Below are 115,343 nucleotides of genomic sequence, written 5' to 3' on the forward strand. Positions count from 1 at the left end.
TGCCGCCGAGAATTGCAATGACGAACGCGCAGATCGTGACGAGGTTGATCGTGTTCATGGCTGCATCGCCTCGAGCAATGCATCTTCGAGACCGTAGTACTGAGCGCGCTGCGAGAACGCCGGGCGCACCGCCGCCGATTCGTACGCGCCCTTCACTTCCTCGCTGTAGGCGGTTGCGTCGTAGCGGAACGTGAACAAGTCCTGCGTGATGATCACGTCGCCTTCCATGCCCACCAGTTCGGTGATGCGCGTGACGCGGCGCATGCCGTCACGCATCCGCTCGATCTGCACGATCAGGTGCACCGCGCTCGCGATCTGGCGGCGAATGGACAGGAGCGGCAGATTGCCGTTTGCCATCATCACCATGCTCTCCAGACGCGTGATGCCGTCGCGCGGCGTGTTCGCGTGGATGGTGGTCATAGAGCCGTCGTGGCCGGTGTTCATGGCCTGCAATACGTCGAACGCTTCGGAGCCGCGCGTTTCGCCGAGAATGATGCGGTCCGGGCGCATCCGCAGCGCATTGCGCACGAGGTCGCGCTGCGTCACGGCGCCGAGACCTTCGGCATTCTCGGGGCGCGTTTCCAGGCTCACGACGTGCGGCTGCACCAGTTGCAGTTCCGCCGCGTCCTCGATCGTCACCGTGCGTTCGCCGTGACCGATGAAGTGCGACAACGCGTTGAGCAGCGTCGTCTTGCCCGAACCCGTACCACCCGACACGATGACGTTGAGCCGGCACGTGCTCGCGAGTTTGAGCACGGTTGCCATCGCGAGGGACATGTTGCCCTGCTGCGCCATGCGGTGCAGCGTGATGTTGCGCTTCGAAAACTTCCGAATGGAAATCGACGCGCCATGAATCGCGAGCGGCGGGAGCACGACGTTGACCCGGCTGCCGTCCGCGAGACGCGCATCGACCATCGGGCTGCTTTCGTCGACGCGCCGCCCCACGCCCGCCGCAATCCGCTGCGCGACGTTGGTCACGTGCGCGTTGTCGCGGAACTTGCAGTTCGTGAGTTCGAGACGGCCGTGGCGTTCCACATAGACCTGATCGGGACCGTTCACCAGCACGTCGGTGATGCTTTCGTCGGCGAGCAGCGGCTCGATCGGCCCGAGGCCGTACATGTCGTTGAGCAGTTCGCCCACGATCTGCTGCTGCTCGGACATCGTGACGTTCAAACCTTCGCGCTCGGCGATCTCCATCACGAGCTGCTCGATGCCCGGCTTCATCTGCTCGCGCGTCTTGCCGACCACCACCGATGCGTTCATCGAACCGAACACGCCTGCGCGAATCACCTTGAACAGATCCGAGCGCACCAGCGATTCGCTGCTCTCCGCCACGTGCAAGCGCGCGGGCGCGTCCGCCACCGGAATGGCCGGCTCGGCAATACTCGCCTGGTCGGATGCTCCTTCTTGAGCCAGTGCAAATGCAGAATGCGTCGCCCGGGATGCCTGCTTCTGCCCGAACATCAGCCTCTCCTCAGACTGAACTTGCGCAGCAAAGAGCGCCCGGCGGCAGCTTGCTGGCCGGTGAGATCGCTCGCAATACGCGTAATAGCCTGATTGAACCCGTTCGGCGTCTTATCTTTGGGCGCTTCGCCAAGGTTTTCGGCGGTGGCGAGCGCCTTGGCTTCGAATTGGATCTCATGCAGAACGGAGCGGCCCACCGCCGACATGAAGTCGTTCGGCTGCACCTTGCCCGCGCTCACCGCACTCGGGTTATTGAGCAGGATCGAGGTCGGCGGATTGTTGTCGCGATTCTCGATGTAACGCAAAAGGCGGATCGACTCGCGCGTCGAATGCACGGAACGGTCGGTCACGAGATACGCGCGGGACGCATGGTTTAACGCTTCCTGCGACAACGGCGCGCTCGGATTGCCGATATCGATGATCACATAGTGAAAGCTGTCGCACAGCAGTTCGATCACGCGGGCGAGCGCACCGGGCTTGTACGGCGGCTCGGCGCCGTAGTCGATATCCGCGGTGAGCATGAACAGACGGCTGCCGTTCGCCATCAGCGTGCGCTCGACGTATTGCGGATCGAGACGATGCGCATTTTCCAGCACGTCCGAAAGACCATTGTTGCTCTGCGTGCCGAGCATGCAGTTGGCGGCGCCGCCGGTGAGGTTCAGATCGACATACGCGACCCGCCGATGCGTGGTGTCTGCCAGATGTCGCGCAAGATTGAGCGCGAGCGTCGTCACGCCGACGCCGCCGCGCGTGCCCGCGAACGCAATGGTCTTGCCCGTGCGCGTGAGCGTCACCGGCGTCACCTTGCCGTCGGCGGTGTTGACGGTGCGCTTGAGCAACTCCACCGTCAGCGGCTTGACGAGATAGTCATGCACGCCGATCTTGAGCAGGCTGCGGAACAGGCCGACGTCGTTGCGCTCGCCAATGCCGATCACCTGCACCGAAGGCTCGCACACTTCGGCAAGCCGGCCGAGGTCGGACAGAGGCATCGCCGAGTCGTGCAAATCAACCAGCAGAAACTGCGGCGAACGCTCGAGCTTGGTGACATGCGAGATGGCATCGTCGATACTGCCCACCGCGATATGCGCGTGCGGCATCGCCTGCTCCAGCACGAAGGCTTTCAGAACCTGCTCGGTCTGGCGGTCGGCGACGAAGGCGATGAAGTCTGCGGCCCGCACGGCGGACTTGCCTTTGATCAACGAGAATTCAGTGGTGCTCATGGCGTCGGTGTCTCGAAGGCGCGCTTACTTGCCATTGCGCGTAGTCGTCGTGGTGTCGAGCGGAATCACTTGACCCGTCTCATAGCGATGCACGGCGCTCGCGGCGACCGCGGCATCGGCGGGGCCGAGCGTCTGCGGATTCACGAGGTCTTGCGGGTTCGCGACCTGCGCCGCGAGGTTGGTGTAGGTGGCACAGCCCCATTGCATCGACGGGCGTCGCACGCCGGAATCGAACAACAGCGAGGCGCGCGTGAGTTTCTCGCAGTCGGGCGGCACGGCGGCGTTGCCGTCGTAACCAATGACGCGTGAATCGGGCATGCTCACGGGCGGCTTGATGAAGCAGCCAGCAAGCGGCAAAGCGAGCGAGCAGGCGGTGAAGAGCGAAATGAAACGTGCGTGGTTCATGGCATCAGGCTCAATAGACGTAGCCGGCCGCGCCGACGAGACGAGGGTTTCCCGGTGCCGATTCGGTGCCCCCAAACATTCGGGCGAAACCATATTCGATGTCGCCGCTCGGCGACACCAGCGACTCGATCGGTGTGCGCAGCTTGGCCGGATCGGTCGGCTCGACGATATACGGCGTCACCATGATCACGAGCTCGGTCTTGTTGTTCTGGTAGTTCGACGAGGAAAACAGCTTGCCGAGCACAGGGATCGAGCCGATGCCGGGTACTTGCGATACGAGGTCGGTCGTATTGCTCTGGAGCAGCCCGCCAATGGCGAAGCTCTGACCGCTCGCCAGTTCGACGGTGGTATCCGCGCGGCGCACCGAAAGGCCCGGCACGGTCACGCCGTTGGTCGTCACGCTTGCCGTCGTGTCGATCTGGCTGACTTCCGGCCGCACTTTCAGGCTGATGCGGCGGTCGTTGAGCACGGTCGGCGTGAAGTCGAGCTTGACGCCGAACTGCTTGAATTCGACCGTGATCGCGCCGTTGATCTGCGACACCGGAATCGGAAACTCGCCGCCCGCGAGGAAGCTCGCCGTCTGGCCCGAAAGCGCGACGAGATTGGGCTCGGCGAGCACCGTGAGCAGGCCTTCCTGATTCAGCGCATCGACTAGCGCGCGGATATCGGTGTTGGCCGTCCGGAACCCGCCGAACAGCGAGTAAGCGTTGTTGGTCGCGAGATTGAGCGGATAGGTCACCGAGCCCGACGAAGTCGTGATGGGCTGGTTGTAGTTGTAGATCTGACGGCCGCTGAAGATGCCGCTATACCAGTTGCCGGCCGCGCTGCCGATAGCCTGCCAGTTGATGCCCCACTGCTGCGTCACGTTGCGGTCCACTTCCGTGATCCGCACCCGCAGTTGAATCTGCAAGGGCTTGTCGATGGTCATGCGATTGACGAGCACTTCCTTGTCCGCGAGCATCGGTGTGATGGCCTGCACGACGGTATCCGCCTCGGCGGGATTCTGCGCCTGGCCCGTCAGAATGAGCGAGCCCTGTATGCCGTTCACATCGATATTCGTGTTGGGAAAGCGCGCCTTCAGCATGGCGCGCAACGCGACCATGTCGCGCGTCACGACAACGGTCTTCTGAAAGATCGGCTTGTTGTTCGCGCCGAGCGCGTAGACCGTGGTGGAACCGGCCTTCTTGCCGAGCACGAAGACCGCGCGCGGCGACGGCACCTGCACATCCGCGACGCTCGGGTCGGCCACGAACACCGAAACGGCGTCCTCGGGCAGATGAAGCATCGAGCCTTTGCCTGCATCGAGTGCGAGTACGCCCTGGCTTGCCTCGGCGGTAGCGGCACCTTTAGACGGCACGGCGCCCGCGCCCGGACGAGCCGCGACGTTGATCACCTGAGCGCCGGCGGCATGCGCGAGCGGCGTCAGGCCGAATGCCGCGCACACGAGCGCGAGCAGGCTCGCCGCGGTGGGCAGCATCGGCGTCGATCTCGAACTGAACTGCGTTTTCATGACTATCTTTTCCTTGGTCGCCGGATCACCGCCGGCTTGGGGCATTAGCGCTGGACGGGAAGCGACGGAACGCCGGGCAACGGTGGCGCGTTCTCGGGCGCCCCGCCTGCCGCCTGGGCGACGTTCTGACCATCCGACTTTTCCGAGCCCCGATAAACCATCACGGTGCGCGGCATGGGCGGCGCGGCGGCCACGCCAGGCGCGCTCTGCGGCGCGCGGCTTGCGTGCGGCAACGAGCGAACGGCGCGCGAGATGTCGCCGGCCCAGATTGGCGGACGTTCGGTCGACGTCGCGCTGGCTGCCGCGGCGGCGGCGGCCGGATCGCGACTTGCAGTAGCAAACGAGCGCAAGGCGAGCGAGAGACTGCCGAGGCGCGCGGCAACCGCCACGACTTCGCCCATGCGCGGCGTCACTTCGAGCGTGACGGTGCGCGCTCGCGCGCTCATATCGGGTACGTCGCTGCTGGCCTTCGGGCGCTTGATTTCCGAACCGACGGCCAGTACGCGCACATGTTCGACCACCGTTTCGCTCGACACCGCGAGGTCCGGCGAATCGGTGCGGCGGTCCATCTGCTGCGTGAGGATCAGGTCGATGTAGTCGCCCGGCTGGATCAGGCCGGCATTGCCGGAGACATCGTCGACGGCTACGGAGACGGCGCGCATCTCGGGCTTGAGCGTCGCGGCGAGAAAGCCCGGCGCGTTCGGCAGAATCACGTCGTCGGCGACGAGTACCGCGCCGCTTTCGACCGGATGGCGCAACAGCGCACCCTTGAGTTCCGGCGCGTTCTGCGCGCCCGACACGACGGCATTGACCGGCACTTCGTTGGCCGGCATCGGTTTCCAGGTGATGTCCTCGTCACGCAGAAGCAAGCCCTGCGGCAAGGCGGCTGCACTGACCAGCACCTTCTCCGTGTTGACGGTGGGCGCGGACGGCTTGCTCGCGCTTGCCACCACCACACGCACGACCAGAGCGATGAGCAGGGCGCCGACGAGAAGAACGGCGAACTTGATGAAGTTGGACATGTGAGTGCCGGCCTAATGCGTCATTAACAAGGGAAGCGCGGCCGGCAGCACGATCACAAGACCGCCGCCGAGCGCCAGCGCCACGCCGTAAGGCACGCCGCGCGCGCCGGAGAACATCGCCAGCGCGCGCATGGGAGACGATGTCTGATCGGCCTTCATGTTGCGGGTGGCGAGACTGACGAGGGACACCACGGTCCCGATCAGCGAGATGAGCGTGAGAGCCGGCAGCGACAGACTGACGCCAGCCCAGAGAAAGATGACGGCCGCGAGTTTCGCGTCGCCTCCGCCGAGCATCTTTGCGGCGAAAAGCGCGGCGCAGATCGCGAACACGACACATGCGAGTTTCAGATGCGCGATGATCTCGTCGAGCGACAGCTTTCGCAGCAACGCATCGACAAAGAAGAGCGAACCGATCGCAAGCACGATCCCGGTCGGCAGGCGACGCGCACGGACATCGATGACGGCGAGCACCAAGAGCGCGCACAGCACGATGAGACGGATGGCAAGGGATGCGAGCAGCACGATGGACCGGATACCGAGTGAAAGAAAGGGGGAGATCCGCGAGACGCGGATCTCGAATACGTCGTTACTTCTGGGCGGCGGTGACTTTGGTGTTGAGGTACGTGAACCAGCCCGAAACGCTGGTGCTGAACGTGCCTGCCACGGCGACGAGCGCCACGCCGACGATCCCAGCCAGAATCGCGTATTCCATCGCGCTGACGCCACGTTCGTCGCGGATGAATTTCTTGAAAAACTTGGTCATTTTGGTCATTCCTTGTTTTTGCATTGAGTAGGTAGGTGCGGCCCGGCATTAGGGGTACCGGGTACAGCAATCCTAGCTAGAGCCACAAGGAATTACTTCGTCATTTAGAGGCCGGAAATGGCCTTAATTCGACGTTTTAAAATGAATGAACTAGACCGCTGTCGGCAAACAACGCTAAAACTTTATAGAGAGAAATTTTTCTTTTAGCGTGTTTAAAGCGTGTCTTGACAGCGAGCGAGCGACTCTCCGTGCCTTTGCATTTTTTTCAGAAAACGTTTGCGAGGCGTTCGGGCTGCGCCTTTACATGCAGGGCTTCGACGACGTTCGAGGCCGCCGCCGCGACCGATGCCGCTTAATATTCAAGCATCGCTAAAACCGGATATCGCGCTGTAAGGTTAATGCTACAACCATTAATACCTGCTTGTCACGCGCTTTAGCACGTTCTGCAAACTTTTTGTTTAACCTTGAGCGCGACTGTCATCGGGCGCAATATCCCACTATTTCTTTTCCTTGCGTCTGGCATCGTTCGGGAAAATCGGCATGTCGATATCCTTGCTCGCCGAGCGCAAGTCGTCACGCGCTTCCTCCGCCAGTTTTGCATAGCGCTTACGAAAAATGGCCAGGTCTTTCTCGTCGAGTTCTTCGAGGTCGAGTAAAGCGTTATGCGCGTTGTCCACTGCACGGATCAATTCATCGAGCTTGATCTGCATGGCGGCCGTATCGCGGTTCTGGGTGTTCTGGATGAGGAACACCATGAGAAACGTGACGATGGTCGTCGACGTGTTGATGACAAGCTGCCATGTGTCGCTGAAGTGAAAGATCGGCCCGGAGACGGCCCACACGATCACCAGCACGACCGCAATGATGAACGTCGACGCATGTCCCGCCACGCGCGAGAGACCATTCGAGAATTTGAGGAACCAGGAAGACTTCATGTGAGCATCTCTCGGTCGTTATCTTGTGCGCGGTTAGAATACCTTCTGTGAAAGCCAAGCCCACACTCCATTCTGCTATCGACTTCAATGCCGCGTCGGACATCGTGGCGCGGCGGCTGATCGGCGCCATCGTCACTTTCGATGGCGTCGGTGGACGTATCGTCGAAACCGAAGCATACGACCGCGAAGATCCCGCTTCGCATACTTTCTCGGGTCTCACGCCGCGCAACGCGGTCATGTTCGGACCGTCCGCTCATGCTTATGTCTATCGATCCTATGGCATCCACTGGTGTCTGAACTTCGTTTGCCGCGAAGAAGGTCATGGCGCCGGCGTGCTGATTCGCGCCATCGAGCCGCTCGTCGGACTCGATCTCATGCGCGAACGACGCGGGCTCGAACCCATCAAGCTGCTTTGTTCCGGTCCGGGCCGCCTAGCGCAAGCCCTGGGCATCACGCATAAGCAGAACGGCATGTCGCTGCTCGAAGCGCCGTTCTGCGTCGAAGCACCGGACGATGCAGTCGATATCGTGAGCGGGCCGCGCATCGGCATTTCCAAGGCAATGGACGTGCCCTGGCGCTTCGGCCTCGCCGGGTCGAGGTTCGTGAGCAAACCCTTTCCATCCTCTTCTTGAAACATCATCCACTCGATTGAGACGCGCGAGCATCTTTCCGAGCCTGGAGAGCATTCACGCGATTCCGGCAAAGACATACAGTGCATCCATGCCACGACACATGGCAATCAACCAAAAGGAGCACACCATGTCCCGCATTTCCAAAGTCGATGTGAACGAAGCCACGGGTGACACCGCCGAACTCTTCGCCAAGATCAAGAAGGCCGCAGGCCGCGTACCCAATGCGTATGCAACCGTCGGCACGCATAGTCCCGGCGCGCTCGCGGCATCGCTCGCCAATGACGCGACGCTCGCTAAAAGCAGTTTGAGCAAAGCCGATATCGAAGCCGTGAAGCTCGCCGTTAGCGGACAGGCAGGTTGTGATTATTGTGAAGCCGCGCACACGGTCGTCGGCAAGCTGGCCGGTCTCACGCAGGAAGAAACGAAGCAGATTCGCGCGGGTATCGCCACTGGCAACGATAAACGCGATGCGCTCGTGCGCTTCGTGCGCGAAGCCACCGGTTCACGCGGCACGGTGAAAGCCGAAGTGCTCGATGCCGTGCGCGCGGCAGGTTACAGCGACGCGCAAGTGATCGACGCGCTCTTCGCCGCGAGCGTCATCAACTTCACGAATCTCTTCAATCGCGTGAACGACACCACGCTGGACTTCCTAGCGCTGGTTTAACTCTCGCGGCCACCCTTGCCGATCTTGTCGAGCACCGCGCTCACGATATCGATCGGTATGGGGAAGACGATCGTCGTGCTCTTGTCACTGGCGATCGTCGTCAACGTCTGCAAGTAGCGCAGTTGCATGGCTTGCGGCGCCTGCGCCAGCATCTGAGCCGCTTGCAGAAGTTTCTCGGATGCCTGCAACTCCCCTTCCGCATGAATGATCTTCGCGCGGCGCTCGCGCTCGGCTTCGGCCTGGCGCGCGATGGCGCGGATCATCGTCTCGGCGATATCCACGTCCTTGATCTCGACATTCGATACCTTGATGCCCCAGGCATCGGTCTGGGCATCGAGCACGCGCTGAATGTCGCTGTTCAGGCGCTCGCGTTCCGAGAGCAGATCGTCGAGTTCATGCTTGCCGAGTATCGCGCGCAAGGTGGTCTGCGCGAGCTGACTCGTGGCTTCCAGAAAACGCGCGACCTGAATCACCGCTTTCTCCGGATCGACGACGCGAAAGTACACCACCGCATTCACCTTCACCGAGATGTTGTCGCGCGTGATGACATCCTGCGGCGGCACGTCGAAGACGACGGTCCGCAGGTCCATCCGCACTACTTGCTGCACCGCCGGAATGATCAGCACGAGCCCCGGCCCCTTCACTTTCCAGAAGCGGCCGAGCGTGAACACGACGCCGCGTTCGTACTCGCGAAAAATGCGCACCGACGAAAGCACGAGAATGATGACGAGCGCAATGACAATGCCGCCAAACCCAAAAGTAAGCCCCATTTTTAATGCCTCGTTAGTGTTGATGCGATTGCCGGTCGCGCTCCAGCGCTTCGACCATGAGCGTCAGTCCGTGCCGCGACAGCACACGCACGAGCGCGCCCTCGCCTGGAAGTTCTCGCGATGAAGCCGTCTGCACGCGCCAGCGTTCACCGTGCACACGCGCCCAGCCACTTGCGGGCGCGGCGCCGGTTGCATCGAGCATCACGCCGATACTGCCTGGCATCGCTTCGCTGCCGCTCACCACGGGCCGCTTGCGCGCCTTCAAGGCGACGCTCGACACGCCGAACACGAAGAGCGCGGCCACGATAGCGAACCCCGTCAAGAGGCTCAAGGGCATGCCGAAGGCAGGCACTCCGCTATTGACGAGCATGAGCGCGCCGGTCGAAAACACAATGATTCCGCCGATGCCGAGCGCGCCGAAGGTCGGCAGGAACATTTCCGCGACGAGTAAGCCGAGCCCCAGCACGACGAGACCCAGACCGGCGGAGTCGAGTGGCAAGAACGTGGCCATCAGCGACATATGACTGAGCCACTCGGAAAGATGGGTTTTCATGGGCGACGACCGCTGGGGACGATGCTGCTTTCAGCTTACGCGCGAAATGCGCGCTCAGGGCTGCGTTGTCGTCCGGTCGATGATCTTTTCGACATCGGCGGTCTCGCCTAATTCCGATACGAAGCGCGCTTTGTCGAAATCGCGCGTGACGCAGCCGTCGAGATAGATGAAGCGGCGCTGGATCGTAAGCCACAGGCTGGTGTGCTCGCGCCACTGCAGCGACGCGTTGAGCGCGTTGAGGCGGCGCGTCGTGCTCTCGGCGATTTCCCGGTCGTACGCGTAGCTGTTCGAGAGGCGGCAGCGTCCCGCGATCCAGCAGCTATTGCCGCGCTCGATGCGGTAATGCGCTTCGTCGCGCCATTCCTGTTCGGTTTCGACGGGACCGCGCGGGGTCGGGCAATTCGCGATTGCTTTCGATACTTGCATGAACGGGTCGTCACCGCGATTGACGCGTGCTTCATCGGCGAGTGCCGCAAGCGTGATGGGCAGCAGGCACGCCAACGCGGTCAGATAGCGCCATCCGGGCGGGACTTTCGATGTCATCGCTCTTTGCTCCCTTGCCAAAGCATAGCCGGTAGACTGACAGAAGCATCTTCCCGCATCTTTCGCATCTTTTCGAACGGGACCGACATGAAACAGGCACTTCAACATCTGACGGTTGCAACCGGCTCGCGCGGTTTGCACGAAGTCACGCGCGCCATCGACCGCTGGGTCGATCATCAGGATATCCGCACCGGCTTGCTGACCATCTTCTGCAGACACACGTCCGCGTCGCTCTTGATTCAGGAGAACGCTGATCCCGACGTGCGCACGGACCTCGAACGCTATTTCGAAACCGTCGCCCCCGAAGCGCCGGGCCGCTATGTCCACGACGCCGAAGGTCCCGACGACATGCCCGCGCATCTGCGCACCGCGCTCACCACCGTCCAGCTCTCGATTCCGGTCGAAGCGGGCCGCATGGTGCTCGGCACGTGGCAAGGCATATACGTATTCGAGCACCGCACGGCATCGCATGATCGCGAACTGGTGTTGCATCTGATCGGCGAGTGACCTAATATACGCTCCGCGTACATTCAAGGAGCGACGACCGTGAGCCAGCAACAGACCGTGCTTCGCGACGCCATGCGGCGTCTGAACATGACCCGCGATGCCTTCGCGGCCCGCATCGGCGTGTCGCGGCGTGCGCTGGACACATGGCTTCTGCCGGACGAGTCGCCGGAATCGCGCGCCATGCCGGAGATCGCCGCGCGCTATGTCGGCGAGATTCTGGACGGCATGCCCGAGGGTGGAACATCTACGCAAAGCGTATATCCGTCGATTGCATACGAAGGCCGCCCGCAGCTCGTCTCCATCGATCAGTTCTCGCGTGAATCGGCCGAAGCGCTCTTTCGCACAGCGGACATGATGCAGCCCATCGCGCGGCGCCGCAAAATCACGCGCGTGCTGGAGGGCGCGGTGCTGGCGAACCTGTTCTTCGAGGCGAGCACACGTACCCGTGTGAGTTTCGGCTCGGCGTTCTGTCGGCTTGGTGGCTCGGTGGTCGACACGACCGGCTTCACATTCTCGTCGATGGCGAAGGGCGAATCCATCTACGACACGAGCCGCGTGATCAGCGGCTATGCGGACGCTATCGTCGTGCGGCATCCCGAGCAAGGCTCCGTCGCGGAGTTCGCGCGTGCGACCAACATTCCCGTGATCAACGCTGGCGACGGCCCCGGCGAGCATCCGAGCCAGGCGCTGCTCGACCTCTACACGATCCAGCGCGAGTTTTCGCGGCTCGGGAAGATAGTCGATGGCGCGCATATCGCGATGGTCGGCGACCTCAAATATGGCCGCACCGTCCATTCGCTTGCCAAGCTGCTCTCACTTTACAAGGGCCTCAAGTTCACGCTGATTTCGCCGGGTTCGCTGGAAATGCCGGCGCATATCATCGAGCGAATCGCGCGAGGCGATCATGTCATCGAACAGACGAGCGATCTGCGCGCGGGTCTTGCGGGCGCGGATGTCGTCTATGCCACGCGCATTCAGAAAGAGCGTTTCGCGGACGAGTCCATCGAAGGCTATACGCCGGACTTCCAGATCAACCAGGCGCTCGTGAACGAAGCCTGCGGACGCGACACGCTCATCATGCATCCGCTGCCGCGCGACAGCCGTCCCGGCGCGAACGATCTCGCCACCGACCTGAATCACGATCCGCGTCTTGCCATCTTCCGGCAAACCGACAACGGCATTGCAGTCCGCATGGCGATCTTTGCCGTTCTGCTGGGCGTTGAGCATCAGGTGCGGCATTCCATGCGCGACGCGACGTGGAAATCGCCGGCCTCCATCGGCCCGGACGACGCGGTTTTTCAGGGCTTCGATTAATGAGATTTTTACGCGCCGCATCTGTTTCCTGATACGGCGTTGACAAGGCCCCGCGTATGCTTATATCAAGAAAAGACGCGATGGAGCCCGATCATGGATATGACACTTGCGCAGTTTGCCGGCCATCACGGCGGCGCTTGTCAGCGGTTGCGGATCATGGCGCGCGCCCGCATGGCGAACGACGATGCATCTTGCGAGCGCATCCGCCAGTTGTTTCACTCGCCTCTCGGCGTATATGTCAGTCAGGCGCAGCGTGAAGGATGCGCCCTAAGGCTCGAATTCGATGTAGCGAGCGAAGACCTTGCGTTTACATTACGCACTTTGCGACGGGTCATGCCGGAAGCGCGGGTCGAAGGCGTCGGTCCGCGAGTGTTCGCGCATCGAGTGATAAGCCGTGAAGCGCATTGACCCGTTGCCGCGCGACTGACTGGGGAAGTCAGTCGCACATGCAGGACGTCAACGCGGCGGCGTAACTTGGTTTGCGGTTAATTCACCGGACTGGCTGTCTGCCCAGCGCATGGCGGCTTCGAACTCGGCGTCGGACATGACGTAGGTGTCAGGGTCCATCTGAATGCCCCGTTCGATCTCCGCCTCCTCTTCCGGCGTATTGCGGTAAAACCTGTACGATGCTTCGCTCATATCTCTCATTCTCCCGGTTATTGGCGCGACGCAAGCTGATGATTCGCAATGCGCCGCCTCGCTGCGTGAACACCACGCAATGTACTTTCCCTTCTATCGGCACGAAGCCGACCTCGCGTACCTCGCCGTAGTCGCGACGAGCGTCTGCGTGACACATCACCTCTCGCCACGCGATTTCCCGCGTACGTTCCAGCGACATGCCATGACGATTGACGTTCGCCGCGTCCTTCTGCGGATCGAACAAGATGTCGATGTGCATTATCGTGACTACATGAAAGAAGTTTGACAAGAGGCGTTCAAGCGGCGTCACAAAATTTTTCTTCGTGATCCGAATGAAACAGCCTGCCGTCATTCTTGCTCTTTCGTCACGGTTTCTCTATAGACCGATCGGCTAACGCGCACGTGTGATCCTGCAGTTCTTCCGACGAAGCCCAGTCACCCGGTTGCACATGATCGTTGAGAAGAAAGAATCCGGGCTTGCCACCGGGCAGCCATGCGCCGGCCAGCAACAGCGTCTGGTCGCCCATCGTTTGTCCGCGACGCGCCGCGTAAGGCGCGAGCAGCGCAAAAGGATCGGTATGCGTAAGATCCGCGTCGTCGATCCGCATGGCGTCGTACCGATGCCCGCGCAAGCGCACCGGCAACGGCGCCCATTCGCGGCCGATGCCCGGCCCGACTTCGCGCAACGTCTGCGCGACGTCGGACGCGAGGCAGTCGATATGAATATGCAACTGGTTCTGCGTGCGCCCGCTTGCCGAGTTGATTGCAAGCGACACTTGATCGCGTGGCAAGGAGCGGCGAAGCTTGTCATCGACATAACGGCGCGCTTGCCATGCGTCGCGCCAATAATTCGGCGTCTGCGGCTCCAGTATCAAGGGACTTTCGATGCCGCTCACACGCGCCGTCGGAATCAACAGATATTGCGCGACGCCCACGATATCCTTCAACACCGCGTAGCCGCCCGCGAGGTTTACGTCGGCGCATTTCTGCTTGACCGGCGCGCCCTCGGCGGCGGGTTCGCAATAGTCGTGGACGATTTCCCACAGCGCGTTCGGATTCGCCGCGCGCGCAGTGGAAAGCGTCGTGCAGAAGGCCGTGACAGCGAGAAGGCAAAGCTTGTGGAGGTTTCGCATGGGCATGATTCGGGCAGCGCTGGATAAGAGGACAGCGTGCCGGATTATGCTTGCAAGCGTGTGAACATGCTTCGGATGTGACCAAGCCCGGTGCAGCGTCGAGCCACACGAGGCCGGTTCGAACCACTCAGGCGGCCTTCATCGCCTTATCCCCCGCGCGCTCCACCGGATGCTGCTCCTTCAGCTTGTTCTGCACGCGCGCCGCCTCGAAGTACGACGAATTTGGCGGACGCTTCAGGTATTGACCCGCGCCGCGTACCGCGCGCAAATCGCCATCGGTCCAGGCGAGTTCGCCGCGCGTGAGCGTATGCGTGGCCACGCCTTGCACCGTCATGCCCTCGAACACATTGAAGTCCACCTTCTGATGATGCGTCTTCACGGAGATGGTCCGCGTCGCCGCCGGGTCCCACACGACGAGGTCCGCATCCGAACCCACCTGCACCGCGCCCTTCCTCGGATACAGATTGAAGATCTGCGCCGCGTTGGTCGATGTCACGCGCACGAACTCGTTCGGCGTGAGACGCCCCATGTTCACGCCGTGATGCCACAACACCGACATCCGGTCTTCCACGCCGCCGCAGCCGTTTGGAATCTTCGTGAAGTCCTCTCGCCCCATGGCCTTTTGCGATGCACAGAACACGCAATGATCCGTCGCCGTCGTGTGAAGCTGCCCGGACTGCAGCCCGCGCCACAGCGCCTCGCGATGCTCGCTCGTGCGAAACGGCGGGCTCATCACGTGCGCGGCGGCACGCGTCCAGTCGGGATCGCGATACACCGATTCGTCGATCACGAGATGCCCCGGCAGCACTTCGCCGAACACACGCAGGCCGTCGTTGCGAGCACGCGCAATGACATCGACGGCATCTTTCGCCGATACATGCACGATGTAGATAGGCACGCCGAGCACCTGCGCGATGCGAATCGCGCGATTGGCCGCCTCGCCCTCCACTTCAGGCGGCCGCGAAAGCGGATGCGCCTCCGGTCCCGTGAAGCCCTTCGCAAGCAGTTGCTTCTGCAACTGGAACACGAGCTCGCCGTTTTCCGCATGCACGGTCGGCAGCGCGCCGAGTTCGAGCGAGCGCGTGAAGCTGTTCACGAGCACTTCGTCATCGGCCATGATCGCGTTCTTGTAGGCCATGAAATGCTTGAAGCTGGAGACGCCGTGCTCATGCACGAGCAGGCCCATGTCGCGATGCACCGATTCGTCCCACCACGTCACCGCGACGTGAAAGCCATAATCCGCCGATGCCTTCGCGGCCCAGCCGCGCCACTCCTTGAACGCTGCCATGAGCGGTTGCTTCGGGCTCGGAATCACGAAATCGATGATGCTCGTCGTGCCGCCCGACAAGCCCGCCGCCGTGCCGGTATAGAAGTCGTCGCTGGCGGTCGTGCCCATGAAAGGCAGTTCCATGTGCGTGTGCGGATCGATCCCGCCGGGCATCACGTACTGTCCGCCCGCGTCGACGATCTTCGTGCCCGCCGGTACTTCGAGATCCGGCCCGATCGCCAGGATCGTGCCGCCGGACGCGGCGTCGGCGCACAACACATCTGCGCGATAGCTGCGTTCTGGATCGATGATGGTGCCGCCGCGAATCAGGGTTGGCATTGTCTTCTCCTTGCGAATCTTGGGCTTCGAAAATTCCTTCGGACGCTCATGCGCTCAGAACCCCGGCCTGCGGGCTGCCACGCAGCTTCATCCACGAACCATACACGAGCGCGGCCAGCACGAGCCCGACGAACCAGGCATACGTATAAAGCATGTTGAAGAACGCCGGCACGTTCGGGAACGACGCGGGGAACGCCGTATGCAGGAAGCCCGGCAGATTGGGCAGCACGCCGACGAGCAGCGCCACGACCGCCGCGATATTCCAGCCGCCGCTATACGAATATTCGCCGTGTTCATCGAAAAGTTCGCGGTGATCGAGCCGGGTGCCGCGAATCAGGAAGTAATCGACCATCAGAATGCCCGCGACGGGCCCGAGCAACGCCGAGTAACCGACGAGCCAGGTAAAGATATAACCCTGCGTGGTGGCGAGAATCTTCCACGGCATCATGACGATGGCGATCGTCGCCGTGATCATGCCGCCCGCGCGATACGAAATGCCCTTTGGCCAGAGACTCGAAAAATCGTAAGCCGGACCGACGAGATTGGCCGCAAGATTGCAGCACATGGTATCGAGCGTGAGGATGACGAGCGCAACGCCCACGCCGATGCCCGTCATGCGGCTCGTCAGGTCGATCGGGTCCCAGATCGCCTTGCCGTAGATCACGACCGTCGCCGATGTCACCACCACCGAAATCACGGACAACAAGGCCATCGGCGCAGGCAGACCGATGGACTGCCCGATCACCTGATCGCGCTGCGAGCGGGCGAAGCGCGTGAAGTCGGGAATGTTCAGCGCGAGCGTCGCCCAGAAGCCGACCATCGCGGTGAGACCCGGCCAGAACGTCGCCCAGAAGAGTCCTTCCTTCTTGCCACCCGCGACGAACTGCGACGGCGCCGACAACATGTTGCCGATGCCGCCCGCCTTGCTCGTCGCCCACCAGACGAGCGCGATGCACATCAGCACCTTGATCGGCGCGGACCAGCTTTCGAGCCAGCGGATTGAATCGGTACCATGCACGATGAAGTAAATCTGCAGCGCCCAGAACACGAGGAAGCACGCAAGCTGTCCGTCGGAGATGTCGAGAAGCGGCAGCGCCGCGCCGTGCAGCGCGTTGCCCGTGAGAATGTTGAGCAGCGTGTAGATCGCGCTGCCGCCGAGCCACGTCTGAATGCCATACCAGCCGCATGCGACGACGGCCCGCAACAGCGCCGGTAACTTCGCGCCCTGCGTGCCGAACGACGAGCGCACCAGCACCGCGTAAGGAATGCCGTGCTTCGCCCCCGCGTGACCTATCAGGAGCATCGGCACGAGCACGATCAGGTTGCCGAGCAACACCGTCACCACCGCCTGCCACGGCGACATGCCCTGCTCGGTGAGCCCCGCCGCGAGCATGTAGGACGCGATGTTCATCACCATGCCGACCCACAGCGCCGCGAAGTGATACCACTTCCACGTGCGCTGCGCGGGACCCGTTGGCGCGAGGTCGTCGTTATACAGGCTGCTCGCCTGCAAGTTGGCCGCGAAATTCGGATCGACAGATTGCGCTGTCTGCTTCATCGGACGAACTCCTGTTGATCGTTGCAATGACTTCAGGCGGCTTTGGCGGCTTCTTCCGCATCGACACGCGCCGGATTGTTCGGATGCGTGGTCCAGTTCGCGTACTCGCCGGCATCGACGCGTTCCATCGTGATGCATTGCTCGACCGGGCATACGTGCATGCACAGATTGCATCCGACGCACTCGGCATCGACGACTTCGAAGTGACGCTTGCCGTCTTTCTCCTTGAGAATGGCCTGATGAGACGTGTCCTCGCACGCAATATGGCACAGCCCGCACTTGATGCACTTGTCCTGATCGATGCGCGCCTTGATGTCGTACTTGAGATTGAGGTACTTCCAGTCCGTCACGTTCTGCACCGCGCGCCCGCGAATGTCGTCGAGCGTGGCGTAGCCTTTTTCGTCCATCCAGTTCGAGAGGCCGTCAGCAAGATCGGAGACGATGCGAAACCCGTAGTGCATCGCCGCCGTGCACACCTGCACGCTGCCCGCGCCGAGCACCATGAATTCGGCGGCGTCGCGCCAGGTGGAGATTCCGCCGATGCCCGAGATCGGCAAATCGGGCGTTTCGGGGTCGCGCGCGATCTCGGCGACCATGTTGAGCGCAATCGGCTTCACGGCCGGGCCGCAGTAGCCGCCGTGCGTGCCTTTGCCATCGACGGTGGGCATCGGCGCCATCTGGTCGAGGTCGACGGAGACGATCGAATTGATGGTGTTGATGAGCGACACGCCATCCGCGCCGCCCTTGAACGCCGCGCGCGACCCCATGCGAATGTCGCTGATATTCGGCGTGAGCTTCACGAGACACGGCAACTGCGTGCCTTCCTTCACCCAGCGCGTGACCATCTCGACATACTCCGGCACTTGCCCGACCGCCGCGCCCATGCCACGCTCGCTCATGCCATGCGGACAGCCGAAGTTGAGTTCGACCGCATCCGCGCCGGTGTCTTCCACCTGCGTGAGAATCCACTTCCAGTCTTTCTCGTTGCACGGCACCATCAACGAGACGATCAGCGCGCGGTCCGGCCAGTCGCGCTTCACTTGCGCGATCTCTTTCAGGTTGATGTCGAGCGGGCGGTCGGTGATCAGCTCGATGTTGTTCAGCCCCGCCATGCGTTGCCCGTTCCATTGCACGGCGCCATAACGCGAACTGACGTTGACCACATGCGGGTCGAGTCCGAGCGTCTTCCATACGACGCCGCCCCAGCCCGCTTCGAACGCGCGGTTGACGTTATACGCTTTGTCGGTCGGCGGCGCCGATGCAAGCCAGAACGGATTCGGCGATGTAATGCCAGCGATAGTGCAGCGAAGATCGGCCATGTTTTTATCGGCTCCGTATCGAATGCGTTGCGGGGTTTTTACGCGGCCTTGATCGCCGTGAGTTCGAAAGACGCGCCAATGGACGCCGCCGCGAGCTTGCCGTCCTGCACGGCCTGCACGGTGAGATCGAGTCCTTCGTGGGTCGCGCAGTCGCCGCCGGCCCAGACTTTGGCGAGCGTTGTCTGACGGTTCTCGTCGGTGACGATGCGCCCGCCATCGAGACTCAACAATTCCCGGTCGATACCCACCGGCACGAGCGTCTGCCCGATGGCCTTCAGCACCATGTCCGCTTCGATGATCAAGCGCTCGCCCGCGCGGTCGAACTCCACGCCCGTGACGTGTCCGTCCGCGCCGATCAGACGCACGGGGTTCGCATGCGTCACGATGGTCACGTTGTTGTTCTGCGCGAACTCCTGTTCCGCCCAGGTCGCGCCCATGTTCTCGACGCCGCGCCGGTACGCCATGGTCACCGAGGTCGCGCCGAGCTTGCGGCTTTGCACGGCGGCATCGACAGCCGTATTGCCGCCGCCGATCACCACCACACGCCGCCCGACCGGCACGCTCGCGAGGTCATCGGCCTGACGCACTTGCTCGATGAAATCCACCGCGTTCATCACGCCTTCGAGCGACTCGCCTTCCAGCGCCAGCTCACGCACACCCGCCAGACCGAAGCCGATGAACACCGCGTCGTATTGCTTGCGCAGTTCGTCGAGCGTCACATCGCGGCTGAGCGCCACGCCCGTTTTGATTTCGATACCGCCGATCGAATGCAGCCATTCGATCTCGCGTTGCGCGAAGTCTTCCACCGTCTTGTACGCCGCGATGCCGTATTCGTTGAGACCGCCGGGTTTGGCGCGCGCATCGAAAATGATCGCCTGATGGCCGGCCAGCGCGAGCCGATACGCACACGCAAGTCCTGCCGGTCCCGCACCGACGATCGCGATTCGTCGTCCCGTTTCCGGCGCGCGCTTGAATAAGGGTTCGCCGCGCGCCATCGCCGAATCGGTTGCATGGCGCTGCAGCGCGCCGATTCGCACCGGCTCGTCACCCGGATGGTTTCGAACGCAACTACCTTCGCACAGTATCTCGGTCGGACACACCCGCGAGCACATGCCGCCAAGCGGATTGGCCGAGAGAATATCGACGGCCGCGCCTTTGAGATTGCCGTGACTGATCTTGCGGATGAAGCTCGGAATATCGATCTGCGTCGGACAAGCCTGCACGCATGGCGCGTCATAACAGTAATGACAGCGGCTTGCCGCGGCGGCGGCGGCAGTCGCATCGAGCAAGGGCGCGACATCCGAAAACTCGCATGCGAGTTGTTCCTGCGTGAGCCTGTGGCCCGCAATCTTCATGGTCATACGCGTTCCTTCTTCGATATGAGGACGTAGCGATTCCCGCCGTTCGCGCGGGACGACGCGAACGGTGCTTTGGAAAAAATCGACGAATAGCCGTTAAGAGACGGGTTCCGACGCGCGCTCGAGCATGGCGTGCAAAAGCACGTTCGCGCCCGCTTCGATCCATTCCTGCGAGGCGTCTTCTACTTCGTTATGGCTGATGCCGTCGACGCAAGGCACGAATACCATCGACGTCGGCGCGACTTGCGAGAGGTAGCACGCGTCGTGGCCCGCGCCCGACACCATGTCGCGATGCGAATAGCCGAAGCGTTTGGCTGCCGCGCGCACGGAGTCGACGCACGCGGCATCGAACTTGATGGGTTCGTAGTAAAAGATCTGCTCGAGTTCGGTCGAAAGGCCGATGCCGCCCGCAATGCGCTCGACGCCTTCGCGCAGCGCGGCGTCCATTTTCGCGAGCACGGCGTCGTCGGGATGACGGAAGTCCACGGTGAAGAACACGCGGCCCGGAATCACGTTGCGCGAGTTCGGATAGACCTGCATCATGCCGACCGTGGCGCAGGCGAACGGCGCGTGATCCAGTCCGATGCGGTTGACGAGATCCACCACGCGCGATGCGCCGAGCAACGCGTCTTTGCGGCGCGGCATGGGCGTCGGGCCCGCATGCGCTTCCTGACCCGTCAGCGTAATCTCGTACCAGCGCTGGCCCTGCGCATCGGTGACGACGCCGATGGTTTTGTCCTCGGCTTCGAGAATCGGGCCCTGCTCGATATGCAATTCGAACGCCGCGTGCAGCTTGCGGCCGCCGCACGGAACATCGCCTGCATAACCGATACGTTCGAGTTCTTCGCCGATGGTCTTGCCATCGACGTCCTTGCGCGACAACCCGTAATCGAGCGAGAACACGCCTGCGAATACGCCCGATGCGACCATCGCCGGCGCGAAGCGGGAGCCTTCTTCGTTGGTCCAGATGACGACCTCGACGGGATGCTCCGTCTCGATCCCGTGATCGTTGAGCGTGCGGATGACTTCGAGGCCGCCGAGCACGCCGTAGATGCCGTCGAAGCGGCCGCCCGTCGGCTGCGAATCGGCGTGAGAGCCCGTCATGACGGGCAGCGCGTCGGGATGACGGCCCGCGCGGCGCATGAACACGTTGCCCATCTGGTCGACGCTCACCGTGCAGCCCGCTTCTTTCGCCCAACTCACGATGAGATCGCGCCCTTGCTTGTCCAGATCGGTCAGCGCGAGCCGGCAGACACCGCCTTTGGGCGTTGCGCCGATCTTCGCCATCGACATCAGGCTGTCCCACAGACGTTGACCGTTGACCTTGATGGACGTGTCGAGACCAGCCTCTCTCATTGCATCCGTAACCGCGTTCATGCGCCTCGCTCCTTACGATGAACTTCGTATGTCGGGGACTGCTTTTCGTGCATCCGGCGCGCGGCGGGTGCAGACTTGCACGCGTGCGGTGCATGCTTTTACTTGTACGATCGATGCTGCATTCGAGCCATTCGGCTTCGCTTCAAATCCTGTCCGACTGGACAGGTTGTAGCCGATTAAAATAAGCAAATCAACGTCTTTCGTGTTGAAGCGAACAGAGCGAGAAGCGTGCCATTGCGCTGCAGCATCACTTGGTCGAACTTGCTGAGGCATGCAGAATTGAGAACAGCGCGGCATGCACGAACGCCGCAAATCAGGCACGATGCGGCACACGAGGCCTACGGAAGGAACAATGAGACACGACGAAGCGTCGCCCGGCATCGAAGAAAGCAATAACGTCGTTCCGCCTTTGCGGCGGCGCAAGGCACAAATTCGCGAGACCAACGAGGCTCACCTTTTAGCTTGCGCCGAAGCCGTTTTCGCCGAGAAAGGCCTCGAAGGCGCGAGCACCGCGATGATCGCCGAGCGCGCCGGCCTGCCGAAAGCCAATCTGCATTACTACTTCCCGACCAAGCTCGCGCTCTATCGACGCGTGCTCGAAGACCTCTTCGAAGACTGGCATCGCGCGGCGGATACGTTCGAATGCAGCGACGATCCTGCCGAAGCGATCGGCGGTTATGTGCGCGCAAAGATGGAGTTGTCGCGGCGCCGGCCGCTCGGATCGAAAGTCTGGGCAAGCGAGATCATTCACGGCGCGCATCACATGCAAGACGTGTTGAACGAACGCGTAAAACCGTGGCTCGATACGCGCGTCACGGTAATCGAAGGATGGATCGCGCGTGGACTGCTTGCGCCTGTCGAACCGCAGACCTTCATGTTTCTGATATGGGCGATCACTCAGCATTACGCCGATTTCGACGCGCAAATTCGCGCGCTGAAGGGCAAGCGCGCGCTGACTCGAAAGGCGTTCGACGAGGAGACCGAGGAAGTCGTGCGGCTGGTGCTTCGCGCGTGTGGCGCGCGTTCGCCGGGCAACGAAATCCGATAGCCGCCTAGGTGGCGGCCAGCGTTATTTCAAAAACAGTGCAGGCACGCCGTTTTTCACTTCGCGCGAGTTGAATTCGACGACCTTGCTCGTGTTGTTTTTAATGCAGATAGCAATTTCAGGCGCCTTCGCGGCAATTTGCTGCTTGACGTACGCGTCGATGGAATTTATCCGGAGTTTATTAACGTTGTCGAGGTAAATCGCGCCAACGGACTGCGGCGTGCGGGCACTTCCGGTAGGTGACTTGTTTTGATCGTCCCAATTGGTTGCGGCGGCGAATAGGTACAAGTAGACCGCCGTGGAGTCGGTGACGTCGCCACCCTGAGTCTGTATGAACGCGGTTTGATAGGTATAGTCCGTGATTACGGGCGTCGGAAACTTCATGAAAATAATGTCGCCCGGACCTACGCGCAGTTTCTCGTCTGCATTGTGCGGAGTGCCGCCGGAGTCAAGCCACGTATCCGAACTGGACTTTACGTAGTAGGTCGGAATATCGCTGCTGCACGCGGTGTTTCCATTATTGGAACAATTGTCGGTCGCGTATTGAAGGCTATCCGGCTTCCATGCATTGATAAAGTCGGCGTGAGCGGTATATAAACTGCCCCATTGCGGCGTCAGCACGCCGTTCACCATGATCGGGTCCATCGACAACTGCGCACCGTTCAGATCGCCGTTATTGCCAAGCGTGTATTGCAAGTTTAATTGCAGTTGCTGAATCTTGATCGGATACGCTTCGGGACATGAACCATCTTTGTTATTGTGGTAAGCCATGTTCTGAACGCCCGAGGAGAAATCCGGTTTAATGTGCTCGCCGTCCCAACAGTCTGGAAAATAGATCACGATGTCAAACTGCGCGTTGCCGTTCACAACGGGACAACTCGTCGGCGGATTCGCCATGTAGCCTACATTCTGGCAAAAATATGCAATAGCCGGATTTGCCGCGGTTCCGTGGTGGTCGCCGGCGAGCATCTCCAGACCTTGTGGGATAGCGGTGACGACCGGGAGCTCGGTGTTCTTTTGGTAGTAGGTCTTCTGGAAGTCGGGGACCACTATTCCGGCGGCGCGCTTCAATTGCGGCACCCAATAAGCGGACGCATCGGCCGTAATGTTGCACGTCGTGGCTTTATTCACATTCAGCTTTGCGAGGTCGCTAAAGGCATCGGTCGATCGGTTGCCGAAAAAATCGTGCTGCATGGCGAGTCCGGGTAATCCGTAACGAACAATGGAATCGTCGGGCTTCGTGTGAGAATACGCGCACTGTACGCTGAACTGACCGGCATAAACGCCGGTTGTCGTAGCTGCTAGGACGATTAGCAATAGAAGTCGCAGCAAGGAGGTGGCTTTTTTCATGACTATTCTCAGCTCTCTCGATAAAGTGAAATGCTCGCCGCAAGCATTGATTCACGTTGAATATCGACCTTTGAATTTATTGGCCGTCGTTCTGCCACATGAATTCTAGGATACCGGGACATCGAGAGAGCCTCGTTTTATTATTTTATTGACGCTCCTTTGCAAGTACGCGCGATATTTAACTCGTGCACATAAGCCGACTCATTTCGAAAGTGAACAAAACCGATCTGCGTTTCTTTTTTCGCGCCGGTTAAATCGAGCGATCGCCGCATTAAACAACGCGTCGAAATAAAAAACGCCGGCCGCAAAAATCGCGGTCGGCGTTCCTGGTGCTGCTTTCTGCAGAACTGCTCTACTACACTTCTCGCAAGTTACTACGCTTTCTGCCATCTACCTCACCTTCAACTGCCACTGCTACTGCCACCACCACTGCAACTTGCTGTTATTCGATCTATTAATGACCGAAGTAGACCGAGTTACGATCCGACATCGACGCTGACGGACGTGCGCCCGCTTGCGACGAACCCGCAGTCGATGCGCCGTACGACGACGTACCTTGCTGTGCATCCACGCGTGCTTCGGCTGCCTGGATGTTTTGCGGGTAGAACGCGTGGTCCGTCGACGGGTTATAGCCAGCCTTTTCCAACTGGACCAGCTCGGCGCGAACTTCTGCGCGGGTCACAGGGCCGTTGCTTTGTGCAAAGGCGAAAGTCGGAGCGGCCAGAGCCGAAGCAATAACGAGAGCCGGAACGAAAGACTTGATCATGATGAACCTCCTGGAATTTTGTTTTGAAATCGAAGACGAAGCCGGAAGCTTTTAAACAGTTTCTGATTTCGTTTCGCTTGAAAACAGTGTAGGAGGGACGCGACTTAGGGGAAACCCCGATTTGCAGGAAACATATTTGTCGAAGTCGCAACAATAGCGGACGCGCAACTGCATGGCCTCCGCAGTTCGACAGCCTTTAAGTCATTGTTTATATTAATACTTCCGCGCCAGATTGATGGCAGTACCACCAGTGTCGCCGAAAACATCATTACAGCGGCGTCAGACAATGGTCATCCTGACGCCAGCTAAAATCAGGGCGCTTTCACATGCTCCAACGCCGCGGCGACCAACTCCCGCAACAAGGGCTGAACGTCGCTCGCGCGCGCCTCATCGTAGGAATAAGGCGGTGCCTCGTTCATGTAAGTGGCCTGCGTGAGCTCCAGTTGCACCGCGTGGATCCCGTTGGCCGGCTGACCGTAGCGACGCGTTATGTAACCGCCCTTGAAGCGCCCGTTAGCCACCGTTGTGTAACGTCCGTCCGACTCCACGACCTGCGCGAGCCGCTCGGCCAGTTCAGGCGCCGCCGATGCTCCATCCGCCGTGCCGAAGTTGAAATCCGTGAGCCGGCCATTGAAGAAGCGCGGCACGACTGAGCGAATGGAGTGCGCCTCCCACAGCAACGCGTGCCCATGTTCCTCGCGCAAGGCGGCAAGTTCGGAAGCGAGCGCATCGTGATAAGGCTGCCAGTAGAGCGCGCGGCGCGCCTCGATCTGTTCGCGTGAAGGCTCATGACCTTCGAGATAAAGCGGCTCTTTCTCGAACGTATCGACGGGACAGAGGCCAGTCGTATCGCGGCCCGGATAAAGATTGGCGTCATCGGGCGGACGATTCAAATCAATGACATAACGCGCGAATTGCGGCAGCAGAATCGACGCGCCCATCTCGCGCGCAAAGTCATAAAGCCGTTCGAGATGCCAGTCGCAATCATCCACTTTCCGCGCGACTGGCGTCATTTCTTGCGCGAGCCCGTCGGGTATACGTGTGCCGCGGTGCGGGATCGAGATGAGCAACGGCGCCGTGCCGCGCTCGAGCGTGTAGATCGCACAATCGTCCATGTGATGCCTCGCGTTTTATTAGTCGATGAATGAACGCAGTGCGTCTTCGTCCGCCTGACAACTTGCGTCGATGATCTTGCATCCGCCGACGAAGACGTCGCGTTTCGGCGATTCACCATGCTCGCAGAAAACCCTATCGGAAAGCCAGCTTTTGGAGCCGCGTTCCTCCGTCGAGCGCGGCATCGAAAAGATAGTTGGCGCGATGCCGCACGCGTTGGCCGTCTTCCATCCATTCGAGCATTATGTTGCGTCGCCAGCCATCGGGCATCCGGCGCGATCCACGCGTTCACGGCGTATGGATGCCTATCTGCAACCACGACGCATCTTGCGATGCTTCGCACGCGACGCGTCCGTCCGCGCTTTCGATACGCAAGCTGTCGCCCGCTGCGAGCGCGATGCGTTCTCCATGGGCCAGCATGACGTTCAACATGCCGCGCGCGCAATGCAGAAACGTGACGTCGTGGTCCGGCGTCCATTCATGCGACTCGAAGCGGCTCGTCACCGAAGCATGCGCGCGACCGCGACGCGTCATCACGTTGAAGTCGCGCGTCGGACCTTGCACGAGCGCCGCGTGGATGGGCGTTTCGCCGGCAAAGCGCGCCATCGCGAGCGGCTCGTTCAACGTATGTACATAGTCGGGTTCGGCGAGCATCATGCCCGCGCCATCGAGCAGGATCAGCACGCGATCCACGCCCGCGAAGCTCGAAAACGCGCCATCCGCCGACACATCCGCGATGGAAAGCCGCCACGCGAACGTATCCATCGACGCGCCTTCCGGTTCCGCCGCGAGTTCGCGCGTAATGCCGCCGCCGTTCTTCCACGGCACGGCCGCGAGCGATGATGCGCGCAGGACGGTTGCCATGATCAAAAGTGGCCGGTGAACTGATAGCGGTCGCCGGGATGCCACAGATTCGCGACCGACGCCACCGTGTCGCGCGACCATGTTCGCCGATGCAGCAGCAGACACGGTCCGTGATCTTTCATCGCGAGCGCATGGCGAATCTCCGGCGATGGCAACGACGCCTCGATCCGATATTCGACCCGCTGCAAGGGCGCGGCCACCATCAGATATTGATTCGGCGTGATCTTCGTGAAGTCCTGACGCGCGTACTCGGGCGCAATGGCCGGATTCACGTAGCGCTCTTCGAGTTGCACGGGCTCGTCGTTTTCGAAGTGCAGCACGCGCGAATGAAACACGGGACTGCCGAGCGCAAGCTGCATTTCGGCCGCTAGCGCTTCATCCACGATAGAGGCACCCAGATGCAGCACCGCCGCGCGATACGCATGCCCGCGCGCGACGATTTCATCGGAGATACTGCGAATCTCGACCAGTGTCGAAGCGTATTTCGGCTGCGCCACGAACGTGCCCGCGCCCTGCACACGCGTGAGCACCTGTTCGGCCGTCAGTTCACGCACCGCGCGATTCACCGTCATGCGCGCCACTTTGAACTCGCGCGCGAGCTCGTTCTCGGAGGGCACCTGATCGCCCTCCTTCCATTCGCCGCCGTGAATGCGCTCGAGGATGTAGTCCTTGATCTCCTGATACGCGGGCGTGCTCATGCGCTTTGATCCGCGCTCTGTTCCGAGGCAAAGGAAAACGGACTGTGCTTTGCAATTTCGCCCGCCTGCACGAGCGTCGCAATGGCGGCGATATCGGGCGCGAAGTAATGATCGAGGTCGTAATGCGCGACTTGCGCGCGGATGGTCTGCATCACGTCGATAAGCGGCGCGCTCGTGCGATGCGGCGCGCGCAGATCGACGCCTTGCGCTGCCGCAAGCAGTTCGATGGCGAGAATATTGGCCGTGTTGCTCGCGATATCGCCGAGCTTGCGCGCGGCAAAGGTCGCCATGGACACGTGATCTTCCTGATTCGCCGAGGTCGGCAAGGAATCGACGGAAGCAGGATGCGCGAGCGTCTTGTTCTCGGACGCGAGCGCCGCCGCCGTCACATGCGCGATCATGAAGCCGGAGTTCACGCCGCCATCGCGTACGAGAAACGGCGGCAAGCCGGAAAGCGTCGAGTCGATCAGAAGCGCGATGCGGCGCTCGGCCAGCGCGCCGATTTCGGCGGCGGCGAGCGCGAGGTTATCGGCGGCGAAGGCAACGGGTTCCGCGTGAAAGTTGCCGCCTGAGAGCACTTCGCCCGTGTCCGGGAAAATCAGCGGATTGTCGGAAACCGCGTTCGATTCGATCAAGAGCACGTCGGCCGCATGACGCATCTGATCGAGACACGCGCCCATCACTTGCGGCTGACAGCGCAGGCTGTACGGGTCCTGAACCTTCTCGCAATCGGCGTGCGACAGGTTGATGCCCGAGCCCGCCAGCAACGTGCGATACGCCGCCGCCGAATCGATCTGCCCGCGATGTCCGCGCAACTCATGGATACGTGCATCGAACGGCACGACGGAGCCTGCGGCCGCGTCGACGGACAGCGCGCCCGCAACGAGGCCGGTGCGGAACAGGTCCTCGATGGCAAAGAGGTTGTAAAGCGCGAGCGCCGCCGATGCCTGCGTGCCGTTCAACAGCGCGAGCCCTTCCTTCGCCTGCAACGTGAGCGGTTCGAGCCCGGCCAGCTTGAGGCCATCTAGCGCGCTTGCGCGTTCGCCGCGCACCATGACTTCGCCTATACCGAGCAGCACCGTCGACATATGCGCGAGCGGCGCGAGATCGCCCGACGCGCCGACCGAGCCTTTCACGGGGATGACGGGCAATACATCGGCATTGAAAAGCGTGACGAGGGCGTCGATCACTTCGCGGCGAATGCCCGAATGGCCTCGCCCGAGACTCGACAGCTTGAGGGCCATCAAAAGACGCACGACCGGTCGCAACATCGGTTCGCCGACGCCGACCGCATGCGACAGCACCAGGTTGCGCTGCAGAAGTTCGAGCTGATCGGCGGGAATGTGAGTGTTGGCGAGCCGCCCAAAGCCCGTATTGATGCCGTAGGCCGGATCACCCTTGGCGGCGATCGCGGCAACGGCGCGCGCGCTCGCGTCGATAGCGGCGAAGCTCGCGGGATCGAGACTCAGCGAATCCGATCCGCGCGCGATGCGGCGCAATTGCGGCAGCGTGAGCTTGCCAGGCGTGAGCGTAATCATGTTTCTTCCTGTCTATACAAGTTAGGCACAAGTCTAAACGGGCAGAAAGGACGAAACAAGGGGCTATCCGGGATTACACCGAGGCAATCCCGAACATAGCGCTTGACTTGTCTATACAGCTACAGCACTTTCTCCATCACGAGTTGCGCGAAGCGCTGCCCCCGCACCTCGACAGCCCGCGCAAGCAGCATGGTGAAGCCGCAATACTCGAAGAACGGCTGCGAGCCCAAGCTCGCATACGTGTGCAGCACGCGCATGCCGTTTTTCTCGGCATGCTCCTCGATGGACGCGAGCAGCGCGGTGGCCACGCCTTTGCGCTGATGCCTCGGCTCGACGAACATCATGTCGATGAGCCCGTTTTCGTGGACATCGGCGAAACCGGCGAGCTCGTCGTCCGTGAATGCCACCCAGGTTGGCCGGCTGAGGCGGGCGGCATGCCACTCCTCGCGGTCGGTTTGCGCCCAGGCATCGATTTGTGCCGGGCTGTAGTACTCGGACGCGCTTTCACGAACGGCGCGCACGAACAGATCGATCACGCCGTCGAGGTCACTCGCCTGGTACGGTCTGATGTCAACTCTCGGGAACTGGGACTCGAACTCGAACTCGACCATCTCATCACCTTCGTATTGCAGTCAAAAGAAACAAGCCGCGTGCGCGAAGCAGCGGCGAAAGAGCGTGAAGACACGCGGGAAAAAAGTAGGAGTTCATGCGGAACGCGGCGCTGCGGCAACGTGCGTGGATCAGCTGACCCAGGCCACCGTCGCAATACCGAGCGCGGTCATTGCGAGCGACGCGCCGACGTGCAGCGCGATCTCCGCGAGCGCCCAGCCGGGCCGCCCTTGCTGAAGATGCGCGACCACTTCGGCCGAGAACGTGGAGAACGTGGACAAGCCGCCCATCAGACCGGTCGTGACGAAGAGACGCCATTCAACGGAGATGTCCGGCAAGCGCGCAAAGGTCGCGACCGCCACGCCGATGATGTATCCGGCAATCACATTCGATGCAAAGGTGCCGAGCGGCAGGTTTGGAAAGATTCCATTGAGGCGCAAACCGAGCGCCCAACGAAGCAGCGATCCCAGCCCGCCGCCTATTCCCACCGCGATGATCGACAAATACATAAATAAAATCGATTTGATTGAAAGGTTGTCCGCACTCGGGATGCGCTCAGGCGTCAGTGGCAAGCCGCTCGATCAGCGCCGCGCGGCTCGTCTCGACGATCCACTGCTCGGCGTGCCGCAGCCGCGCCGCCCATGTGCCATTGCGCCGCTCTTCCCAGCAACCGGCTTCGTGGCCGTCGATGAAAAGCGAGCCGCGCATGACGAGTTGCGGAGCGGCGGGATCGAGCGTCACATCGTCGTTGTGTTCGAGCTTCACGTCGTGCATGAAAGCGCCTGCAAAAAATCGTTGAAGAAAGTACCGTGCCGATGACCGATCAGCCAAGACCTCCATTCTAACGATAGTTCCTCCGTTCACCGTAACATGAAGGACATTGCCGAAAGGCAATTGAGTGTGCGTACGACCTGTTCGATGCCGGGCGCATCGAAGGCGAGCGTGACGGCATCGAGCCGTTCGAGCGTCGGCCACTGACAGAAGAGATCGGCATAAGCGGAGCTTTGCGTGCGCAGTTCGCAACGGCGTGAGTCCGGTGCATGGTGTGCGCGTGAACTTGAATGACGCGAGGCCTCGACCGTCTCCTTCGCCGCGCGCCTGATCGATGCGCACGCGGCTTCAGGCGTATCCGTAACGCCGCTCGAATAGCCGTGCGCCGTCTTCACGCAAACGAAGTTCGCATCCGGGAACACGGGCAAGGTCTCCGCGCCGAACACGTCGTCGCCCGTGATGAGCGCGACGCGTGCGCCGCGCGCCTCGGCAAGCTGCCCATATAGCGCGGCCTCGCCAACCTCTTCTCCGTCGAGCATCACGCGCGCAAATGCAGCGCTGTTGATGGTATGCGCGAGAATTCCGCGACTCTGCGCCCGCGCGTGATAGCCGACCATGAACACCAGTTCCGGCGATGCCTCCAGTCCCGCCATCATGCCGAGCGTGCGCGGCTTGCCGAGCACGAGACGCGCGCGCGGATCGAACGCGTTCGGCAATAGATTACGAAAGCCGCCGTGAGAATCGTTGACCCAGACTTCGGTCGCGCCGCCATCGAAGGCACCGAGCACGGCGGCGTTCGCTTCGTTCGTCATGAAGCGGCGCGCCTGTTCGTATTCGCCGTTGCCCGCGCGCGTTTGCTCCGGATGAAACACGCCCGCGACGCCTTCGATATCCACCGAGATCAACACTTTCATTGGCTTTTCCACACTTCGTTGAGCGACGCGCGACGATGCCCGTCGCGGCCCGTGACGCTTTCGGCGCTGAAGAGCGCGTCGAGAATGGCCTGTTCGGTGGCGTCCGCCACGCATTGAAAGAGCGGATCGAGACGCGCGTCCGGCAGCAAGCGCGGCAAGTCGATGAACTCGGCGTCATGAGGCACGGTGTACGCCGTCGAAAACGCCAGCGCAATGTCGCCGCTACCGTGACCGAAGACCGAACCGGTGCGCGCGAGCCCGGCTGCGGCGCGCATGGCGAGACGGCGAAGCTGCCGCGCATCGAGCGGTGCATCGGTGGCGATCAGCATGATGATCGAACCTTGCTCGCGTTGTGGCGCCTGCGCTTGCAGCGTGCGTCCAATGGCATCGCCGGCAATCGTGAGTTGCGGCAAGCGTCCGAAGTTGGCGAGCACGAGCGCGCCCGTGGTGTAGCGTTCATCGCCGATATCGACGACACGCGAGGCCGTGCCAATCCCGCCCTTCAAGTCGAAGCACGACATGCCGCGTCCCGCGCCCACGGCGCCGCGCGCGAAGTCCGGCGAACACGAAGCGAGCGCATGCCGGTAATGCGCTTCTTCGACGGCGAACGCCTGCATGTCGTTCAGAAAGCCGTCGTTGCATTCGAGCACTAGCGGATTCACGCTCGGCCAGTCGCGGCCAATGCGCGGATTGCCTTCGAGCGCCGCGCGGATCTGCGCGTTCGCCACCGTGCCCGCCGCGAAGGTGTTGGTGAGCGCGACAGGCGTTTCGATCACGCCGAGTTCATCGATCTGCACGAGCCCGACGCTCTTGCCGAAGCCGTTGATGACGCATGCCGCCGCTGGCGTCTTGTTGCGATACGCATCGCCGTCATGCGCGCGCACCACCGTCACGCCGGTTTGAATCGCGCCATCGGCGAGGGTGTAATGGCCAACGCTCACGCCCCGCACGTCCGCAATGCTGTTGCGCGCGCCCGCGTCGAGCACGCCGATATGCGGCGGCTTCACGGCCGGTCGAGCTTGGGATCGAGCGCGTCGCGCAGACCGTCGCCGAGCAAATTGAACGCAAGCACCGTCAGAAAGATGGCGAGGCTCGGGAAGATGGCGACATGCGGTGCCATCGCCATGTCGGCGCGGGCTTCGTTGAGCATCGCACCCCACTCGGGCGTCGGCGGCTGCGCGCCGAGGCCGAGAAACGAGAGACTCGCCGCCGTGATGATCGACGTGCCGATACGCATGGTGAAATACACGACGACCGAGGAAATGGTCCCCGGCAGAATGTGCCGCATGATGATGGTCCAGTCCGACGCGCCTATGCTGCGCGCCGCCTCGATATACGTCAGGTGCTTGAGCGCGAGCGTGTTGCCGCGCACAAGCCGCGCGAACGCGGGAATGCTGAAGATAGCCACCGCGCAGATCACGTTGATCATGCCGTTACCGAGAATGGCCACCACGCCGATGGCGAGCAGAATGCCGGGGAACGCGAACAGCACGTCCGAAATACCCATGACGATGCGGTCCCACCAGCCTTCGTAGTAGCCCGCGAGCAGCCCGAAGAACGTGCCGATCACCGCGCCGATCACGACCGACAGCAAGCCCGCCGAGAGCGAAATGCGGCTGCCGACGAGAATGCGGCTCAAAATGTCGCGGCCGAGCGAGTCGACACCGAACCAGTGCGCTGCCGAAGGCCCCGCGTTGAGCGCGTCGTAATCGAAATAATTTTCCGCGTCGTAAGGCGCGATATACGGCGCGATCACCGCGATCAGGATCAGAAGCACGACGAACACGGCCGCCGCGAGCGCCACGGGCTGACGCTTGAGCTTGCGCCAGAACTCCGTCCACGGCGTGCGGATCTCCTGTTGCGGCGCGACCGCGACCTTCGCCTCTGTGGCTGTCACACTCATGCGGTCCTCACTTGAAACGAATGGTCGGGTTGATGACCGCGTAGAGGACATCGACCACCAGATTGATGACGATGAACTCCAGCGAAAACAGCAGCACTTCGGCCTGGATCACGGGATAGTCGCGCATCTCGACGGCATCGACGAGCAGGCGCCCGAGCCCCGGCCAGTTGAACACTTTCTCGACCACGATCGAGCCGCCCAGCAGGAAGCCGAACTGCAGGCCCATCATGGTGACGACGGGAATCATCGCGTTACGCAGGCAGTGTTTGACGATAACCATCGGCTCGTGCACGCCCTTCGCGCGCGCGGTGCGCACGAAGTCCTCGCCGAGCACTTCGACGAACGACGCGCGCGTGAAGCGCGCCATCACGGCGGCCACGGCCGCGCCGAGCGTGAGCGACGGCAGCACGTAGCTCTGCCACGAACCATCGCCGACGATAGGCAGCCAGCCGAGCTTCACCGAGAAGATTTCCATCAGCAACATGCCGAGCGCGAAGGCGGGAAACGAGATGCCCGATACCGCGATGGTCATGCCGAGCCGGTCCGGCCACTGGTTGCGCCAGACCGCCGAGACGATGCCTATCGCCATGCCGAACGCCACGGCCCACGCCATGCTCGCGAGCGTGAGCCAGAGCGTCGGCATGAAGCGCTCGCCGATCTCCGTACTCACCGGCCGCTTGCTGCGCGTGGACATGCCGAAGTCGAAGTGCACGATCTTGCCGAAGAAGCTCGCGAATTGCTGCGGCAAGGGCTTGTCGAGACCGAGATCGGCCCGCACGAGCGCAACCGTCGCCTGATCCGCTTCGGGTCCGGCGGCCAAACGCGCGGGATCGCCCGGCAACATGTGCACGAACAGGAACACCAGCACCGCGACGATGAAGAGCGTCGGCAAGAGCCCGAAGAGGCGTTTGGCGAGGAAGGTAAGCATCGTCGAGGCGCTTTACTTGATCGCGATGTCGTCGAAATTGAACGAGCCGTCGGGCATGACGTAAGCGCCCGTCAGACGCTTGCTGCGCGCATATACCACTTTCTCCGTGACGAGGAAGATCCACGGGGCGTCGTCCCAGATGCGCTTTTGCGCGTCGGCGTAAAGCTGCGTCTTCTCCTTGCGGTCGGTCGTGGTGAGCGCCTTTTGCAGATCGGAATCGACGGTATCGTTCTTGTAATAGGCCGTGTTGAAGAGCTTCGGCGGAAACGACGAACTCGCGAGCAAGGGCGAGATGGCCCAGTCCGCTTCGCCCGTCGACGACGACCAGCCGACGTAGTACATGCGCACCGGCGCGGTGGCCGGCTCCGGCGCGCTTTCCACGCGCTGCACGCGCTGGCCGGCTTCGAGCGCTTCGATCGTGGTCTTCACGCCCACTTGCGCCAGCTGCTGCTGCACGAACTGGATGATCTTCTGCGCCGTCGTGTGGTTATAGCCCGACCACAACACGGTCTCGAAACCGTTCGGATAACCCGCTTCCTTCAGCAGCTCGCGCGCCTTGGCCGGATCGTATTTCCACGGCCCGAGCTTGGTCGAGAAGTCCACGCCCGGCGGCGCCACGCCTTCGGACGGCACCGCGTAACCGGCAAACGCGACCTTCACGAGCGCGTCCTTGTTGATCGCATAGTTGAGCGCCTGACGCACCTTCGGATTATCGAAAGGCTTCTGCGACGTGTTCATGCTCACGTAGCGCTGAATGATGGAAGGCGCCGCGATCAGATCGACCTTCGGGCTCGCCTTGAGCGTCGCGGCCTGCTCGAACGGAATCGAAAACGCGAAGTCCGCTTCGCCCGTTTGCATGAGCGCGGCGCGCGTGTTGTTATCGACCACCGGCTTCCAGTCGATCATGTCGATCTTCGGATAGCCCTTCTTCCAATAGCCCGCGAACTTCTTCACCTTCAGGTCGTCGGTCTGCTTCCATTCGACGAACTCGAACGGTCCCGTGCCGACCGGATGAAACGCGATGTCCTTGCCGTATTGCTTCAACGCGGTCGGCGAAATCATCACGCCCGCCGGATGCGCGAGCACGTTGATGAACGCGGAAAACGGCATCTTGAGCGTGATCTTCACCGTGTACGGATCGATCACTTCGGTCTTCTCTATCTTGTTGAAAAGACCGTAGCGCTTGAGCTTGTTGTTCGGGTCCGTGACCCAATCGAAGGTCGTCTTCACGGCTTCGGCGTTGAAGTCGGTGCCGTCCTGAAACTTCACGCCCTGCCGCAGCTTGACCGTGTAGACCTTCGCGTCCGGACTCGCTTCGTAGCTCGTCGCGAGCACGGGCTGAATCTTCATGTCCTTGTCGAAGCCGAAGAGCCCTTGATAGAACGACTTGGCGACCGCTTGCGAGAGCGTGTCGTTGGCATCGTAGGGGTTCATCGTCGTGAAGGTCGAGGCCACCGCCATCACGGCGGTGCTCTGGGCGAACGCGGGCGCGGCGGCAAGCGCGCTGAATACGCATGCGCTCGCGGCTAAAAGCGCGCGCATGGAGCTGGATTTCGTTGACGGCATCGTTAGACTCCTTTGACTTGACTGATCTTGACTAGCGCTTAATAAGCGCCGCCGACATGATGCTCGGCGACATAATGGTCCGGGCCGACCGCAACGAGTTTCGCCACCACCGGTTGATCGCCGAGTTGGCGGATCGGGCTCGGTATTTCGTCGGCGGCGAGCATGCGTTTGGCGTGACGGCGCGCGGGATCGGCCACCGGCACCGCGCTCATCAGCTTTCTCGTGTACGGATGACGCGGCGCTTCGAACACCGCCGCGCGCGGCCCGATCTCGACGATCTGCCCGAGATACATCACCGCCACGCGATGACTCACGCGCTCGACCACCGCCATGTCGTGCGAGATGAAGAGATACGCGACGCCGAGTTCGCGCTGCAGATCGAGCATGAGATTGACGATCTGCGCGCGCACGGAGACATCGAGCGCGGAGACGGATTCATCGGCGATCACGACTTTCGGGTTCAATGCAAGCGCACGCGCAATGGCGATCCGTTGACGTTGCCCGCCCGAGAATTCATGCGGATAACGCTGCGCGGCTTCGGGCGGCAAGCCGACTTTTTCGAGCAGCCAATCCACGCGTTGTTGCGCTTCGCGTCCGCTTGCGACGTTGTGGACGAGGAGCGGTTCCATCACGGAAAAGCCCACGGTCAAACGTGGATTCAGCGAGGCGAACGGGTCCTGAAAGATGAACTGGATATTGCGGCGCAGCGCCTGAAGTTCGGGGCCTTTCAGCGCGCTGATGTCGCGTCCGTCGAATTCGATGGAACCGCTCTGGCTTTCGACGAGCCGCAAGAGCGAGCGCCCCGTGGTGGACTTGCCGCAGCCCGATTCGCCGACGAGCGCAAGCGTCTCGCCCGGACGCAGATCGAAACTCACGCGCTCGACCGCATGCACCGCCGCCGTCGTGCGTCCGAAGATGCCGGTCTTCACCGGAAAGCGCGTGACCAGATCGCGCACGCGCAAAATTGGCCGCGCGGTTTCGTCGATGGCGGGCTGCGTCTCTCTTTCGACCGCCGCGGATGGCCGCAGCGCGCTGGCATCGTCGGGGGCGAGTTCGGCAGGCTCCACTTCGAGAATCGGAAACTTGGCGGGGCGATCGGTGCCCTGCATCGCGCCGAGCGTCGGCACGGCGGCGAGCAGCGCCTTCGTGTACGGATGCCGCGGACGCGCGAACAGCGCGTCGGATTCGGCTTCCTCCACCTTCTCGCCGCGATACATCACCAGCACGCGATCCGCCACTTCCGCGACCACGCCCATGTCGTGCGTGATGAAGATCACGGCCATGTTCATCTCGTCCTGCAGGCCGCGCACGAGTTGCAGGATCTGCGCCTGAATGGTCACGTCGAGCGCGGTGGTCGGTTCGTCGGCAATGAGCAGCGCGGGCCGGCACGAAAGCGCCATGGCGATCATCACGCGCTGCCGCATACCGCCCGACAACTGATGCGGATAGCGCCCGAACACGCGGCGCGCCTCGGGAATGCGCACGAGATCGAGCAGACGCAGCACTTCGTTCTTCGCCTCCGCGCGGTTCTTGCCCTGATGCAGCGCGATGGCTTCCGCGATTTGATCGCCCACCGTGAACACCGGATTGAGCGAGGTCATCGGCTCCTGGAAGATCATCGCGATATCGGCGCCGCGCACGCCGCGCATCGTGGCGGACGAGGCTTGCGCCAGATCGAGCACTTGCCCGCTGCGTCGCCGGAACGCCATGCTGCCTGCCGTCACCGCGCCGCCGCCGTGTTCGACGAGACGCATGAGCGCAAGCGACGTCACCGACTTGCCTGATCCCGATTCGCCGACAATGGCGAGCGTCTCGCCACGATCGACGGCAAAAGACATGTTGCGCACCGCTTCGACCGTGCGCGAGCGCGAGCGGAAAGTGACGGAGAGATCGCGTACGTCGATGACGCGTGCGTCGGGTAACGTCGTCATGTGCGGTAGATCGCCGTGAAGGGTTGCTCGCCCACGCGCGCGAATCCGCGATACATCCCTTCGGTATTGAACGGCAGCGTGACATTGCCCTTTGCATCGACGGCGATGAGTCCGCCGCGTCCATCGATACGCGGCAGCTTGTTCATCACGACATCGCGCGCGGCGACTTCGAGCGGCAGCCCGCGATATTCCATCTGCGCCGCCACGTCGTAGGCAGCCAGCATGCGCATGAACATCTCGCCCGTGCCCGTGGTCGAGACCGCACAGGTCGCATCGTTCGCGTAGCAGCCCGCGCCGATCAACGGAGCATCGCCGACGCGGCCGATCTGCTTGTTGGTCATGCCGCCCGTCGATGTCGCGGCCGCGAGATGACCGTGCGCGTCGAGCGCCACCGCGCCGACCGTGCCGAACTTCTTCGCAGGATCGAGCGGATCGTCTTCGCCCGCGGCGAGCGTCGCCGCGTCGTGATCGAGCATTGTGCCGGATGCGCCACGCGCCTTCTGCCATTGCTCGTAGCGCGCATCGGTATGAAAGTACGACGGCTCGACGAATTCGAGTCCTTGCGCCGCCGCGAACGCTTCCGCGCCGGCCGCCGTAAACATCACGTGTTCGCTCACGTCGAGCACGCGGCGCGCGGCGAGCACCGGGTTCTTCAAGCGCGTCACGCACGAGACGGCGCCTGCTTCGAGCGTCGCGCCGTCCATGATGGATGCATCGAGTTCGTGCGTGCCCGCGGACGTGAAGACCGCACCGTGACCTGCATTGAAGAGCGGACAATTTTCGAGCAGACGCACGGCTTCGGTAACGGCGTCGAGTGCGCTGCCGCCATCGGCGAGCAGGCGTTCAACCGCGCGCAGAATCTCCGCGAGCGCCGCGTGATAGCGCGCTTCGGCGTCGCTCTTGAGCGCGGCGCGTACGATCGTGCCGGCGCCGCCGTGAATGGCAATGACCGGAATGGCGTTCATGATTCGCGCGGCTCCGTGTGGGGATGTCGAGTCTGCCGGCGGCGCGGTGTTTGCACGCCGGACGCACTCTTGAGGATAGAAGGTGCGACGAGCCACGGCAGCACGAATTCGGTCAATCTGGATGCCGCCTCGACCGAACGCTTCGCGCGATGCGCAACGGCGTCGCACAAGGCTTCGATGACGGCAAGCACGGCGGTGTCGCAATTGGCGGCGAGCCGCCGTTCCGCGCCGATGGTCAGCACGAGATCCGCGATACGCGCGAGCGGCGACGCGATGCTGTCGGTGAGCGTAACCACGCGCACGCCATGGTCGCGCGCTTGCCGCGCAAGCGTGATGGTGTCGTCGACATAGCGCGGGAAGGCGATGGCAACGAGCAAATCCTCGCGCGATGCCGTGAACAGACGCCGCGCCGCATGCGATGGCCCGCCCGTCAGCGCGAGCGACTGCACGTTCGCGCAATAAGGCGTGAGGCCATGCTCCATGAGACCGGCGAGGAACGCGCTCGCGCCGTAACCGAGCACGAAGACCTGGCGCGCCGCGAGAATGGCTTCGACGACGGCGACGGCCTTCGCGGCATCGACGGAAGTCTGGGCAAGACGCAGATTCGCCGAGGCCTGCGCGAGCGAGGCATCGAAGACATCCGCGCCGCTAGCGGGCGATTCCAGCGCGGAGCGCAATCGTTCGACCGGCGCGATGGTGGCCTCGAAGCCGCGCACCAGCGCCTCGCGAAACGCGGGATAGCCGGAAAAACCGAGCGCGCGCGCAAAGCGGTTCGCCGTGGCAACCGATGCCCCGACCGCTTCCGCCAGTTCGTCGATCCGCATGGTGGCCGAGCGAAACAGGTTGGCGAGCACGAACGCGCCCATGCGCTGATGGATCGGCGTCAGGCCCGGCATGGCCGCAGCGATGCGCGCGGAGATCAGATCGTCGGCATCCGTCGACGGATGGACCGCTGGTGAGCGTGACATGGGCGCTGGAACAACTCCCGCTGTAAGCAAATGCAATGAAAGTATATTTACCCAAAACAATCGCCGAAAAAAATTCATTTTCATCGAACGCGGGTTTTCGATAAGACGGTCATCGAGCAAACCGTGCGCGCGGAAATGGTGCGCGTTCATGCACAATACGGGGCGCCTTGCATTCGCCCTTTCGTGGAAGCCATGAATCTCGATTTTCTGCCCGACCAGTTGCAACAGCATTTGCCCACGCATCCGTGGGCGCAGCTGGTCTTCGGCATCGTCATGCTGGCGCTCGTCGCGCTCTTCGTGCAGTGGGTGGTCGCGCGCATCGTGCTCGTGATCGCACACCGGCTGCTCGTGCTGGCCGGACACACCGCGTGGGATCAGGCGTTCATCCGCCGGCGCGCCTATCACCGGTTGTGGTACGCGGTGCCGTTTGCGACCATTGCGCTCGGTATCGACGACGTGCCGCATATCGGCCGCTGGGCGACGGTCATCGAGCGTGTGGCGCACAGCGGCGCGTGGGTGTGCGTGTTCCTCGCGACGGGCAGCGCGTTATCGGCGTGGCAGGACGTTTATGCGTCGAGCAAGGAAGCGCAGACGCGCTCCATCAAGGGCTATGTCCAGATCGGCAAGCTCGCGCTCGCGCTGGTGTGCAGCGTGCTCGTGCTGTCCATTCTCATCGACCGTTCGCCGCTCTGGATGCTCTCGGGTCTCGGCGCGTTGTCCGCCGTGCTGCTGCTCGTGTTCAAGGACACGCTGCTGTCGCTCGTCGCGAGCACGCAGCTCACGTCGAACGACATGCTGCGCATAGGCGACTGGATCGAGATGCCGCAAGCATCCGCCGATGGCTTCGTGAAGGACATCGCGCTGCATACGGTCAAGGTGCAGAACTGGGACAACACGGTCACCACGGTGCCGACCTACAAGCTCTTTTCGGAGAGCTATCGCAATTATCGGCACATGTTCGAATCGGGCGGGCGGCGCATCAAGCGGACCATGCGTATCGACGCGCAATGCGTGCGCTTTTTAAGCGACGACGAAACCGACCGTCTCATGCGCTTTCGCCTGCTGCACGATTATCTGCAGCAAAAACAAACGGAAGTCGAACAGGCCAACCGCAATCTCGGCGAACTCGCCAACGAACCCGCGAACCGGCGCAGGCTCACGAACATCGGCACGTTTCGCGCCTACGCGCTGGCTTACTTGCAGCGGCACCCCGAGATCCGGCAGGACATGACGATCATGGTGCGCATGATGGAGCCCGAATCGCAGGGCATTCCGGTGGAGGTCTACTGCTTCACCGCGACGACCGCCTGGACGCAGTACGAGCGCATTCAGGGCGATGTCTTCGACCATCTGCTGTCCATTCTTCCCGAGATGGGATTGCGGCTCTACCAAGCGCCGTCGGGCGCGGATATGTCGGGACTCTCGGGCCGTCTGCGCGGCGAAATGCCGACGCTTTGATTACGCCTTCACACGGGCGCGGGAAGAATCGGGCAAGAATCGTCCAGTTTTGTGTATTCACGCAAGGGTTTCGAATCCTTACGATGTGATCATCGCCGATGTGCCTTGTTTCCCGCCGCTTCGCCTGCCCGGTCAAGCGGCGGTGTGTAGTGGCGCGCATCGCCTTTCCATCGTCGGAATAAGGAAAACTCAACGTGATCGATCGCGTCCATGCCATGCGTGTCTTTACGCGTGTCGTCGATACGAACAGCTTCACGCGCGCTGCCGAATCGCTCGGCATGCCGCGTGCAAGCGTCTCGACGACTGTGCAACAACTCGAAGCATTGATCGGCGTGCAATTGCTCGCCCGCACCACGCGCCGCCTGAACCTCACGGTCGACGGCGCCGCTTATTACGAACGTTGCGCGCAGATTCTCGCGGATATCGACGAACTCGAATCCGGCTTCGGCGCGGGCGAGGAACGTCTGCGCGGACGGTTGCGCGTGGAGATGCCGGACACCGTCGCGACGTCCATCGTCGTGCCCGCGTTGCCGGAGTTCCATGCGCGTTATCCGCAGATCGAACTGTCGATCGGCATCGGCATGCGTAATGTCGATCTGGTCGGCGAAGGCGTCGATTGCAGCGTGCAGCTTGGCGAATTGCCTGACTCGGGGCTCATCGCGCGGCGGCTTGGCGTGCTCGAACAAGTGACTTGCGCGAGTCCCGCGTATCTGGAAAAGCACGGCATGCCCGCATCGGTCGATTCACTCGCGCAGCACGTCGCGGTGAACTGCGTGTCGAGCAAGAATGGCCGCCCCGCCGATTTCGATTTCGACGTGGACGGTGAAGCCGTCACCATGAAGATGCGCGGCTTCGTCCAGGTCGCCGATGAACACGCGTATCTCGCGTGCGGCATAGAAGGGCTCGGACTGATACAGCCGTTGCGGATCGCCGCGCAGCCGTATCTGCGCTCGGGGCAACTGGTGGAAGTGCTGCCGCAATGGAAGTCGCCGCCGCTGCGGGTCTCGGTGGCGTTCTTGAAGAGCCGGCAGGCGACGCCGCGCGTCTCGGTATTCGTCGACTGGCTCGCGGACCTCTTCGAGCGCACGCAGCAAATGGACGATACGCTCACGAGCCTTTATCGCGCCGCGCGCCGCAACGCGCCCGCACGCCGCGACCGGCCTTCGGAAGAAACCGCCGACGTCTAACGAACGGGCGTGGCCGCGTCCTCGCCCACCACGGTGTTCCACTTGCGCACTTGCCAGCGTTCGACGAGACCGTTCACCACGTAAGGATCGTTACGTGCGAACGCCTCGGCGGCCGCGGGCGAGTCGCCCTGAAACAGCAATATGGCGCGATCGGCGGGCGCATCGAGCGCACCGGCCAGCACGATCTCGCCGCGCTCGGCTGCCTGCCAGGCGAGCTTCAGATGCGCGTCGCGAAATTCCGCGCGCCGCTCGAGATAGTCGGCGCTGAGTTCGTAGATCATCAGGTAATGCATCGTCTGTCTCCTCGATGTGATTGCGAACGTGCGAAGTATCCTATTTTGCATGCTTTCGGAGTTATTTTAAGACTCCAATCAGAAGCGTCCGATCGCGTTCCCCGCAAGGATCAAACATCATCGACAGGTTAAGTCAAGGACCCGTCATGAAGCGCGATCAACCTCCCTGCAGTAGCTGCTCGAAGCACGAATGCCGTGCTTGCGTGTGGACCTCACCTCTCGATGCGTCGTATCGCGCGTTCGTCCATTCGAACCCGGTCTACGCCATCCTCGCATCGAACGTGCATCAGCACGAACCCATGCCATCCGAAGCATCATGGCTCGGAATCGCCGCCAAACGCGTGGCCCGCTTTTTCTCGGATTCTTCCCTTCGGGCACGCTGATTCGAGCTCATGCCCGCTCAACCGTGACACGAACGTAACGGTTTCTGTAAATAAGTATCTCGAAAATATTTTAGGATAGCTGCGCATATAAAATGCGTCGCGTCAATGCGCCTTCATCTGGCGCTACAGCATATAGGATAGACAGTCGATGAGCATCAATCTGGTCCAGGCAGTCAGGTCCGCGATTACGGACCAAATCGCGGAACAGCTATCGCAGAAATTCGGTATCCCTGCGCAAATCGTTCAGCAGCTGACCGCACGCGCAGTGCCTGGTCTCGTTGCATCTCTCATGGAACGTTCGGCTTTTGCTGATGGCGCGAACGCGCTGTACACGGTCGTCATGTCGCCGGACGCGAACGCTTTTATCGCGGATCAGTTGAGCAACGTGATAACCACGACGAGTGGCCTCAAACACCTCGAAGCAAGCGGACATTTGATGGCCGCGCGCGCGACGGGACAACGCATCGACGCTCTGACAGATGCGGCTTCCATTGAGACCGGCGTGCCGGCACAAGCTACATCGGCCCTCTCGGGCATGCTCTCCGCCGTGTTGTTCGGTGTGCTGAAGCATTACTTCCTGCTCTCGCAGGTTTCGGTGCATGCGTTGCCCGCGCTGTTGCGCGATCAGGTAGCCGAAATCCGCGCAACGCTTTCGAACGGAATCGCGGCCGCCATTGGTCTTGGCAACACGGAAGGTTTTGCCAGCAATATCGCGGGCCGCCTGGATGCCGTCGGTTCGACGCTGGAACCGGCACTTGAGCCCGCTATTGCAACCATTCCGGCAACGGCGGCCATTGCGACGACAGCCCCACCGGCGCCGCGAGCCATTGCGCCTATCGCACCCGCACCCGCGCCCGCACCCACGCCCACGCCTGCGCCTGCTTCCACTCCCGCCCCCGCTTTCGCGGCCGCAACGACCCAAATTCGAGCACCCGTGCGCAAGCCCGCGCCGAAAAAGTCGCACAAATGGATTTGGCTCCTGTTTGCCATGCTCGCCGCGATTCTCGCGGCGGTGTACTACCGTGGCTTTACGAACGGCGACAAGTTCGACCTGAGAGCGTCGACCGCTGCATCACCCGTCACGCAGGTCACACCGGCTGCATCTTCGGTCGAGACACAAGTCAATGGTTCAGACACGCTGCGCACGGACACGGCATCCGCAACGACGATAGCTTCCTCGGTCGATGCCGCAAGCGGCATCGCGGCGGCTTCCGTACCCGATGCAGCACCGGCGAAGTCGAAAGACGCCAGCTTGCTGTTCCACGTGAGTTCTGCCGGCGTTCCTTCGATCGAGGCAACCGTTGCCACGGACGCCGAGAAGCAACGTCTGATCGATGCACTCGAACAGCACTTTGGCAAGAACTACAGCGCCAACGTTTCCGTCGATGCACAAGCGCGTCCCGCCACGTGGCTTTCGCACGTGACGGATCTCTTGCCGCTAATGGCCGTGCCGGGCGCGGAAGCGAAAATCGCGGGTTCGAAGGTTGAACTGAGCGGCACGGCCGCCGAAGCGAAGTTCGGCTGGATGGATCGCTTGAAAACCACCTTCGGCGACATGTTTCAGGTCAGCTCGTTCAACGTGGACAGCGCGGTCGCCAATGCCACGCAATCGTTCCGCAGCGCCATGAAGACACTGCTCGCCGCGGAAGATTCCTGTTCCGGCGACAAGCTCTCGAAGGTGCTCGATCTGCAGGTGGTCAACTTCGGACGCTCCAGCGCAACCGTGCCGCAAGACGCGTATGCCACGCTGGATCAGACTGCCGCGTTGCTGAAAGACTGCGCGGCCAAGGGTTCGATGGTCAAACTCGAAGTCGCGGGATACTCGGACGCAACAGGCGTTCCGTCAGCCAAACTGGAAATGTCGAGGGAACGCGCTCAAGCCGTGCGCGGCTATTTGATGAAAGCCGGCGTGCCTTCGAATTCCCTCACGTCGAACGGCTACGGCGACGCAAACCCTATCGCCGATAACGCCACCGCAAGCGGTCGTTTCGCCAACCGTCGTATCGAGTTCGTCGTGAAATAAGCTGCGGGTCGGTGACTCGCTGCTCGTTGTCTGCAAGCCGTCGCAAATGCGACGGCTTTTTTATTGCGCTGGCGCTTTTCGAGCGCCGCTCAATGCGGCGCCGCGTAGTCGTTCTCGGCCCAGCGTTCGGCGCTTGTCTTGCTCAGCTTGAAGGCAGGCGACACGCGCACGTGCGCGAGCTGCGTGCCAAATGCATCGAAGGCCTTCAGGTTGGCGTAGGGGTCGTCATCGTCGGGGACGATTTCCAGCGTGACGGTAACGTCTTCGCCACGTACGTCGATGGAAACGTTCTTGTGCAGCATGGCATGCCGCTGCTGCTCGTGACGGCGCAATACCTCCGACGCCGTCTTGACCAGCGTGCGAAAAGCGTTCGCGTCCAGCGGCTTCGGGTTCTTCTTGTCGCGGCCCATGGTCCACGGGCCGACGAGCGCGGGCTCGGCCTCGCCCGCCTGGATCATCGCGACGGCCCAGCCATCGTCGTCTTCGTTCTTCATGACGCGAGCGGTCCAGCCGTCGTCGCGCCAGAGGCGGTCTTCGTGAATCGGGTCGTCGGTTGCGGGGAAATCGGAATCGGTCATGGCGGCGCCGTGCAGGCAAAGTGATGCAGAACACGGATTTTACCGCGTGAGATGACGTGGCATCCCACGTGCTAAGGAGACTGGCCGAATGGCCAATCCCGGCCAAGTCGCGCGGCGTGTCATATCCAAACGCATTGTCGCGTGCTACTTTGGACGTGCCGGAATGCGTCCGGAGCAATCTCAGCCAACGAGCAGCAATTCAGAAGGAGCTACCGCATGTTTGCATTCATCGGGACTTTGATCGTCGGACTGGTTATCGGGCTCATTGCGCGCGCCGTCAAACCAGGCGATGACAGCATGGGCTGGATCATGACCATCGTGCTGGGGGTCGTCGGTTCGCTGGTGGCGGGCTATGTGGGACGCGCGCTCGGCTGGTATCAGCCCGGGCAGCCCGCCGGATGGATCGCCTCCGTTATCGGCGCAATCATCTTGCTCGTCGTGTGGGGCATGATCCGCAAGCGCAGCGTGTGATTCTTATCGGTTGTCGAAAAACGCCTCGTGCTTTTGGACGAGGCGTTTTTTTATTACCTTAACGCCGTAAGGCCGTATTGCCAGACAGAAGTCGTCACTACTTCGCCGTTTCGCACCACGCAATTGGGCAATGAACCGCCCAACCAATAAGCCAGCTCGGCCGGCCGACCGATTTTCCACGCGACGAAGTCCGCCGCCTTTCCCGCTTCCAGCGATCCATGCGAGCCGTGCAGGCCAAGTGCGCGCGCCGCATGAAGGGTCACGCCAGCGAGCGCTTCTTCCGGCGTCAGACGAAAGAGCGTGCAGCCGAGGTTGAGCATCATCCGCAACGAAAGCGCGGGCGATGTGCCGGGATTCAGATCGCTGGCGAGTGCAACTGGAACGCCGTGGCGCCGCAAGGCATCGACGGGCGGTAGCTGCGTTTCGCGCAGCATGTAGAACGCGCCAGGCAGCAACACGGCGACGGTGCCAGCGCTTGCCATCGCCGCGGCATCATCGTCCGTCATGTATTCGAGATGATCGGCGGAAAGCGCCTGATAGCGCGCCGCGAGGGTCGAACCATGCAGCGACGACAACTGTTCGGCGTGCAGCTTCACCGGCACGCCGTGTTTTTGCGCGGCGAGAAACACTCGCTTGACTTGTTGCGGCGAAAACGCGAGATGCTCGCAAAAGGCATCGACGGCATCGACCAGGCCTTCATCGATGAGCTCCGGCAACATTTCATCGCAGACGAATGCGATGTAATCGTCCGCGCGATTCGCATACTCGGGCGGCAGTGCGTGAGCTGCGAGACAGGTCGCGCGCACGGTCAAGGGCAGCGTTTCGCCAAGGCGCCGCGCGACTCTCAGCATCTTGCGTTCGTTCGCGAGATCGAGCCCGTAGCCGGATTTGACTTCAAGCACGGTCACGCCATCGCACAGCAGGCCGACGGCGCGCGCGCGGGCGCTTTCGAACAGCGCGTCCTCGCTGGCTTCACGCGTCGCGCGTACCGTGCTTGCAATACCGCCGCCGCGCGCCGCGATCTCCGCGTAGCTCGCGCCTTCCAGACGGGCCTCGAATTCGCCGCTGCGGTCGCCGCCGAAGACGAGATGCGTATGGCAATCGATTAGACCCGGCGTAACCCACGCGCCTTCGAGATCGATACGCTCGCAATCGCGCTCCGGCGCGGCGACGCGCGGCCCGATCCATTCGATACGCCCGCCATGCGTCAGGATCGCGGCATCTTCGATGATCGAATACTTGCCGCCCGTCATGGTTGCGACGTGGCAATGCTGCCAGAGCTTGTTCATCGCTTGCCGTTCGCTCCGTCGATCATCGGCAAGTCGAGGCCTTGCTCGCGCGCGCAGTCGACGGCGATGTCGTAGCCCGCATCGGCATGACGCATGACGCCGGTGGCCGGATCGTTATGCAGCACGCGGGCGATACGCGCGTCGGCTTCGACGCTGCCATCGCAGACGATCACGACGCCCGCGTGCTGCGAAAAGCCCATGCCGACGCCGCCGCCGTGGTGGATCGATACCCACGTTGCGCCGCTCGCCGTGTTGAGCAGCGCGTTGAGAAGCGGCCAGTCGGAGACGGCGTCCGAGCCGTCCCGCATCGACTCGGTCTCGCGGTTGGGGCTCGCGACCGAACCGGAATCGAGATGATCGCGGCCGATCACCACCGGTGCGGACAGCTCGCCGTTGCGCACCATCTCGTTGAACGCGAGGCCGAGCTTCGCGCGTTGCCCGAGGCCGACCCAGCAGATGCGCGCCGGCAAGCCCTGGAAGCTGATGCGTTCGCGCGCCATGTCGAGCCAGCGATGCAGATGCGCGTCGTCCGCGATCAGCTCCTTCACCTTCGCGTCGGTCTTGTAGATGTCCTGCGGATCGCCAGAAAGCGCGGCCCAACGGAACGGTCCGACGCCCCGGCAAAACAGCGGCCGGATATAAGCGGGCACGAAGCCGGGGAAATCGAACGCATTCGTGACGCCTTCGTCCTTGGCCATCTGGCGGATGTTGTTGCCGTAATCGAACACCGGCACGCCTTGTTCGCGGAAGGCGAGCATTGCCCGCACGTGTTCGGCCATCGATTGCTTCGCCGCCTTCACCGTGCCCTGCGGATCGCTTTGCGCGCGGTCGCGATACTGCGCCCACGTCCAGCCGTTCGGCAGATAGCCGTTGAGCGGATCGTGCGCGCTCGTCTGATCGGTCACGAGGTCCGGGCGCACGCCACGGCGCACGAGTTCGGGCAAAACATCGGCGGCGTTCCCGCAGAGTGCGACTGACACGGCGCGTCCTTCGGACGTGTATTCCTGCATGCGGGCAAGGGCATCGTCGAGATCGGTGGCTTGTTCATCGACATAACGTGTCTTCAGACGGAAATCGATCCGGCTCTGCTGGCATTCGATATTGAGCGAACACGCGCCCGCGAGCGTCGCGGCGAGCGGCTGCGCGCCACCCATGCCGCCAAGTCCGGCGGTCAGCACCCAACGTCCCTTGAGATCGCCGCCGTAATGCTGCCGACCGGCTTCGACGAAGGTTTCATACGTGCCCTGCACGATTCCCTGGCTGCCAATGTAGATCCAGCTTCCCGCCGTCATCTGCCCGTACATGGCGAGACCCTTGGCGTCGAGTTCGTTGAAATGCTCCCAGTTCGCCCAGTGCGGCACGAGATTCGAATTGGCGATGAGCACGCGCGGCGCGTTCTCATGCGTCTTGAAGACGCCAACCGGCTTGCCCGATTGAATCAGCAGGGTTTCATCCGCTTCGAGCCGCTTGAGCGTTTCGACGATCTTGTCGAAGCTCGGCCAGTCACGCGCCGCGCGGCCAATTCCGCCATAGACCACCAGTTCGCGCGGATTTTCGGCGACTTCCGGGTCGAGATTGTTCATCAGCATGCGCAGCGGTGCCTCGGTCAGCCAGCTTTTGGCATTGAGTCGTGCGCCGCGCGGGGCGCGAATTTCAGTGTCGCGATAACGGAAAGATGAGGTCACGAGGCAGGCTCCTGCGCGTCGGAAGATTGAGCGAACGGACGCGGATTTCTCGCAGGCCCGAATTCGAGTTCATGGTCTTGTATATACAACTTTTATTGTATTAGGGATTTCCCGATGCCGATTTGTCGTGTTTGCCAGCGCGTTGTATAGACAACGCAACCCGCGTGTCAAGTTTCCAGCGGCTTCAAGAACAATTCATGCTTCGGCGCGAAGTGCGCGTAAAGCGGCAGAATGGCGCCGCCCATCGCGCGTGCATCGGCGCCGATCTGTCCTTCCACCAAACGTGGACGCGTCATGCCTTGCCAGTCGAAATGGCCGAGCGCTTCATCCGTACGCCGGATGATCTCGCGCAGCAAGCCGCGATCGATTTCGCCGTCGATCACGACCGCCTCGAGATCCAGCAAAGCCGCCGACGACGCGATGCTCAACGCAATCGCCGGGCACGCGTCGTCGAGCCACGCCTCGGACAGCGGCCGCAGCGAAGCCGACCATGCGCGTTCGTCGTGAGCGGCGGCGGCGGGCGCGCCGGCCGCCGCGAACGCCTTTTCGAGCACATAGACCGACGCGGTGTTGAGCAACTGCGCCGCACCGTCGCGCTTTTGCAGCGGCAGCGAGCCGATTGCTCCCGCGTTGCCGCCCGGCCCCGCGTGCAAGCGGCCGTCGATGACCAGCCCGCCGCCGATGAACGTCCCGATGAACACGTACAGAAAGTTGCGCAACCCGCGCCCCTGCCCCATCACGAGTTCGGCGGCGCAGGCGGCCGTGGTGTCCTTTGCAAACTCGACGGGCAAGGCCGTGAGCGCCTGAATGCGCCCGCGGATATCGATCTCGTTCCATGCGGCGAGCACGTCGGGCGGCGTATCGAAGAAATCGCGCCAGCCGCCGAGCCACAACGGCGCCGCCACGCCGATGCCCGCGATCTTGCGCGCGTCGTCGCCGAGCGCGTCGATGGCGCGCGTGAGCCGTGCGGCAAGTTCCGTGAAAAGCGCGGCGGGATCGGGATAGGGATAGTCGAGCGTGTCGCGCGTGCGAATGGCGCCGGTGAAGTCCATCGACAGCACGTCGAGGCTGCGTCGCCCCACTTTCACGCCGATGGAAAACGCGCCGTCCGCTCGCAGCGCAATCGGCACCGATGGCTGCCCGAGGCGCCCCGGCACACGCGTTCGCGCTTCCTTCACGAGCAGACCGTCGTCGATAAGGTGATCGACGATCATCGACGCCGTTTGCATGGAAAGGCGCGTGAGGCGCGCGATGTCCGCCTTCGGCAGCGCGCCGTGCAGACGAATGGCCTGCAGCACGATGCGCTCGTTGAATTGGCGCATGCCGAGCTGATTCGAGCCGACCGAATGAACAGACGCTTGGCGCGAGGATCGATCAGGCATGCGCGCCCTCTTCGCAGCGCAAACACGCGCCAGGCGAAGCGCGCTCCAGGTCGTTCATAAGCGGCTCCCGCTTCAAGTCCGGCGCGTTGATCGAGTTGAGGCATTCGCGCCGATTCTAGCAAGCTCCTGTAAGGAAACGGCCGCGTGGAAAGTTTCGCGCTGCAATATGTTTCGCGATTTTTATCGGGTTATGGTGACGCCGACGTTCCCTATTCACCGGCCAGGCCACGCAACATGAGCACACTCGAAGCCCTTCACGCGATTGTCAACGACGACAACGCCCCGCAGATCATTCGCGATCACATCGTCGATTCCCTGCAGTTCGCGCTGCGCAATCATCCCGGCTATTTCACGCAAAAGGAGATTCAATGGCTCGCGCAATGGGACGACACGCGCATTCCCATCGCGGCGAACAAGATTTTGAGTGAATCGAAACCCGCCTGAACGGGTTCGAAAATAGAAATTAATGGGTGCCCGCGGCGCGGGCGCGCCATTCATAGTCGAATGCGAGCGCCTGCGCCGGCGCGGATAGGCACTCGACAAAACTCACCACTTCCGGATCTTTTACGAAACTCGCAGCGGAAGTCGCCGAAAGAATGGCGACGCTGTCTTGCGGTTTCGCGACTAAAAAACCCTGCACATAATCGACGCCGATTTCCTGCAATGCGCGCAGGGTATCGATGTCTTCGACCCATTCCGCCACGCTGCGCATGCCGAGATTGCGCGCAAGCGCGACGATAGCTTCGACAATGGCGATATCCGCCGGATGCGCACACATGGAGCGCACGAATTCGCCGTCGATTTTCAGCGCATCAGCGGAAAGTGCCTTCAAATATTTGAACGAGGAATAACCCGCGCCAAAGTCGTCGAGTGCGATTTTGCCGCCCATATCATGGACGCGCGCAATAAAGCGCTGCGTGTTCTCCAAATCGTGCAGCGCCACGCTTTCAGTGATTTCGAGGCAAAGGTAATGGACCACTGATTGATGCCGCGCGAACAACGCGAAGATATCCTCCATGAATTGCTCGTCGTTGAGCGAACCGCCCGAAAGGTTCACGCAAATGAATTGCGTGTTCTTCAATTCATGGCGATGCGCCTCGATCCATTCGAGCAACGTGGTAATGACCCAGCGGTCGATTGCAGCAATATTGCCGGACTCTTCCGCCGCGACGATCACCTTGCCCGCAGGCAGCGTCGTGCCGTCCGGCGCGCGCATGCGCAGAAGTACTTCGAAATTTAGCGATTCCGTTGGCGCCGATAACGACATGATCGGCTGCATCACGAGAAAAAGGCCCGGCGGCAGACGATTGCGGCCGAGCGTCTCGACGAGTTTCAATTCTTCCGCGCGCTCCTCGAACGCCGCCGCGCCCTTGCGGTACGTGACGAGGTGAGTATGCGCGACCTTCTTCGCTTCGCGGCACGCGCGATCCGCATGCGACAGCGCGTCCTGCACGCGCACGCCCTGCGAGCATTCGACGAGACCGATCGAAGCCTTCACCTGAAACGCGCGATTTCCGACCTGATAAGGCGCGTCAGAAAGAATGGAAATGAGTTCGCGGCATTGCGCGATGGCGTCTTCAATCGACGTGTCGTGCATGACGCAGACGAACTCGTCGCCACCGATTCGCCCCACTGCGTAATTGCGCGCGAAGTGCGCCCGCGTGCGTGCCGCGACCTGTCGCAAGACTTCGTCGCCACTGCGGTGGCCGAAGAGGTCGTTCACGAGCTTGAAGCGGTCGAGGTCGACATAGGCAAGCGCCCACGGCAACATTTCATCGCTTTGGGCGGAAATAGCTTTCTCGATACCGCGCCGGTTCAGCGAGCCCGTCAGCGGATCATGCTCCGCGAGAAAGCGCAGACGCTCGACAGCGCGCGAACGTTCGGTCGTGTCCTGCAGCGAGCCTTCGATCCAACCATTCGAGCGGATAGCCTTCAATAGATAGCGCCGCTCGCCCGTGCCGCGCGCGGCGGAACCGCCCATTTCGAGCTCACCGTCACTGCCTTTCGATGCCAGCGCCTGCAGCGCGCCCCACGCGCCGGGCTCGAAGTAATCGTTCCAGTGGCGGACTTTGTATTCCGCTTTCTGCAGGTCGAGCATCGAGCGCAGCGCCGGATTGGCGCGCACGAAGCGGCCGTCGGTATCGAGCGTGAAGAGACCGATTGGCGTGACTTCGTAAGTGTTGCGTAACTCCATCTGCGCCTGACGGCGGAAGTCGCGCTCGGCACGCATCTGCTCGGCGATGGCAAACGCCGCCATCATGCTCGACGACAGCGCGGCCATTACCGTGTTCACGCCGCCGACCAGCACCTTGAGGCCGAACGCCGCGCCAAGTACTTCGGAGAACGTGGAAAACAGCACGATGGCGAGCGACGCCACGTACCACATGACCGTGCGCGAACGGGCCATCCACACGAGCCGCACGAGGAAGAACAGCAGTACGCAGATACCGAAGCCGGCAATGACCCACAGCGTCGGAATGAACAGCGAATACGGCAACGCCACGGCTGCCCCAAGGAGCACGATGCCGACGTACTGAATGACACGCAAAAGCCACCGGTAACCGACCACGCGCAATTCGCGGCGGAACAGCTGCTGGAATAGCGCGGCGGTCAGCAAGTAGTACGCGGCGAACGTGATTTGCCTGAGCGGCGTCATGAAGTCGGCTGGCAGTACGCGGCCGAGCCACTGCATGTCCCAGCCCATGGCGTTGGCGCACAAACGCAGATTGCCGACGAGCCACACCGCGAAAATCACGTACGTCCATTCGTGATTGATCAACGCGGTGACGAAAACGAATACCGCGAGCGTGAGCAAACCGCCCGCGATCAGCCCGGAGCTTTCCTGGAAGTCGAGCGCCGAGCTTCGGAGACCTTGCCATTCCCACGCAAACGCGTTGATCTGCGCCGGGCCCGAATAAACGCCGCGGCAAATGACGGACAACGGCGCCTTGATGCGCCCCACCTGCACGAAGAAACCGGCCTTGACCGGATGCATCTCGCCGCTCACGCTTTCGCGATCGGCGGTGCCGAGCGGCTGGAGGTTACTGGCGTTCCAGCATGAAAGCGACTGCGCGTGGCGCGAAGGCAGTTCGATTGCAGTCGACGACTCCGTGCTCATGACGGGCGCCGTGATGGAAAACCAGACGGGTTTTTCGGAGAGATGCGTGTTGTAGCGCGTGGTGGCCGGTGCGGCGCGCAGGGCTTCGCGCGCGGCTTCTGGACCGAGCGAGTCGCCATGATCGGCGAGAACGTGGAGTTCAAGCGGGACCGCGCCCCGCGTTTCGTACTGGCGGGGTAAAAAGAAGAGCGTCGCTAGCGTACCGAGTGCGATCAGAAACGGGACCGCGTAGACGGCGACCGCGTACAACGCGCCGTCGATCCACGAGCCCGAGCGTCTGAATCTCGATAAGGAAGCTGGAATAACCGACGCCATACCTGAATAAGCCCCCCGTTTGCGCCGATCTTGCCGGCGAGAGGCGCGGCGGAGCCGAGCTTGCCCCCGCCACCGCACTCTTTGGCCAACCGGACCACTTCGGGCCCGGCTTTTTTGCTCTTGCTTTCGTTACCGCAGCCCTTCTTCTACCGGCCGTAAGCCATCAGCGGAGCCTCAGGGCATCGTACCGGTTCCCAGTCAAAAGATAAATCTACAGATTGCAAATCGATGTCCGGATGATGCGTATTCACCATGTAGTTGAACAATGGGTGACGCGCCTCTTCCCAACGCTGCCGCGCGACAGCCACTTCCTTGGCCAGCACGCGATGCGGCATGCCGCCCACGTGCGCCATCGGCAGATACTCGTTTACGCCGAACACGTCCTTGAACAGCATGGCTTCGTATTCCCGGTCGAGCGGCGCACGCGCGGTAATCACCATCCAGTCGATCTCATGCAGTTCGCAGAACATCCACAACGCCTTGCACAACGCCACCTTCACGACTCTTCCCACCATGCCGCCCGCCACGCCAAGGCGCGTTGCTTCCGCGAGACGGCTTTCGGCGAGATGACCCGGCAGCTTGATCGATTGCTCGACCGCGAGCGGCGCATACGCATTGGTCTGAATGCGCATGGTGCCCAACGGCGCGCCATCGAGTTTCGATTCCGCGAGCAAAACCGCGGTGCCGCTATCGCGATCGGAATGCTCGATCGTCATTTTCTCGGCGAATTCGGGCAAATGCCGACCATACGCAGAACGCCTGATGCTTACGGCTTTCTGGAGCCCGTCGTCGTCCTGGACGATACGGATAGTAAACGGCATGCGTTCCGTTTTCTGAAGTGCGGGCACTACCGTGAGTGTCGGACGAAGCGCCGTTTCAGATTGGTTAGCGGCGGCATTCGTGGCAAGGTTCAGACGTTCCATTTTGTAAACCCCATTTTTCTTGGCGATTAGGAAATTGCCGCGTGATATGGGCGTTTTAAGGTTGTGCCCTCACACGGCGAATCGAGCCTCTCACGAAGTCAAATAACGGGGTGCGCGCTTGCCACTGTTTCTCAGCAAAATTCAGGCTAAACAATTAGAACTTTTATTCTAATTGCCGAACTAATCGCCGGGCAACTGCTGCAAAAATAAATATGCATAGCCGGTATTCGAATATGCATGCACAAGAAGAGTGAAAAGAAACGAGGGCCAACAGCCACCAAATGCCGTGAGAGGTATTCAGGAGAATAGCCGTCTGTCAAGCAATACGAAATATCGCGTAATCACGTCAAAAGACTAAAAAAAGGGGACACGGTAACGTTTGCGCTTCACGCAACACTCGAAACAGAAAACGGCAACAAATGGGATCGTTGGGGAAATGAGCGGACACAAAAACGCGGATACCAGGACTTTTGGCATCCGCGAATCTCACAACATGTTGAACAAATCAAAGACGGGGTAATCAGTCTTCTTCGTCGAGCCAAGGAATGTCGACGTCGGTAATGAAGGCAACCATGGCAAGCGGGCGTCCCTCCTGACGGCCGAGATTGCCGTCGGCACGCTGCCATTCGCAGCGGAAGATGGTGGCCGGCGTGTCGGCGAGCAAGGTGATCGTGCGAATTTCGTCCGGATCGTTCTCCTCGACAGGGCCGTCGAGCGAAACGAGCAACTGCTGCGGCCACGCGCCGTCGGCGGGATCGTAGATCTTGTCGCCGTCGTGAACGACCACGTGCGCTTCGACGCCGATGGTCGCCGACGCCTCCACGATCATCTTGCCGAGTGCGCGCAACACCGCCGTGGCGCGAGCCGAATTGGCCTGACGGATGGCGAGATCGCCGCGCGTGAGCGCCTGCTCGAGTTTTGGATTGGTTTTCTGTTGCGCCATCGATGTCTCTCAAAGGTTTTGGTGCAAGCTTCGACGAGCCTTGCGCCGCTTAAGTTGCAGCGGGATCGTATCACCGCCTCTTCAAAGATAGGTCGCGGCGCGGGCGCGGGCAAACACGACGCCGCCACTCAAGTTTTCGCACGCTCGGCCGATACTGCCTTGTATCCCCATCTCGCCGCGTGCCATTGCCGTGCCGTTCATCGACTCGTATGTGCATTCTCCCCGACGCTGTGTCCGCATGCAGCCGTCAGGCCTCGGCCGGCGTGGTCCGACGTGTTGACGGCGCACACCGGAGTCGTCGACGGCATCACGCTTCGCACGCATCTGCAGCCGATCTACAGCCTTCCGCATCAGCGCGAAGTCGGTTACGAGGCGCTGTTGCGCGGCGATGCGGGCGATGGCGCGCTGATCGGCCCGTTCGATCTGTTTGGCCGCGCGATCGTCTCGGGCGAGCTCACCGCGCTCGACCGCATGAGTCATCTGGCGCACCTCCGTCATGCCGCGCCGGTGCTGCCGAGCGCGCATTGGCTGTTCGTCAACATGAACCCTGCGACTTTCACGGACCCTGGCTATGCGAAACAGTTCGCGGCGCTCACGCACGCGGCCGGGCTCGCGCCGGAGCGGATCGTGATCGAAGTGCTCGAATCGGGTGGTTCGGATGTCGCGGAGATCGCGCGCGCGACGCGCTCGTTTCGCGCGCAGGGCTTTCTCGTCGCCGTCGACGACTTCGGCGCCGGGCATTCCAATATCGATCGTCTGCTCACGATGCGGCCGGATATCGTCAAGCTCGACCGCAGCCTGGTGCGCGCGCAGAGCGGCAAGCGACGCACGCCGATGCGCGATGCGCTGATGCCGAAGCTCGTCGATCTGCTGCATGAATCCGGTATGTTCGTGGTGGCCGAGGGAATCGAAACCAGCGACGACCTGATGCTCGCGGCGCGCTCCAACGTGGACTTCGTGCAGGGTTATCTGTTCGGTCAACCGGCTGCGCAACTCGCCGAACGCGGCGCGGCCACGCCGCTCTTCGAAAACGTATTCGATTCGCTCGCGCAGACGCGCCGCACCGAGCGCCTCGCGAGCGACTTGCTGCTGATGCCGTATCGCTCGAATCTGGCGCAGGCCGCGACGCGCCTTGCGGGCGGCGCATCCGCCGAGCATGCTTGCGCCGCGTTGCTCGCGCTGCCTTGTACGATCAGTTGCTTCTTTCTCGACCACGCGGGTCGCGAATGCCTGCCGACGCTCGCCGGCGCGTGTGAGCGGCGCTCGGCCGACCGCTTCGCGCCCATCGCGGACGCCTCGACCGGCCGCTGGGACACGCGCCCCTACTTCGTCGATGCCCACACGCGGCCGCAGCAGGTCATCACGAGCGCGCCGTATCTGTCGGTAACGGGGACGTCGCTGTGCGTCACGCTCACCATCGCGACGCAGCGCAACGGACGGCTGATCGTCGCGGGCGCGGATCTCGACTGGCGACGCCTGACCGAAGCGGCGCCGTCGATCCTGTAAGCGTCAGCTTGCCGCGATGGCTTGAGCCAGGGCCACCGCGCCTTTGCGCAATGCCGTCACGTTGTTGGGCTCGAAGGTCCAGTGCCCGGCGACATCCACGATGGCGAGTTGCGCGCCCGGCCAAAGCGCGGCGAGGTCGAACGCCTGATCCGCGGGACACACCATGTCGAAACGTCCGTGGACGATACTGCACGGCAGATGCGCAATGCGCGCGACGCGCTGCAGCAGCGGTTCGGGCGGCAGTTCGTGCGCCATGTAGTGACGTTCGAGCAGCGCCATGGAAACGGCGGCGGAGTTGGCCTCGGCGCTCGGGCGCTTGTCGTCCTGCTTCGGGTCGCTCGAGTCCTTCGCTTCGCTCGATGCTTGCGCTTCACCCGATACTTTCGCCTCGTCCGCTTCCTTCGCCTCTTTCGGCGGCTTGTTGACCACCGACAAGGTGGTCTCATACAGCGTCCACGCGCGCGCGAGCCGCGTGCCGGCTTCATCGAAACGCGCGAGCGGCGCTTCTGTCAGTTGCAGGATTTCCTCGCCGCTCGTCGGACGCTTCCCGCTCGCGGCTTCGATGGCATCCAGAAACGCGCGATGCGCCTCCGGAAACACGCGCCGCACGTCCCACAGGAACCAGTCGATGTCCGCGCGCCGCGCGAGAAACACGCCGCGCAGCAAGAAGCCCGTGCAGCGTTCGGGATGCGTGACGCCGTAGGCAAGCCCGAGCGTCGTGCCCCACGAGCCGCCGAACAGCGCCCAGCGCTCGATGTTCAACGCGACTCGCAGTTTCTCCATGTCGCCGACGAGCGCATCGATGCCGTTCGCCTCCAGCTTGCCGAAAGGCTTCGACTTGCCGCAGCCACGCTGGTCGAAGAACACGACGCGCCACTTGTCCGCTTCCAGCACCTCGGCCCATTTGAGATTCATGGCGCCGCCGGGGCCGCCGTGCACGACGAGCATGACGGGCGCCTCGCGCGGACCTTGCGCGCGCCAGTAGATGGAATGGCCGTCGCCCACGTCGAGCATGCCTTCGTCGAAACTCACCGGCTCCTGATCCATGTGTTCCCTTGCGATGTTGATATAAGCGGTCGATGACCTGCACGCGCCATTGTTGCATCGCGCGCCCGAAGACGCATGAGCGAAGCGGCGGTTTTTGCCTCGTGCGTTCACGGCTCGATACCGTTATGCTTCTGGGCTTTCCTCCGTCGATCGCACGATTTCAATGCGCAGCACCCTCGTCAAGTGGCTCTTCGCCACCTATCTGCTCGGCAGCGGCACGATCTGGTCGATCCTGATCCTGCCGCTTTTCCCGTTCGTCGGCAGAAACGGACGCTATTGGTTAGCCAGGCAATGGTGCCGCGCGATGGTCACGATGATGCGCGTCATCGCCGGTGTGGGCGTCTCGGTCGAAGGACTCGAACACTTGCCGCACGGGCCGTGCATCGTATTGAGCCGCCATGAATCGACCTGGGAGACGCTCGCGTTCATGGCGCTCTTTCCGCGCCGCATCAGCTTCGTGTTCAAGCACGAACTCATGCAGATTCCTTTTTTCGGCTGGGTGTTGCGCGGTCTGGACATGGTGAGCCTCGACCGCGGCTCGATCCGTCAGGCGCACCAGGCTGTCACGCGTGAATGCGCCGCGCGGCTGAAGAAAGGCGACGTCGTGGTGATCTTTCCGGAAGGCACGCGCGTGGCGCACGATGCGCCGCTCAAGCTCGCTTCGGGCGGCGTGCGGCTCGCGTGCGCGACCAAGGTTCCGGTCGTGCCTGTTGTCCACGACGCGGGCAAGGTCTGGCCGGCGAAGGGTTGGCCGGATCATGGTGGACATATCCGCGTGATCGTCACGCCCGCCTTGCCGCTCGAATGCGAAATCCCGCAGGAATTGAACCGGCTTGCTCAAGCGCAGATGGATGCGGCGCTGGCGGAGTTGCGCTGATTGGTTAAGCCGCAAGCCTTTGCCTCGTGGATGCCGACTTGAGGCCTTGGTCGTCGCGTTCCGAGATTCTCGTCGAAGCGCAAGCAGCAGCCGTTCAATAAAGCGGCCGCTTCTTTGCGGCACACAGACGGTTCACGGCCGCAACCAGCGTCTCCATCTCGACCGGCTTGCGCAGATACCCGTCGTAGCTCACGAAAGCCGGCGGATTCGGATGCCCTGAAATCATCAGGAAAGGGATGTGCGCGAGCGCGGCGTCGTTCTTCATCGTTTGACAGAGAAGCGCGCCGCCGAGTCCCGGCATCATCCAGTCGGACACGACGATGTCGACCGTCTGCGCGCCGAGTATCGACAGAGCGCCGTTGCCGTCGACGGCGTAGAGCACGCGGCAATCCTCCCCTTGCATGCAGAGGGTCCAGGCTTCGATGGTGGCGGGGTCGTCATCGACGAGCAGAACGGTCTTCATGGAGCGAACGAGTTGACAGCAATGCGGCACCAAGTGCGGGAAATGACGTCGATGCGCCGAAGCGGCACGCGTCGATAAGACCGGCGCCACGAGCGTTCGTTGCAACCGATTCGCTGTCCCGGCGGGCTTACGTCATAGTATTTGTTTCGCGCGAAATCTGCGCGGTAAATGCTGCTCTAGCAAGGTGCGCGCCGCGGCGCACGACCGGTCACTTGTTCCCGGCGCGCGCACGGCCCGCTTCGCGCAAGGCATCGACCAGACTTTCTTCCACGGGCGTGCGCGCGGAGTCGTTGCGACGTATCAAGCCGATCGGCTCATCGGTGCCGGCGAAGGGCATGGGCAAGGCAACGAGCAAGCCGAGCGCGATGTCCTGCGCGACCGCGCCCGCCGGAACGAACCACACGGCGTCATTGTGCAACGCGAGCGCGCGGCCAAGCGAAACCGACAGCGTTTCGATCAACGCGGTCAGCGCATGCGCGCCAAACGCTGTCAGAACGCTTTCAGCCGACTGACGAATCAACGTCCCGAATGGCGGCACGACGATCGCGAAACGCGCAAGCAACGCGGGCGTGAGCGGCGCCTCGAACGTCAGCGGATGCTCGCGCCGGACAATCACCGCTAGCGGTTCACGATAAATCTGCTCGAAGGAAAGCTCGTGCATGGCTTCCGGCTCAGAGAGCCGGCCAACGACCAGATCGACGTCGCCCGCCTTCAGCCGTTCGAGCAGTTGCGCGTTCGAATCCGTGCGAACCGCAAGCGAAATGGCCGGCCATTGCTGCCGGAAAGCAGCGAGCGCGGGCGGCAGCAAGGCCGTGGCGACAGTCGGCAATACGCCGATGGAAATGGTCCCCGGCACATCGCCACGTTCGCGCAGCAGCATGTCCACGCCTTCGCGCAGCGACGCCACGCACGCGCTCGCATGCGGCGCGAAGAGCCGGCCCTCGCGCGTGGGAACCGCGCCGCGCCTGCCACGCTCGAACAAGCGCACGCCTAGAATGGATTCGAGTTCCCCTATGGTCTTCGACACGGCCGGCTGCGTAATCGACAGGCTGTCTGCCGCGCGCTGCACGCTGCCGAGCTGCGTGACGGCAAGGAAACACTGCAGGTGGCGGAACTTGACGCGAGTGTTGGTGAAGTCGGTATCCATGACGAGTCGTTATGCAAGCAGCACGAAACATCATTTTCCATAACTCGCTGCATTCGATAAAGTAGTTGCCAGAAATATCCGATTGAAAAACCCGGACACCCTACAAAACAGGAGACACGTCGTCATGACTTCACCTATTCTCACGCCTCGCGACTGGGATTCCCATCCGCCGTATCTGTCGCCGGGCTACCGGTCATCCGTGCTGCGCAGCCCTTCGCTGCCGCTCATCCCGCTGAAGGAAAATCTGCGCAACCGCCGCGTTCCCGTCTATGGCGCGGACGACCTGGGCACGCTCGATAACGACCTCACGCGCAATGCCGCCAAGAACGGCGAGCCGCTCGGCGAGCGCATCATCGTGACGGGCCGCGTGCTGGACGACAACGGCCGCCCGGTGCGCAACACGCTCGTGGAAGTGTGGCAGGCCAACGCCGCCGGACGCTATGTCCACAAGGCCGATCAGCACGACGCGCCGCTCGACCCGAACTTCCTCGGCGCGGGCCGCTGCCTGACCGACGACGAAGGCCGCTACCGCTTCATGACGATCAAGCCGGGCGCGTATCCGTGGGGCAATCACACCAACGCGTGGCGCCCCAATCACATTCACTTCTCGCTCTTCGGCGACTACTTCGGCTCGCGTCTCGTCACGCAGATGTATTTCCCGGGCGACCCGCTGCTCGACCTCGATCCGATTTATCAAGGCATTCCCGAGCAGGCGAGAAAGCGCCTCGTGTCGCGCTTCTCGATCGACACGACTCAGGAAAACTACGCGCTCGGCTACGAATTCGATATCGTGCTGCGCGGCCCGGACCAGACGCCGACGGAGTGAACGACATGACCACGCTCAAACAAACCCCATCGCAGACCGTCGGACCGTACTTCGCCTACGGCCTCGTTCCCGAGCAATACAACTTCGATCTGAAGAGCCTGTTCACGGCATCGGCCGCGGATCGTGAAGTGCCGGGCGAGCATATCGCCGTGGTCGGCAACGTGTACGACGCGGAAGGCAAGCCCATTGGCGACGCGCTCATCGAAATCGCGCAGGCTGACGCGAACGGCCGTTACGTGGAAAGCGCCGAAGCCGCGCGCGAGTCGGGCTTTCGTGGATTCGCGCGCGTCGGCACGGGCACGGACCCGAAGCTGCGTTTTATCGTCGATACGGTGAAGCCCGGCAAGACCGCCGACGATGCCGCGCCGCATCTCGATGTCATCGTGCTGATGCGCGGCATGCTGCTGCATAGCTACACGCGCATCTATTTCGACGATGAAACCGAAGCCAACGCGAACGACGCCGTGCTCGCCGCCGTGCCGGCCGAGCGCCGCCATACGCTGATCGCCAAGCGCGAAGCGGGACCGACGGGCAAGCCGGGTGTGTCGGGCACGATCTATCGCTTCGACATTCATCTTCGCGGCCCGAACGAGACCGTGTTCTTCGACCTCTAAACGTCCGCTTAAAGGCGAAACGAAGGCGTCCGGCACTGCGCTATAGTGTCGGACGCCTTTTCGTTTCCATTGCTTCCGTTATGACCGACGCTTCCAACCAAAGCCCCAGCCCGCTCTACACCAAGCTGCTTGCCGAAACGGCGCAGATCGGCTGGTCCGAACTCGAACGCTTCTTCGCAAAGGGCGCGCTGATTTGGGTGAAGGGCGACCTGGATCTCGTGAGCGTCGCCGAGGCTGTCGCCAACGACGACACGCAGCAGGTCACGCAATGGCTCTCGGCCGGACTCATCGAGCGCTTGCAGGCGCAGACCGCCGTCGATATCGCCGCGCGCGATCCCGAGTTGTGGGCCGTGGTGGTATCGCCCTGGGTCTGCGTGCAGGAACGCGGCGCGGGCATTTGAATTACGTCACGCGCGGCGCTTCATCGACTTCGTCTTCAATCGCGCACCCAGTCCGTCCATAGCACGACGAGAATCGTCATCAATGCCGGGCCGATGAAAAGCCCGATCAGCCCGAACGTTTCCGCGCCGCCCAGAATGCCGAACAAGACGAGCAGAAACGGCAGGCGCGTGGAGCCGCCGATCAGCACTGGCCGCACGAAATGCTCGGAGATGAAGACCACGATCAGCCCGAAGATCGCCACGCTGGCAGCCGAAATCACGGAGCCTTGCGCGAGCAGCCATAGCGCCGAGCCGAGGAAGACGATCGGCGCGCAGAACGGCAGCATAGCGGCGACCGCGGTCAGCATGCCGAGCAAGGTGGCGTGCGGCACGCCCGTGATGCCATAGGCGATACCGAGCAAAGCGCCCTCGCCCAGGCCAACCACCACGAGACCGATCACCGTGCTGCGCACGGAGTCCGCCATGCGCCGGATGAGCGCCGCACCGTCCGCGCCAAACGCGCGCCGCGATCCCGCGATCAGTTGCTCGCCAAGCCGCGCGCCCGCCTGGAACATGAAGAACAGCGTCATCAGCATGAAGCCGAAAATGACGAGCCCATGCACTACGCGTCCGCCGAAATGGCGCGTCATCGCGACGACCGTCGCGCTATGCAGACGCTTCACGGCAGGCGACGATTCGAGCGGTGTCGCCAGATTCTCTTGCCACCAGTGCGAAACCTGCTGTGAACCCATTGGTAGATGCTCGACGAAAGCGGGCATCGGAATACCGGTGCGCAAGACGTCGTGGAACCAGCGGAGCATGTCGCTCGCTTCGTTGGCGGTCTGCGCGGCAACGATGGCGAACGGCACCACGAAGAGCAGCCCGACCGCTGTGGCAAGAAACGCCGCGAGCAAGATATTGTGCCGCCTGAACAGCGGACGCTGCTCCAGCCAGTGCAGCGCCGGCCATAATGAAATGGCGATCACGATAGCCCACACCACCGCCGGTATGAACGTGCGCGCCGTGTAGAGCGCAATCAGCACGAGCACCGTGTAAAGCGCCGCCGACGCCGCCCGCTGTACCTTGTTGATGCGTGCGCCCGGGTCCGTATCATGCTCGTTGCTGCGCTCTGGATTACGCGGATATCGCGGTGTAGACATGACGGTGAAAGCTCGCAGGAAGAAAGACGGAGATTCGAATCGATAACCTGAATGGTCGCACGCATTGTAAGCGCGTCGAACGTTCGGACGAAGTTGGCGCCCTGTTGACGCCCAGTTGGCACTTGGTTGGCGCTCGATCCGCACAAAGCGTTCCGCATAGTTGCGGGTAAGCAGCAAATGTTATTTACAACGGCAAGATTCGGGCTCCGTATAATCAAAGCCTCTCTTAAGAGAAGGGAAAGCACGGGATGGCAGGTAGAGCATTACAGTCGGCCGTTGGAACATGCGCGTCGCTTGCGATGCTGGCGAGTTTATTCTCAGGCTGTTCGAGCGGCCTCAGCCGCACGAAAGAAGACAAGCTGAACGCGCAGTACGGCATTACCATGCTGCAGGTCAAAGGCGGCGTGGAGATGCGCCTGCCCGACGCGCCGCTCTTCGACAGGGACGAAGCGCGCATCCGCGTGCAGAACATCGCCGTGCTGGACCGCGTCGCGGATGTGCTCAAACGCAGCATGCGGCCTGTTCTGATCGAAGGCCATACCGACGACGAAGGCTCGCTCGCCTACAATCGCGAACTGTCGCTGGCGCGCGCGAATGCCGTTGCGAATGCGTTGATCGCGCGCGGCGTGCCGGCCGAGCGCATTACGACCAAGGGCATGGCTTACCTGCGGCCCATCGCCAATAACGACACGCCGCAGGGCCGCGCGCTAAACCGGCGCGTCGAGATTCTGGTGCGCACCGAGAGCCAGGACACGTTACTCGGCAGGCCCAGGAAGTAACGCGCTTCTAGCTTCCTTCAACTCGTTTCGAGCACCAGCAACTGCGAACCGTCGGCGACCTGATCGCCGACATCGAAGAGAATCTCGCCGATTTTTCCCGCCGTGGGCGCGACGATCGTATGCTCCATCTTCATGGCTTCCATGACGATGAGCGGCGCGCCCTTCGCCACCATCGCGCCTGCCTCCACCAATACCGCGATGACCTTGCCGGGCATCGGCGCGGTGAGACGGCCTTCGTGTTCGGCGTCGCCCGCATGAGCCATCAGGTTTTGCCATTCGAACTGGAATTCCGCGCCTTCGAGAAAGACGTGGAAGATGTCGCCTTCGGTGAAGACGGTGCCTTTTAGCAGGTTATCGTCCAATTGCACGGTGTAATCGGTCGCGCCGCCATGCGTCCAGTCGAAGCGCGCGCTCTTGCCATCGAGCGCGAGCCGCTTCTCGCCGTCTTTCGTGTAGACGACCTTGAACATGTCGTCGTGATCGACCTCGCGCCAGTTCAGGTCCTGGCTATAACCGCCCGCCATGCGCCAGTGCGAGAGCGCGTCCCACGGCGAGTGACCGTGCGCCTCGCCGCCTTCGCGCGTAAGCAGCGCGGCGCAGGCAAGCGCGAGCGCCTTGTTGCGCGGTACGGTTGGCGGCGCGAACAAGGTGTCGCGATGACGCTCGATCAAACCGGTATCGAGCTCGCCTTGCGAAAACGGCTCGCTTTTCACGATACGTTGCAGGAATTCGACGTTCGTATGCAGCCCGACGATCTCGCATTCGGCCAGCGCCCGTGCCATGCGGGCGAGCGCATCGCGACGGTCGCGGCCATGCACGATCAGCTTCGCGATCATCGGGTCGTAAAACGGCGTGATGGCGTCGCCTTCGCGCACGCCGCTGTCGATACGCACGTCGCCATCGATCGAAAAACTCACCGCCTGCGGCAATGCGAGATGCTTGAGCGTGCCCGTCGATGGCAAAAAGCCGCGCGCCGGGTTCTCCGCATAGATGCGCGCTTCGATGGCATGACCGTGCACCTTCAGCGCGTCTTGCAACAGGGGCAAAGGCTCGCCCGCCGCCACGCGCAGTTGCCATTCGACCAGATCGAGCCCGGTCACCATCTCGGTCACCGGATGCTCGACCTGCAAGCGCGTATTCATCTCCATGAAGTAGAACTGGCCGTCCTGCGTCATGATGAACTCGACCGTGCCCGCGCCGACGTAATTCACCGCGCGTGCCGCCGCCACGGCGGCTTCGCCCATTGCGCGTCGGGTGGCATCGGAAAGACCGGGCGCGGGCGCTTCTTCGAGCACCTTCTGATGCCGACGCTGCACCGAGCAATCGCGATCGAACAGATAGACCGCGTTGCCGTGCGTATCGGCGAATACTTGCACTTCGACGTGACGCGGGCGCAGCAAATATTTTTCGATCAGCACGCGATCGTTGCCGAAGCTCGACGCCGCTTCGCGCTTGCATGAGGCGAGCGCCGCCGCGAAGTCCTCGCTCTTTTCGACGACTCGCATGCCCTTGCCGCCGCCGCCCGCGCTTGCCTTCAGCAGCACCGGATAGCCGATGCGATCCGCCTCGCGTTGCAGGAGCGCGGCGTCCTGATCGTCGCCGTGATAGCCGGGCACGAGCGGCACCGACGCGGATTGCATGAGCGCCTTGGCCGCGGCCTTGGAACCCATCGCGCGGATGGCTTCGACCGGCGGCCCGATGAAGACGATGCCCGCTTTCTCGCATGCATTGGCGAAGTCTTCGTTCTCGGAAAGAAAGCCGTAGCCCGGATGCACGGCTTGCGCGCCGCTCGAAAGCGCTGCCTCGACGATGCGCTCCATGCGCAGATAGCTTTCGGATGCCGCCGCGCCGCCCACGTGCACGGCTTGATCGCAGACATCGACGTGTTTCGCTTGGGCATCCGCGTCCGAATAAACGGCGACGCTGCCGATATTCATGCGCTTCGCCGTCGCCGCGACACGGCAGGCGATCTCGCCGCGATTTGCAATCAGAATCTTGTTGAACATGGCTTCACATCCGTGGATCAGCTTGAGGTGCGAGACGCGAGTCGGGCGCCTGGGTCCCGACGTCTGGCGTCACATGCGGAATACGCCGAAGCGCGTGTCTTCGATCGGCGCGTTCATCGTCGCGGCAAGGCCCAAGCCCAGCACGTCGCGCGTTTGCGCCGGATCGATCACGCCGTCATCCCAAAGACGCGCGCTTGCATAGTACGGATGACCCTGCGCCTCGTATTGATCGCGAATCGGCGCCTTGAACGCTTCCTCTTCGTCCTTCGACCACGCGCCGCCCTTCTTCTCGATGCCGTCGCGCTTGACGGTTGCGAGCACGGACGCGGCCTGTTCGCCGCCCATGACCGAGATGCGCGCGTTCGGCCACATCCACAGAAAACGCGGCGAGTAGGCGCGGCCGCACATGCCGTAATTGCCCGCGCCGAACGAACCGCCGATGATCACCGTGAACTTCGGCACCTTTGCCGTGGCCACGGCCGTCACCATCTTCGCGCCGTTACGCGCGATGCCTTCGTTTTCGTACTTGCGCCCGACCATGAAGCCCGTGATGTTCTGCAGGAACACGAGTGGAATCTTGCGCTGGCAGCATAGTTCGATGAAGTGGGCGCCCTTCAACGCCGACTCGGAAAACAGAATGCCGTTGTTCGCGACTATGCCGACCGGATGCCCCCAGATATGCGCGAAGCCAGTGACGAGCGTCGTGCCGTAGCGCGCCTTGAATTCGTCGAAAGCGGAATCGTCGACGATGCGCGCGATCACTTCGCGCACGTCGAAAGGCTTGCGGGTATCGACCGGAATCACGCCGTAAAGGCTCTGCGCTTCATGGCGCGGCGGCAGCGGTTCCTTGAGCGCGAGCGGCGGCGTCTTCACGCGATTGAGATTGCCGACGATACTGCGCGCGATGCCGAGCGCATGCGCGTCGTTCTGCGCGAGATGGTCGACGACGCCGGAAAGACGCGTGTGCACGTCGCCGCCGCCGAGATCCTCGGCGCTGACTTCCTCGCCGGTCGCGGCCTTGACGAGCGGCGGGCCACCCAGAAAAATCGTGCCCTGATCCTTCACGATGATCGACTCGTCGCTCATCGCCGGAACATAAGCGCCGCCCGCCGTGCACGAGCCCATGACCACCGCGATTTGCGCGATGCCCGCCGCCGACATGTTCGCCTGGTTGTAGAAGATGCGGCCGAAGTGATCGCGGTCGGGGAACACGTCGTCTTGATTCGGCAGGTTCGCGCCGCCCGAATCGACGAGATAGACGCACGGCAGGCGGTTCTGCTCGGCAATTTCCTGCGCGCGCAGATGCTTCTTCACCGTCACCGGATAATACGTGCCGCCTTTCACGGTCGCGTCGTTGCAGACGATCACGCACTCCTGTCCCGCAATGCGCCCGATGCCCGTGATGATGCCCGCGCCCGGCGCGTCGTCGTTGTACATGCCGTAGGCCGCGAGCTGCGATAATTCGAGAAACGGCGTGCCCGGATCGAGCAGTTGCGCAATGCGGTCGCGCGGCAAGAGCTTGTTGCGCGACACGTGCCGGTCACGCGCGGCTTGACCGCCGCCTTCCGCGAGCTTCGCGACTTTTGCCTTGAGATCCGCGACGAGCGCTTCGAGCGCGGCGGCGTTGGTCCGAAAATCTTCGCTGCGCGGGTTCAGTTTCGATTCGATGATCGCCATGACGCGCCTCAAGCCGTCTCGGCGAACAGTTCGCGACCGATCAGCATGCGGCGAATCTCGCTCGTGCCCGCACCGATTTCATAGAGCTTGGCATCGCGCCACAGGCGTCCCACCGGATACTCGTTGATGTAGCCGTTGCCGCCAAGAATCTGGATGGCTTCGCCGGCCATCCACGTGGCTTTCTCGGCCGTGTAGAGAATCACGCCCGCGCAGTCCTTGCGCACCTGGCGCACGTGGCCCGAGCCGAGCGTATCGAGCTGGCGGCCCACCGCGAAGAGATATGCGCGGCACGCTTGCAGCGTGGTATAGAGATCCGCGACCTTGCCTTGAATCAGCTGGAATTCGCCGATGGCTTGCCCGAACTGCTTGCGGTCATGGATATACGGCACGACCGCATCCATGCAGGCGAGCATGATGCCGGTCGGCCCGCCCGCAAGCACGGCGCGCTCGTAGTCGAGACCGCTCATCAGCACCTTCGTGCCGCCGTTCAATGCGCCGAGAATGTTTTCCTTCGGCACTTCCACGTTCTCGAACACGAGTTCGCCCGTATGCGAGCCGCGCATGCCGAGCTTGTCCAGTTTCTGAGCGACCGAGAAGCCCTTCATGCCCTTCTCGACGATGAAAGCCGTGATGCCCCGCGCGCCCGCTTCGATATCCGTCTTCGCGTAGACGACGAGCGTGTCGCAATCCGGGCCGTTGGTGATCCACATCTTGGTGCCGTTGAGCACGTAATGGTCGCCCTTCTCGTCCGCGCGCAGCTTCATGCTGACGACATCCGATCCGGCGTTCGGCTCGCTCATGGCAAGCGCGCCGACGTGTTCGCCGGAAACGAGCTTCGGCAGATACTTGCGCTTCTGTTCTTCCGTGCCGTTGCGATGAATTTGGTTCACGCACAGGTTCGAATGCGCGCCGTACGACAGCCCGACCGATGCCGACGCCCGCGAGATTTCTTCCATCGCGACCATGTGCGCGGTGTAGCCGAGATTCGCGCCGCCGTATTCCTCGGATACCGTCATGCCGAGCACGCCCATGTCGCCGAATTTCTTCCAGAGGTCCATTGGGAACTGGTCGGTGCGGTCGATTTCGGCGGCGCGCGGCGCGATTTCCTTCGACGCGAAATGCTGAAGCGTGTCGCGCAACATATCGATGTCTTCGCCCAGCGCGAAGTTCAGGCCCGGCACGGTGCTCATGGGGTGTCTCCTCCAGATGCAATGTTTCGGCGCGTCGCGTTTGAGTTTCACTCACAGCAGATGAAGCGCCGCAGAATGGGCCAATTTCATCCTCTATTCGTCTTTCCGTCAATAGGTTTTTGAGCTACGCTCACATTTCTTGCGCACGCTCTTCCGTTACCGCCATGTCCACGCAAAGCACCGCTTCCAACCGCCGCACGCCGTCGGGCGTCAAATCGCAACAACGCGTGCGCGAAATCCTCCAGGCCGGCCGCGAGGTCTTCGCCGAGAAAGGCTACGACGGCGCCACCAGCGCGGAAATCGCGCAGCGCGCCGGCATTTCGGAAGCCACGGTGTTCAGCTATTTCAGCGGCAAGCGGGAATTGTGCGCCCGCGTGATCGCGGACTGGTACGACGAAATCATCGATGCCTTCGAGACCGGCATGCCGCGCGACGGCTCGGTGCGCCAGCAGTTCGCGTTCATCGTGAGAACGCATTTGCGGTTGATGCTGATGAACGGCACCGGTCTGTGCGCGCTCGTGCTCTCGGAAGGCCGCACGCGCCAGCACGATCTGTCGGACACGCTCACCGAATTGCAGCGCCGCTACACCGCGCCGCTCATGGACGTGCTCGCGCGCGGACAGACGCTCGGCCACGTCCGCGGCGACGTTCCGCTGCGTCTTTTGCGCTCGCTCGTTTTCGGGCCGATGGAACACGTGTTGTGGGACGCCACGCTTGCAAAACGCCGCCTGAGTCAGACTCAGATCGAGACGACGGCGAATGAACTGGTGGAAGTGCTGTGGGCCGCGCTGCAACCCGCCAATGCGAAAACGGCGGCGCTGGCGCAGTTCCGACAGGATGTCGAAGACGCATCGCGCCGCTACAAAGCGGCATCGAGCGAAGAGAAGCCGCTTACTTGACGAAGCGGCGCGCGAGACGCGCGAGCATCGGCACGGTGGTTGGGCGCAAGAGCCGCGCGTCGTAACCGCTCATGCGACGCGCGTTTTCCGCGAGACACAGGTCGATCAAGGAAGCGACGGAAACATTGCCCGCCACGGAATCGCCGACGTTGGCCGGGAAGTTGGCATCTTGCGCCGCGCCGCTCGTGTCGAAACCTCGCGCGAGCGAAATGCGGTCGCGAATCAGCGAAATCCAGACGCTCGCGGTTTTGAGCAGGAAACCAGGCTTGCGATACCACGGCAGACTGCGCCGATACCACGCCACCCAGTTGGCAAAAAACAGAATGTGACGCGCTTCTTCCTGAATCACCGGCTCGAAGGTTTCGACGAGCGCTTCGGGAAAATAGCCTGACTGGCGCGCCGCCTCGAACAAGCCGAACGCAAAGAAACTGTCGATGCACTCGCTGTAGCCCGTGAGCATCCACGCGCGCAATGCGTCGTCCGGTGCGGGATACGGCGGCTCGGGCGCGAGCTCGATGCCATAGGCTTCGACGAGTTTCGAGAGTACGAGCTTGTGGCGCGCTTCTTCCCCGCCGTTCATGCGCAAGGCTTCGCGCAAATGCGGGTCGTGAACCGCCGCCGCGTAAGTCGCCACGCGAATGGAGGCGCGCCCTTCCGTCTGCACCGCGATGTCCCAGATGGGCAGCGACGTCACGCGCTTGAGCGCCGCCGGGTCCAGCTTCGGCCACTCGATCACGGCCGGTTTGTACGGATTGTGCGTCGTCAGCAACATCTCGCAGAACATCCGCCGATGCTGATCCGATCCAATCCGAATCTTTCCTGACGATCGATACGTCCAATTACGCATCGCATGATCTGCTTCTACCGGAGTGAGCGTGTCGGACATATTCGAAAATTGAGCGACGATCGGGTACGTTCTGCGGATTTTGGCATACCGGCCGACAATCCGCAGCAATCGCTGCTCAATTCACGTCAATGCGAGATTTTTTCGAGCGCCATGTCGCGCGTACGCGGTCCCATCAGGCCGATCGCCGCCATCACGACGAGCATGGCGCCCGCGATGAACACGAACACGCCGGTCGTCCCGAAACCCTTGAGCACGGCCGCGATGATGAATGACGTGAAAATCGCCGAAAACCGGCTCCACGAATAGACGAAGCCGACGGCGCGCGCGCGGATGCTGGTCGGGAACAACTCGGTCTGATACGCGTGGAAGCTGTACGACATGATGTTCGACGACAGCGTGAGCCCGACGCCCATCGCGATCAGGAACATGGCGTTCGACGACTGGCTGAACAGCAGCCCGCAGACGATATTCGCGCCCGCCATGGCGACGATGGCCGTCTTGCGCTCGATGCGGTCGGCAATCAAAAGCCCGATGATCGGCCCGATGGGCGCCGCGATCGCGATGATGCTCGAATACATGAGGCTCGACGTGACCGTGACGCCCTGCTTCACGAGCAAGGCCGGCACCCAGTTGGCGAAGCCGTAGAAACCGACCGTCTGGAACACGTTGAAGATGATCATCATCGTGGCGCGGCGGCCGTAGGGCGGCTTCCACATATCGGCGAACGAGCCTGCGCCCTGCGCGGCGTCGAGCACCGGCTCGGGCGCGGCGGGCGGCGGCAACGGCCGGCCGTATTCGCGTTCCACCTTGGCTTCGAGCGCCGACATTACGCGATCCGCTTCGGCGAGGCGTCCCTTTTGCGCGAGCCAGCGCGGACTTTCGGGCAGCGTGCGGCGAATCCACCAGACGAAGAGCGCGCCATGCGCACCGATCACGACGACCCAGCGCCATCCGTCGAAGCCGAACGGCGCGCGCGGCACCAGCAGATAAGCGAGGAACGCGACCACCGGCACCGCCATGAAACCGACTGCCTGCTCGCAGGCAAAAGCGCGCCCACGGATGTGCTTCGGCGCGAGTTCGGAGATATACGTGCCGATCGTCACCAGTTCCACGCCGATTCCCACGCCGGCGATGAAGCGCCAGAAGTTGAGGCCGGTCGCGGTGTCCTGAAACGCCATGATGAGATTCGCGACGGTGTACCAGAGCAGCGAATACGTGAAGATCGCGCGGCGGCCGAAACGGTCGGCGAGAAAACCGCACGCCACCGTGCCGATGAACAGCCCCGCGAACAGCGACGCAATAAAGCTCGCCACGCCTGTGAAACCGAAGAAACTCGCTGTCGTTGGCGTGAGGATGCCGCTCTTTACCAGCCCTGGCGCGACGTAACCGGAGTACAGCAAGTCGTAGAGCTCGAAGAAGAAGCCGAGACTCAGGAGCGCGATGAAAGTCCAGATGGTGCGCGTGGCCGGCAGCCGGTCGAGACGCGCGGAAATGAGCCCGGCGGTGATTTCGGGTGGCGCGGACGCGGACGCAGCGGCCGATGCGCGCTGTGCGCCCGCCGCGGGGGAAGTTGCCATTGATATGTCTCCTGTCGACCGGACGGTTCTTTTGCGGATGTGGCGTCCCGCGCAAAGGGGTGGTCTTCGGCGCGCGGGACGAGGGCCGCATTTTAGCTGCGGGGGGCGGATCAGTCAGCCCGAATCCCATCCATCAACAACGCCACCGCATGCCGCGCGATCTGCTCCTTGCTGATCGCGCCTGCGCCCTGGCCGCGCCAGCGTGATGTCGCAAGCGGAAACACCGCGAGTCCGAACAACGATACGAACACGAGCGATGGCTCCAGCGCCGGATTTACCTTGCCCGCTTTCTGCCATCCGGCGATGCGCTCGATCGCCAAATCCTTGCGCTCGTCGCCGAAGCGTTCTGCCATGCGCTGACGCAGCACGCCACCTTCGCTGATCACTTCGCGTACCCACAGCGCCGCGAACCACGGATGCTTGTCCACCGTCGCGACCAGCGCCTCCACGAAGGCGCGCAAGGTGTCGGCGGGCTCGGCCGAGGGATCGTTGAATACGCGCCCCAGTTCCGAGCGCAACGGCGCGAAGCGTTCGTCGATCAACACATCGAGTAGCTGCTCGCGCGTCTTGAAATAGTAATGGACCATTGCGGGCGTTACGCCGGCCTCGCGGGCAATCGCCCCGAGCGTCGTTTCGCCGATGCCCTGCCGCGCAAACAACATCAGCGCCGTATCCAGCAAGTGCGCCCGCGCCTCGGCGCTGTGACCGCCGCTCGGACGGCCCGGCCGCCGCCCTGCTTTCTTCAGTTGAACCTCGCCCGATTCGCCGGGCAACTCGGCTCCGATTACATCGTTTGACATAGAGATGGTTTGACGAGCCTTCGATGATCGTTTATATTAACTTTCATGTTAATTAAATTCAATCCGTTTTCAGCGGGCAGCGCTGAGAACCGGATTGAAGCGCTTTTCACGACGCCAAAGGCGTCCCTACGCAAGTACAGGTCGATATGACATCTTTACACCGAACCGCTCCTGCAGGCGTCGACGAAGCCGCAAAACCGCCGCTCGGCCTGCTCTTCACGGCGCTTTTGCTCGTCATGCTGCTCGGTGCGCTCGATCAAACCATCGTGTCGACAGCGCTCCCGACCATCGTCGGCGAACTCGGCGGACTCGAACGCTTGTCGTGGGTCGTCACGTCCTATCTGCTCAGTTCGACCATCGTCGTGCCGCTTTACGGCAAATTCGGCGATCAGTTCGGACGCAAGGTCGTGCTTCAGGCATCCATCCTGATATTCCTTGCCGGATCTATCCTCTGCGGCGTTGCGCAGAACATGACGCAATTGATCGCGCTGCGCGCGTTGCAGGGGCTCGGCGGCGGCGGGCTGATGGTGGTCACCATGGCCGCCATCGCCGATGTCATCCCACCCGCCGAACGCGGTCGCTTTCAGGGGCTTTTCGGCGGTGTGTATGGCCTTGCCACGGTCGTCGGGCCGCTGCTTGGCGGCTTTCTGGTCGAGCATCTGTCGTGGCGCTGGATTTTCTACATCAACGTGCCGCTCGGCGTGATCGCGCTCGCCGTCATCCAGACCGTATTCAAGCCGCATACGGCGCACGTGAACCATCGCGTGGACTATATGGGCGCGGGCTTTCTAGCCGCCGCGCTCACTTGCATCATCCTGTTCACCAGCGAAGGCGGCGCGCTCTTGCCGTGGAGTTCACCGCAACTGTGGTGCACGCTCGCGCTCGGGCTGATCTGCATCGGCGGATTCGTCTACGAGGAACGGCTCGCCGCCGAGCCCATCATGCCGCTCTCGCTCTTCAAGGAACCCACCTTCGTGCTGGCCGGGCTGATCGGTTTCATTGTCGGCTGCGCGCTGTTCGGCGCGGTCACGTTCCTGCCGCTCTATTTGCAAGTGGTAAAGGGCTCCACGCCGTCGCAGGCCGGTCTGCAGATCACGCCGATGATGGCCGGCGTGCTGCTTTCCTCCATCGTGAGCGGCCGGGTCATCAGCAAGATCGGGAAGTACCGGTTTTTCCCGATCGCGGGCACGGGGTTCGTCACGCTCGCCATGGTGCTGCTGTCCACGCTGCGCCTCGACACGCCGCTGCCGGTCATGTACGGCTACATGCTGCTGCTCGGCCTCGGGCTCGGCATGGTGATGCAGGTGCTCGTGCTGGCGGTGCAGAACGTGGTCGAATTCCGGATGATCGGCGTGGCCACCTCCAGCGCGACGCTCTTTCGCTCGATCGGCGGCTCGGTCGGCGTGGCCGCTTTCGGCGCGATTTTCTCGGGAAGCCTGCGCGGCCGGCTCGAAACGCTGATTCCGGCCGGCACGGAGATGCCGCGTTCGCTCGGGCCGCTCGCGGTGGCGAATCTGCCGGCCGCGTTGCATGACGATTATCTGAGCGCGTTCGCCGGCTCCATGCACACGGTTTATTTGGTCGCGGCTTGTATTGCGTGCATCGCTTTTGCGCTGTCGTGGTTTCTCAAGGACCATCCGCTTCGCAAGCATTGAGAAAGTAATCAGCAAGGAAGTCGGTAGAATTCAGACAAAACCACTTGCTAAATCATGTGAAGGAAAGTTCTAAATCGCCGCTATCGGTGCTTTCACTAGATGCCTGACAATTTTGGCTTGGTACCCTTCTGCCGATTCTGCCCGGACACGATCCGCGGAAGACCCAAAGGTCCGGCGTCGCCAATTACGGCGCCGGATGCCCGGATACGAGACCTGCCGGGATGAACCGACCACCATCTGGAGTAATAACAGTGAAGAAACTGATCGCGGCCCTGACGATGTCCCTCCTTGCCGCCACGTCGCTCACCGCCGTCACCGCGCACGCCAAGGACTATTCGACGATTCGCTTTGGCGTCGACGCAAGCTATCCCCCGTTCGAATCGAAGGGTTCGGATGGCAAGCTGACCGGTTTCGACATCGATCTCGGCAACGAGATCTGCGCGCGCCTGAAGGCCAAGTGCGTATGGGTGGAGAACGATTTCGACGGCATGATTCCCGCCCTCAAGGCGAAGAAGTTCGACGGCGTGCTCTCGTCGATGTCCATGACGCCGCAACGCGCCGAGCAGATCGCCTTTTCGAGCAAGCTGTTCAACACGCCGACGCGTCTCGTCGCGAAGAAGGGCAGCAACATCCTGCCGACGGCCGAAAGCCTGAAGGGCAAGACCGTGGGTGTGGAACAAGGCACGATCCAGGAAACCTACGCCAAGACCTACTGGGCGCCGAAGGGCGTGACGGTGACGCCGTACCAGAACCAGGATCAGGTCTACGCCGATCTGACTTCGGGCCGTCTGGACGCCGCCCTGCAAGACGCCGTGCAGGCGGAAATCGGCTTCCTGAAGACGCCGCGCGGTGCTGGCTATGACTTCGCGGGCAAGGATATCGTCGACAAGAAGGTGCTGGGCGAAGGCGCGGGCATCGGCATGCGCAAGGAAGACACCGACCTCAAGACGCAAGTCGACAAGGCAATTGCCGACATCATCAAGGACGGCACGTACAAGAAGATCGAGAAGAAGTACTTCGACTTCGACGTGTACGGCAGCTAAGTCATGCCTTCGGGCGAAGCGCCGGTCACACCGGCCTTCGCTCGAGTGGGCTACGAAGCGGGCTCCGCGTTTTTTTGCGGAGCCCGCTTTGTTTTTGGCGCCTGGCAGGGGTCGCTTTTGCTGAGTCTGCTTTTGTCGCAGCAACGGTGCGCTCTTCAGTGCCCGCCTTGGCCTTCCGCGCAACTCCGCAAACGTCCCGACGCGCCGCCGCGCGGATTTCGGCTAAGATCGAACGTCCGAGGCAAAGCCGACGGCAGCAATCTCGCATGGAACCGGAACCGGGCGCGGCAAGCACCATCAGCGCTCATTCCGGTCAACAGGAGACGCCATCGCCATGGCACGCGGCAATCTCGCCCGTGCACGCTGGCCCGCCATAAACATCATTCGAGACAAGACCGCGCACTCGCATGCGCGCGCACATCATGCAAACCAAGACTCATCAACTCATTTCGCCGACGCTCGGCACTTCCCGCACCATCACGAGTTATCACTACGGCTCGGGCGGCGGTCAGAAAATCTACATTCAGTCCTCGCTGCACGCGGACGAATTGCCCGGCATGCTCGCCGCGTGGAAATTGCGCCGCCTGCTCGCCGCTTTCGAAGCCGACGGCAAGCTCGAAGGCGAAGTGGTGATCGTGCCGGTGCCGAATCCCATCGGGCTGAATCAGATCTTGCACGGCCAACTGCTCGGCCGTTTCGAAGCCAATAGCGGCCACAACTTCAACCGCAATTTTCACGATTTGGCCGCGTTGATCGCGCCGCGCATCGAAGCGCGCCTTTCCGGCGACAGTCAGGCGAACCTGCTCGCCGTGCGCGCCGCGATGAAGGAAGCGCTCGACGAGCAAACGGCGCACACCGAACTCGAATCGCAACGTCTAGCGCTGCAAAAGCTCTCGTACGACGCCGATGTCGTGCTCGACCTGCATTGCGATCTCGACGCCGCGCTGCATCTCTACACGAACCCGGATATCTGGGCCGATGTCGAACCGCTCGCGCGCTATCTCGATGCAAAGGCGTCCCTGCTCGCGCTGAATTCGGTCGGCAACCCGTTCGACGAAATCCACAGCTTCTGCTGGTCCGACTTGCGTACGCGTTTCGGCGAGCGTTTTCCTATTCCGAACGGCGGCATCTCGGTGACGGTCGAGTTGCGCAGCCAGCACGACGTCTCACATGAACTCGGCGATAAGGACGCGCAGGGCATCGTCAACTATCTGATTCATCGCGGCGTGATCGATGCGCCGCAAGTGCCGCTGCCGCCGCTCGCGTATCCGGCCACGCCGCTCGCGGGCGCGGAGCCGATCGTCGCGCCTGCGAGCGGCATTCTCGTGTTCCGTGCGCAAGTGGGCGCGTTCATCGAGGCGGGCTCGGCCATCGCCGATGTGATCGACCCGCTCGCCGATACCATCACCACGCTCAAGTGCACGACCTCCGGCGTTTTGTACGCGCGGCATATCACGCGCTTTGCGACCGCCGGGCTGGAAGTGGCACGCATCGCGGGAGCGAAGGCTTATCGCACGGGGTCGCTGTTGTCCGCCTGAGCCTTGAACGTCAGAACGGAATGAGACCGCACTGCGCCGCGACGATGCGCCAGCCGTGCGCGGTCTCGCCCCACGTTCGCGTGTAGCGCAAGCTGCCCGCGAACGGCGCGCCGCCGAATGTCCCGGCGAGCGCAACGCGCGTGACGGTCACGGCAAACGCGCCGTACACGCGCACGCTTTGCTCCACCACCTCCAGCTTGTCGATGCGCTGCATGCCATGCCGATGCCCGTTCAGGTCATCGGCCTTGCTCCATATCTTTCCGGTGGCATCGACGAAAGTCAGGTCGTCGGCCAGGAGCGCGTCAAGCGCAGTCACGTCCGACGCCATCATCGCCTGCTTCAGGCGTTCTTCCAGTTCGCGGATTCCGTGTTCGTCCATTTTGTTTCTCGCTTGTCCGTCATGGGGCGGAGTCGTGAGGATACCGCGCGTCTCGCGCAAGCGGACGCACGCATGAAACGCCGTCGCCGCGCTAGCGCTGTTGCAGCCGCGACACACCGCAAGCCATCCGAAAGCGCTGTCATATTTCTTTAGTCAGCGGCCGCTACATTTGCGCCCGTTGCACCGAGCGTCAGCAGAACGCAGCGCGACATCGACGAACACGCACGATCACACACCACACCCGCGAACTCATCCCGGAGCACGTTTTGAAGAAGAACCTTCTGGCAACCGCCGCCCTCGCCGCCTTCGCCTTCGCCACTTCCGCTCATGCGCAGAGCAGCGTCACGCTGTACGGCATCATCGATGCAGGCGTCAGCTACGTGAACCACAGCGCCGTCACTGGCGGCAGCGATCACAACTTCAAGTACGACGACGGCGTGGCCCAGGGCAGCCGATGGGGCCTGAAAGGCGCCGAAGACCTCGGCGGCGGCCTCAAGGCGATCTTCACGTTGGAAAACGGCTTCAACAGCGGCACCGGCGCGCTCGGCCAGGGCGGCGCGGAATTCGGCCGCCAGGCGTATGTCGGTCTTGCGAAGAACGACATTGGCTCGGTCACGCTCGGCCGTCAGTACACGTTCTCGACCGATTACCTCGGCTCGGCCTACTCCATCGGCGGCCAGACCGTCGCGGGCAACTATGGCTATCACATCAACGACGTCGATCAACTCACGTCGAGCCGCATCAACAACTCGGTCAAGTTCAGCAGCGCGAGCTTTTACGGCGTGACGTTCGGCGCGATGTACGGCTTCTCGAATCAGGCAGGCGCCTTTGCGGGCACACCGACGACGACCGCGGGCGGCGTGACCACCGCCGGTTCGTCGCGTGCCTACAGCTTCGGTGTGAACTACAAGGCCGGTCCGGTCGGCGTGGGCGCGGCTTATACCGACATCCACTATCCGGGCGCGGCGACGCCCGCGTTCAGCACGGCGCTCGCGAACCTCGCGACTGGCGGCACGAAGGACCTGCGCACGTTCGGCATCGGCGCGAACTATGCATTCGGCGCCGCGACCGTGTTCGGCCTCTGGACCAACACGCGCTTCGAACCGATCACCGGCGCGAGCTCGAAGCTCAATGCGTTCGACATCGGCGGCAAGTACGCCTTCACGTCCGCGATCACGGCGGCGCTCGGCTACACCTACATGGACGTGACCGATGGCGTGGAAGGTCACTGGCATCAGATCGATGCGAGCTTCGACTACGCGTTGAGCAAGCGCACGGACGTGTACGCACTCGGCATCTATCAGCGTGCTTCGGGTTCGAATCGGGGCGCCGAGAATCAGGCGCAGATCGGTTCGTCGACGAGCTACTTCGGTACGTCGGGCACGGGTTCGAACAACCAGCTCGCGTTCCGCCTGGGCGTGCGTCACAAGTTCTAAGCGCTGCCCGTTACGGTAAACAAGGCGCAAAAAAAAGGGCCGCTCGGTCGAACGAGCGGCCCTTGTCGCATCATGCGTGCGCCTACTTGCTCTTCTTGCCCGTCTCCTTGTTGAAGCGCTCGACATACGAGTCCATCAGCTTGCGGATGGCGCGGCCAATCTGCATGTAGTCGCTCTCGTTGAGATTCGCAAGCGACACGCGTCCCGAAGGATGCTGCGTGCCGAAGCCGCGTCCTGGCAGCAACACGACGCGCGCTTCCCTCGCCAGCTGGAAGAGCAAGTCCGAAGGCTTGGTGTTCTTGAGCACCCAATCGACGAACTCGCGGCCGTGCGACTTCTCGCCCATGTATTCGAGGTCGAGGATCGCGTAGTAATCGACCTGATTTTCGTCCTCGTCTTCGAGCGCAATGCCGATTTCCCGATACAACGCGCGTTTGCGATTGCGAATCAACCGTTTGAGCGCGCTCTTGTAGGCGTCGGGCGTGTCCATCAGCGAGAAGAGCGAGAACAGCACCATCTGCACTTGCTGCGGCGTGGAGAGCCCCGCCGTGTGATTCAGCGCGACCGTGCGGCTGTCGGCCACCAGCCGGTCGATGAACTTCAGCTTGTCCGGCTCCGTCGTGATGGATTCGTAGCGTTCATGCAGGATGGCTCGCTGGTCTTTCGGCAGCGCGGCGAGCTGATCGTCGAAAATATTATGCCGATGCGTCGCGATGGTCCCGAGCCGCCAACCCGTCGCGCCAAAATATTTCGAATAGGAATATACGAGGATCGTGTTTTTCGGACACAGCGCAAAGAGCGAGACGAAGTCGTCCGCAAAGGTGCCGTAGACATCGTCGGTCAGGAGAATCAGGTCCGGCCGTTCCTTAACGATCTCCGCGATATATTCGAGACTCTCGGCATCCATCTTTACCGATGGCGGATTGCTCGGATTGACGAGGAAGAACGCCTTCACCTTCGGGTCGCGCAGCTTGTCGAGTTCCTGCTTCGAGTATTGCCAGCCGTTTTCAACCGTGGCCTCGAGATTCACGACGTTGAGCTTGTAATCGTTCAGGCGCGGGATCTCGATGTACGGCGTGAAGATCGGCGTGCCGAGCGCGATCGTGTCGCCTTCCTTGATCAGGAAGTTCTCGCGCATCGTGTTGAAGATATACGTCATCGCCGCCGTGCCGCCTTCGACCGCGAAGATGTCGAAGTCGCCGACGAACGGGTGCTTGCCGATCATCTCGCGCCGCAGATACTGTCCGACGATGACCTCCGACAGCTTCAGCATGCGGTCCGGCACGGGATAGTTCGAAGCGAGAATGCCTTCGCACATCTCGTAGAGAAAGTCGGCTGCGTTCAGTCCAAGCTGATCGCGCACGTAAGACACCGCGCCCACCAGAAAGCTGATGCCAGGCGTTCCCTTGTGGTCGCGCGCAAAGATCTCGAAGCGTTCTTCAAGCCCTTCGTGCTTCGGAAAGCCACCCACGCCTTCGGGCATATAGGCGAACGAGCGCTCGGATTCGCGCATGGCGAAGAGGCCCAGTTGCCAGAAACCGTGACGCGGAATCGTCGCAAGAAAGTTCGGATTGCCGCGACCCGCGTTGAGCATCGACAAATTGGCGGGACGCTCGACCGCGCCGCCGCCGGCCGCCTTGATGAGTTCGTCCTTTAGTTCGAACGGACTGAGCGCCGCCATTGCGGCCTGATCGTCGGAACCCGACTTAGAGGATTTGGACATCCGACACCCCCACTGGCAAAAGATACGTAGAGTTGAACAACGGAAGCACGAAAGGCTCGAGCATCATGTCAGCAACATCACGATCACCATGCCCCAGATCGTGAGCAGCGTATTGCCGACGGCATAAGTCACCGTATAACCGAGACCCGGCACCTGGCTCTTCGCGGCATCGCAAAGCATGCCGAGCGCCGCCGTGGTCGTGCGCGCGCCCGCGCAGATGCCGAGCAACAGCGCCGGGTGAAACTTGAACACGTACTTGGCGATATACATGCCGATGATGAGCGGCACCGACGACGCGAAGATGCCCCACAGAAAGAGGCTCACGCCGAGCTTCTGCAGACCCGCGACGAAGCCCGGTCCCGCCGAGATGCCGACCACCGCGATGAACACGTTCAGCCCGACCGAATTCATGAACCAGATGGTGGGCCCCGGAATGCGGCCGAAGGTCGGATGGATCGCGCGCAGCCAGCCGAACACGATGCCCGCGATCAGCGCGCCGCCCGCCGTGGACAAGGTGATGGGAATCGCGCCGAAGCGGATCACGACTGCGCCGATCAGCGCACCCAGCGTGATCGCGAGGCCGACGAAGGCCATGTCGGCGGCATCGGTCGGACGGTCGATCACGCCGACCGCTTTCGCCACGGCCGACGTATCCTGCGTGCGGCCGACGAGCGTGATGGTGTCGCCGCGATGCAGCTTGGTGCTCGGCAACACGGGGATGGCCGTTTCGGTCGCGCCGCGCTTGATCTTGCGCAGGAACACGCCGCGCGCGCCGGGCAACTGCGAGAGTTCCTCCAGCGTCTTGCCGTCGACGGCCTTGCTCGTCACGTAGACATCGACGCCTTCCACCGGCACGGCGAGCAGTTCGGCATCGTCCACTTCGGTCGCCACGCCGCCCAGCAGATTCACGAGATGCTCGCGTCGTCCGACGACGGCGACGACATCGCCCGCTAGCAGGACGTCGTCGACCTTGGCTTCTTGAATCGTCCCGCCACGCCGGATTCGTTCGATGAAAAGCCGCACGCCTGCAGGTTCGAGCGCCTCCGCTTCGCCGACCTTCATGCCGACCACACGCCCCTCTTCACCAATGCGATACGCGCGAAGCGCGAACTGATGCCAGCCGCTGCCCGCGCCGCCCAGTTCGCCGCTACCGCCCATCTCTTTCTCGTACTGCTGGCAGGCTGCCACGAGGTCGATGTTGAGCAGCTTCGGCCCGAGCAGCGCAAGGATCATCGCCGAACCGATCGTGCCGTAGATGTACGTGACGGCGTAGGCGGTCGGCATCGCGTCGAGCAGTACCTTGGCGTCGTTCGGCGCCAGGCCGAGCCGGTTGATGGCGTCGGTGGCGAGGCCCATCGAAGCGGAGATGGTCTGCGATCCCGCGAAAAGTCCCGCCGCCGAACCGACGTCGTATCCGGCAAGTTTCGCCGCGAGATAAGGAAAGGCGAGGCACAGCACGGACTGAATGACGGAGAAGATGGCCTGCGGCAAGCCGTCCTTGGCGATGCCGCGCACGAACTGCGGACCCACGCCGTAACCGACCGCGAACAGGAACATCAGGAAGAAGACGGATTTGACGTTCGGCGAAATGGTGATGCCGAGTTGCCCGATCGCGATGGCGGCCAGCAAGGTAGACGTTACCGCGCCGAGGCTGAAGCCCTTGAAGCTCTTGCCGCCGAACCAATAACCGATACCCAGCGAAAGAAAGATGGCTATCTCGGGATAGCTGTGCAGCGTTGCTGTGAACCAGGACATGTGCACTCCTCTCGGGGATCAGCCCCGCGACCGTTACATGCTTCTTGGGCAAGGAAGGAATGAAGGAAAACGAATGACCTGCAACGATGCGCTCCTCGTTGCCGCAATACGGGCGAGTGCTTGCGAGAGAAAATCGAGTTGCATCGAACGGTTCATGGGCACGAATCGCGATCTGCAAACGGATGACGCACAGAGAATTGGCGCATGCGTCACGGCGAAAAAAGAGGCTTCAACACGGCTGTCTGATGCCTAGCAATACACTATTTTTGCCACGCAGTTGAACTAAAAAACGATAGTTTCGGAGGCCCCTCCTGCTCGTTGCGGGCGTTGCACGAGTCGATTCGAACCGTCCCCGGCCGATCGTGCGGACGAAAAAAAACAGCGGCCGAAGCCGCTGTTTTCATGGAACCGAAATGCTTGCTGCGTTCTGTCCGACGCGTTGCAACTTACTCGGTGGTTTCGAGCAACGGATAATCCGTATAGCCCGTCGCGCCTGCCGAATAGAACGTCGAGGTGTCCGGCGCGTTGAGCGGCGCGTCGAGTTCGAAGCGTCGCACGAGATCCGCATTCGCGATGAACGGCTTGCCCCACGCGACCGCATCGGCGTCGCCGCGCTCGATTGCCGCTTCCGCGCTTTGCTTGGTGAAGCCTTCGTTGGCGATATACACGCCGCCGAACGCCTTCTTCAGTTGCGGCCCGAGACTGTCGGCGCCTTCCGACTCGCGCGCGGCGATGAACGCCACGTTGCGCTTGCCGAGTTCGCGCGCGACGTAACCGAAAGTCGCGGCGCGGTCGCTGTCGCCCATGCTGTGCGAATCGGCGCGCGGCGCCAGATGCACGCCCACGCGATCCGCGCCCCATACGTCGATACATTGATCGACCACTTCGAGCATGAGACGCGCGCGGTTTTCGATTGCGCCGCCGTATTCGTCGGTACGCTTGTTGGTGCTGTCCTGCAGGAACTGGTCGAGCAGGTAGCCGTTCGCGCCATGCACTTCCACGCCGTCGAAGCCCGCGCGCTTCGCGTTTTCCGCGCCCTTGCGATAAGCCGCGACCACGCCTTCGATTTCATCGAGTTCCAGTGCGCGCGGCGTCACGAACGGACGCTGCGGGCGCACGAGGCTCACGTGTCCGCTTGCTGCAATCGCGCTCGGCGCAACCGGCAGTTCGCCGTTCAGGAAGATAGGGTCCGAAATACGGCCGACGTGCCACAGTTGCAGGAAGATCTTGCCGCCCGCTTCGTGCACGGCGTGCGTCACGAGCTTCCAGCCTTCGACTTGTTCGTCCGACCAGATGCCGGGGGTATCCGCGTAGCCCAAGCCTTGCGGCGTGACCGAGGTGGCTTCGCTCAAGATGAGACCAGCCGATGCGCGGTCGGCGTAATACTGCGCCATCAACGCGTTAGGCACGCGTTCCACGCCTGCACGTTGCCGCGTGAGCGGCGCCATGATGATGCGGTTCTTGAGCGTCAACGCGCCTACTTTGAGCGGATCGAAAAGAGTCGGCATAGATGTAAGGTATCCTGAATAAATGTAAAGAAGGTTCGCCGTGGAAAGGGCTGCCGCGCTCAGAGATTCCCGATGGAATCGCGAAACGCCTGTATGACCGTTTCGTCGCGCTTGAAGAACACCCATTGCCCCACGCGCTTCGTGGTGACGAGCCCGGCTTTTTGCAAGGTCGAGAGATGCGCCGAAACGGTGGACTGCGACATGCCGCAGCGCCCATCGATTTGCCCCGCGCACACGCCATGCAGGTGCGGCAATTCCTGTTCGGGAAAGTGCAGCTCCGGCGTCTTCAGCCACTCGAGAATCTCGCGGCGAAGCGGGTTGGCAAGGGCCTTGTGAATTGCGTCGATGTCCATTTCGTTGCTCGTTCGTCCGACGGCGGAAGCTTCGCCGCATCGCCTTAAAACGAATCATATATCGGAAATGTCCGATACGCAAGCGTCCACATGCGTTTCGTCAATGCGATGCGTGTCATCGTGGCGCGCCGTCTGGTAATCTGCCCGGTTTAGCTGCCGTCAATTTTCGATCTAATTGCATATGGATACACCGTTCAACGAACGCGGCGTCACGCTCTCGCGCGTCGGCCTGTCGGCCTCGGGCCAGTTGATTCCGCTGCGCGATCTGCGCGCCGCGCGGGTCGTGAAGATATCGCGCAAGAAGCCGCTGCCGATCATCCTTGCGCTGATCGGGCTCGCGGGAATCGGCGTGGGCATCGCAACGGGTTCGGGGCCGGCGCTCGTACTCGGCATCATGGTGGCCGTGGTCGGCTATCTGTCGTGGATCACGCAGGACGTGATCTATCAATTGATGGTCGCAACGCCCGAAGGCGAGCGCGAAGTCATCATCACGAAAGACGAGGAATTTGCGGATCGCGTGGCCGCGCTGGTCGGCAACGCGGTCGCGAAACATGCGCAGACAGCGGCCGCAAAGCCGCAAGCCTGACGCCGCTACTAAAGAACACGCGCGGGACGTACCCGCGCGCGGCACTTACTTCAGTTCAAGCCATCGTCAAGTCAGATTCAGCGGCTCGACGTGCCAGATATCGCGGGCATATTCCGCGATGGTCCGGTCTGATGAAAATATCCCCATTCCGGCGACGTTCTCGATCGCGCTCTTCGTCCACGCTTCCTTGTCTCGGTACTTGAGATCGACCTCGGTTTGCGTCTTGTCGAAGCTGTCGAAGTCCGCGAGCACCATGTAGTGATCGCCCCAATCCACGAGCGTATGAAAGATGTCGTAGAAACGGTGCGGCTCTTCCGGCGAGAAGTGTCCGAGGCGAATCTGGTCGAGCGCCACCTTGAGCTCCGGATTGTCCTCGTAGATTTGCCGTGGCCTGTAGCCCGCCGCCCGCAGCGTTTCGATCTCGTCGGTCGTGTTGCCGAAGATGAAGATGTTTTCGCGGCCCACCGCGTCGCAAATTTCGATGTTCGCGCCATCCAGCGTGCCGATGGTCAGCGCGCCGTTCAACGCAAGCTTCATGTTGCCGGTGCCCGATGCCTCGGTGCCAGCCATCGAAATCTGCTGCGATAAGTTCGCGGCGGGAATGATGAGCTCCGCCACGCTCACGCCGTAGTTCGGGACGAAGCCTACCTTGAGCCTGTCGCCGACGAGCGGGTCCGCGTTGATCTTCTTCGCGACATCGTTGATGAGCTTGATGATGCTCTTCGCCATCTTGTAGGCCGAAGCCGCCTTGCCCGCGAACATGACCACACGCGGCGTCCAGTCCTGCTCGGGATTCTCGCGAATACGGTTGTAGCGCACGATCGTATACAAGATGTTGAGCAACTGCCGCTTGTATTCGTGGATGCGCTTCACCTGCAAGTCGAACAGCGCTTCGGGATTGATGATCGCGTTGGCTTCGCGTTTGGCGCGCTCGACGAGGCGCAGCTTGTTGGCGAACTTCGCGTCCTGAAACGCCTTCTGGAACTCGGGGTCGTCGCGCCATTCGCGCAGCCGGCCGAGTTCGAACAAGTCGCTGCGCCAGCGCGGTCCAAGCCGCTTGTCGATGAGCGATGACAGCGACGGACTCGCTTGCGCGAGCCAGCGACGCGGCGTAATGCCGTTCGTCACATTGGTGAAGCGCTCCGGGTACATGCGCGCGAAGTCGGCGAAAATGTTCTGCGTCATCAGTTGCGAATGCAGCTTCGAGACGCCATTCACCTTGTGACTCGCGACGATCGCCAGATGCGCCATCCGCACGCGCCGCTGGCCGTATTCATCGACGAGCGAAATGCGGCGGATCAGTTCCACGTCGCGGCCGAACTTCTCGGTCACTTGCTTCAGGAACTGCGCGTTGATCTCGAAGATGATCTCCAGATGCCGCGGCAACAGACGCGACAACATTTCGACATCCCACGTTTCGAGCGCTTCGGGCATCAACGTGTGATTCGTGTAGGAGAACATCTGCTGAATCAGTTTCCACGCCTTGTCCCACGGCACGCCGTGACGATCCACGAGCAGGCGCATGAGTTCGGGGATGGCGAGCACGGGGTGCGTGTCGTTCAGATGCACCGCGACCTTTTCCGCGAGACGCCCGAAATGCGTATGCGTGCGCTGATAGCGGCGGATCAGATCCTGCATCGTCGCGGAGACGAAGAAATATTCCTGACGCAGTCGCAATTCGCGGCCGGCTTGCGTCGAGTCATCCGGATACAGCAAGCGCGAGACGTGCTCCGACGTGTTCTTCGCTTCGACCGCGCGCCGATAGTCGCCCTGATTGAACGCGGATAGATCGAACTCGTCGGTGGCGCGCGCCGACCACAGGCGCAGCGTATTCGTCGCGGTGGTGGCGTAGCCGGGAATGACCGTGTCGTAGGCCATCGCGTTGACGTGCTCGGTATCGATCCAGTCGGTACGATCGTCGTGCTGCACCGTGCGCCCGCCGAAGTGCACCGTGTACGTCACCTCGGGGCGCGGAAACTCCCACGGGTTGCCCGCGCGCAGCCAGTAATCGGGCATTTCGACCTGATTGCCATCGACGATGGTCTGCCGGAACATCCCGTACTCGTAGCGAATGCCGTAGCCGAAACCGGGCACGCCGACCGTCGCCATCGAATCGAGGAAACAGGCTGCGAGCCGGCCAAGGCCGCCGTTGCCAAGCGCGGCATCCGGTTCGAGGTCTTCGAGCGAGGCGAGATCGATGCCGAGGCCCGATAACGCTTCGCGGACTTCGTCATGAATGCCGAGCGCAAGCAGCGCGTTGGTGAAGGTTCTGCCGATGAGAAATTCCATCGACAAGTAATAGACGCGCTTCACGTCCTGTTCGTATTGTTGCCGTGTGGTGCGCATCCAGCGTGCGACGAGGCGGTCGCGCACGGCGAGCTCCACGGCATTGAGCCAGTCGCGCGGCTGCGCGGTAACCGCGTCCTTGCCGACGCCGTACATCAGGCGATTCGAGATGGAGCGCCGTAGCGCATCGACACTGCTGTTGAGCTGGTCGAATTCCAGATCGACGGATGTCATCGAAACCTCCGGTATTTGCAACATATGCAACGACAGCGAAAGCGTGGTGGGAGTTCAGTGCTTTTTGGCCTGCGGCTTGCCTGGCTCCCTGTTCGCGCGGGTTGCGGTCGTGGCCTGAAGGTGCAGGTTACGCCAGTTTTATTTTTTTTGGTATGACATGCGGTGGGTCGCTGACGCCTGATTTTCCGTGGGCGGTCGATCTTGCCGGTTCGGGGAATTTTGCTTTCTTGGCTTGCGGTTTCCATCAGTCGCCGCCGTCCCTGCGACGGGGAATTTGCTATCTCCTCTTGCAGTCTGGTTCAGTAGCCGCCTCCCCGGCGGGGGTGTAGCTTCCTCTATTGCTGCAATGAAAGTCACCGAGGAAAGCAGCCTTCATCCTGCCCGCTGATCGGGCGCGTGGTCAGGACTGAGTTCTACGCCGGCACGCGCCTAAGTGTCGGCCTTGCTCAATCGCCGTTCCTGGCGCTCATGGGACTCCGCTGGTCTCGCAGATTGTCTGACTGGTGTAACGCTTGGTGCTTCCGGCTTAGTGCGACGCGCGGCCGTTGGATGCGCCCAGCAAGTTCTTCATTGGGCTTTGCTTCGGCTTCCGTAGCGTTTTCATCTATCGATTCGTCTTGGTGCGCGGACCGCTATCAACAACAGCGCCGCCAGCGACGCCGCCAGCAATATCAGCGATAGCGCCGATGCGGGCAAGTAATACCCTCGATTCACTTGCCCCACCACGACTATCGGCACGGTCGCGAAGCCCGGCGGATACACCGTCAATGTCGCGCCCAATTCGCCGAGCGATAGCGCGAATCCCAACGCCAGGCTCGCTCTTATCGCCGGGACGAGTTGCGGTAACACCACGCGCCACAACACCATGCGCGGCGGCGCGCCAAGGCTCGCGGCGGCCTCGCGCAAGGTCGTCAATTCCGGTCGCAATGCAGCCGCCGCGCAGCGGTAACAAAATGGCAAGACCAGCGCGAGTTGCACCATGACGACGATCGCCGCCGAGCCGGACAGGTCCAGCGGACGCTTGTGATACGCAATCAGTACCGCAAGGCCCAACACCACGCTCGGTACGCCGTTCGGCATCATTGCAATGGCATCGACGAATGCGCCCAGGCCGCGCCGGTCACGGCCCTCCAGCGCCAACGCAAGCCACAATCCCAGCGCGGTGCCGAGAATCGCGACGCCGAAGCCGACGCCAAGGCTTGTCGTCAGCGCGTCGAAATCGCTGGAGCCGAGGCGCCCGAACCAGCGCGTGCTGAAGCCATCGGGGAAGATCGTGCCCGACCAGTGCGACGCAACGCTCGACAACGCCACCACGACCACCGGCAACACGAAGAGCCAGAAGCACACGAGCGCCGCCAGGAACGCAACGAGCGCGCGCATCAGCGAGACTGGCTTTCCAGGTTTGAACGAGGTCGAAAGCTGCATGTCAGCGTCTTTGCAAGCGTCGATAAAGCGCATAGAGCGAGAGCGACATCAGCAACATCACGACCGATCCCGCCGCTGCGGTCGGCAAGTCGAGATCGACGGTCGCCGCGCTGTAAATGGCAATTGGCAAGGTGATGAGATGCGCGCTGCCCAAGACGAGCAGAATGCCGAACTCGTTGAGCGTCAGGAGGAAGCACAAGATGGTGCCCGCCGCGATTCCCGGCCACGCAAGCGGCAACACGACCTTGGTTGCGACCATCCAGCCGCCCGCGCCGAGACTTTTCGCGGCCTCGACGAGACGCATGTCGAGCATGGCGTATGAAGCGAGCGTCGGGCGCACCACGAACGGCGCATAGAACACGACCTCCGCGAGAATTACGCCGCCGATGCCGAAGAGGAAATCGAGCGGCGGGGTATCGAGAAAAAAAAGCCGTTGCAAGCCGATGCTCACCGACCCCTGCGAGCCATAAAGAAAAATCAGCGTGAATGCCACGAGAAACGAAGGGAACGCCACGAACAACTCGAGGAAACGCGTGACGAGCTTCGCGCCGGGAAACGGCCGGAAGAACAGCATCGACGCGAGCGCGACGCCAAGCAATGACGCGAGACTTGCGCTTGCGAAGAGGATGCCGAGCGTCGTGCCGATCACGCCGCGCGTCTCCGGGTTGCCGAAGAACGCGGTGTAGGCGTGCAGCGTCAAGCCGTGCGAGCCGGTCACGCTCAACATGGCAAGGCGGGAGAGCGGATAGACGACGAGCGGCCCCAGCACGAACACGAGGATCAACCACAACTGCCATTGCACCTTCTTGCCGCGCCGCGCGGCGATTGTCGCCTGGCCGTCCTGCGCTCGCCCGGCGGCCTCTTCAGGGATGGACAAGGACGACATCGTCAGCCTCGAAGGTCAGGGAAACGCGCGCGCCCTTTTCCGGCATGCGCGTGTGGCCGCGCTGCGTCGAAACGAGTACGGGCTCGTTGGGCCACGCATCGAGCGCGACGGAAATCGAGAGCGACGCGCCATACCATTCGACCGATGCAATCGTGCCGTGCAACGGCCCATCGCCGAGCGGCACGATGGAGAAGCGCTCCGGCCGAATGCACGCAAGCCGCTCGCGTTCGTCGTGGCGCGCGTCGCCGACGGGATACACCACGCGCGGCGGCAGCAGATTCGCGGCACCGAGATAGCGCGCGACGAAGCCGTCGTTCGGCGCGTCGTACAACTCGCGCGGCGAACCGAGTTGCGCGATACGGCCATCGCGCATAAGAAGCGTGCGGTCGGACAGCACGAGCGCATCGTCCTGATCGTGCGTCACACAAACGATAGTCAGATTCGGCAAGCGCTCGTGCAACGCCTTCAGCTCGCTGCGCACGGACGCGCGGAGGTTGGCATCGAGCGCCGAAAGCGGTTCGTCGAGCAAGAGCACATCCGGCTCGATGACGAGCGCGCGGGCAAGCGCCACACGCTGCTGCATACCGCCCGAGAGTTGCGCGGGCATGACGTGGCCAGCATCGGCGAGTTGCACGAGTTTGAGCGCATCGGCGACGCGGCGCGCGATTTCGCCCGTCTTCAGCTTGCGCGCGCGCAGGCCGAAGGCGACGTTATCGAATACGGAAAGATGCGGAAAGAGCGCATAGCTCTGGAACAGCAAGCCGAGATTACGTTGATGCGGCGGCACGTGCGTGAGTTCGCGGCCCGCGATAAAAAGCGCGCCCGCGAAGGCATCGGGCTGAATGAATCCGGCGATAAAGCGCAACAGCGTGGTCTTGCCGCAGCCGCTTCTGCCGAGTACCGTCAGGAACTCGCCACGTTCGATGTGCAGCGATAGTTGATCGAGCACGGTGCGCGCGCCGAAGCGCACCGTGAGTCCTTCGATATGCACGCCGGATCGCGCTTCGTGTTCATGAGCGAGCGCATTTCCGGACGAGCTCAGAGCAAACGTATTCACGTCAGGACTTCGGCTTCACGACCTCGGTCTCCTTGCCCGACTGGCCGATCACTTCATTCTTCCAGCGCTCGGTCCAGCCAGCCTTCTTCTGCATGACTTCGTTCCAGTCCACCGGAATCAGCTTCACGCCGGCAATTGCCTGCTTCACCGCTTCGCCGTTCTTGCCGCCGAGCGCGACATCGGTGCGCGCCGGAATGCCGTAGATGTCCGGCACTTTCGACTGCACTTCCGCGGACATCAGATAGTCGATCAGCTTCTTGCCCGCTGCCTGATTCGGCCCGCTCTTGATGAGACCGATTGCATACGGCAACTGGAACGTGGTGGGCGCGTCGCCGTTCTGATGCGACAGGAAAAGCGGCTTGATGGACAGACCGCCGTTCGCGGCATCGTCGAGATCCATTTGCAGGTCGCCATTGGCGAAGGCGATCTCGTTACGCGAGAGCAGCACATCGAGATAACCCGTGCCCTTGGTATGGAACTTCGCGCTTCGTTCGAGCGACTTCAGATAATCGAACGCTTTGTCTTCGCCCATCAGGGCCGACGTCAGGATGATGACCGCCATGCCGTCGCCCGCCGTCGCCGGATTCGAATATGCGATCTTGCCCGAGTAGTTCGGATGCAAGAGATCGGCGAAGGTCTTCGGCGCGCTCTTCGTGACTTCCGGATTGATGGCGAAAGAAAAGTAGTTGTTGACGAAGGTGGCCCACGCGCCGTCGTTCGCCTTGGCGATAGCCGGCACGTTCTTGTAGTTCACACTCTGGTACGACTGCAGCAGGCCGCTCTGCGATGCTTGCTGGATGAACGGCGGCAAGGTCACGAGCACGTCCGCCTTGGGCGAATCTTTCTCGACGCTCGCGCGGTTCACCACTTCGCCACTGCCCGCCGTGACGATATTGACCTTGACGCCTTCCTTCTTCTCGAAAGCCGGGAGCACGTCCTTGTAGAGATTTTCGAGGCCGTCCGCCGTGTAGAGGACGACGGCATCGGCTGCGTGTGCCGGCGAGGTTGCAAACGCCATCAAGGCGGCGATGGCCGGCAGCATCGTGCGTGCGAGGCGAAGGTCGCGAGTCATTTCGTGATCGATCCGATGAGATAAGGTGACGCGGCTCGGGTGCTGCGCTGGTGTCGAAGCATTGCAGAGCCGTGTGACAGACACGTGAATGCCGTAAGCGGTGCAGGATTGGACAAGACGCGGTGCACGCACATCCGCATACTTCGGCCTTTCCGCCAAACGCCTGATTGACGATGCTCTCCTTTCTGGCCGCGCCGGTCTTCGTCCTACTCTGGTCGACAGGCTTTATTGTCGCGCGCGCGATTACCCCTTACGTCGATCCGAACGTGTACCTGTTCGCGCGCTTCTGCGGCACGGCGTTGCTGTTTGTCGTCGTGGCGCTCGCAAGCCGGGCAAGCTGGCCGAAAGGCGCCGATGTTCTACGGCATCTGCTTGCAGGCGCGCTGCTGCAAGGCGTTTATCTGGGCGCGGGTTATTGGGCCGTCGCACAGGGGCTGACTGCGGGCATCATGGCGCTGCTCGGCGCGTTACAACCGCTTCTGACCGCTGCGTTTGCCGCGCGCTTCTTCGGCGAACGTCTGTCGCCGCGTGCATGGAGCGGGCTCGTGCTGGGGCTCACTGGCGTGGCGCTCGTGCTTGCGCCGAAGGCGATGACGGGTCATGCGTCATCGACACACGGAGCCGCGCCTTCGTGGCTCGTCGTCATGGCGGCGCTGCTCGCCGTCCTGGCGATTACCGCGGGCACGCTGTATCAGAAGAGCTCGCTGGCACGCGCCGATATCCGCAGCGCGAGCGCGCTGCAGAATGCGGGCGCCGCGCTCGTCGCGTTACTGCTGATTTTCGCGCTTGGGGAACATCGCTTCATTGCTTCGGCGACGACTTGGGTTTCGCTTGGATGGGGCATCGTGATGCTCTCGGGTGCCGCGACCACGCTTTTCGTGTGGATGGTCCGCCGTGGCGATGCCTCGCGTGCCACCGCGCTGCTGTTTCTCGCGCCGCCGCTTGCCGCGATCGAAGGCTATCTGGCGTTTGGCGAAACGCTCGGGCCGGCGCAGATCGCGGGGTTCGGGGTGGCGCTCGTGGGCGTGTTGCTGGCGCGGGCGAAATAGCCGTCAATCGGCCGTATCGGCGCCCGCCGGGATATTCGCACGCACCGCCTTCCCCGGACCCGGCGACCATGCCGGACGCGCCTTTCTCGCCGTATCGACGACGACCAGAAAGTGACCCGCCCAGGACGTCGCGTTACGCGTGGACTTGAGTATCCACATCGACTGACCTTCGGCGGCACGGGCTTCGTATTGCGCGTCGAGGATGCCGCGATGATCGAAGAAAGTATTGAGCGTCGACGGTATGCGCACGCAGCCTTTCGAATGGCGCATGCCGAGAAGCGGTTCGAGTTTCTGCGGATCGGTGGCGTGCATCTGGAAGCGCATCGGCGAGATGCCGCCCTTGCCCCAGCCGCGCTCGCCATCGGCCCAGCCGAAGTCGTAGATGCGCATGTCGCGCGCGCCGTATCCTCGAATCTTGAACTCGTTGAGCGTGCCTTCCGCGCGAAAATCCATGTTGCCCGGCACGTGCTGAAACACGCCGAGCGGCGTGACGAAGTGATCGTAAGTGCCCGGCCGTCCCGTCGATACCGGCGATGCGCCGATCAGCGACCAGGCATCGGCCGGCTTCGCGCGGAAGAAAAGCATGAGCGCCTGCACGTTCGCGCTGCGATCGACCAGCACGACGAACTCATTGGCGAGATCGCCATGTCCGCTTTCATCGAGCGCATGCTGCAACACGCGACCGTAGGCCTGCTGATCCGCTTGGGAAACGCTGAGACGCCGGTCCACCTCTTTCGCGAAAGTCTGCCGCATGGCGAAGGCTCCGGCGGGCGGCAGGTCATGGCGTTGCGCCAAGTTGGGCTCGGGCGGTTCGGGCGGCAGCGGGACTTCGGGCGCCTCGGCCTCCGATGCGGCACTCGCGGCCGATGCCGGTTCCACGGTCGATGCAGCCGATGCAGCCGATGCAGCAGAGGCCGCCGACGCCTCCGAAGCTCCCGAAGCAACTTGCGGCTTCATCGGCACCGGCATGCCGGGCAATGCGCGTTCGGGCGCGCTTGCACTCGATGGCACGCTTGCGCCTGGAATCAACGGCGGCGATGCGGGCGTCGACGTAACGTGCCCCTGGAGCACGTTCGCAGGCGATGTGCTTCGCTGCGAACCCGACGGCGCACTTCCATTCGAAGAAGATGCCGACGCGGATTCTGACGCAAGGCGCGCCTGCTGCGCACCGACCGCCCCCGCATACGCCACAAGCGCGGCAGCCACTCCAACTACGATTGCTCTCGCGCCAAATGCTGTTTCTCTTTTCCCTGCCAGATGCATTGATTGATCCGCCTTGCCTGACCAGACTCAAGCCTAGCGATCCATATCGATCGCCCAGCCCCGAACATTCAAGAACCGATGCACGCAAAGACGCGCACCGGCTTCGTTCGTTGCATCTGGCGCAGCAAAGTTCATTCCGTCGATGGGCCCGAGAACGCGCCGCACGTCATGCTGGACAAATTCGGATAGCGGTTTGGCCAGTCGCCGGACATGGTCGACTGCGCATCCTTCAGCGTCATGTCGCCGGTGCAGACACAGCGTTTGAGATAGACCGCGAGCCGCTCCTTGCGGCGCTGTCCGGCACGGCCTTCCCAGCGGCGCAGATCGAGATTCGCGGGCGCATTGGGCAAGCCGCCGAGCAATACGGGCATGCGATGATCCAGCGCATATTCGGATGCGAACGAAGCGTCGATGCCACGTTGCTTGAGCAGTTTTTCTTTCTGGCGCATCTGCGTCTCGAACGACGGCAGCACGCGATCGACATAACCCGGCACGCAGATCGTCTCGACGATGGTCGACTGCGTGACATGCGGATCGAGCCAATCGGGACGCTGCGCCCGCGAGCTTGCAGGCCACACCATGAGCGCGCCATTGAGCGTGATCAGGAGCGCGCCAAACGCCGCGCGCGCGGGACGAGCGGCAGCGGTCGCATAAGCGTGACGCGCGAAGCGTCGCTTGAAGATGGGTATATCCCTTCGATCCATGCCTCGGAAGTGCAATTCATCATGCGGCCAATGCGACGCCGCTTATTTTTGAGATATTGAACAATCGCATTAGAACACACCAAAGGCGTGCATCGCGGTGTGGCTCAAAAGTCCGCGAGCCGATCCGTGGATGCGTGCGGCAAGGTCTGCGCCGCACTCGCCGCACTCGAAGACGCAAGCGCGGCGTCGAGCGCGCGGCCGAGCGCAAGCGCCTCGGCATGAAAGGAGCCGTAAGCGACCGCGATGCTGGCGTCGTCCTCGCCGTTGCGGTCTTCGTCGATGGCGCGATCGCATACGTGCTGCAAGGCGACGCATGCATCGGTGAAGCGCACGGCGCCGACCAGCGACGCCGCCCCTTTCATGCGATGCGCGATGTCGCGCAAGAACGCGTGGTCGCAAGCATCGAACGCGGTTTCTGCGTCGATCAGGTCTTGCGCATGCGCGGATTTGAGGGTGCCGGCGAGCGTCGCGGCCTGATCGCCGTAACTCGCGACAAGCGCGCTGTCGAAGACCTCTGCCGCTTTCTCCCGCACCGGCCCGCTTCGCCGCGCTACACCTTCGGTCGCCGCGACGAGCGCATCGCGCAGGCCGTCGAGCGAGATGGGCTTCACGAGACACATCGTCATGCCTGCCGCGACCGCGCGTTGCGCCGCCTCCGGTTGCGCGTTCGCCGTGAGGCCGACGACAGGCAACGGCCGCGCCTTTTGCACGCGCGCGCTGTCGTCCCCGCGGATCGCCTGCGCGAGTTCCTCGCCGCTCATTTCGGGCATCGAGCAATCGGTGAGGATCACATCGAACGCGGATGGATCGCCGCGATAGCGGACGAGCGCGCTGCGGCCATCGACGGCCAATTGCGGCGCGCCGCCGAGCAGCCTGATCTGCCCTTCGAGCACGATCCGGTTCGCCGGATGATCGTCGACGACGAGTACCCGCAAGCCCGCGAGCGTCGCGCCGGTCGGAGCCACCGATGCGTGCTCCGGCGCGCGTCCCGCTTCGGACGCCGATGCCTCCGGCAAGCTCACGCAGACCGTAAAGCGTGTGCCGCGTCCCGGCTCGCTTTCGAGCGTGATCTCGCCGCCCATCATCGTGACGAGCCGCTTGCAGATGGTGAGGCCAAGGCCCGTGCCCGAATAGCGGCGCGCGCCGCCATCGTGTGCCTGCACGAACGGCGTGAAAAGCGCGCCTTGCCGCTCGGGCGCGATGCCCACGCCCGTGTCCGCGACCGCGAATGTCAGCGCCCGCGTGCCGCCCTGTGGCGCGTCTACACGGTAGTCGAGCGTCACCGCCCCGATATCCGTGAACTTGATCGCGTTCGATAGCAGATTGCCGACGACTTGCCGCAAACGCTGCCCGTCGGCAAGCAACCAGACTTCGCCCGAATCCGCGCGGCGCACGATCAACGCGATGCCCTTGGCGCGCGCGGCGGGCTCGTATATCGCGGCCACGCTCGTCATCCACGTTTCGAGTTCGAGCGGCGCGGGCGTGAGGACCAGCCGCTCGGCTTCGATTTTCGCGACGTCGAGCAGATCGTCGATCATGCCGAGCAAATCCGCCGCCGCGCGATGCGCCGTGCCGAGCGCGCGTTCGGTCGCGGCGCGCTCGCCGGGCGCGCGCAGTTCCAGTTCGATGAGGCCGAGTACCGCGTTCATCGGCGTGCGGATTTCGTGGCTCATGGTGGCGAGGAACGTCGACTTGGCGCGGTTCGCCGTTTCGGCTTCCTCCTTCGCCGCGCGCATTGCCTGTTCGGCGGCAATCCGGCGCACGATCTGTGTGCGCAGTGACACCGCCCAGCCGATCAGCGCGAAAACAAGCGCACCGCCAAGCAGCGCGCCTACCTCGACTTGCGGACGGCGGCGCTCCCACAATGTCTCAGGATGATCGCCAAGCCGCCAGCGCCCGCGCAGCGCTTCGAGTTGATAAGCGCGAAGATGGCCAATCGCGTCGTTGATGATGCCGAGCAAGATCGGCTCATTGCGCAAGACGAGAAAGCCTTGCTCGAGCGGTTTGCCGGAAAGCACGCCGCTCACCACGAGCTTGCCGCGGTAAGGATTGGCGACCGCGTAATTGGCGAGCGTCAGATCGACCAAAGCCGCGTCGGCATCGCCGTTCACGACCGCGCTGAACTGCTCGTCGAATGACGGCATCTCGACGATGCGCAGATGCCGCACGAATTCGCGCTTCAACGCCAGGGCCGAAATCCCGGCCGGAAGCGCCACCCGCTTGTTCGCGAGCGCGGTCTCATCGCGCAGGGGCGCCTGACCCGCACGCGTGACGATGCCGACCAGACTCTCGCCGAACGGCACGGACGCCGTGAGCGGCACCGGTTGCCATGCGGGGGAAACGCCGTAGGGTGTGAACATGGACTTACCGCTCGTCAGGTCGGCGGCAATCTGAGACAAAGAACCGCGCATTCGCGCTTCGAAGCGCAAGCCCGTTCCCCGCGAGATCACATCGAGCAGGTCGGCGGCGAGACCCGCAGGTTCGCCGTGCGAATTGCGGAACATTAGCGGCGGAATTTGCGAAAGCATCGAGTAATGCACGACTGGATGCGCCTTGATCCACGCGCGCTGCTCGGGTGTCAAGTCGAGCGGACGATCCAGCGTCACCGCGGTCATCGAAACGTACCAGCGCGCGTTCATCGTCAGCAGGAAATTCGGCGGCAACTGCGCCAGCGCGGCATCGACACGCTCACGCAATGCGCGCGCGGCCGGCCGGTTGGCTGCGAAAGCAAAGCGATAGCCGTCCGCATCGAACGGTGTAAAGCCGCGCGCGCCGATGTTCGGCAAGTCCAGATGACTGATGACATACACGGCGGTCGTCACGTCGCCGACGAAGCCGTCGGCACGGCCGAGCGAGACGGCCAGCGCGGCGGCGAGCACATCCGGATACGCCTCCGGCTGCAAGGACGGATACGCCGCATGCAACCGCGCGGGGTCCATCTGCGTGTCGACATAAGCGAGCCGATGCGTCGGCGTATGTGCCGCGAGCGGCGCGAAATACACCGGCTTCACCGGAAAATACGAATGGCTCAGTTCGAGCGGCGCACCGGCATCGAAGCCCGCCGAACTCGTCGCCATGTCGATCTCGCCGCGTTCGAGCGCGGCCAGCATCGCGGGACGATCCGGATACAGGCGCCATTGCGGCGTCATGCCGAGCGGCTCGGAAATGGCGTTCAGAACATCGACCGAAATGCCGCGCAACGCCGAAGAATCGGATGGCGCGCCGGACACGGCCAGTTCGAGCGGCGGCACCATGCCCGGCACCGCGCCGACGATCAGCGGCGGTGCCGCGAAGGCATCGCCGAGCCAACAGCCGAGCAGCACACAAAGCGTCCACAGCAAACGGCGCGAACGCTGTCGCCGTGTTCCGTCAGCTCGACGAATCGCAGAATGAAACAAGCCGCACCCCCTAAATCGAGCGGTGCGGCCAGTGTCTCAAAAACGCGCCGGCGCGCCTATCGCCGGCGCGCCCACGCACGCGCCCTGCGTTGCACGGCGCGAAACGCGTGCTGCCGGACGATTACGCAGGCACCGACTCCGCCTTCTGCGCGCGCGACCACACGCGATGCTTGCCCAGTGCTTCGATGAAGGTCTTGAGGACGGTCTTCGCGTCGCTGCCGACGACCACGCCTTCATCGCCGCCAGGCAGATGCGATGCGGCAAGCACATCCTCGCCGTCGCCAATCGCGCCGATCGCCTTCAGATGCTTGAACGATTCGAGCACGAAGTGGCGCGCGTCGCCGGATTCGGACAGCGTCTTGGCGCTTGCCTTGCCGTCCGCGATGATCATTCCGTCGAACATGATGGACGGCATGCCGAGGATGGTGGCGTCCGCTTCAATACCTTCGGCAGGGAACCCGAGCGTCGGCGAGATGACGAGCGCTTGCGCGCCGCCCGCCGCGAGTGCTTCCTTGACGGCCTTGATGCTCGCGGCATCCGCGCCCTTCGCGGCGAGAATCGCGACCTTGCGCGTCTTGATCGACGGCACGGCCTTGGCGATGATCGACAGCGCCGGCGATTCCGTCACCGACGACTTGCCGAGTTGCTCCGGGCTCGCGTTTTTCTTGGGCGCGGGCATGCCGAGATTTTCCGCGACGCGCGCGGCCAATACCTCGTCGATGTTCGCGAGCAGAGCAAGTTCGCGTTCGCGGATGAACTTGCGCTCTACCTTGCTCAACTCGAACGAATACGCGCCGACGATGTGATCCTTCTCCGGCTGCGTCTGGCTGTTCCAGAAGAGCGTTGCTTGCGAGAAATGGTCGGCAAACGACGGGCTGCGCACGCGAATCTTCTCGCCGTCCACGCGTTCCGTGTAGGTTTCGAAGCCGCCGCCCGATGCTGCCGGCGCCGTTTCCTTCGGCCAGCCGCCATCGATCGAATTCGGCTCGTAGGAAGCCTGACCCTTGTCGATGGTCTGGCGATGCATCGCGTCGCGTTGACCGTTATGCAGCGGCGCGATCGGGCGGTTGATCGGCAACTCGTGGAAGTTCGGGCCGCCCAGACGGCTGATCTGCGTATCGGTGTAGGAGAAAAGACGTCCTTGCAGGAGCGGGTCGTTCGTGAAGTCGATGCCCGGCACGATATGTCCCGGACAGAACGCGACCTGCTCGGTTTCCGCGAAGAAGTTGTCGGGATTGCGGTTGAGCGTCATCTTGCCGATCATCTTGAGCGGCACGAGTTCCTCGGGAATGATCTTGGTCGGATCGAGCAGATCGAAGTCGAACTTGTGCTCGTCCTCTTCCTCGACAATCTGCACGCCCAGTTCCCACTCGGGATAGTTGCCCTTGTCGATGGCTTCCCACAAATCGCGACGATGGTAATCGGCATCCTTACCCGCGATCTTCTGCGCTTCGTCCCACAGGAGCGAAGCCGAACCGATGGTCGGCCGCCAGTGGAACTTGACGAAGCGCCCCTTGCCTTCCGCGTTCACGAAACGGAACGTGTGAATGCCGAAGCCTTCCATGGTGCGCAGACTCTTGGGAATGGCGCGGTCGGACATCGCCCACATCACCATATGCGCCGACTCGGGCACGAGCGAGACGAAATCCCAGAAGGTGTCATGCGCCGACGCGCCTTGCGGAATCTCGTTATGCGGCTCCGGTTTGACGGCGTGCACGAAGTCGGGAAACTTGATCGCGTCCTGGATGAAGAACACGGGCATGTTGTTGCCGACCATATCGAAGTTGCCTTCGTCGGTGTAGAACTTGACCGCGAAGCCGCGCACGTCGCGCACGGTATCGGCGGAACCGCGCGAGCCTTGCACGGTTGAGAAGCGCACGTAGACCGGCGTCTCTTTCGACGGGTCTTGCAGGAAACCGGCCTTGGTCAATTCGGCTTGCGACTCGTAGACCTTGAACACGCCATGCGCCGCCGAACCGCGCGCATGAACAATGCGCTCCGGAATACGCTCGTGGTCGAAGTGCGTGATTTTTTCACGCATGATGAAGTCTTCGAGCAGCGACGGACCGCGCGCTCCAACGCGCAGCGTGTTCTGGTTATCGGAGACTTTTACACCCTGGTTCGTGGTCAGGGCTTGATTCGTTGCATCGCTGCGGAAGGCTTCGAGCGATTCGATCTTCTTGTTGGTCGCGGCGTTCGGACTCTGCGAAGGCGGACGCGCGGTGCTATTCGTGGGTTGCTTCTTTGTTGCCATTTGAGGGGACTCCTTGGGGAAGATTGCTTTTAGCCTTTCGGGCCATTCGCAAGCCTTGTTCCCGAAGGAGATAGGGTTTCCGCTTGCAGCGGGACGCCCGGCGGGGCGCGACGGGCGAAGCCGAAGCCTCGCCCGCTTGTGACCATCAGACACCGGTACTCGCTGGCGACAATGCCTTCTCCGCCGTTACCTTCTGCAAGGAGATGATGCGCGTCATGGCCGCATGGTTCGACGTGGCCTCGTTGTACATCTTCGCGAGATCCGCCTTCAGTTGCGTGCGCGATGCTCCGTCGAGATAAACCATATGTCCCGATGGATAAAACGCCGCGGAAAGATTCTGCCTGACGACGCTGTTGATCAACGGCATCTGCTGAAGGTCGATGATGGTCTGATAAAACGGCGTCACGAAGTCATATAGGCCGTTCGCGGACAAGACTTTGAGATCCACGTTGAGCGCCATCACGGCGGCCAGATCGCCCGCTGTATAGAGCACGACGTTGCCTTTCGAATCCAGTCCCTTCTGTTCGCCGGTCGGGTCCGTATGTTTGAAGTCCCAGTTGAGGAAAGCCTGGTCGTTAAGGTCCGTGAATGACGAAGTGGACGTGAATTTCAACTGCTCGTTGAGATAGCTGTTCCACATGGTCGTGTAGACGCCGCTCACCGCTGTCATGGTCGGATCGTTGCCGCCCGAGTTCGGATCGATCTTGCCCGCGATGCCCGTCGAAATAGCCGTCACGCGCCCGTCGTACGAGCCGAGCGATTCGCCCTTCGACTTCAGGAGCGTCGTCAGAAAGAGCGAATTGCCACGGCTGTCGTAAGCCGCGATATCCAGACTCCACGCAAGCAGCGTCACCTTGTCGATGCCCGTGTATTCGGAGAGCTTCTCGACCACTTCATCGTCGGTCTGCGGAAACTTGCGCAACGCGTTGAGATAGTCCGAGCGCGAAAACTCCGCGACTTCCTCGGCAAAGTTCAAGAGGTTGGTCGGCGTGGGATGCACGCCGAGCTTCTTGTGATACCACGCATCCGCCGCGGCGGTAGGCAGCGCGCCGACGGGGTTGCCCGCCTGGCGATAATCGAGAATCGACGATTGCAGGGTGATGCCGTTCAGATCGACGCCATCTTCATGCAGCCGGTACGCCAGGACGCAGCTGCGCGCCGTGCCATACGATTCGCCAAACAAGAACTTGGGCGAGTTCCAGCGGTTGTTCTTCGTCAGATAGCGCTTGATGAACTGCTTGATCGAATCCGCATCCTGATCCACACCCCAGAAGTCGCGGTTCTTGTTCGGCGCGATGGCGGCGGAATATCCCGTTCCCACGGGATTGATGAAAATCAGATCGCTCTTGTCGATAAGACTGTCCGCGTTGTCTTCCATCTCGTAGGGCGCGGGCGGCGTGAAGCTCGGCATGGCGGTCTTGATGCGGCGCGGCGCGAACGAACCGAGCAGCACGAACACCGAGGACGAGCCCGGCCCGCCGTTATAAAAGAACGTGAGCGGCCGTTGTTCTTCCTTTGCGCCGTCCTTCGTGAAGGCGACATAGAACATCTTCGCATCCGGCTTGCTGCTGCTCGGGTCCACCGTCACGAGGTGGCCGACCGTGGCCGTGTAAGCGATCTTCTCGCCGCCCACGGTCACGCTATGGTGCGTGATCGCGGCGTTTTCGTCGGCTTCGGTCGCCTCGACGGAATCGTCGGGACCGTTGCCGTAGGCGACGGGATCGAAGTACGGCTGATCCTTGCTCTTCGGCGTTTTCTTCGCCGCTGCGTGCGCGTTGCCGTGCGCCGGTTCTTCGGGTTTGTCTGCGCCTGCTGCTGCCAGTGGATCGGAGTTCATCTTGAACGCTCCAGAATCGTCATCGTGGTTGTTGTTCACTGTCACTGCCCATCTCAACTCGTGCTCTTCGCGGGTTTGAGCGCCGCCGCGATCTTCGCGCCGTCCGGGCTGCCAAGCCCCGTGCAGGCATCCCATCCCGCCGCTGCCGCGAAACTGCCGTTATCGCCTTGCGTGATGTCGTGGAACGCGCCCTTCGCCTTGTACAGCTTCGGATTGATGAAGCCCGCGGGGGAACCGTTGATCGCGTTGATGCGAGCGATCAGCGCGGCCCACAAAGGCGCGACCGCGCTCGTGCCGCCGACGACCGTCTGCTCGCCGTCGATCAGCACTTCGTAGCCGCTTTGCGGCGAGGCGTCGCCCGATACATCCGGCACGCCGCGCTTGGCGAGCGCCGTCGTCTTGCCGCCGGCATGCGCGATGCTCAGCCCTTTCTGCCACGGAGGCAGCGCGAACACGCCGCTCACACCGCCGCCACCCGATCCGCCCTGATCGCCGTCGTTCCACACGACTTCCTTCGTGATCTTCTGCGCGGATGCCGCGACGCTCGTGCCGCCGCAGCCGAGCACGTAGGGACTAGATGCCGGGAAATCGACGTGATCCGCGCCGTCGCCGACGCCGTCGGTCGAACCGCTGTCGCCCGATGCCACGCATACCGTGACGCCGAGCGCCGCCGCGCTTTGCAGCACGTCGTTGAACGCGCCGATGGATTGCGCCGACCAGTTCGATTCCGGTCCGCCCCAACTGATGGACACCACGGACGGCTGGTTGGTGTCGTCGTGAATGGCGCGATTGACGGCATCGACGAAGCCTGCGTCGCTATTCGGCGCGAAATACACCGCGATGCGCGCGCCCGGCGCGACCGCTCCGGCGATTTCGATGTCGAGCGTCACTTCGCCGTCCGGACCATTCGGATTGCCCGTGGGCGCATTCTTCGCGTCGTCCACGCCGACGGACACCACTTTCGGCGGTTTCACGCCGAGCTTCGAGAAGTACGCCGTCAGGTCGCTAGTCTTGTAACCGCCGCCGAGTTCGATGATCGCGATGCATTGCCCCGCGCCGTCGCCTTCTGGGAAGTCATAGAGTTGCGCGAGATCGAGCGGCGAAAACGACGATGCCGTAAGGCCGCGCGCCGGTTTGAACGGCGGCCGGAAACGGAAATGCGGACGCGCTTGCGGCTTGCTGTCGAGGCCGAGCACGGCCGTGACGGCGTCGTGCACTTCGTCGGGAACATGAACGGGTCCCGCCTGGCCGCGATACTCGCCCATGTTGTGATGCTGGAAACGTTCGAGCTTCACGTCGAACGCCTTCTGAAACTGCTCGATGGTGCCCTTGAGCACGACACTGCGCGTTTCCGCTTCGGCGCGCACCACCGTGAGGCCGTATTGCTCGGCGAACTTCTTCACCTTGTCGACGTCTTCCTGCGACGCGCCGAAGCGCTTTCCAAAGTCCGCGCGGGTCACGGACTGCGCCGGGGCGTCGCCGGCTTCGATGTGCTTCATCATCTGATCAAACGCTGCTTCGTCCTTGCGGCGCAGCATGACGATGACTTCTATCTGCTCGCCAGGATCGCACGCGCCGACGCACTTTGCGTCTTCGGGGTTGCTCTTGCCGCTGCCGCTTACCGGTTGCTTTGCCATGGTGTCGATGCTCCTCGTTGGCAATTCGTTTTAGGCCCGATCCTGCTGCTTGGCGCATCCGGCGCATGTCGTTTCTTTCGATGCTTTCGCTCTGAAAAACGTGCGCGCCGCATATCGTCTTATTTTCCGCAATCGATTGCAATTGCTCGGACCGTTGATTGAAGGATGCAGTTCCGGCAGGACAAAGCGTGTCTCGATATCGAAGTTAGTTATTTGCCTTCGGGCTGCTTTTTGTCTCGGTCGGCAACGATGATGCCGCGCGCGCCGACCCGCAAGAATGGGTCGCGGCAACGGCTAAGCCGTTCGCTCTTGCGCGTACTCCTTGCGCACGCCTTGAGGCAGCCAGGGCTCGCGATGCTCGCACCAGAGTTCGTAGGCCGGCTCGAAAACGCCGGTCAGATCGAACGCGCCGAGCGGCACATCGACTTCGTCGCGCGTCACGTACTCCATGTACGCCACGGAGCCGCATTCGGGACAGAAATGACGCCTGCCTTCGTCGGAACTGCGCCACGTCGATGTGCGGCCGGAAAACTCCACGTTGCCGCGGTGATAGATGACGTAGGAGCCGAACGCCGAGCCGTGCACGCGCCGGCACGTCATGCAATGGCACATGCCGACGCGCAACGGCCGGCCCATCGCGCGGAACCGGAATGCGCCGCACGCGCAGCCGCCTTCGTGCGTCACGGTTTCATCGATTGCTTCAGTTTGCTGATTCATCGAGCGACTCCTTGAATGTTCCGTCTTGCCGCACTGCACCGCCGGCACCGATCCGCCCCCGTGTTTGTTACGATAGCCCTTCGCGACTGCGACCTGCGACCTGCGGCAATCGACAGCGACCGACAGCAACCCACAGCAACCATCAGGCACGGGCGGCACCCATGAGCACATCGAGCACGACTCCCACCTTGTCACTCCTTAAGCTACTGCCCGGCGTGGCATCCGAATCCGGCCCAGCCGCGTCCGATCTCGTCGCGCATGTGCTCTCGCACGATCGCTTCAACTCGGCAGCCAACGCGCCCGCCCTGCGCGAAACCTTTCGCGACGTGACGGTCGAGGAAGCGATGTCCGACGAGTACGTCTTCCCGCTCGGCCAGACCGGTCAGTCGATCGTGCTGACAGGCTATCGTATCGCGGCGGGTCATATCGCCGAACGCGCCGCCGACGAATGGCTCGAACTGGCGCATCGGGACCGCATCGCGCGCGGCTTGCCGGCCATGCCGCAGGCGCACGAACCGGCCCTCGCGCCCGATCCCGCCGAGGCCGATCAACTCCTCGACCGCGCGGTGGAATGCGCGCAACGCATTCTCGACCCGGTGGCGAGCGAACAGATTCTCTCTCTCTTCGAGACGCACTATCGCGGCAGCCGCGAATTTTTGCGGCTCAACTGGGAAGGCTTGCCAGAAGATCTCGTGCCGGAATCGCGCCGACCGCTCGCCGTGCTCGCCTCGGCGGAACAGCGTGAAAAGCGCGATTACGATCCCTACGGCCTCGAAGGCGCCGCCGATTACGACGTCGACCGGCCGCTCGCGTATCGCGAGAAGATCGGGCCGTTTCTCTTCACGATGACGTATCGCCACGAGTATCCGCAAGTCGACGACGAACGGCTTGGCACCGCCTTTGCCGTGTTCCACGAGGCGGGCAGCGATATCGTCGCGGCCGCGGTCAAGCTTCAACTCGTCAAGGTGCCGCCGCTTCACAGCAGCGCCGATCTCGTCTATACGCTCGACACCTATTCCGGCGAAATGCTGTCGCTCGCGCTCGCGGCCACCGAGGCGCTCGGTCCCGAACGGCTGTGCGAAGTGTTCAATGCGCATCGCGTGATCTATATCAGCCTGTGGGAAGTGCGCAAGCCGTGGCGCGGCGAGGGTCTCGGCGTCGCGCTGTTGCACGAGGCGCTGGAACGCCTGCCCGCCGATGTCGATGGCCGCCCGAACGCGTTATGCGTCGCGCCCGAGCCGTATCAGACCGACATGCGTCACTTCGACAAGCTGCCCGCCGTGCTGCGCGAGGAACTGAAGACGCCGGCGCGCAGGCTCGCGACTCATCTGAGCAACTGGCTGTCGCGCTCGAAGCTGCCTATTGCCACGCATTTCTTCGTGCCAATGGCGCGGCACGCGGGCATCGGTTCGGCGGGAGAGAACGCGCGGCTGATCGACCGGATCATGGAAAGCGAAGCCTGAGGAAGTCGCGCTGCCAGCCAGCCATGCGCACGCGACATGGCTGGCATGCGCAGATTTCGATTGTGAGGGGATTTTGGCGTGCCTAGAGTGCGTCGATCCCCTCACCTTTCGATCCCCACCATGACGCTTCGCCTCTCGCGGTTTCTGCGCGGCCTGCTCGCCGCTTCGTTCGCCCTCGCCGTCTCGTTCGCCCATGCGGACACGCTCGACACCATCCAGAAAAACGGCGTGGTGCGCATCGGCGTATTCATGGACTATCCGCCGTTCGGCTCTATCGGCCCGGACATGAAGCCGCAAGGCTACGACATCGAGATGGGCGAATACTTGGCGCGCGCGCTCAAGGCGAAAGTCGAGTTCGTGGCGATCACCGGCGAAAACCGCATGGCTTATCTCGCCACGCACAAGGCCGACTTGCTGCTCTCGGTCGGTCAGACGCCCGAGCGCGAAAAGGTGATCGATTTCTCGCGGCCTTATGCACCGTACTATCTGGCGGTGTTCGGACCGAAGTCGCTGGCGGTGAAGACGACCGCCGATCTCGCGGGCAAGTCGGTAGCGGTGGCGCGCGGCACGCTCGAAGACTTGAGCGTGAGCAAGGTCGCACCGCCCACGGCCGATATCAAGCGTTTCGAAGACCCGAACGGCGCGATCTCCGCGTTTCTGGCCGGACAAGCGCAATTGCTGGTAGTCGGCAACGATGTTGGCGCAACGATCATCGCGCGTAATCCGCCCGTACAGCCCGAGCAGAAGTTTCAGTTGTTCAGTTCGCCGGATCATGTCGGATTGAACAAGGACGAGCCCCGACTTTTGAAGGAAGTCGATGCGGCGATCGTTCAAGCGAAAAAAGACGGCACGCTCAACACGCTTTCGACGAAGTGGCTGAAGGCGCCGTATCCGGCGGATCTGTGAGCACTTGCCAACGGCATGGCTTGCATGGGAAGCCGGCGCTGCCGGCTTTTTCTTTTGCGCCCTTGCAACGCAAAGCCCGTCTTTGCAGGCGCTAGCACGAAAGACGGTTAGTTGCCGTCGCGCTTATTCATCGCTATTCATCCGTTTGTCGCCGAAGCGCGTATAGATAGGCATTCGCTCACCGCTTCGCACCGCTCAGGAGAACGACGATGAAACCAGCGATCCGCTTGGCCGCCCTTGCAGCATTCGCCATGAGCGCTGCGGCATCGGCGCAGACAATGGACCCGGCCGCCGCACCGCAAGCCATGCCGATGCCTACGCCCATGACGATGGCGGCCAACACGCCGCTTTCGCGCGCCGAAGTCCGCGCGGACCTTGCACGCGCTCGCGCCGATGGCACCATCCCGCGCTACGGCAATCCCGATCCATACGGGCCGGCGCGTTCGGCGCGCGGCGTACCGGGCAGTTATCCGCGTAGCTGAGTGTCGCGTTGCCAGACGGTCAGCGCATCGGCGACGCGCTCGATCACATCGTCCCAATCTCCGGGCGCTTGCTGTCTAAAAAGCCGCGCGGTCGGATACCACGGGGAGTCGTCGCGTCCGGCGAGCCAGCGCCAGCAAGCGTTCGAGCACAGCGGTATCCACAACGGCTTGCCAAGCGCGCCCGCGAGATGCGCCACGGATGTATCCACGCTGATGACGAGATCCAGCGATTCGATGAGCGCGGCGGTATCGGCGAAATCGGCGACTTCGTTCATCGGGTCGGACAAACGCCAGGCGTCGGGCAGCGCGGCACATTCCGCGCGCGCCGTCGCGCCCTTCTGAAGACTGACGAAGTGCACGCCGGGCAAGGTCAGCAAGCGCTCGCATTGACGCGCGGCGAGCCAGCGGCGGCTGAAAGCGGCAAAGGCGTCGCGCAGTCCCGGACGCGGCTCGCCTGTCCAGGCAATGCCTGCTTTCAACGTGCCCGCGGGCAACCGGGCGCGCCAGAACTCGACCTTTTCGCGCGGTGCTCGCAGATAAGGAACGGTCGATGGAATAGTCGCGAGCGTCGTCCCCATGAGGAAAGGCAGGCTCATCAGGAAGCAACTGTAGTCGTGGGCCGGTAGCGCGTGCAGATCGGCCGGCGCGATGCATGCGTCCGCGCAATCCATCGCGCCGATCAACGCGACCAAGGCCGGCGGGCAGACCACCGTCAGACGATCTAGCCCACGCACCTTGAGTTCAGGAAGGTAACGGCTGAACTGAATGGTGTCGCCGAAGCCTTGCTCGGCCATCACGATGAGTGTCTTGCCCGTCAACGCTTCGCCCTGCCAGCGCGGACCCGGCAAAGCTGGCGGAAGCGCGCCGCGCTGCGCGAAGCGCTCGTCGTAGCGAGCCTCGAAGAGCGGCCATCCTTGTTCATAACGGCCCGTGCCGAGCAGCAAGGTGGCCAGATTCATCTGCGCATCGACGCACTCCGGATCGATCGACAGCACGTGCCGGAAGGTCGCTTCCGCATCGGCGAGACGTGTTTCGTCCTCACGATACACGTTGCCCAGATGCAAATGCGCCGCGATGAAATCCGGCCGTATCGCCAAGGCTTTTTCATACGCGGCTTGCGCTTCGTGCAGGCGGTCGAAACGGCCATGAGCGCTTACGTCGTAGATCGCATCGGCGAGATTGAAATGCGCATCGGCGTCTTGCGGCGCAAGGTCGACGACATGGCGATACGCGACTTCCGCCTCGGCGAGCCGCCCTTGTTCCCCAAGCACGATGCCCAAATTGGTGTACGCCGCCGCGTAGTCCGGCCGCAAGCCGACAGCCCGCCGATACGCATGCTCGGCATCGACAACGAGCCCGGCATCTTTCAAGACGTTGCCCAAGTTCAGATGCGCGTCCGCCCAGTCGGGCCGTGCGGCAAGCACGTGCTCGAACTGTGCGCGCGCCTCGCCGAGCTTACCCAAGGTCCGAAGCACGTTGCCAAGGTTATTTCGTGCTTCGGCAAAGGCAGGCTGTGCATCGATCGCGTGGCGATACTCAGCCTCGGCCTCCGGCAACCGGTTCGTGCGCGCGAGCAACGCGGCAAGATTCGCATGAGCCTCGGCGAAATCGGGTTTGAGCGCGAGCGCGCGACGATAACCCTCCTCGGCTTCATCCGCGCGCCCTTGCCGATCAAGCACGTTCGCAAGGTTGTAATGCGCGACCGGATAGTCCGGAAGAAGTGCGAGCGCGTTCCGATAAAGCGTTTCCGCTTCACGATAACGCTGCAACTCGTTGAACAGATTGGCCAGGTTGTTGCGCATCCCGGCGTCGTCGGGACGCGCATCGATTGCGCGCAGCCAGTAGAGCTCCGCTTCGTCGTGACGTTCGAGTCGATAGGCGCAGACAGCGGCGAGATTGAGCGCGTCGGCGTCGAGGACCAAGGGCGCGAGCGTCTCCAGCGCTTCGGCGTAGCGTCCGTTCGAATAGAACGCAGCCGCTTCGTGATAGCGATTCGTATCGGATGACATGGGTTGGATAGGTGTTTCAAACATGTCGAGCCACGGCGAATGGCGGCTGACGTCGAGCGAATATTTTGAGGCGCGCTCGATGATCGAAGCGTCACAAAGTGCGCCATATGGCGCTCGCCGGGCGAAACAGCCATGTTCGCGTCATCTTTGCCGACGCGTCTTCGCAGCTTATTTACGCAGCCATGCAGTATTTACTTGCATGGTCCGTGTTCAGGCGAGCGAGTAGTCGGGCGCACCAGCGTCTGCCGGCGATGGCATTGGACTTGCTGTCACTCTTGGCTTGCGCGAATGGTCGAACGTTCGGTCGTCTTACAGCGATCGAACGAAGGCGACTCGCGTATCACGCGCCATCCTCAAGACCTCAGGGACGTGGTTCATCGAGACCTGCACGGCGTGGCGCGCCCAACCAAACGAGCGAGGAGCATTCAATCGCCATGTCCCCAGTCAAAACGCCTTCACCCCTTTCACCCGATACACGCGATACCGATGACGCGGCCCAGAAGCCGTCGCGTCGGCGCTTCCTGCAATCGGCGGCAGCGAGCGCGGCCGTAGCCGCCGCGCCGCTTGCGTCGACCGCGCGCGCGCAACAGCAAGCTGCAACGCCCGCCGTCGCGCCACCCGTCACCTCCGCGCCGACGATGCCGGTCAAGCTGACCATCAACGGTCATCCGTACGAGCTTCAGGTCGAAGCGCGCACGACCTTGCTCGACGCCCTGCGCGAATACGCCGACCTCACCGGCACGAAAAAAGGCTGCGACCGTGGCCAGTGCGGCGCGTGCACGGTAATCGCGGGCGGGCGACGCATCAACTCGTGTTTGACGCTTGCCGTGATGCACGAAGGCGAGAGCATCACGACCGTCGAAGGCTTGGCTCCCGGCGGCGATGCGCTCAGTCCATTGCAACGCGCGTTCATAGAAAAGGATGCGTTTCAGTGCGGCTACTGTACGCCGGGGCAGTTATGCTCGGCGACCGCGCTCATCGACGAATACCGTGCAGGCGATGCCAGCGCCGCCACCGCCGACGTGCGCTTCCGACCCGCGCAACTCTCCGACGATGAAATCCGCGAGCGTATGAGCGGCAATATCTGTCGCTGCGGCGCGTATCCGAATATCGTGGCGGCGGTGAAGTTCGTCGCTTCGTCGCAAGGTTAAGGGAGAGCACATGGACGCGATCTCTTATCAGCGCGCCGCCGACATCGGTGCGGCGCTACAGGCGGCCAGCCAGCCCGGCACGATGTTCATCGGCGGCGGCACGAATCTGCTCGATCTCATGAAAGGCGGCGTGGCGCGGCCCACTCGTCTCGTCGATATCACCCACATCGACGCCCTGAACGGCGTCACGACCTTGCCCGATGGCGGGCTGCGCATCGGCGCGCTGGTGCGGAATAGCGACGCCGCGAATCACGCGTGGGTGCGCGAGCGCTATCCGCTCTTGTCGCAGGCATTGCTTGCGGGCGCATCGGCGCAATTGCGCAACATGGCGACCGTCGGCGGCAACCTGATGCAGCGCACGCGCTGCTATTACTTTTACGACACGGGCTTTCCTCAATGCAACAAGCGCGCGCCCGGCAGCGGTTGCGCCGCGCTCGAAGGCAACAACCGCATTCACGCGATACTCGGCGCGAGCAGTCAATGTGTCGCGACCAATCCCTCCGATATGAGCGTCGCGCTCGCCGCACTCGACGCCGTCGTGCGCGTGACCGGCCCGCAAGGCGAGCGGACCATTCCGTTCGCGGAGTTCCATCGGCTGCCGGGTGACCGGCCCGATCTCGATACCACGCTCAAGCCCGGCGAACTCATCACGGCGGTCGATCTGCCGCCGCCGCTTTTCGCGGGACATTCGAAGTATCTGAAAGTGCGCGACCGCGCGAGCTATGCGTTCGCGCTCGTCTCCGTTGCCGCCGCCTTGCAGATGGACGGCAACACCGTGAAGGCCGCGCGCATCGCGTTGGGCGGCGTCGCGCACAAACCGTGGCGCGCGAACGCGACGGAAAGCGCGCTCATCGGCAAACCACTCGATCGCGCGTCGCTGCAAAACGCGGCCGCGCTTGCCGTGCGCGATGCCAGGCCGCTGCGCGAGAACGGCTTTAAGGTGGCGCTCGCCCAGCGGGCGATCGTTCGGGCAGTGGAACAAGCGGGAGGCACGGCATGAGCATCATCGGCAAACCATTCGATCGCACCGACGGCGTGCTCAAGGTCACGGGCCAGGCGCGCTATTCGGCCGACAACACCGACGCCAAGCTCGCGCATGCGGTGCTGATCACGAGCACGATCGCCAAGGGCCGCATCGCCTCTATCGATACCAGCGGTGCCGACACCATGCCCGGCGTGCTGCTCGTCCTGACGCACAAGAACGCAATGCGTCTGCCCAACGGCGGCGTGCCCGACGCGCAACCGCCCGCCGTGCGCAAGCTTACGCTCCTGCAAACCGACGAAGTGCGCTACAGCAACGAGCCGGTGGCGGTGGTCGTCGCGGACACGCTGGAACATGCGCAAGGCGCGGCGCGCCATGTGATCGTCCGCTACGAGGGCGCCATGCCAAACGCGGAATACGTGCGTGCGCGCGGCACGGCGTATCAACCCGAAAAGATGATGGGCCGCCCGATCACCACGAGCCGCGGCGACGTCGATGCCGGTCTGCGCCAAGGTCAGACGCGCCTCGACGCCGTCTATACGACGCCCTACGAGCATCACAATCCGATGGAGCCGCACGCGACGCTCGCGCGCTGGGACGGCCCCAATCTCACGCTCTACGATGCGACGCAAGGTGTTTCCGGCGCGCGCGGCGCGGTATCGAAATTTTTCGGCATTCCGGAAACGAACGTGCGCGTGATCTGCCCGTTTGTCGGCGGCGGCTTCGGGTGCAAGGGCTCGGTGTGGTCGCATGTCGTGCTGGCGGCAATGGCATCGAAACAGACCGGACGTCCCGTGAAGCTCGTGCTCGAACGTCCGCAGATGTTCGGCATGGTCGGCAACCGGCCGTTCACCGAACAACGCATTCAGGTGAGCGCGCACGGCGACGGCACGATGACCGGCATGAAGCACGACGTCATCTCGACCACCTCGACCTTCGAGGACTGGACCGAGAGTTCGGCCATTCTCACGCGCATGTTGTACGCGGTGCCGAATCAATCGACCTCGCACAAGCTCGTGAAGCTCGACATCGGCACGCCGACATTCATGCGTGCGCCCGGCGAGACGAGCGGTTCGTTCGCGCTCGAAACCGCGATGGACGAACTCGCGTATCAGTTGCACATGGACCCGCTCGCGCTGCGCATGAAAAACCACGCGAACATGGAGCCGCAAGAGAAAAAGCCGTGGTCCAGCAAGTCGCTGATGGAGTGCTATCAGCGCGGCGCGGAAAAGTTCGGCTGGGCGCGCCGCAACCCGGCGCCGCGTTCGATGCGCGACGGCAACACGCTGATCGGCTGGGGCATGGCGACGGCGACGTATCCGGCGAACCGCAGCGAGGCATCGGCGATCGCGCGCATTCTGCCCGACGGCACGGCGATGGTCGCTTCCGGCACGCAGGATCTCGGCACCGGCACCTACACCGTGATGACGCAAGTCGCCGCCGACGCGCTCGGTTTTCCGCCCGACTTCGTGCGCTTCGCGCTTGGCGATTCATCCTTGCCGAAGGCGCCGGTATCGGGCGGCTCGCAGTCGGCGGCGAGCGTGTCGCCAGCGGTGCGTGCGGCGGCCGCGCAGGCGCGCGATCAGTTGATCGCGATGGCGCTCGCGGATCGCGGATCGCCCGTCGCCGGTTTGTCGCGCGAGGACGTCACGGTGAGCAATGGCTGGGTCGTGAGCGTTTCGACGCCGGACAAGCGCGATCCCGCGGCGGCGATCATCGCGCGAAACGGCGGCAAGGCTATCGAAGCGACGGCCACGGTGCGCCCCGGCGACGAGAAAAAGCAGTACTCGTTTCACTCGTTCGGCGCGGTATTCGTGGAAGTGCATGTCGATGCGGACCTGGGCATCATCCGCGTGCCGCGTGTCGTCGGGGTCTATGACGTCGGCACCTTGCTCAACGAGAAGACGGCGCACAGTCAGTTGATGGGTGGCATCGTTTGGGGCGTGGGCTCGGCGCTTTTCGAGAAGGGCGAACTCGACGGCCGCTACGGCCGCTACACCAACGCCAATCTCGCGGAGTATCACGTGCCGGTGAACGCGGATATCGGCTTGCTGGATGTTTCCTTTGTCGGTCAGCCCGATCCGCATATCAATCCGGACGGCGCGCGCGGCATCGGGGAAATCGGCATCACGGGCGTGGCGGGCGCGCTCGGCAGCGCGGTGTATCACGCGACCGGCGTGCGCGTGCGCGACTTGCCGATCACGCTCGATAAAGTCATGCCGAAAACAACGATGGTGTAGTGCGGAAGAAAAGGTCCGCGCGGCGCTCAATGGCACGAATGCACATTGCGCCGCGCGGATTTTTTTGACGCTTGCGGCGACTATCGACGCGCTGCACAATCGATCCTCTTCCCCACGCGAGCCACCGATGACCTATTCGTCAAGCGCGACCGGCATCCTGCTGGCAGCAGGGCTCGGCACCCGCTTCGATCCTTTCGGCCTTCACAACAAGCTGCTGGCGCCCTTGCCGAACGGCACGCCGGTCGTGTTTCAGTCGGCGCGCAGGCTGCTTTCGGTTGCTTCGAGTGTGATCGCGGTGGTTCGGCCGGGCGCGGAAAAGCTGGCGGAAGTGCTGAACGAAGCCGGCTGCAAGGTCATTTTCAGCATCGATGCCGAGCGCGGCATGGGCGCGACGCTCGCCGTGGCCGTACGCGCCACCGCCGACGCGGAAGGCTGGCTTGTCGCGCTCGGCGACATGCCGTGGATCGAGCCCGCGACCATCGAAGCCGTCGCGCGTCCGCTCGACGCAGGCGCGCGGCTCGTCGCGCCGTTTTATCGCGGCACGCGGGGACATCCGGTGGGGTTTGGCATCGAGTACGGCGCGGCGCTCGCCACGCTCGATGGCGACGCAGGCGCGCGCGGCATCTTCGCCATGGAAAAGCCGACGGTCATCGAAGTGAATGACCGGAACGTGCTGCGTGACGTGGACTTGCCTGGCGATTTGTCGGACGGTTGAAGCAGTCGCTTTGTTGCGTGGAATCATGCACAACGAGCGCGGGCATGGACATGATTCGACCGTCGTCGATATTTCTGCGGCAATCGCCGTCATGCTCTCCAATACACCGCATCCGAACGACGGCGCTTGCCCCGCGCCGTCGACCTCGCAATAACGCCTACGCGGCAATCGCCGTCACATCCGCCGGGCCTGCCACGTCCGCGTTGGCATTGACGTTCGCGCTCAGATAACGCCGGCTCACTTCCACCAGCGTCGCGCCGAAGCCCTTCTTCGCCTTGAAATCGGTACGCGCGCTCGTCACCACGCGCGGCGCCGCGCTCCACTCGATGTGCGCGCCCGTTTCGATCAACGCTTCGACGAGCGCGACATCCTCGCTGGATTCGAGCGGCGGAAAACCGCCTGCCTGCAAATAAGCCCGTGCTGAGACGCCGAGATTCGCGCCGTGGATATGGCGATGCCCGTCCGCATCCGTATAAGTACGGCCGAAATGCTCCTGCACCGCGCCAAGATGCGGCGACCAGTCATGCACGCCGATC

General features: G+C 62.5%; 105 protein-coding genes and 1 pseudogene (2 of these 106 cut by a window edge). 32 read left to right on the forward strand and 74 right to left on the reverse strand.

What is annotated here, in order from left to right; genetic code table 11:
• The 9 genes from NCR40_RS18200 to NCR40_RS18240 form a co-directional block, all read right to left on the reverse strand.
• Positions 1-58, reverse strand: partial view of a type II secretion system F family protein gene (locus tag NCR40_RS18200; RefSeq protein WP_244829398.1) — the 5' end (the start) only. Its footprint begins 917 nt before the window's first position; 58 of the gene's 975 nt are visible here — the first part of the coding sequence; it begins with the start codon at positions 56-58; the stop codon falls past the left edge of the window.
• Complete coding sequence (locus NCR40_RS18205) at positions 55-1,464, reverse strand: TadA family conjugal transfer-associated ATPase (RefSeq protein WP_250510185.1); 1,410 nt, start codon at positions 1,462-1,464, stop codon at positions 55-57. The genes NCR40_RS18200 and NCR40_RS18205 overlap by 4 nt, the downstream gene beginning before the upstream one ends.
• Positions 1,464-2,684 carry a CpaE/TadZ family protein gene (locus NCR40_RS18210; protein ID WP_250467341.1) on the reverse strand — a complete coding sequence of 407 codons (1,221 nt, stop codon included), beginning with the start codon at positions 2,682-2,684 and terminating at the stop codon, positions 1,464-1,466. The genes NCR40_RS18205 and NCR40_RS18210 overlap by 1 nt, the downstream gene beginning before the upstream one ends.
• A 24-nt stretch (positions 2,685-2,708) precedes the next feature.
• Positions 2,709-3,089 carry a CpaD family pilus assembly lipoprotein gene (locus tag NCR40_RS18215; RefSeq protein ID WP_244829395.1) on the reverse strand — a complete coding sequence of 127 codons (381 nt, stop codon included), beginning with the start codon at positions 3,087-3,089 and terminating at the stop codon, positions 2,709-2,711.
• 10 nt (positions 3,090-3,099) lie between these two features.
• Entirely contained in the window at positions 3,100-4,599 is a 1,500-nt protein-coding gene (locus NCR40_RS18220) for a type II and III secretion system protein family protein (RefSeq protein WP_250510186.1), read from the reverse strand.
• 44 nt (positions 4,600-4,643) lie between these two features.
• Positions 4,644-5,621 carry a Flp pilus assembly protein CpaB gene (gene cpaB / locus NCR40_RS18225; protein ID WP_244829393.1) on the reverse strand — a complete coding sequence of 326 codons (978 nt, stop codon included), beginning with the start codon at positions 5,619-5,621 and terminating at the stop codon, positions 4,644-4,646.
• A gap of 12 nt (positions 5,622-5,633) precedes the next feature.
• Positions 5,634-6,143, reverse strand: a complete 510-nt coding sequence (locus NCR40_RS18230) for an A24 family peptidase (RefSeq protein ID WP_250510187.1) — start codon at positions 6,141-6,143, stop codon at positions 5,634-5,636.
• Between the two features lie 64 nt (positions 6,144-6,207).
• A complete protein-coding gene (locus tag NCR40_RS18235; RefSeq protein ID WP_244829391.1) occupies positions 6,208-6,384 on the reverse strand; it encodes a Flp family type IVb pilin in 177 nt (58 codons plus the stop codon).
• Positions 6,385-6,881: 497 nt separating this feature from the next.
• Complete coding sequence (locus NCR40_RS18240; protein ID WP_244829390.1) at positions 6,882-7,319, reverse strand: low affinity iron permease family protein; 438 nt, start codon at positions 7,317-7,319, stop codon at positions 6,882-6,884.
• A 47-nt stretch (positions 7,320-7,366) separates the two neighbouring features.
• Between NCR40_RS18240 and NCR40_RS18245 the strand changes: the two genes are divergently transcribed.
• Both NCR40_RS18245 and NCR40_RS18250 read left to right on the forward strand, forming a co-directional pair.
• Positions 7,367-7,951, forward strand: coding sequence for a DNA-3-methyladenine glycosylase (locus NCR40_RS18245; protein WP_244829389.1), 585 nt, complete (start codon positions 7,367-7,369; stop codon positions 7,949-7,951).
• 127 nt (positions 7,952-8,078) lie between these two features.
• Positions 8,079-8,615 (forward strand): carboxymuconolactone decarboxylase family protein, encoded by a 537-nt coding sequence (locus NCR40_RS18250; RefSeq protein WP_250510188.1) that lies wholly within the window; start codon positions 8,079-8,081, stop codon positions 8,613-8,615.
• Here NCR40_RS18250 and NCR40_RS18255 read toward each other — a convergent pair.
• The 3 genes and pseudogenes from NCR40_RS18255 to NCR40_RS18265 all read right to left on the reverse strand — a co-directional run bounded on the left by NCR40_RS18255 (position 8,612) and on the right by NCR40_RS18265 (position 10,481).
• Positions 8,612-9,385, reverse strand: coding sequence for a slipin family protein (locus NCR40_RS18255; RefSeq protein WP_244829387.1), 774 nt, complete (start codon positions 9,383-9,385; stop codon positions 8,612-8,614). The two genes, NCR40_RS18250 and NCR40_RS18255, sit on opposite strands and share 4 nt — an antisense overlap.
• 13 nt (positions 9,386-9,398) lie before the next feature.
• Positions 9,399-9,884 (reverse strand): annotated as a pseudogene (locus tag NCR40_RS18260) (NfeD family protein); the annotation flags it as partial.
• 108 nt (positions 9,885-9,992) lie between these two features.
• Positions 9,993-10,481, reverse strand: coding sequence for a BON domain-containing protein (locus NCR40_RS18265; protein WP_250510189.1), 489 nt, complete (start codon positions 10,479-10,481; stop codon positions 9,993-9,995).
• A gap of 87 nt (positions 10,482-10,568) precedes the next feature.
• Here NCR40_RS18265 and NCR40_RS18270 point away from each other — a divergent pair, with 87 nt between their 5' ends.
• The 3 genes from NCR40_RS18270 (at position 10,569) to NCR40_RS18280 (ending at position 12,710) form a co-directional block, all read left to right on the forward strand.
• Positions 10,569-10,988, forward strand: a complete 420-nt coding sequence (locus NCR40_RS18270; protein WP_244829385.1) for a secondary thiamine-phosphate synthase enzyme YjbQ — start codon at positions 10,569-10,571, stop codon at positions 10,986-10,988.
• 72 nt (positions 10,989-11,060) lie between these two features.
• Positions 11,061-12,302, forward strand: a complete 1,242-nt coding sequence (locus NCR40_RS18275) for an aspartate carbamoyltransferase (RefSeq protein WP_244829687.1) — start codon at positions 11,061-11,063, stop codon at positions 12,300-12,302.
• Positions 12,303-12,395: 93 nt separating this feature from the next.
• Positions 12,396-12,710, forward strand: a complete 315-nt coding sequence (locus NCR40_RS18280; RefSeq protein ID WP_244829384.1) for a hypothetical protein — start codon at positions 12,396-12,398, stop codon at positions 12,708-12,710.
• 48 nt (positions 12,711-12,758) lie between these two features.
• Here the strand turns inward: NCR40_RS18280 and NCR40_RS18285 are convergent, their stop codons facing one another.
• The 8 genes from NCR40_RS18285 to NCR40_RS18320 all read right to left on the reverse strand — a co-directional run bounded on the left by NCR40_RS18285 (position 12,759) and on the right by NCR40_RS18320 (position 21,292).
• On the reverse strand, positions 12,759-12,941 hold the full coding sequence (locus NCR40_RS18285; protein ID WP_250467472.1) for a hypothetical protein: 183 nt from the start codon (positions 12,939-12,941) through the stop codon (positions 12,759-12,761).
• Positions 12,859-13,293, reverse strand: coding sequence for a BrnT family toxin (locus tag NCR40_RS18290; protein ID WP_309848733.1), 435 nt, complete (start codon positions 13,291-13,293; stop codon positions 12,859-12,861). The genes NCR40_RS18285 and NCR40_RS18290 overlap by 83 nt, the downstream gene beginning before the upstream one ends.
• 13 nt (positions 13,294-13,306) lie before the next feature.
• Positions 13,307-14,074, reverse strand: a complete 768-nt coding sequence (locus NCR40_RS18295; RefSeq protein WP_250510190.1) for a CDP-diacylglycerol diphosphatase — start codon at positions 14,072-14,074, stop codon at positions 13,307-13,309.
• 127 nt (positions 14,075-14,201) lie between these two features.
• Positions 14,202-15,680 (reverse strand): dihydropyrimidinase, encoded by a 1,479-nt coding sequence (hydA, locus tag NCR40_RS18300; protein ID WP_250510191.1) that lies wholly within the window; start codon positions 15,678-15,680, stop codon positions 14,202-14,204.
• Positions 15,681-15,726: 46 nt separating this feature from the next.
• Entirely contained in the window at positions 15,727-17,238 is a 1,512-nt protein-coding gene (locus tag NCR40_RS18305; RefSeq protein ID WP_250510192.1) for an NCS1 family nucleobase:cation symporter-1, read from the reverse strand.
• A gap of 32 nt (positions 17,239-17,270) precedes the next feature.
• A complete protein-coding gene (gene preA, locus NCR40_RS18310; RefSeq protein ID WP_244829380.1) occupies positions 17,271-18,557 on the reverse strand; it encodes an NAD-dependent dihydropyrimidine dehydrogenase subunit PreA in 1,287 nt (428 codons plus the stop codon).
• A 38-nt stretch (positions 18,558-18,595) separates the two neighbouring features.
• Entirely contained in the window at positions 18,596-19,918 is a 1,323-nt protein-coding gene (locus tag NCR40_RS18315; protein WP_250510193.1) for an NAD(P)-dependent oxidoreductase, read from the reverse strand.
• A gap of 93 nt (positions 19,919-20,011) precedes the next feature.
• Positions 20,012-21,292 (reverse strand): Zn-dependent hydrolase, encoded by a 1,281-nt coding sequence (locus NCR40_RS18320; RefSeq protein WP_250510194.1) that lies wholly within the window; start codon positions 21,290-21,292, stop codon positions 20,012-20,014.
• Between the two features lie 352 nt (positions 21,293-21,644).
• On the opposite strand from NCR40_RS18320, the gene NCR40_RS18325 reads away from it, so the two are divergent.
• Positions 21,645-22,340, forward strand: coding sequence for a TetR/AcrR family transcriptional regulator (locus NCR40_RS18325; RefSeq protein ID WP_250510195.1), 696 nt, complete (start codon positions 21,645-21,647; stop codon positions 22,338-22,340).
• 21 nt (positions 22,341-22,361) lie between these two features.
• Here the strand turns inward: NCR40_RS18325 and NCR40_RS18330 are convergent, their stop codons facing one another.
• From NCR40_RS18330 to NCR40_RS18410, 17 genes are all read right to left on the reverse strand, one after another.
• Entirely contained in the window at positions 22,362-23,687 is a 1,326-nt protein-coding gene (locus tag NCR40_RS18330) for a DUF1996 domain-containing protein (protein ID WP_250510196.1), read from the reverse strand.
• A 454-nt stretch (positions 23,688-24,141) separates the two neighbouring features.
• Positions 24,142-24,450 carry a DUF4148 domain-containing protein gene (locus NCR40_RS18335; protein WP_244829686.1) on the reverse strand — a complete coding sequence of 103 codons (309 nt, stop codon included), beginning with the start codon at positions 24,448-24,450 and terminating at the stop codon, positions 24,142-24,144.
• 314 nt (positions 24,451-24,764) lie between these two features.
• Complete coding sequence (gene hutG, locus NCR40_RS18340) at positions 24,765-25,568, reverse strand: N-formylglutamate deformylase (RefSeq protein WP_250510197.1); 804 nt, start codon at positions 25,566-25,568, stop codon at positions 24,765-24,767.
• 286 nt (positions 25,569-25,854) lie between these two features.
• Positions 25,855-26,430 (reverse strand): HutD/Ves family protein, encoded by a 576-nt coding sequence (locus NCR40_RS18345; RefSeq protein ID WP_244829374.1) that lies wholly within the window; start codon positions 26,428-26,430, stop codon positions 25,855-25,857.
• A 2-nt stretch (positions 26,431-26,432) separates the two neighbouring features.
• A complete protein-coding gene (gene hutC / locus NCR40_RS18350) occupies positions 26,433-27,128 on the reverse strand; it encodes a histidine utilization transcriptional repressor HutC (protein WP_250510198.1) in 696 nt (231 codons plus the stop codon).
• The gene (gene hutH / locus NCR40_RS18355; RefSeq protein WP_250510199.1) at positions 27,125-28,666 is read right to left on the reverse strand and encodes a histidine ammonia-lyase; all 1,542 of its coding nucleotides are present in this window, start codon (positions 28,664-28,666) and stop codon (positions 27,125-27,127) included. Before hutH ends, hutC begins: the two co-directional genes overlap by 4 nt.
• A gap of 119 nt (positions 28,667-28,785) precedes the next feature.
• Entirely contained in the window at positions 28,786-29,277 is a 492-nt protein-coding gene (locus NCR40_RS18360) for a GNAT family N-acetyltransferase (protein WP_250493572.1), read from the reverse strand.
• 129 nt (positions 29,278-29,406) lie between these two features.
• Positions 29,407-29,784 (reverse strand): fluoride efflux transporter CrcB, encoded by a 378-nt coding sequence (crcB, locus tag NCR40_RS18365; protein ID WP_244829370.1) that lies wholly within the window; start codon positions 29,782-29,784, stop codon positions 29,407-29,409.
• Between the two features lie 46 nt (positions 29,785-29,830).
• Complete coding sequence (locus NCR40_RS18370; protein ID WP_250510200.1) at positions 29,831-30,049, reverse strand: hypothetical protein; 219 nt, start codon at positions 30,047-30,049, stop codon at positions 29,831-29,833.
• An 86-nt stretch (positions 30,050-30,135) separates the two neighbouring features.
• On the reverse strand, positions 30,136-30,960 hold the full coding sequence (locus tag NCR40_RS18375; protein ID WP_244829368.1) for a M55 family metallopeptidase: 825 nt from the start codon (positions 30,958-30,960) through the stop codon (positions 30,136-30,138).
• On the reverse strand, positions 30,957-31,967 hold the full coding sequence (locus tag NCR40_RS18380; RefSeq protein ID WP_250510201.1) for a DmpA family aminopeptidase: 1,011 nt from the start codon (positions 31,965-31,967) through the stop codon (positions 30,957-30,959). The genes NCR40_RS18375 and NCR40_RS18380 overlap by 4 nt, the downstream gene beginning before the upstream one ends.
• Positions 31,964-32,863: a glutathione ABC transporter permease GsiD gene (gene gsiD, locus NCR40_RS18385; RefSeq protein ID WP_250510202.1), complete on the reverse strand. Its 900-nt coding sequence runs from the start codon at positions 32,861-32,863 to the stop codon at positions 31,964-31,966. The genes NCR40_RS18380 and gsiD overlap by 4 nt, the downstream gene beginning before the upstream one ends.
• Before the next feature lie 7 nt (positions 32,864-32,870).
• On the reverse strand, positions 32,871-33,791 hold the full coding sequence (gene gsiC, locus NCR40_RS18390) for a glutathione ABC transporter permease GsiC (protein ID WP_244829365.1): 921 nt from the start codon (positions 33,789-33,791) through the stop codon (positions 32,871-32,873).
• Between the two features lie 12 nt (positions 33,792-33,803).
• On the reverse strand, positions 33,804-35,333 hold the full coding sequence (gene gsiB / locus NCR40_RS18395; RefSeq protein ID WP_370652206.1) for a glutathione ABC transporter substrate-binding protein GsiB: 1,530 nt from the start codon (positions 35,331-35,333) through the stop codon (positions 33,804-33,806).
• A 62-nt stretch (positions 35,334-35,395) separates the two neighbouring features.
• Positions 35,396-37,288 (reverse strand): dipeptide ABC transporter ATP-binding protein, encoded by a 1,893-nt coding sequence (locus NCR40_RS18400; protein ID WP_250510203.1) that lies wholly within the window; start codon positions 37,286-37,288, stop codon positions 35,396-35,398.
• On the reverse strand, positions 37,285-38,253 hold the full coding sequence (locus tag NCR40_RS18405; RefSeq protein ID WP_250510204.1) for an isoaspartyl peptidase/L-asparaginase family protein: 969 nt from the start codon (positions 38,251-38,253) through the stop codon (positions 37,285-37,287). Before NCR40_RS18405 ends, NCR40_RS18400 begins: the two co-directional genes overlap by 4 nt.
• The gene (locus NCR40_RS18410) at positions 38,250-39,221 is read right to left on the reverse strand and encodes a MurR/RpiR family transcriptional regulator (RefSeq protein WP_250510205.1); all 972 of its coding nucleotides are present in this window, start codon (positions 39,219-39,221) and stop codon (positions 38,250-38,252) included. Before NCR40_RS18410 ends, NCR40_RS18405 begins: the two co-directional genes overlap by 4 nt.
• A gap of 192 nt (positions 39,222-39,413) precedes the next feature.
• Here NCR40_RS18410 and NCR40_RS18415 point away from each other — a divergent pair, with 192 nt between their 5' ends.
• Complete coding sequence (locus NCR40_RS18415) at positions 39,414-40,679, forward strand: mechanosensitive ion channel family protein (RefSeq protein WP_244829360.1); 1,266 nt, start codon at positions 39,414-39,416, stop codon at positions 40,677-40,679.
• A gap of 194 nt (positions 40,680-40,873) precedes the next feature.
• Positions 40,874-41,866, forward strand: a complete 993-nt coding sequence (locus NCR40_RS18420; RefSeq protein ID WP_244829359.1) for a LysR family transcriptional regulator — start codon at positions 40,874-40,876, stop codon at positions 41,864-41,866.
• Here NCR40_RS18420 and NCR40_RS18425 read toward each other — a convergent pair.
• Positions 41,863-42,159 (reverse strand): YciI-like protein, encoded by a 297-nt coding sequence (locus tag NCR40_RS18425; RefSeq protein WP_250467363.1) that lies wholly within the window; start codon positions 42,157-42,159, stop codon positions 41,863-41,865. The genes NCR40_RS18420 and NCR40_RS18425 overlap by 4 nt on opposite strands.
• 203 nt (positions 42,160-42,362) lie before the next feature.
• On the opposite strand from NCR40_RS18425, the gene NCR40_RS18430 reads away from it, so the two are divergent.
• Positions 42,363-42,542, forward strand: a complete 180-nt coding sequence (locus NCR40_RS18430; protein WP_244829357.1) for a hypothetical protein — start codon at positions 42,363-42,365, stop codon at positions 42,540-42,542.
• A gap of 148 nt (positions 42,543-42,690) precedes the next feature.
• Positions 42,691-44,565, forward strand: coding sequence for an OmpA family protein (locus tag NCR40_RS18435; RefSeq protein WP_250510206.1), 1,875 nt, complete (start codon positions 42,691-42,693; stop codon positions 44,563-44,565).
• Positions 44,566-44,654: 89 nt separating this feature from the next.
• Here NCR40_RS18435 and NCR40_RS18440 read toward each other — a convergent pair whose 3' ends face one another.
• Positions 44,655-45,143, reverse strand: a complete 489-nt coding sequence (locus NCR40_RS18440; RefSeq protein WP_244829355.1) for a hypothetical protein — start codon at positions 45,141-45,143, stop codon at positions 44,655-44,657.
• A 216-nt stretch (positions 45,144-45,359) separates the two neighbouring features.
• Between NCR40_RS18440 and NCR40_RS18445 the strand changes: the two genes are divergently transcribed.
• A complete protein-coding gene (locus tag NCR40_RS18445) occupies positions 45,360-45,614 on the forward strand; it encodes a GlsB/YeaQ/YmgE family stress response membrane protein (protein WP_244829354.1) in 255 nt (84 codons plus the stop codon).
• 53 nt (positions 45,615-45,667) lie between these two features.
• On the opposite strand, the gene hutI is transcribed toward NCR40_RS18445, so the two are convergent.
• The 3 genes from hutI to NCR40_RS18460 all read right to left on the reverse strand — a co-directional run bounded on the left by hutI (position 45,668) and on the right by NCR40_RS18460 (position 49,970).
• Positions 45,668-46,903 carry an imidazolonepropionase gene (hutI, locus tag NCR40_RS18450; RefSeq protein ID WP_250510207.1) on the reverse strand — a complete coding sequence of 412 codons (1,236 nt, stop codon included), beginning with the start codon at positions 46,901-46,903 and terminating at the stop codon, positions 45,668-45,670.
• Positions 46,900-48,588 (reverse strand): urocanate hydratase, encoded by a 1,689-nt coding sequence (hutU, locus tag NCR40_RS18455; protein WP_250510208.1) that lies wholly within the window; start codon positions 48,586-48,588, stop codon positions 46,900-46,902. The genes hutI and hutU overlap by 4 nt, the downstream gene beginning before the upstream one ends.
• A gap of 167 nt (positions 48,589-48,755) precedes the next feature.
• Complete coding sequence (locus NCR40_RS18460; RefSeq protein WP_250510209.1) at positions 48,756-49,970, reverse strand: ROK family transcriptional regulator; 1,215 nt, start codon at positions 49,968-49,970, stop codon at positions 48,756-48,758.
• A 234-nt stretch (positions 49,971-50,204) separates the two neighbouring features.
• Between NCR40_RS18460 and NCR40_RS18465 the strand changes: the two genes are divergently transcribed.
• Positions 50,205-50,414, forward strand: a complete 210-nt coding sequence (locus tag NCR40_RS18465; protein WP_244829350.1) for a hypothetical protein — start codon at positions 50,205-50,207, stop codon at positions 50,412-50,414.
• Positions 50,415-50,433: 19 nt separating this feature from the next.
• Here the strand turns inward: NCR40_RS18465 and NCR40_RS18470 are convergent, their stop codons facing one another.
• From NCR40_RS18470 to NCR40_RS18480, 3 genes are all read right to left on the reverse strand, one after another.
• Entirely contained in the window at positions 50,434-53,403 is a 2,970-nt protein-coding gene (locus NCR40_RS18470) for an EAL domain-containing protein (RefSeq protein ID WP_370652191.1), read from the reverse strand.
• A 146-nt stretch (positions 53,404-53,549) separates the two neighbouring features.
• On the reverse strand, positions 53,550-54,224 hold the full coding sequence (locus NCR40_RS18475) for a hypothetical protein (RefSeq protein WP_244829348.1): 675 nt from the start codon (positions 54,222-54,224) through the stop codon (positions 53,550-53,552).
• 622 nt (positions 54,225-54,846) lie between these two features.
• Positions 54,847-55,269 carry a hypothetical protein gene (locus NCR40_RS18480; protein WP_250493585.1) on the reverse strand — a complete coding sequence of 141 codons (423 nt, stop codon included), beginning with the start codon at positions 55,267-55,269 and terminating at the stop codon, positions 54,847-54,849.
• Between the two features lie 273 nt (positions 55,270-55,542).
• Between NCR40_RS18480 and NCR40_RS18485 the strand changes: the two genes are divergently transcribed.
• Positions 55,543-56,775, forward strand: a complete 1,233-nt coding sequence (locus NCR40_RS18485) for a sensor domain-containing phosphodiesterase (RefSeq protein WP_244829346.1) — start codon at positions 55,543-55,545, stop codon at positions 56,773-56,775.
• Between the two features lie 3 nt (positions 56,776-56,778).
• On the opposite strand, the gene NCR40_RS18490 is transcribed toward NCR40_RS18485, so the two are convergent.
• Entirely contained in the window at positions 56,779-57,822 is a 1,044-nt protein-coding gene (locus tag NCR40_RS18490) for an alpha/beta fold hydrolase (RefSeq protein WP_250510210.1), read from the reverse strand.
• Between the two features lie 163 nt (positions 57,823-57,985).
• On the opposite strand from NCR40_RS18490, the gene NCR40_RS18495 reads away from it, so the two are divergent.
• A complete protein-coding gene (locus NCR40_RS18495) occupies positions 57,986-58,699 on the forward strand; it encodes a lysophospholipid acyltransferase family protein (protein WP_250510211.1) in 714 nt (237 codons plus the stop codon).
• A 94-nt stretch (positions 58,700-58,793) separates the two neighbouring features.
• Here NCR40_RS18495 and NCR40_RS18500 read toward each other — a convergent pair whose 3' ends face one another.
• Both NCR40_RS18500 and pcaQ read right to left on the reverse strand, forming a co-directional pair.
• Positions 58,794-59,162, reverse strand: a complete 369-nt coding sequence (locus NCR40_RS18500) for a response regulator (RefSeq protein WP_244829343.1) — start codon at positions 59,160-59,162, stop codon at positions 58,794-58,796.
• A 208-nt stretch (positions 59,163-59,370) separates the two neighbouring features.
• On the reverse strand, positions 59,371-60,309 hold the full coding sequence (gene pcaQ / locus NCR40_RS18505) for a pca operon transcription factor PcaQ (protein WP_250493587.1): 939 nt from the start codon (positions 60,307-60,309) through the stop codon (positions 59,371-59,373).
• A 124-nt stretch (positions 60,310-60,433) separates the two neighbouring features.
• Here pcaQ and pcaH point away from each other — a divergent pair, with 124 nt between their 5' ends.
• From pcaH to NCR40_RS18520, 3 genes are all read left to right on the forward strand, one after another.
• The gene (pcaH, locus tag NCR40_RS18510; protein ID WP_244829341.1) at positions 60,434-61,135 is read left to right on the forward strand and encodes a protocatechuate 3,4-dioxygenase subunit beta; all 702 of its coding nucleotides are present in this window, start codon (positions 60,434-60,436) and stop codon (positions 61,133-61,135) included.
• A gap of 5 nt (positions 61,136-61,140) precedes the next feature.
• Positions 61,141-61,749 carry a protocatechuate 3,4-dioxygenase subunit alpha gene (gene pcaG, locus NCR40_RS18515; RefSeq protein WP_250467372.1) on the forward strand — a complete coding sequence of 203 codons (609 nt, stop codon included), beginning with the start codon at positions 61,141-61,143 and terminating at the stop codon, positions 61,747-61,749.
• Between the two features lie 80 nt (positions 61,750-61,829).
• The gene (locus tag NCR40_RS18520) at positions 61,830-62,150 is read left to right on the forward strand and encodes a DUF2288 domain-containing protein (RefSeq protein WP_244829339.1); all 321 of its coding nucleotides are present in this window, start codon (positions 61,830-61,832) and stop codon (positions 62,148-62,150) included.
• Between the two features lie 35 nt (positions 62,151-62,185).
• Here NCR40_RS18520 and NCR40_RS18525 read toward each other — a convergent pair whose 3' ends face one another.
• Entirely contained in the window at positions 62,186-63,289 is a 1,104-nt protein-coding gene (locus NCR40_RS18525) for an AI-2E family transporter (RefSeq protein ID WP_244829338.1), read from the reverse strand.
• A 299-nt stretch (positions 63,290-63,588) separates the two neighbouring features.
• On the opposite strand from NCR40_RS18525, the gene NCR40_RS18530 reads away from it, so the two are divergent.
• Positions 63,589-64,068, forward strand: a complete 480-nt coding sequence (locus NCR40_RS18530; RefSeq protein WP_250510212.1) for an OmpA family protein — start codon at positions 63,589-63,591, stop codon at positions 64,066-64,068.
• 17 nt (positions 64,069-64,085) lie between these two features.
• On the opposite strand, the gene NCR40_RS18535 is transcribed toward NCR40_RS18530, so the two are convergent.
• The 3 genes from NCR40_RS18535 to NCR40_RS18545 form a co-directional block, all read right to left on the reverse strand.
• Positions 64,086-66,074 carry an acetyl-CoA carboxylase biotin carboxylase subunit gene (locus tag NCR40_RS18535; RefSeq protein WP_250510213.1) on the reverse strand — a complete coding sequence of 663 codons (1,989 nt, stop codon included), beginning with the start codon at positions 66,072-66,074 and terminating at the stop codon, positions 64,086-64,088.
• Between the two features lie 69 nt (positions 66,075-66,143).
• Complete coding sequence (locus tag NCR40_RS18540; RefSeq protein WP_250493592.1) at positions 66,144-67,751, reverse strand: carboxyl transferase domain-containing protein; 1,608 nt, start codon at positions 67,749-67,751, stop codon at positions 66,144-66,146.
• Between the two features lie 8 nt (positions 67,752-67,759).
• On the reverse strand, positions 67,760-68,941 hold the full coding sequence (locus tag NCR40_RS18545) for an isovaleryl-CoA dehydrogenase (protein ID WP_244829334.1): 1,182 nt from the start codon (positions 68,939-68,941) through the stop codon (positions 67,760-67,762).
• Positions 68,942-69,105: 164 nt separating this feature from the next.
• Here NCR40_RS18545 and NCR40_RS18550 point away from each other — a divergent pair, with 164 nt between their 5' ends.
• The gene (locus tag NCR40_RS18550; protein ID WP_250510214.1) at positions 69,106-69,840 is read left to right on the forward strand and encodes a TetR/AcrR family transcriptional regulator; all 735 of its coding nucleotides are present in this window, start codon (positions 69,106-69,108) and stop codon (positions 69,838-69,840) included.
• Here NCR40_RS18550 and NCR40_RS18555 read toward each other — a convergent pair.
• The 3 genes from NCR40_RS18555 to NCR40_RS18565 all read right to left on the reverse strand — a co-directional run bounded on the left by NCR40_RS18555 (position 69,833) and on the right by NCR40_RS18565 (position 73,064).
• Positions 69,833-70,726: a ferritin-like domain-containing protein gene (locus NCR40_RS18555; RefSeq protein ID WP_250510215.1), complete on the reverse strand. Its 894-nt coding sequence runs from the start codon at positions 70,724-70,726 to the stop codon at positions 69,833-69,835. The genes NCR40_RS18550 and NCR40_RS18555 overlap by 8 nt on opposite strands.
• A gap of 86 nt (positions 70,727-70,812) precedes the next feature.
• Positions 70,813-72,264: an MFS transporter gene (locus NCR40_RS18560; protein ID WP_244829331.1), complete on the reverse strand. Its 1,452-nt coding sequence runs from the start codon at positions 72,262-72,264 to the stop codon at positions 70,813-70,815.
• Between the two features lie 110 nt (positions 72,265-72,374).
• Positions 72,375-73,064: a TetR/AcrR family transcriptional regulator gene (locus tag NCR40_RS18565; protein ID WP_244829330.1), complete on the reverse strand. Its 690-nt coding sequence runs from the start codon at positions 73,062-73,064 to the stop codon at positions 72,375-72,377.
• A gap of 146 nt (positions 73,065-73,210) precedes the next feature.
• Here NCR40_RS18565 and NCR40_RS18570 point away from each other — a divergent pair, with 146 nt between their 5' ends.
• The 3 genes from NCR40_RS18570 (at position 73,211) to NCR40_RS18580 (ending at position 77,300) form a co-directional block, all read left to right on the forward strand.
• Positions 73,211-74,719: an MDR family MFS transporter gene (locus NCR40_RS18570; protein WP_250510216.1), complete on the forward strand. Its 1,509-nt coding sequence runs from the start codon at positions 73,211-73,213 to the stop codon at positions 74,717-74,719.
• 251 nt (positions 74,720-74,970) lie between these two features.
• Positions 74,971-75,762, forward strand: coding sequence for an ABC transporter substrate-binding protein (locus NCR40_RS18575; RefSeq protein ID WP_250467382.1), 792 nt, complete (start codon positions 74,971-74,973; stop codon positions 75,760-75,762).
• Between the two features lie 422 nt (positions 75,763-76,184).
• Positions 76,185-77,300, forward strand: a complete 1,116-nt coding sequence (locus NCR40_RS18580) for a succinylglutamate desuccinylase/aspartoacylase family protein (protein ID WP_250510217.1) — start codon at positions 76,185-76,187, stop codon at positions 77,298-77,300.
• Between the two features lie 10 nt (positions 77,301-77,310).
• Here the strand turns inward: NCR40_RS18580 and NCR40_RS18585 are convergent, their stop codons facing one another.
• Positions 77,311-77,679 (reverse strand): nuclear transport factor 2 family protein, encoded by a 369-nt coding sequence (locus NCR40_RS18585; RefSeq protein ID WP_250510218.1) that lies wholly within the window; start codon positions 77,677-77,679, stop codon positions 77,311-77,313.
• Positions 77,680-77,945: 266 nt separating this feature from the next.
• Between NCR40_RS18585 and NCR40_RS18590 the strand changes: the two genes are divergently transcribed.
• Positions 77,946-79,115, forward strand: coding sequence for a porin (locus tag NCR40_RS18590; RefSeq protein WP_250510219.1), 1,170 nt, complete (start codon positions 77,946-77,948; stop codon positions 79,113-79,115).
• Between the two features lie 82 nt (positions 79,116-79,197).
• Here the strand turns inward: NCR40_RS18590 and NCR40_RS18595 are convergent, their stop codons facing one another.
• From NCR40_RS18595 to NCR40_RS18610, 4 genes are all read right to left on the reverse strand, one after another.
• A complete protein-coding gene (locus tag NCR40_RS18595) occupies positions 79,198-80,838 on the reverse strand; it encodes a bifunctional aspartate transaminase/aspartate 4-decarboxylase (RefSeq protein ID WP_244829324.1) in 1,641 nt (546 codons plus the stop codon).
• Between the two features lie 63 nt (positions 80,839-80,901).
• Entirely contained in the window at positions 80,902-82,593 is a 1,692-nt protein-coding gene (aspT, locus tag NCR40_RS18600) for an aspartate-alanine antiporter (RefSeq protein ID WP_250493598.1), read from the reverse strand.
• A 446-nt stretch (positions 82,594-83,039) separates the two neighbouring features.
• Positions 83,040-84,101: an alkene reductase gene (locus NCR40_RS18605; protein ID WP_244829322.1), complete on the reverse strand. Its 1,062-nt coding sequence runs from the start codon at positions 84,099-84,101 to the stop codon at positions 83,040-83,042.
• Positions 84,102-84,160: 59 nt separating this feature from the next.
• Positions 84,161-84,454 carry an ArsR/SmtB family transcription factor gene (locus NCR40_RS18610; protein ID WP_244829321.1) on the reverse strand — a complete coding sequence of 98 codons (294 nt, stop codon included), beginning with the start codon at positions 84,452-84,454 and terminating at the stop codon, positions 84,161-84,163.
• A 181-nt stretch (positions 84,455-84,635) separates the two neighbouring features.
• On the opposite strand from NCR40_RS18610, the gene NCR40_RS18615 reads away from it, so the two are divergent.
• Complete coding sequence (locus tag NCR40_RS18615) at positions 84,636-85,040, forward strand: DUF6232 family protein (protein ID WP_250510220.1); 405 nt, start codon at positions 84,636-84,638, stop codon at positions 85,038-85,040.
• 66 nt (positions 85,041-85,106) lie between these two features.
• Here NCR40_RS18615 and NCR40_RS18620 read toward each other — a convergent pair whose 3' ends face one another.
• From NCR40_RS18620 to phnS, 5 genes are all read right to left on the reverse strand, one after another.
• Complete coding sequence (locus NCR40_RS18620; RefSeq protein ID WP_244829319.1) at positions 85,107-87,560, reverse strand: glycogen/starch/alpha-glucan phosphorylase; 2,454 nt, start codon at positions 87,558-87,560, stop codon at positions 85,107-85,109.
• A gap of 600 nt (positions 87,561-88,160) precedes the next feature.
• Positions 88,161-88,940, reverse strand: a complete 780-nt coding sequence (phnV, locus tag NCR40_RS18625; RefSeq protein ID WP_244829685.1) for a 2-aminoethylphosphonate ABC transport system, membrane component PhnV — start codon at positions 88,938-88,940, stop codon at positions 88,161-88,163.
• Positions 88,941-88,986: 46 nt separating this feature from the next.
• The gene (phnU, locus tag NCR40_RS18630) at positions 88,987-89,871 is read right to left on the reverse strand and encodes a 2-aminoethylphosphonate ABC transporter permease subunit (protein WP_250510221.1); all 885 of its coding nucleotides are present in this window, start codon (positions 89,869-89,871) and stop codon (positions 88,987-88,989) included.
• The gene (gene phnT / locus NCR40_RS18635; RefSeq protein ID WP_250510300.1) at positions 89,849-90,913 is read right to left on the reverse strand and encodes a 2-aminoethylphosphonate ABC transport system ATP-binding subunit PhnT; all 1,065 of its coding nucleotides are present in this window, start codon (positions 90,911-90,913) and stop codon (positions 89,849-89,851) included. The genes phnU and phnT overlap by 23 nt, the downstream gene beginning before the upstream one ends.
• Positions 90,914-90,929: 16 nt before the next feature.
• The gene (gene phnS / locus NCR40_RS18640; RefSeq protein ID WP_250510222.1) at positions 90,930-92,000 is read right to left on the reverse strand and encodes a 2-aminoethylphosphonate ABC transporter substrate-binding protein; all 1,071 of its coding nucleotides are present in this window, start codon (positions 91,998-92,000) and stop codon (positions 90,930-90,932) included.
• Between the two features lie 173 nt (positions 92,001-92,173).
• Here phnS and NCR40_RS18645 point away from each other — a divergent pair, with 173 nt between their 5' ends.
• Complete coding sequence (locus NCR40_RS18645) at positions 92,174-93,049, forward strand: DMT family transporter (protein ID WP_250510223.1); 876 nt, start codon at positions 92,174-92,176, stop codon at positions 93,047-93,049.
• 3 nt (positions 93,050-93,052) lie between these two features.
• On the opposite strand, the gene NCR40_RS18650 is transcribed toward NCR40_RS18645, so the two are convergent.
• The 7 genes from NCR40_RS18650 to NCR40_RS18680 all read right to left on the reverse strand — a co-directional run bounded on the left by NCR40_RS18650 (position 93,053) and on the right by NCR40_RS18680 (position 104,859).
• Entirely contained in the window at positions 93,053-94,060 is a 1,008-nt protein-coding gene (locus NCR40_RS18650) for a L,D-transpeptidase (protein ID WP_250510224.1), read from the reverse strand.
• 383 nt (positions 94,061-94,443) lie between these two features.
• Positions 94,444-95,016, reverse strand: coding sequence for a hypothetical protein (locus tag NCR40_RS18655; RefSeq protein ID WP_244829310.1), 573 nt, complete (start codon positions 95,014-95,016; stop codon positions 94,444-94,446).
• 104 nt (positions 95,017-95,120) lie between these two features.
• Positions 95,121-98,339: an ATP-binding protein gene (locus NCR40_RS18660; RefSeq protein WP_250510225.1), complete on the reverse strand. Its 3,219-nt coding sequence runs from the start codon at positions 98,337-98,339 to the stop codon at positions 95,121-95,123.
• A 196-nt stretch (positions 98,340-98,535) separates the two neighbouring features.
• A complete protein-coding gene (katE, locus tag NCR40_RS18665) occupies positions 98,536-100,692 on the reverse strand; it encodes a catalase HPII (RefSeq protein WP_310394160.1) in 2,157 nt (718 codons plus the stop codon).
• Between the two features lie 121 nt (positions 100,693-100,813).
• Positions 100,814-102,505 carry a S10 family peptidase gene (locus tag NCR40_RS18670; RefSeq protein ID WP_250510226.1) on the reverse strand — a complete coding sequence of 564 codons (1,692 nt, stop codon included), beginning with the start codon at positions 102,503-102,505 and terminating at the stop codon, positions 100,814-100,816.
• 53 nt (positions 102,506-102,558) lie between these two features.
• Entirely contained in the window at positions 102,559-104,142 is a 1,584-nt protein-coding gene (locus NCR40_RS18675) for a S53 family peptidase (RefSeq protein ID WP_250510227.1), read from the reverse strand.
• Positions 104,143-104,436: 294 nt separating this feature from the next.
• Positions 104,437-104,859: a GFA family protein gene (locus tag NCR40_RS18680; RefSeq protein WP_250510228.1), complete on the reverse strand. Its 423-nt coding sequence runs from the start codon at positions 104,857-104,859 to the stop codon at positions 104,437-104,439.
• Between the two features lie 188 nt (positions 104,860-105,047).
• Between NCR40_RS18680 and NCR40_RS18685 the strand changes: the two genes are divergently transcribed.
• From NCR40_RS18685 to NCR40_RS18695, 3 genes are all read left to right on the forward strand, one after another.
• Entirely contained in the window at positions 105,048-106,322 is a 1,275-nt protein-coding gene (locus tag NCR40_RS18685; protein ID WP_250510229.1) for an inositol monophosphatase, read from the forward strand.
• A gap of 120 nt (positions 106,323-106,442) precedes the next feature.
• Positions 106,443-107,228, forward strand: a complete 786-nt coding sequence (locus NCR40_RS18690) for a transporter substrate-binding domain-containing protein (protein ID WP_250510230.1) — start codon at positions 106,443-106,445, stop codon at positions 107,226-107,228.
• A gap of 209 nt (positions 107,229-107,437) precedes the next feature.
• Entirely contained in the window at positions 107,438-107,710 is a 273-nt protein-coding gene (locus NCR40_RS18695) for a DUF4148 domain-containing protein (protein WP_250510231.1), read from the forward strand.
• Here NCR40_RS18695 and NCR40_RS18700 read toward each other — a convergent pair.
• Entirely contained in the window at positions 107,695-109,719 is a 2,025-nt protein-coding gene (locus tag NCR40_RS18700; RefSeq protein WP_250510232.1) for a tetratricopeptide repeat protein, read from the reverse strand. The two genes, NCR40_RS18695 and NCR40_RS18700, sit on opposite strands and share 16 nt — an antisense overlap.
• 434 nt (positions 109,720-110,153) lie before the next feature.
• Between NCR40_RS18700 and NCR40_RS18705 the strand changes: the two genes are divergently transcribed.
• The 4 genes from NCR40_RS18705 (at position 110,154) to NCR40_RS18720 (ending at position 114,807) form a co-directional block, all read left to right on the forward strand.
• Positions 110,154-110,870 carry a 2Fe-2S iron-sulfur cluster-binding protein gene (locus tag NCR40_RS18705; protein WP_250510233.1) on the forward strand — a complete coding sequence of 239 codons (717 nt, stop codon included), beginning with the start codon at positions 110,154-110,156 and terminating at the stop codon, positions 110,868-110,870.
• A gap of 10 nt (positions 110,871-110,880) precedes the next feature.
• Positions 110,881-111,870, forward strand: coding sequence for an FAD binding domain-containing protein (locus tag NCR40_RS18710; protein WP_250510234.1), 990 nt, complete (start codon positions 110,881-110,883; stop codon positions 111,868-111,870).
• Complete coding sequence (locus NCR40_RS18715; protein ID WP_250510235.1) at positions 111,867-114,092, forward strand: xanthine dehydrogenase family protein molybdopterin-binding subunit; 2,226 nt, start codon at positions 111,867-111,869, stop codon at positions 114,090-114,092. Before NCR40_RS18710 ends, NCR40_RS18715 begins: the two co-directional genes overlap by 4 nt.
• A 127-nt stretch (positions 114,093-114,219) precedes the next feature.
• A complete protein-coding gene (locus NCR40_RS18720) occupies positions 114,220-114,807 on the forward strand; it encodes a nucleotidyltransferase family protein (RefSeq protein WP_250510236.1) in 588 nt (195 codons plus the stop codon).
• A gap of 157 nt (positions 114,808-114,964) precedes the next feature.
• On the opposite strand, the gene NCR40_RS18725 is transcribed toward NCR40_RS18720, so the two are convergent.
• Positions 114,965-115,343 carry the 3' portion of a glycosyltransferase family 2 protein gene (locus NCR40_RS18725; protein ID WP_250467400.1) on the reverse strand. The gene runs 344 nt beyond the window's last position, so the window shows 379 of its 723 coding nt (coding positions 345-723); its start codon lies beyond the right edge, outside the window — the gene reads right to left on this strand; its stop codon occupies positions 114,965-114,967.

Origin of the sequence: Caballeronia sp. GACF4 (assembly GCF_023631025.1) — a bacterium.
Classification (GTDB): Bacteria; Pseudomonadota; Gammaproteobacteria; order Burkholderiales; family Burkholderiaceae; genus Caballeronia.

Bases quoted from the DNA above. Each gene is read 5' to 3' on its own strand.
- hydA (WP_250510191.1), bottom strand. From the start codon at position 15,680: ATGCCAACCCTGATTCGCGGCGGCACCATCATCGATCCAGAACGCAGC.
- NCR40_RS18400 (WP_250510203.1), bottom strand. From the start codon at position 37,288: ATGACGACGTTACCCGACGCACGCGTCATCGACGTACGCGATCTCTCC.
- NCR40_RS18370 (WP_250510200.1), bottom strand. From the start codon at position 30,049: ATGCACGACGTGAAGCTCGAACACAACGACGATGTGACGCTCGATCCC.
- NCR40_RS18255 (WP_244829387.1), bottom strand. From the start codon at position 9,385: ATGGGGCTTACTTTTGGGTTTGGCGGCATTGTCATTGCGCTCGTCATC.
- gsiD (WP_250510202.1), bottom strand. From the start codon at position 32,863: ATGAGTGTGACAGCCACAGAGGCGAAGGTCGCGGTCGCGCCGCAACAG.
- NCR40_RS18530 (WP_250510212.1), top strand. From the start codon at position 63,589: ATGCTGGCGAGTTTATTCTCAGGCTGTTCGAGCGGCCTCAGCCGCACG.
- NCR40_RS18405 (WP_250510204.1), bottom strand. From the start codon at position 38,253: ATGAACGCCATTCCGGTCATTGCCATTCACGGCGGCGCCGGCACGATC.
- NCR40_RS18705 (WP_250510233.1), top strand. From the start codon at position 110,154: ATGTCCCCAGTCAAAACGCCTTCACCCCTTTCACCCGATACACGCGAT.
- NCR40_RS18305 (WP_250510192.1), bottom strand. From the start codon at position 17,238: ATGAAGCAGACAGCGCAATCTGTCGATCCGAATTTCGCGGCCAACTTG.
- NCR40_RS18330 (WP_250510196.1), bottom strand. From the start codon at position 23,687: ATGAAAAAAGCCACCTCCTTGCTGCGACTTCTATTGCTAATCGTCCTA.
- NCR40_RS18470 (WP_370652191.1), bottom strand. From the start codon at position 53,403: ATGGCGTCGGTTATTCCAGCTTCCTTATCGAGATTCAGACGCTCGGGC.
- NCR40_RS18490 (WP_250510210.1), bottom strand. From the start codon at position 57,822: ATGGATCAGGAGCCGGTGAGTTTCGACGAAGGCATGCTCGACGTGGGC.
- NCR40_RS18315 (WP_250510193.1), bottom strand. From the start codon at position 19,918: ATGACCATGAAGATTGCGGGCCACAGGCTCACGCAGGAACAACTCGCA.
- NCR40_RS18285 (WP_250467472.1), bottom strand. From the start codon at position 12,941: ATGAGCGAAGCATCGTACAGGTTTTACCGCAATACGCCGGAAGAGGAG.
- NCR40_RS18235 (WP_244829391.1), bottom strand. From the start codon at position 6,384: ATGACCAAGTTTTTCAAGAAATTCATCCGCGACGAACGTGGCGTCAGC.
- NCR40_RS18410 (WP_250510205.1), bottom strand. From the start codon at position 39,221: ATGTCACGCTCACCAGCGGTCCATCCGTCGACGGATGCCGACGATCTG.
- phnV (WP_244829685.1), bottom strand. From the start codon at position 88,940: ATGCGCGCGCTCGTTGCGTTCCTGGCGGCGCTCGTGTGCTTCTGGCTC.
- NCR40_RS18655 (WP_244829310.1), bottom strand. From the start codon at position 95,016: ATGGATCGAAGGGATATACCCATCTTCAAGCGACGCTTCGCGCGTCAC.
- NCR40_RS18270 (WP_244829385.1), top strand. From the start codon at position 10,569: ATGAAACAGGCACTTCAACATCTGACGGTTGCAACCGGCTCGCGCGGT.
- aspT (WP_250493598.1), bottom strand. From the start codon at position 82,593: ATGTCCTGGTTCACAGCAACGCTGCACAGCTATCCCGAGATAGCCATC.
- NCR40_RS18205 (WP_250510185.1), bottom strand. From the start codon at position 1,464: ATGTTCGGGCAGAAGCAGGCATCCCGGGCGACGCATTCTGCATTTGCA.
- NCR40_RS18680 (WP_250510228.1), bottom strand. From the start codon at position 104,859: ATGAATCAGCAAACTGAAGCAATCGATGAAACCGTGACGCACGAAGGC.
- NCR40_RS18215 (WP_244829395.1), bottom strand. From the start codon at position 3,089: ATGAACCACGCACGTTTCATTTCGCTCTTCACCGCCTGCTCGCTCGCT.
- pcaG (WP_250467372.1), top strand. From the start codon at position 61,141: ATGACCACGCTCAAACAAACCCCATCGCAGACCGTCGGACCGTACTTC.
- NCR40_RS18545 (WP_244829334.1), bottom strand. From the start codon at position 68,941: ATGAGCACCGTGCCGGGCCTGAACTTCGCGCTGGGCGAAGACATCGAT.
- NCR40_RS18295 (WP_250510190.1), bottom strand. From the start codon at position 14,074: ATGCGAAACCTCCACAAGCTTTGCCTTCTCGCTGTCACGGCCTTCTGC.
- NCR40_RS18700 (WP_250510232.1), bottom strand. From the start codon at position 109,719: ATGTCATCCGATACGAATCGCTATCACGAAGCGGCTGCGTTCTATTCG.
- NCR40_RS18620 (WP_244829319.1), bottom strand. From the start codon at position 87,560: ATGACATCCGTCGATCTGGAATTCGACCAGCTCAACAGCAGTGTCGAT.
- pcaQ (WP_250493587.1), bottom strand. From the start codon at position 60,309: ATGGATACCGACTTCACCAACACTCGCGTCAAGTTCCGCCACCTGCAG.
- hutC (WP_250510198.1), bottom strand. From the start codon at position 27,128: ATGAGCACGCCCGCGTATCAGGAGATCAAGGACTACATCCTCGAGCGC.
- NCR40_RS18415 (WP_244829360.1), top strand. From the start codon at position 39,414: ATGAATCTCGATTTTCTGCCCGACCAGTTGCAACAGCATTTGCCCACG.
- NCR40_RS18710 (WP_250510234.1), top strand. From the start codon at position 110,881: ATGGACGCGATCTCTTATCAGCGCGCCGCCGACATCGGTGCGGCGCTA.
- NCR40_RS18550 (WP_250510214.1), top strand. From the start codon at position 69,106: ATGTCCACGCAAAGCACCGCTTCCAACCGCCGCACGCCGTCGGGCGTC.
- hutH (WP_250510199.1), bottom strand. From the start codon at position 28,666: ATGATTACGCTCACGCCTGGCAAGCTCACGCTGCCGCAATTGCGCCGC.
- NCR40_RS18320 (WP_250510194.1), bottom strand. From the start codon at position 21,292: ATGAACGCGGTTACGGATGCAATGAGAGAGGCTGGTCTCGACACGTCC.
- NCR40_RS18555 (WP_250510215.1), bottom strand. From the start codon at position 70,726: ATGTCCGACACGCTCACTCCGGTAGAAGCAGATCATGCGATGCGTAAT.
- NCR40_RS18720 (WP_250510236.1), top strand. From the start codon at position 114,220: ATGACCTATTCGTCAAGCGCGACCGGCATCCTGCTGGCAGCAGGGCTC.
- pcaH (WP_244829341.1), top strand. From the start codon at position 60,434: ATGACTTCACCTATTCTCACGCCTCGCGACTGGGATTCCCATCCGCCG.
- NCR40_RS18690 (WP_250510230.1), top strand. From the start codon at position 106,443: ATGACGCTTCGCCTCTCGCGGTTTCTGCGCGGCCTGCTCGCCGCTTCG.
- gsiB (WP_370652206.1), bottom strand. From the start codon at position 35,333: ATGCGCGCGCTTTTAGCCGCGAGCGCATGCGTATTCAGCGCGCTTGCC.
- NCR40_RS18520 (WP_244829339.1), top strand. From the start codon at position 61,830: ATGACCGACGCTTCCAACCAAAGCCCCAGCCCGCTCTACACCAAGCTG.
- NCR40_RS18580 (WP_250510217.1), top strand. From the start codon at position 76,185: ATGCAAACCAAGACTCATCAACTCATTTCGCCGACGCTCGGCACTTCC.
- hutG (WP_250510197.1), bottom strand. From the start codon at position 25,568: ATGGACGATTGTGCGATCTACACGCTCGAGCGCGGCACGGCGCCGTTG.
- cpaB (WP_244829393.1), bottom strand. From the start codon at position 5,621: ATGTCCAACTTCATCAAGTTCGCCGTTCTTCTCGTCGGCGCCCTGCTC.
- NCR40_RS18345 (WP_244829374.1), bottom strand. From the start codon at position 26,430: ATGGCAACCGTCCTGCGCGCATCATCGCTCGCGGCCGTGCCGTGGAAG.
- NCR40_RS18425 (WP_250467363.1), bottom strand. From the start codon at position 42,159: ATGCATTACCTGATGATCTACGAACTCAGCGCCGACTATCTCGAGCGG.
- gsiC (WP_244829365.1), bottom strand. From the start codon at position 33,791: ATGCTTACCTTCCTCGCCAAACGCCTCTTCGGGCTCTTGCCGACGCTC.
- NCR40_RS18280 (WP_244829384.1), top strand. From the start codon at position 12,396: ATGGATATGACACTTGCGCAGTTTGCCGGCCATCACGGCGGCGCTTGT.
- NCR40_RS18645 (WP_250510223.1), top strand. From the start codon at position 92,174: ATGCTCTCCTTTCTGGCCGCGCCGGTCTTCGTCCTACTCTGGTCGACA.
- NCR40_RS18605 (WP_244829322.1), bottom strand. From the start codon at position 84,101: ATGCCGACTCTTTTCGATCCGCTCAAAGTAGGCGCGTTGACGCTCAAG.
- crcB (WP_244829370.1), bottom strand. From the start codon at position 29,784: ATGTATTTGTCGATCATCGCGGTGGGAATAGGCGGCGGGCTGGGATCG.
- phnS (WP_250510222.1), bottom strand. From the start codon at position 92,000: ATGACTCGCGACCTTCGCCTCGCACGCACGATGCTGCCGGCCATCGCC.
- NCR40_RS18495 (WP_250510211.1), top strand. From the start codon at position 57,986: ATGCGCAGCACCCTCGTCAAGTGGCTCTTCGCCACCTATCTGCTCGGC.
- NCR40_RS18210 (WP_250467341.1), bottom strand. From the start codon at position 2,684: ATGAGCACCACTGAATTCTCGTTGATCAAAGGCAAGTCCGCCGTGCGG.
- NCR40_RS18460 (WP_250510209.1), bottom strand. From the start codon at position 49,970: ATGCCTGATCGATCCTCGCGCCAAGCGTCTGTTCATTCGGTCGGCTCG.
- NCR40_RS18610 (WP_244829321.1), bottom strand. From the start codon at position 84,454: ATGGACATCGACGCAATTCACAAGGCCCTTGCCAACCCGCTTCGCCGC.
- NCR40_RS18290 (WP_309848733.1), bottom strand. From the start codon at position 13,293: ATGACGGCAGGCTGTTTCATTCGGATCACGAAGAAAAATTTTGTGACG.
- NCR40_RS18250 (WP_250510188.1), top strand. From the start codon at position 8,079: ATGTCCCGCATTTCCAAAGTCGATGTGAACGAAGCCACGGGTGACACC.
- NCR40_RS18240 (WP_244829390.1), bottom strand. From the start codon at position 7,319: ATGAAGTCTTCCTGGTTCCTCAAATTCTCGAATGGTCTCTCGCGCGTG.
- phnU (WP_250510221.1), bottom strand. From the start codon at position 89,871: ATGTCGTCCTTGTCCATCCCTGAAGAGGCCGCCGGGCGAGCGCAGGAC.
- NCR40_RS18615 (WP_250510220.1), top strand. From the start codon at position 84,636: ATGGATACACCGTTCAACGAACGCGGCGTCACGCTCTCGCGCGTCGGC.
- NCR40_RS18565 (WP_244829330.1), bottom strand. From the start codon at position 73,064: ATGTCAAACGATGTAATCGGAGCCGAGTTGCCCGGCGAATCGGGCGAG.
- NCR40_RS18435 (WP_250510206.1), top strand. From the start codon at position 42,691: ATGAGCATCAATCTGGTCCAGGCAGTCAGGTCCGCGATTACGGACCAA.
- NCR40_RS18535 (WP_250510213.1), bottom strand. From the start codon at position 66,074: ATGTTCAACAAGATTCTGATTGCAAATCGCGGCGAGATCGCCTGCCGT.
- NCR40_RS18675 (WP_250510227.1), bottom strand. From the start codon at position 104,142: ATGGCAAAGCAACCGGTAAGCGGCAGCGGCAAGAGCAACCCCGAAGAC.
- NCR40_RS18540 (WP_250493592.1), bottom strand. From the start codon at position 67,751: ATGGCGATCATCGAATCGAAACTGAACCCGCGCAGCGAAGATTTTCGG.
- hutI (WP_250510207.1), bottom strand. From the start codon at position 46,903: ATGAACAAGCTCTGGCAGCATTGCCACGTCGCAACCATGACGGGCGGC.
- NCR40_RS18525 (WP_244829338.1), bottom strand. From the start codon at position 63,289: ATGTCTACACCGCGATATCCGCGTAATCCAGAGCGCAGCAACGAGCAT.
- NCR40_RS18500 (WP_244829343.1), bottom strand. From the start codon at position 59,162: ATGAAGACCGTTCTGCTCGTCGATGACGACCCCGCCACCATCGAAGCC.
- NCR40_RS18560 (WP_244829331.1), bottom strand. From the start codon at position 72,264: ATGGCAACTTCCCCCGCGGCGGGCGCACAGCGCGCATCGGCCGCTGCG.
- NCR40_RS18445 (WP_244829354.1), top strand. From the start codon at position 45,360: ATGTTTGCATTCATCGGGACTTTGATCGTCGGACTGGTTATCGGGCTC.
- NCR40_RS18570 (WP_250510216.1), top strand. From the start codon at position 73,211: ATGACATCTTTACACCGAACCGCTCCTGCAGGCGTCGACGAAGCCGCA.
- NCR40_RS18480 (WP_250493585.1), bottom strand. From the start codon at position 55,269: ATGGCGCAACAGAAAACCAATCCAAAACTCGAGCAGGCGCTCACGCGC.
- NCR40_RS18475 (WP_244829348.1), bottom strand. From the start codon at position 54,224: ATGCCGTTTACTATCCGTATCGTCCAGGACGACGACGGGCTCCAGAAA.
- NCR40_RS18220 (WP_250510186.1), bottom strand. From the start codon at position 4,599: ATGAAAACGCAGTTCAGTTCGAGATCGACGCCGATGCTGCCCACCGCG.
- NCR40_RS18465 (WP_244829350.1), top strand. From the start codon at position 50,205: ATGAGCACACTCGAAGCCCTTCACGCGATTGTCAACGACGACAACGCC.
- NCR40_RS18375 (WP_244829368.1), bottom strand. From the start codon at position 30,960: ATGAAAGTGTTGATCTCGGTGGATATCGAAGGCGTCGCGGGCGTGTTT.
- NCR40_RS18440 (WP_244829355.1), bottom strand. From the start codon at position 45,143: ATGACCGATTCCGATTTCCCCGCAACCGACGACCCGATTCACGAAGAC.
- NCR40_RS18715 (WP_250510235.1), top strand. From the start codon at position 111,867: ATGAGCATCATCGGCAAACCATTCGATCGCACCGACGGCGTGCTCAAG.
- NCR40_RS18265 (WP_250510189.1), bottom strand. From the start codon at position 10,481: ATGACATCGAAAGTCCCGCCCGGATGGCGCTATCTGACCGCGTTGGCG.
- NCR40_RS18595 (WP_244829324.1), bottom strand. From the start codon at position 80,838: ATGTCCAAATCCTCTAAGTCGGGTTCCGACGATCAGGCCGCAATGGCG.
- NCR40_RS18360 (WP_250493572.1), bottom strand. From the start codon at position 29,277: ATGGTCGAGTTCGAGTTCGAGTCCCAGTTCCCGAGAGTTGACATCAGA.
- NCR40_RS18275 (WP_244829687.1), top strand. From the start codon at position 11,061: ATGCGGCGTCTGAACATGACCCGCGATGCCTTCGCGGCCCGCATCGGC.
- NCR40_RS18325 (WP_250510195.1), top strand. From the start codon at position 21,645: ATGAGACACGACGAAGCGTCGCCCGGCATCGAAGAAAGCAATAACGTC.
- NCR40_RS18585 (WP_250510218.1), bottom strand. From the start codon at position 77,679: ATGGACGAACACGGAATCCGCGAACTGGAAGAACGCCTGAAGCAGGCG.
- preA (WP_244829380.1), bottom strand. From the start codon at position 18,557: ATGGCCGATCTTCGCTGCACTATCGCTGGCATTACATCGCCGAATCCG.
- NCR40_RS18670 (WP_250510226.1), bottom strand. From the start codon at position 102,505: ATGAACTCCGATCCACTGGCAGCAGCAGGCGCAGACAAACCCGAAGAA.
- NCR40_RS18695 (WP_250510231.1), top strand. From the start codon at position 107,438: ATGAAACCAGCGATCCGCTTGGCCGCCCTTGCAGCATTCGCCATGAGC.